This is a genomic window from Duganella sacchari (genome assembly GCF_900143065.1).
GTDB lineage: Bacteria > Pseudomonadota > Gammaproteobacteria > Burkholderiales > Burkholderiaceae_D > Rugamonas > Rugamonas sacchari.
The window spans coordinates 1-107484 of the sequence record NZ_FRCX01000016.1; the positions used below are offsets into that span (position 1 = coordinate 1).

A 107484-nucleotide genomic window follows, 5' to 3' on the forward strand; every position below is an offset into this window, starting at 1 on the left:
GGCCGCGGTACCGTGGTTACCGGTCGTGTTGAGCGCGGCATCATCAAAGTCGGCGAAGAGATCGAAATCGTCGGTATCGTTGACACCGTGAAAACCACCTGCACCGGCGTGGAAATGTTCCGCAAACTGCTGGACCAAGGTCAAGCAGGCGACAACGTTGGTCTGCTGCTGCGCGGCACCAAGCGTGAAGACGTGCAACGTGGTCAAGTTCTGGCAAAACCAGGCTCGATCAAACCGCACAACCACTTCACCGGCGAGATCTACGTTCTGTCGAAAGATGAAGGCGGCCGTCACACCCCGTTCTTCAACAACTATCGCCCACAGTTCTACTTCCGTACGACTGACGTGACCGGTTCGATCGAACTGCCAGCGGACAAAGAAATGGTTATGCCAGGCGACAACGTGTCGATCACCGTTAAGCTGATCAACCCGATCGCAATGGAAGAAGGTCTGCGTTTCGCTATCCGTGAAGGTGGCCGTACCGTAGGCGCAGGCGTGGTCGCTAAGATCATCGCCTAATAGGAAGTAAGATTGCCACCCGGGTGTCCGGGTGGTATAATCCGAATCCTTTGTGGTTTTATGTAGGGGCGTAGCTCAATTGGCAGAGCGTCGGTCTCCAAAACCGAAGGTTGGGGGTTCGAGGCCCTCCGCCCCTGCCACCGAATCTGGTGCAGGGCACCGAAAGTAAAATATAAATGTCTAATCAATCCGTGCAGACCGTCAGCACGTCGAATGACAAGATTAAGGTTGCACTGGCTGTTGTGGTTGCAATCGCAGGCGTGATAGGGTTTTACTACCTGTCGGACAAACCAGCTCTGGTACGCGCAGGCGCACTTGTGGCTGGTTTGGCTTTTGCTGTTTTGATCTTGTGGACTTCGTCGACTGGCCGTGATTTCCTGAATTTCGCTAAAGAAGCTGTTCGCGAGACGAAAAAGGTCGTGTGGCCGACGCGCCGCGAAGCAACCCAGATCACGGGCATCGTGTTTGCCTTTGTGCTGGTGATGGCGGTATTCCTGTGGGGCACGGACAAGACATTGGAATTCCTGTTATACGACGTCATTCTGGGCATACGAAAATAATGAGCGAAAATGTGCAAGACGACGCTCAGGGCGCAGTTCCTGAGCAAGATGCTGGCGCAGCGCCAATCAGCGTACCGGTGAGCAACAAGCGCTGGTACGTTGTGCATGCGTATTCCGGTATGGAAAAAAGCGTGCAGCGTGCCCTGACCGAGCGTGTCGAACGCGCCGGCATGCAAGACCAGTTTGGCCAGATCCTGGTGCCGACCGAAGAAGTGGTCGAAGTGCGCAATGGCCAAAAGTCGGTGACCGAACGTCGTTTCTTCCCTGGCTATGTGCTGGTCGAGATGGAAATGACCGACGAAACCTGGCACCTGGTGAAAAACACCAATAAAGTGACCGGCTTCATCGGCGGCAAGTCCAACAAGCCAACCCCGATTCCTGCGCGCGAGATCGACAAGATCATGCAGCAGATGCAAGAAGGCGTTGAGAAACCACGGCCTAAAGTGCTGTACGAAGTGGGCGAGCAAGTCCGTATCAAGGACGGTCCGTTCACTGACTTCAACGGCAATGTCGAAGAAGTCAATTACGAGAAATCGAAAGTGCGCGTCTCGGTCACCATTTTTGGCCGCGCAACGCCAGTCGAGCTCGAATTCGGCCAGGTCGAAAAAGTATAAGCAACACCGTTCGCCAGAACGGGCGACGGTGTCAACACCCTAGTCAATCTGGCACAAGAGGAGCCCCGCCCTGCACAACGCGCATGGTGGGGCGCTACTACTCATATCCAAGATAGGAGCCATCATGGCAAAGAAAATCATTGGTTTTATCAAGCTGCAAGTGCCAGCTGGTAAAGCAAACCCATCCCCACCGATCGGTCCAGCTCTGGGTCAACGCGGTCTGAACATCATGGAATTCTGCAAAGCGTTCAACGCGCAGACCCAAGGTATGGAACCAGGCATGCCGATTCCAGTCGTGATCACTGCGTTCGCTGACAAGTCCTTCACCTTCGTGATGAAGACCCCGCCAGCAACCTTCCTGATCAAGAAGCACTCGGGCGTGCAAAAAGGTTCGGCCAAGCCACATACCGACAAAGTCGGCAAGCTGACCCGTGCTCAAGCTGAAGAAATCGCTAAATTGAAAACCCCTGATCTGACCGCTGCTGACCTGGATGCTGCTGTACGCACCATCGCTGGCTCGGCTCGTTCGATGGGCATCACGGTGGAAGGTCTGTAATCATGGCAAAACTGTCCAAACGCGCACAAGCTATCAAAGCTAAAGTTGATAGCACCAAGAACTACTCGTTCGACAACGCTGTTGCTCTGATCAAAGAACTGGCAACCGCCAAGTTCAACGAATCGATCGACGTGTCGGTACAACTGGGCGTAGATCCTAAGAAGTCGGACCAAGTGGTTCGCGGTTCCGTCGTGCTGCCAGCTGGCACCGGCAAAACCGTCCGCGTCGCGGTATTCGCTTCGGGCGACAAGGCTGAAGCTGCTAAAGCAGCTGGCGCCGACGTGGTTGGTATGGAAGACCTGGCCGAGCGCGTCAAAGCCGGCGACATGCCTTTCGATATCGTCATCGCTTCGCCAGACACCATGCGTATCGTGGGTACCCTGGGTCAGATCCTGGGCCCACGTGGCCTGATGCCTAACCCGAAAGTGGGCACCGTGACCCCTGACGTCGCGACCGCCGTGAAAAACGCGAAAGCTGGCCAGGTTCAGTACCGTACCGACAAAGCCGGTATCATCCACGCGACCATTGGCCGCAAATCGTTCGCTGATGCCGATCTGAAGAGCAACCTGGTTGCCCTGATCGACGCGCTGAACAAAGCCAAGCCAGCATCGAGCAAGGGTGTTTACCTGCGCAAGGTATCGCTGTCGTCGACCATGGGCGCTGGCGTCCGTGTTGACCAGACGACCCTGGCAGCTTAAGGTTTAATTTTCAAGTTTAAGTCCTTGTGTGGCCGTCGCGCCGCATGGGGCAGTTCTTTGGGATGGCTGCTGTGCAAGCAGCAGCCGCAATCAAAGACCGTTGGGCTGGATGCATCAGGCAGGCATCCGGTTAATTGAATGTTTCACCCAACGCAGATGGTGTTCCCGATCAAGTTTTGCAGTCCATTGGACTCCTAACCTCGGACGCCGTTGTTCGAACCGATGGCCGGCAATTCAGCTGGCGATCATTTAAGGAGATTGACCGTGGGTCTCAATCTGAATGACAAAAAGGCCGTCGTCGCCGAAGTTTCCGCAAAAGTAGCAACTGCGCAAACTATCGTCGTGGCCGAGTATCGTGGCATCCAGGTTGCTCACTTGACGCAACTCCGTGCCAAAGCGCGCGCTCAAGGCGTGTACCTGCGAGTGTTGAAAAACACCCTCGCACGTCGCTCCGTTGAAGGCACGCAATTTGCCGCCCTGGCAGACAGCATGACCGGTCCGCTGATCTATTCGATCTCGGACGATGCCGTTGCAGCAGCTAAAGTCATCGCTGACTTCGCTAAAACCAACGACAAACTGGTCATCACTGCTGGTAACTACGCAGGCAAGCAGCTGGATAAAGCAGCTGTTGCAGCGTTGGCGAGCATTCCTAGCCGTGAAGTCCTCATCTCGCAGCTGTTGGGCGTTATGCTGGCACCGGTATCGGGCTTTGCACGTGGTCTGGCTGCTCTGGCAGCGAAAAAATCCGAAGGCGCTCCTGTTGCAGAAGTTGCAGCAGAAGAAGCCCCAGCAGCCTAAGTGGCCGCTGCGTGCCGCCATGGACGGCGGCGCGGGTTTTTTATCAAGTAGCATTCTGATGTATTAACGAATCAAAAATTATTGGAGTTTCAAATGGCAATTAGCAAAGACGACATCCTGAACGCAGTGAGCGAAATGTCCGTAATGGACCTGAACGAACTGGTCAAAGCTTTCGAAGAAAAATTCGGCGTTTCGGCCGCTGCAATGGCTGCTCCAGCAGCTGGCGGCGCAGCTGGCGGCGCAGCTGCTGCTGAAGAGCAAACCGAATTCAACCTGGTTCTGACCGAAGTCGGCGCGAACAAAGTTGGCGTAATTAAAGCAGTTCGCGAAATCACCGGTCTGGGCCTGAAAGAAGCCAAAGACGTCGTTGATGGCGCACCAAAAACCGTAAAAGAAGCTCTGTCGAAAGCTGACGCTGAAGCCGCTAAGAAAAAGCTGGAAGAAGCTGGCGCCAAGGCTGACCTGAAGTAATTCGTTGTACCGGCTGCTAACAGCTTATAGTTAGCGCCACGAGCCAAAGCAGCGGGTAGTTCCCCTTGAAAAAGGGGAAATATCCGGCTTTGGCTCCTTTGTCGTCTGTGTCGTATTTGTAGCGTTTTCCCGACGTTGCAGTTCCAATTGAATCAGCTGGAAATGGTAGAAGTTTCAGGTTTCGTCTGTATGACATGCAGCCGAAAGCCGTTGCAGCATACAGGCAAAACCTGAAATTTTTTCCCTTTCTGTCACTCACGGAGTGTCCATGCACTACTCATTTACTGAGAAGAAACGCATTCGCAAATCATTCGCGAAGCGCGCCAACGTTCACAACGTTCCGTTCCTGCTGGCTACCCAGCTCGAGTCCTACCACAGTTTCCTGCAAGAAGACGTCGCCCCGTCGACTCGCAAGAACGACGGCCTGCAGTCGGCCTTTACCTCGATTTTCCCTATCGTTTCGCACAATGGCTTCGCGCGTCTCGAGTTCCTGTCGTACGTGCTGGGCGATCCTGCCTTTGACGTCAAGGAATGCCAACTGCGTGGCCTGACGTTCGCGTCGCCGCTGCGCGCCAAAGTTCGCCTGGTGATCCTGGACAAGGAATCGCCAACCAAGCCGGTCGTCAAGGAAATGAAGGAGCAGGAAGTCTACATGGGCGAACTGCCTCTGATGACCTCTACCGGTTCGTTCGTGATCAACGGCACCGAGCGTGTGATCGTTTCGCAGCTGCATCGCTCCCCAGGCGTGTTCTTCGAGCACGACCGTGGCAAGACCCACTCGTCCGGCAAGCTGCTGTTCTCGGCCCGTATCATTCCTTACCGCGGTTCGTGGCTGGACTTCGAGTTCGACCCGAAAGACATCCTGTACTTCCGCGTCGACCGTCGCCGCAAGATGCCCGTGTCGATCCTGCTCAAGGCCATCGGCATGTCGCCAGAACAGATCCTGGCCAACTTCTTCGTCTTCGACAACTTCCACCTGCGCTCGGAAGGCGCGGAAATGGAATTCGTGGCCGAACGCCTGCGCGGCGAAGTCGCGCGCTTCGACATCGTCGATCCGAAGTCGGGCAAGACCATCGTCATGAAAGACAAGCGTATCAATGCCAAGCATGTACGCGACATCGACGCTGCCGGCCTGAAACATATCTCGGTACCGGAAGACTATCTGGTTGGCCGCGTGCTGGCCAAGAACATCGTGGACGCGGATACCGGCGAAGTCATCGCCAGCGCCAACGATGAGCTGACCGACGAAGTGCTGAACCGCCTGCGCGACAGCAATGTGTCGGACATCCAGACCCTGTACACCAACGATCTGGACCAGGGCGCCTACATCTCGCAGACCCTGCGGATCGACGACACCGCCGACCAGACCGCTGCGCGTATTGCGATCTACCGCATGATGCGTCCTGGCGAACCGCCAACCGAAGAGTCGGTGGAAGCGCTGTTCAACGGCCTGTTCTACAGCCCGGACCGTTACGACCTGTCGGCCGTGGGCCGCATGAAGTTCAACCGCCGTATCGGCCGTGATGAACTGACCGGCGCCATGACGCTGTCGAACGAAGACGTGCTGGCCGTGATCAAGATTCTGGTGGAACTGCGCAATGGCCGCGGCGAAGTCGACGATATCGATCACCTGGGTAACCGTCGCGTACGCTGCGTGGGCGAACTGGCCGAGAACCAGTTCCGCGCCGGCCTGGTACGGGTTGAACGCGCCGTCAAAGAGCGTCTGGGCCAGGCGGAAGCCGACAACCTGATGCCGCATGACCTGATCAACTCCAAGCCAATCTCGGCTGCTATCCGTGAGTTCTTCGGTTCGTCGCAGCTGTCGCAGTTTATGGACCAGACCAACCCGCTGTCGGAAATCACCCACAAGCGCCGTGTTTCCGCACTGGGCCCTGGCGGTCTGACGCGCGAACGTGCTGGCTTCGAGGTGCGCGACGTGCACCCGACCCACTACGGCCGCGTGTGCCCGATTGAAACGCCTGAAGGCCCGAACATCGGTCTGATCAACTCGCTGGCACTGTATGCCCGCCTGAATGAATACGGCTTCCTGGAAACCCCCTACCGCAAGGTCGAGGGTTCCAAAGTCACCGACCAGATCGATTACCTGTCGGCCATCGAAGAAGGCCGCTACATCATCGCCCAGGCGAATGCCAAGGTGAATGACGCTGGCCAGCTGGTCGACGAACTGGTGTCGTCGCGTGAAGCCGGCGAGACCATTCTGGTGTCGCCAGAGCGCGTGCAGTACATGGACGTGGCCCCAGGCCAGATCGTCTCGGTGGCAGCGTCGCTGATTCCATTCCTGGAACACGATGATGCGAACCGTGCACTGATGGGCGCCAACATGCAGCGTCAGGCTGTGCCTTGCCTGCGTCCTGAAAAGGCGCTGGTCGGTACCGGTATCGAACGTACCGTGGCAGTCGACTCCGGCACCACCGTGCAGGCCGTCCGCGGCGGCATCGTGGACTACATCGATGCAGGCCGTGTGGTGATCCGGGTTAACGACGACGAAGCCACTGCAGGCGAAGTCGGCGTCGACATCTACAACCTGATCAAGTACACCCGTTCGAACCAGAACACCAACATCAACCAGCGTCCTATCGTCGAACGCGGCGACCGTGTGGCCAAAGGCGACGTGATCGCTGACGGCGCATCGACCGACCTGGGCGAGCTGGCGCTGGGCCAGAACATGACCGTGGCCTTCATGCCATGGAATGGTCTGAACTTCGAAGACTCGATCCTGATCTCGGAAAACGTCGTTAAAGACGACCGTTACACCTCGATCCACATCGAAGAACTGAGCGTTGTTGCACGTGATACCAAACTGGGCGCGGAAGAAATTACGCGCGACATTTCCAACCTGGCGGAAAACCAGCTGGCGCGCCTGGACGAATCCGGTATCGTGTACATCGGTGCTGAAGTGCAAGCCGGCGACACCCTGGTAGGTAAGGTCACCCCGAAAGGCGAGACCCAGCTGACCCCGGAAGAGAAGCTGCTGCGCGCCATCTTCGGCGAAAAAGCCTCGGACGTGAAAGACACCTCGCTGCGCGTGCCTTCGGGCATGGTCGGCACCGTGATCGACGTGCAAGTGTTCACGCGCGAAGGCATCGTGCGCGACAAACGTGCCCAGCAGATCATTGACGATGAACTGAAGCGCTTCCGTCTGGACCTGAACGACCAGATGCGTATTGTGGAAGGCGACGCCTTCCAGCGTCTGGAAAAAATGCTGATTGGCCAGGTGGTCAACGGCGGTCCGAAGAAGCTGGCCAAAGGCGCCAAGATCACCAAGGACTACCTGGACGATCTGGACAAGTACCACTGGTTCGACATCCGCCCGGCGGAAGACGCCTCGGCCACCGCGCTGGAAGCGATCAAGGAATCGATCAACGAGAAGCGCCACCAGTTCGACCTGGCCTTCGAAGAGAAGCGCAAGAAGCTGACCCAGGGCGACGAGCTGCAACCTGGCGTGCAAAAAATGGTCAAGGTTTACCTGGCCGTGAAACGCCGCCTGCAGTCGGGCGACAAGATGGCAGGCCGCCACGGTAACAAGGGTGTGGTCTCGCGTATCGTGCCGGTGGAAGACATGCCGCACATGGCCGACGGTACGCCGGCCGACGTGGTGCTGAACCCGCTGGGCGTGCCTTCGCGCATGAACGTGGGGCAGATCCTGGAAACCCACTTGGGCTGGGCAGCAAAAGGCCTGGGTATCCGTATCAGCGAAATGCTGGCGCAGCAGATCAAAGTGGAAGAGATGCGCAAGTATCTGACCACGGTCTACAACGAAACCGGCCGTCCGGAAGATCTGGACCGGTTCGACGACGAAGAGATCATGAAGCTGGCGCACAACCTGAAAAAAGGTGTGCCGTTCGCAACGCCGGTGTTTGACGGTGCGCACGAGTCGGAAATCCGCCGCATGCTGGACCTGGCCTACCCGGACGACATCGCCCGCAACCTGGGCATGACCGCCTCGAAGAACCAGGTCACCATGTACGACGGCCGTACCGGTGAAGCGTTTGAGCGTAAAGTCACCGTTGGCGTGATGCACATGCTGAAACTGCACCACTTGGTTGACGACAAGATGCACGCGCGTTCGACCGGTCCATACTCGCTGGTAACGCAGCAGCCACTGGGCGGTAAAGCCCAGTTCGGTGGCCAGCGTTTCGGTGAGATGGAGGTGTGGGCACTGGAAGCGTACGGCGCATCGTACGTGCTGCAAGAAATGCTGACCGTGAAGTCCGATGACGTGAATGGCCGTACCAAAGTGTACGAAAACCTCGTCAAGGGCGATCACGTGATCGATGCCGGCATGCCGGAATCGTTCAACGTGCTGGTGAAAGAGATCCGTTCCCTGGGTATCGATATGGACCTGGAACGCAACTAAGACAGCACGGGCCTCGCTGGCGGTCGCCGGCGAGGCAGTTTAAAGAATTCATCACTACCTGGAGTGATACATGAAAGCACTGCTCGATCTATTCAAGCAAGTACAGACGAACGAGACCTTTGACGCGATCAAAATTGGTCTGGCTTCGCCTGAAAAAATCCGTTCGTGGTCCTACGGCGAAGTTAAAAAGCCGGAAACCATCAACTACCGTACCTTCAAGCCTGAGCGCGATGGTCTGTTCTGCGCCAAGATCTTTGGCCCGATCAAAGACTACGAGTGCCTGTGCGGCAAGTACAAACGCCTGAAACACCGCGGCGTCATCTGCGAAAAATGCGGCGTGGAAGTCACGCTGGCCAAGGTGCGCCGTGAGCGCATGGGCCACATCGAACTGGCTTCGCCAACCGCCCACATCTGGTTCCTGAAATCGCTGCCGTCGCGTCTGGGCATGGTGCTGGACATGACCCTGCGCGATATCGAACGCGTGCTGTACTTTGAAGCATATGTCGTGACCGATCCTGGCATGACCCCGCTGAAAAAGTGCCAGATCATGTCGGAAGACGACTACGCCGCCAAGTACGAAGAGTACGGCGACGACTTCACCGCCTTCATGGGCGCGGAAGGTATCCGTGAACTGCTGCGCTCGATCGACATCCACCGCGATGCCGAGACCCTGCGCGTGGAACTCAAGGAATCGAAATCCGAAGCCAAGATCAAGAAATACGCCAAGCGTCTGAAAGTGCTGGAAGCGTTCCAGCGTTCGGGCATCAAGCCTGAGTGGATGATCATGGAAGTGCTGCCGGTGCTGCCACCGGAACTGCGTCCACTGGTGCCACTGGACGGCGGCCGTTTCGCGACCTCGGACCTGAATGACCTGTATCGCCGCGTCATCAACCGTAACAACCGTCTGAAACGCCTGATGGAGCTGCGCGCTCCAGAGATCATCACGCGCAACGAAAAGCGCATGCTGCAAGAAGCAGTGGACTCGCTGCTGGACAACGGCCGTCGCGGCAAAGCGATGACCGGCGCCAACAAGCGTCCGCTGAAATCGCTGGCAGAGATGATCAAAGGTAAGGGCGGCCGCTTCCGTCAGAACTTGCTGGGTAAGCGCGTCGACTACTCGGGCCGTTCGGTGATCGTGGTGGGTCCACAGCTGAAACTGCACCAGTGCGGTCTGCCGAAGCTGATGGCGCTGGAACTGTTCAAGCCCTTCATCTTCAACAAGCTGGAACTGATGGGTCTGGCGACGACCATCAAGGCTGCCAAGAAACTGGTTGAGATTCAAGAACCAGTGGTCTGGGACATCCTGGAAGACGTGATCCGCGAACACCCGATCATGCTGAACCGTGCACCAACCCTGCACCGTCTGGGCATCCAGGCGTTCGAGCCGGTCCTGATTGAAGGCAAGGCGATCCAGCTGCACCCACTGGTCTGCGCGGCATTCAATGCTGACTTCGACGGTGACCAGATGGCAGTGCACGTTCCGCTGTCGATCGAAGCGCAGATGGAAGCCCGTACGCTGATGCTGGCCTCGAACAACATCCTGTTCCCGTCGAACGGCGAACCATCGATCGTTCCGTCGCAGGATATCGTGCTGGGTCTGTACTACGCGACCCGTGAAGCGATCAATGCGAAAAACGAAGGCATGCTGTTCCCTGACGTGTCGGAAGTCATCCGTGCCTACGACAACAAGGAAGTGGAACTGACCACCCGGATTACCGTCCGTATCGTTGAGCATCCAAAAGATCTGACGACCGGCGAATTCGTGCGTACCGTGACCCGTTACGAAACCACGGTCGGCCGTGCCATCCTGTCGGAAATCCTGCCGAAAGGTCTGCCTTTCTCGGTGCTGAACCGCGCGCTGAAAAAGAAAGAAATTTCCAAGCTGATCAACACCTCGTTCCGTAAGTGCGGTCTGCGCGCGACGGTCGTGTTTGCTGACCAGCTGATGCAGTCGGGCTTCCGCCTGGCAACCCGCGCCGGTATTTCGATCTGCGTGGACGACATGCTGGTACCGCCACAAAAAGTCACCCTGATTTCGACTGCCGAGTCGGAAGTCAAACAGATCGAGCAGCAGTACGCGTCGGGTCTGGTGACCGCAGGCGAGCGTTACAACAAAGTGGTCGACATCTGGGGCAAGACTTCCGACGAAGTCGGCAAGGCCATGATGGACCAGCTGAAAGTGGAAGACGTCATCAAGCGTGACGGCACCAAGTCGACCCAGGAATCGTTCAACGCGATTTACATGATGGCTGACTCGGGCGCACGTGGTTCGGCCGCACAGATTCGCCAGCTGGCGGGTATGCGTGGTCTGATGGCGAAACCGGACGGTTCGATTATTGAAACGCCGATTACCGCGAACTTCCGCGAAGGTCTGAACGTGTTGCAGTACTTCATCTCGACCCACGGCGCGCGTAAAGGTCTGGCGGATACGGCACTGAAAACCGCAAACTCGGGTTACCTGACCCGTCGTCTGGTGGACGTGACCCAGGATCTGGTGGTGATCGAAGATGATTGCGGCACCAGCAACGGTACCGTGATGAAGGCGATGGTTGAGGGCGGTGAAGTGATCGAAGCCCTGCGCGACCGTATTCTGGGCCGCGTGGCAGGTACCGACATCGTCAACCCTGAGACCCAGGAAACCCTGTATGCGGCCGGCACCCTGCTGGACGAAGACATGGTGGAAGAGATCGAACGCGTGGGTATCGACGAAGTCAAAGTCCGTACTCCGCTGACCTGCGACACCCGCTTTGGTCTGTGCGCCAGCTGCTATGGCCGCGATCTGGGCCGTGGTCTGCTGGTCAACGCCGGCGAAGCCGTCGGTGTGGTGGCAGCGCAGTCGATCGGTGAGCCGGGTACCCAGCTGACCATGCGTACCTTCCACATCGGTGGTGCGGCATCGCGTGCAGCAGTGGCGTCGTCGGTGGAAGCCAAGTCGAACGGCACCATCCGCTTCACCTCGACCATGCGTTATGTGACCAACGGCAAGGGCGCGCAAATCGTCATTTCCCGTTCGGGCGAAGTACTGATCACCGACGACCACGGCCGTGAGCGCGAGCGCCACAAAGTGCCGTACGGCGCGACCCTGATCGTCAAGGATGGCCTGACTGTTAAAGCTGGCACCGCCCTGGCAACCTGGGACCCGCTGACCCGTCCGATCATTACCGAGTACGCCGGTACCGTGCGCTTCGAGAACGTCGAAGAAGGCGTCACCGTGGCCCGTCAGGTCGACGAAGTGACCGGTCTGGCAACGCTGGTGGTGATCGATGCGAAGCGTCGTGGTTCGCTGACCAAGACCCTGCGTCCACAGGTCAAGCTGCTCAACGAAGATGGCAACGAAGTCAAGATTGCCGGCACCGAACACGCCGTAGCGATCGGCTTCCAGGTTGGCGCGCTGATCATGGTGAAAGACGGCCAGGCGGTATCGGTCGGTGAAGTGCTGGCACGTATCCCAACCGAATCGCAGAAAACCCGTGACATTACCGGTGGTCTGCCACGTGTTGCCGAGCTGTTTGAAGCCCGTTCGCCGAAAGATGCCGGCATGCTGGCGGAAGTCACTGGTACCGTGGCCTTCGGTAAAGAAACCAAAGGTAAACAGCGTCTGGAAATTACCGACATGGACGGTAATAAGCACGAGTTCCTGATTACCAAGGATAAACAAGTGCTGGTCCACGACGGCCAGGTGGTGAATAAAGGTGAGATGATTGTTGACGGCCCAGCCGATCCACAAGATATTCTGCGCCTGCTGGGGATTGAAGCATTGGCCCGTTATATCGTTGACGAAGTGCAGGACGTTTATCGTCTGCAGGGCGTTAAGATTAATGACAAGCACATTGAAGTCATTGTGCGTCAGATGCTGCGCCGTGTTCAGATCGTTAATGCTGGCGATACCAACTACATCGTTGGTGAGCAAGTGGAACGTTCGGAACTGCTGGATGAAAATGATCGTGTAAATGCAGAGAATAAGATCCCTGCTACTTACGAAAACGTTCTGCTGGGTATTACCAAAGCGTCGCTGTCGACTGACTCGTTCATTTCGGCTGCATCGTTCCAGGAAACCACCCGCGTTCTGACCGAAGCCGCCATCATGGGCAAACGCGATGGTCTGCGTGGTCTGAAAGAAAACGTGATCGTCGGTCGCCTGATCCCAGGCGGTACCGGTCTGGCCTTCCACCGCGCACGCAAAGAGAAAGAGCAGTGGGAAGTCGAAGAGCGTCAAGCCCTGCTGGCCGCCGAGAAGGCAGCCATGGCTGGCGCCGATGTGGAAGCCACCGAAACCGTGGCACCGCACGACGGCGAAGCATAAGCTTCAGCGCAGCATACAAAACGGCACCTTCGGGTGCCGTTTTTTTATTCGGGGTCAGTGCCGACATTCGGACACGGCCTCAGCAATGGGAAGCATCATTGCTGAGGCCGTGTCCGAATGTCGGCACTGACCCCGAATTCATGCCAGAAAGTGGTGTGCTCATGCTAAGATTTAGTCATGATTGCTCAAGCCCTCTTCACTCCCGCCCAGCAAAAACTGCTGGGCTTGCTGTTTGTACGTGTCAATCAAGGATTCCACTTGAATGAGATCATGCGCCTGACGGGCCTGGGCAGCGCATCGGCGCAGCGCGAGCTCAAGCGGCTGCATGAGTCGGGCGTGATCGTGTCGGAACGGATCGGCAATGTGCGCCGCTTCAAACCGAACAAGGACTGCATCGTGTTTGGTGAATTGAGCGGGCTGGTGAAGAAAACCTTCGGCCTGGTCAGCGTGCTCAACTCGGCATTGGCGCCGCTGCAGAATGTGCTCAATGTGGCGTTTGTGTATGGCGCCACCGCCAAGGAACAGGAGGGTATGGATACCGCCATTGAATTGCTGCTGATTGGCGATAATACGAGTTACGGCGAATTATTATCCCGCCTGCCGGTCGCCGAGCGATTATTGCGCCGTAAAATAAATCCCAACCTGTACTCAATTCCCGATTTTAAACGCCGGCTGCGCGAACAGCAGCCATTTATTCTGGAAGTTTTACGCGGCCAGAAGATATATGTTTTAGGCGATGAAACGGATTTGGAAAAAGTCAGCGGCGAAGATTTAACTCAATTGGTGGGATAATTCATCCGGCGTGGAAAAGATAAACAAAAGCGCGTATATCTTCCCGCCTGCGATTCGCATTGAATATTGCCGCCAAAAGCCGTCAGCACTTTCTGGCAAAACGGTAATCCCATGCCCGTACCGCCGGTGCTGTAAAACGGTTCAAATACATGCGGTAATACGTCATCGGGAATACCCGGGCCGGTATCTGTGACCAATAACTGGCGGTCTGCCAGCATAATCTCCAGTTCTCCCCGCCCTGCGGATTTGATCGCGTGCAGCGCATTCTTGAACAGGTTGTACAGCACGTAGATCAGCAGCACATCCGAGCCAAAGAAAGTGAAGTCTTCGCTGCGCCGCACTTTGACCTTGTTGCGCATGGCGCTTTCGAACGGGTAGCTGGCCAACGCTTCATCGACACATTTCATGACGGAATGGTTGGCAAAATCACTACGATTGAGCGAACCGGCGCGGGCCGAGGCCAGCATCATGTCGACGATGAAGCTGGAGCGGCTGATTTCCGTTTCGATGTATTGCCCGAGCCCGGCCAGGTATTGCAGCTTGGGCGCCGACATCCTGGGGGCAATCAGGCCATGCGCCAGTGCACTTTGGTAGCCGGCCAGCAATTCCGGCATGCAGCGCGACAGCACGCGCGACTGGTTGCGGATGGTGGCCAGCGGCGTGCGCATTTCGTGGGCAATGGTCGCGGCCACCTCCAGCGGATCAGCCAGCAGGTTGTGGCGCACCATGGCCTGGGCAATCAGGCCCAGGCTGGTGGCGACAAACAGCACGCCTGGCGGGTAGAACGACACGCCGTAGTTGCACAGGTAGTCGACCGAGGCAAAGAAGTAGATCAGCAGGCTGACCAGGCAATAGCGCAGCCGGGTTTTCTCGGTGGACACCGCCAGTCGCTGGCGCCGGTACAGCAGCCAGAGGCCGCGCCCCACCACCAGCATGGTCTGCAGCAGGTGCAGCGGATGTAGCGGCCCCGCCTTGGGGTAATAGCCGAAGAAGTAGTCGTAGACGCCGGCAATCAGCCAGTCGCTGGTCAGCAGCAGCACGCCCAGCAATCCGGCAAAGCCATAGGACATCGCTACCCAGCGCCGCTCCCTGTGCTGGCTCGTCAGCTCGGTAATGAAATGGTATAGCGTGGTGGGCAGGAACAGGATCAGCAAATAGCCCAGCTTGGCGAGTGACACCGCCTCGGCCGCCTGCTGCATCTGAAACAGGATGGCCCAGGTGAATTGCCAGCAAAACGTGGCGACGCATAGCAGGAAGAAGGTCAGGCTGATGCGGCTGACGCCGCGCGAGTGCAGCACGTAGGCGCCGTAGCACAGGAAAAGCATGGAAACTACAGCTGGCAGGAGGGAATGCATACGCTGAATCCATGGCAAGTTGGCAGTATGGATCAGTATTGCGCGTGGTGAAGGCGCTTGCTTGCAAATTGCGCGGGCTTTTGCGGCAGATCAAACAAGCCCCATCCGTTCGCCCTTGTAGTGGATGCGCCCGGCCGTCGGGCTGCCAACCACCCAAGGAGAAATCTCATGCTGATGCAAGTTATCGCTCAAACCTTTACACACTCGCTGACCGCCTACCTCAAGGACTCGAATGCCTACGGCAACACCTACTTTGCGCGCTATTTTGAATGGCAGGGTATCTGCCGCGAAAAATGGTTCTACGAGTGCATTTCGCGCGATATGCTGCAGCAGGAGGGCGTGTTCATCACCAAGCACGCCGAACAAAGCTACTTGCAGGAAACCTTTCCGTTTCAAGAGATTTCTTGCGAGTTGAATGCATATGGCGTCAAGAAGTGTTCATTCTGGCTGGAGTTCCGCTTTTACGCCGATGGCAAGCCAGTGTCTGTGGGGCGCCAGCAGATAGTCTTTGCGAGCCATGAACGCAAAATCAAGGCCTTGCCTGCGGCGGTGACTACGCTGATCCAGCGGTATGTGAAGTAAAAAAAGCGGGCTGTTCAGGCCCGCTTTCCAGCTTACTTTTGTGCAGCGATCCAGCGATCGACCTTTGCTTCCAGCAGCGCCAATGGCACCGTGCCGTCGCCTAGCACGACAGCGTGGAAGGCTGGCAGGCTGAATTTGTCGCCGAGCGCCTGTTGGGCACGCGCGCGCAGTTCCTGAATCTTCAGCGAACCCACCTTGTAGCCCAGCGCCTGGCCTGGCCATGCCATGTAGCGCTCGGTCTCGGTCTTGGCGGCGTTGTCGTAGCCCAGTGTGTCTTTCATGTACTGGATGCTTTGCTCGCGGGTCCAGCCCTTGGCGTGCATGCCGGTATCGACCACCAGGCGCACGGCGCGCAGCATTTCATCGTTCAGGTGGCCGAAGTACTGGGCCGGATCGTCAAACAGGCCCATTTCCTTGCCCAGCGTTTCCGCGTACAGCGCCCAGCCTTCGATGAAGGCATTGTTGCCGCCAAATTTGCGGAAATTGGGCAAGCCCAGTTCCTGCATCAGCGCCAGATGGAAGTGGTGGCCCGGTTTGCCTTCGTGCAGGAACAGCGTGGTCATGCCGGTGCTGCCGTACTTGCTTGGATCGTTGACCACCGACCAGAACACGCCTGGACGCGAGCCGTCGGCCGCCGGCGAGGTGTAATGGTCGGAGGCGGTGGCGCGGCTCAGCTCAGGTTCCAGGCGCAGGTCCAGCCTGGCTTTCGGCAGCAGGGTGAACATCTGCGGCAGCTTGGTATCCAGCACGTCGTTGAGCTTGTGATAAACGGCCTGGACTTCGTCTTCCGTCTTGAACGGATAGAACTTGGCTTGCGCCGCCACCCACACGGGCAAGCCTGCGGCCGGACCGGTGTAGCCCAGCTTCGGTCCCAGCACGTCAAACTGCGACTGGATACGCACGACTTCTTTCAGGCCGATAGCGTGAATTTCCTCGGGTTTGAGCGTGGTTGTCGTGGCGTTGGCGACACGTGCCTGATACCAGGCGGCGCCATCCGGCACTGCGCCGAGGCCGGTGGTGGTGCGGCAGGCCGGCACATACTCTTTTTCCAGGAAGGTGGCCAGGCGGGCCAGCGCCGGCATGAGCTTGTCGTTGACGGTCTTGCGGTAAGCGGCGCTCAGGCGTTGCTTGTCGGCGTCGGAGAAGGCGGCCGGCAGCTTGGTGATGGGCGTGTAGTAAATATTCGCTTCCGGCGTTGCGCTCACCAGATGCTTGAATTGCGGCAGCGCTGAAATCATGATGGCTTGCGGCTGGGTCACCCCCTTCTTCATGCCGACGCGCATATTGGCGATGGCCTGGTCGATCCATGCCGGCAGTTGCGAGATACGGCTCAGGTAGGCTTCGTATTCCTTGACGGTGCCGAGCGGCTGCGAACCTTCGCCGCCGGCATAGTTGGCCAATGTCACAGGCATGCTGTCCATCTGGCTGATCGGCAGCAGGTGTTCCGGGAAGCGCTCCATGGCAATCAGGCCATGCAGCTCGTATTGCAGGATGTCGTAATTGATGCGGTCCTTGTCGTCCAGCTGCTCGCGCTTGATGGCTTGCAGGCGCTGCGCGTATTGACGGTAGAGCTTGAATTGCGCCGCCCGCTTGGCGGGGGCAATGCTCAGGCCCAGTTGATCGTCGAAGCGGTTGTCGCCGTTTTCAGTCGCGCTCACGGGTTCAAAGCGCGCGGTCGCGTCGTAGTACTGGTCGGCCAGCGTCAACAGTGCCTTGTGGGCAGGGGCGGCGCTGACCTGCGGCGCAGGTGCTGCGTTGTCAACCGCGGCCATGCCGGCTGGCGAGAACGCCAGCGCAATTGCAGCGGCGAAGGGGGCGAGGATGTTGCGGCAATACGTCATGTCATCTTCCTGGCTGTAACAAAGTTGGCCAATAGCATAAGCCATCGACGGGCAAGCGAGGAACAAAATTTGTATCTGCCGACACATTGTTTTTCTATGGAAATTTTAAATTCCAATTGACCATTTTATTTGTCGATAGGATACGGTGCCAGGAGTAAGATAAAAGTCAGCAGCACCAATAACCATAAGGGGAACAGAGATGAATGGCATTCAGAAAGCAGGCCTGGCGCTGGCCTTGATTGCGCCGTTACAAGCCTTCGCGGTGGCACCCACGGTCAGTTGGACTGCATGGGATAACGCCAGCACCGGCAGCTTCGCTTATGGCGCGCAAACCATCACCGTCACCTACACGGGTGACAATATCGGCATGGACCCCAGCGCCTATATTTACGATGTCCCGTCGTCGTTCACCAATGCGGAGGTGACCAATACGCCAGGCAGCAATGGCACCATCCTGATGGTGGGCGGAGCCCAGACGGTCAATCATTTCCACTTCAGCGCGCCGGTGGTCGATCCTTACCTGGTGATGTTCAGCGTGGGGCAGGGCGGCTTGCCGGTCAGCTTCCAGTTCCAGAACGGCAGCTTCAGCATCCTGGCCCAAGGCACCGGGCACTGGGGCGGCGGTTCGCTGACCCAGAGCGGCATGACAGTTACGGGGCTGGAAGGCAACGGCTTGCTGAAATTCCAGGGAACCTACACCGACATCAGCTTCATCACGCCTAACGGCGAGTATTACTATGGGGCGACGGTTGGCGGCCTGACCGCAGCCGTGCCGGAACCAGCGACTTACGCCATGCTGTTGGCCGGCCTTGCCCTCGCAGGTGTGGCGGCCCGGCGCCGCAAAGAATAATAGCAAGTAGTGCCACGCCATTGGCCGCGCCCCGTGCGCGGCCTTTTTTATGTTGCCGCTTCGGCGAAGCGGCTTTCGTACAGCGCCGCCACCAGATCGGATTGGGTGACGATGCCGACAAATCGCTGCTCTTCGTCGACGATGGGAATGTGGTGGAAACCGGAGTCGGCCATGAGCGGCACCAGGTCTACGATCGGCGTATCCACCTGTGCGGTGGTCGGATGGTGGGTCATGATCTGGCCCACCACTTCCGCTTTTTCCGTGTGGGTGACGCCGCTTTTGCGCAGGAAGCCTTGCAGTTGCTGGAGGATGCTGCGGTAGTCGTCGAGACCGCCGTGCTCCAGGAAATCGGTCTGGGTCACGATGCCGATGATGCGGCGCGCACGGTTCAGCACCGGCAGGGCCGCCACGCGATGGGCGCGCATCTCCGACCACGCATCCTCCAGCGGAGTGCCGAACTCGGCACTGATGATGTCGCGCGACATGATGTCCGCACAGCGGATGATGCCGAAGCGGCGCTGGTAGGCGCGCTGCTCGGTTTGCATGAAGAGCGACTCGAGATCGTCGCGGCTGATGTCCAGCACCTGGTTGTGCTGCTGCAGCACGGCGTCCAGGTCTTCCGGCTTGAAGCCCAGCCGCACCGTGGGCACGGCGTCTTTGGTCGCGTGCGGATTCGCATGCGGATTCTGCTGTTGATGCGGATAGCTGCGGCCGGTCAGGTTGTTGTAGGTAATGGCCATCAGCACCAGCAGGATGGAATCGGCGAGCACCGTCAGCAGCACAAACTCAAACCCGGCCGCATGCACCGCGGGGCCGCCGATCACCGTCGTCAGTGCCACCGCGCCGCCGGGCGGATGCAGGCAGCGCATGAAGAACATGGCCGCAATGGCCGAGCCGCACGCCAGTCCGGCCAGCACGGGCAGCGGCAGGCTGTCGCCGAACCAGCGCACGCAAGCGACGCCGGCCAGGCCGCTGATGACGTTGCCGCCAATGACAGACCAGGGTTGCGCCAGCGGACTGGCCGGCAGGGCAAACAGCAGGACGGAAGAGGCGCCGATCGGCGCCACCAGGAAGGCTGCCGCATGGGTGGAGCGTAACAGCAGTTGACTGACGATGGCGGTTAGCAGAATGCCGCACAGGGCGCCGAAGGCAGCGCGAAATTGTTCGCGGCGGTTGGCGGTGGTGGGGCTGGGCAGCCAGCTTTCGAAGAAGGCGCGCATGGACAGAAAATCAAGTATTTGAAATGTAGCATTATCTCACGATTCCACTTTACTGGTGCGAGACCAGTCCCAGCGGCAACGAGGTCGTGATCTTGATTTGCTCCATGGAGAACGCTGACGACACGCCCGTGAGTTGCACCGATTTGATCAACTTCTTGTAAAAGCGGTCATATCCCTCGATATCGCTGGTCACCACCTTGAGTAGATAGTCGATATCGCCACTCATGCGGTGAAATTCCTGCACCTCGGGCAAGGCCGACACGGCGTCGGCAAAGCGCGCAAACCATTTTTCGTCGTGCTGGGTGACGCGGATGCTGACAAACACCGTCACCGGCAGACCCACTTTGCGGCGGTTGATGATGGCCACGCGGTTTTCGATATACCCCTCCTCCTCGAGGCGCCGCAGCCGTTTCCAGCACGGCGTGGTGGACAGGCCGATCTGCTCGCTGAGTTGAGCGACAGACAATGTTCCATCCCGCTGCAAGGCATCCAGGATGGCGTAATCATAGCGGTCAAGTTGATTCATTCTAAATATCGACATCCAAGAGCATAAAACAACTACATATTATGACCTGGCGCAGTATTTTGGTACGTTTATTTCACTTGTAGTGCGTAAGCTATGTGGATGACTACCGAAATCTATCTCGATAGCAACGCCACCAGCGTTGTTCTTCCCGCTGCGATTGCCGCCGCCGCTGATGCCATGGGCCAGCGCTACGGCAATCCCAGCAGCACCCACGCGACCGGCCTCCAGGCCAAGGTCATCCTCGACGATGCGCGCGCCTGCGCCACGCGCCTGCTGGGCGTGGGCAGCGGCCGCCTGATGTTCAACAGCGGCGCCACCGAAGGCATCCAGACCTCCGTGCTGTCGGCGCTGGTTGCGCTGCGCGAGCGCAAGAACGCCGGCGCCGCCATTGGCAGCCTGCTGGTCTACGGCGCCACCGAACACAAAGCCGTGCCGGAAAGTCTGGCGCACTGGAATCGTCTGCTGGGCCTGAACCTGGCGCTGCACAAGCTGCCCGTCAATCCCGACGGCACCCACCATCTGAACGCGCTGCGCGATGTCGCGGGCGATGCCGCCATGGTGTGCACCATGGCCGCCAACAACGAAACCGGCGTCATCAGCGATCTGAGCGGCATTGAAGCGGTGCTTGCCGCCAGCGGCAGCAAGGCCTATTGGATGGTGGACTGCGTCCAGGGCCTGGGCAAGCTCAAGCTGGATCTGTCATCTACCCGTATCGATTACGCGCCGTTCTCCGGCCATAAACTGTATGCGCCCAAAGGCATCGGCATGCTGTACGTGCGCGCCGGGACGCCGTTCACGCCGCTCATCATGGGCGGTGGCCAGGAGGGCGGCCAGCGCTCAGGCACCGAGAACATGGCCGGCATCGCCGCACTGGGCGCCGTGCTGGCTGCGCTGGAACGCGGCGACACCTTCCGTACCTCCGCCGAGCTGTGCAGCTTCCGCGCGCGCCTGGCGGACAGCCTGCGCGCCGCCTTGCCAGGCATCGTGTTCAACAATCCGTTCGACAAAGCCCTGCCCACCACGCTGAATTTCTCGGTGCCCGGTTTGTCGAGCCGCGAGCTCATGGATGTGTTTGATGCGGCGGAAGTGCGCGTCAGCGCCGGCAGCGCCTGTTCCTCGTCCAAAGCCGCGCCCAGCTATGTGCTGGATGCGATGGGCTTGCCGCTGTGGCGCAGCGCTGGCGCGATCCGCATGTCGTTCGGCCCGCTGGCTGACGAAGCCACGATTGCCGCCGCCTGCGCGCGGATCGAACGGTGTGGCGCCGCGCTGCGCGCCAGCTGCCTGATCCCGTCGGAACGCACCGCCGTGCCACATGACGGCCTGTTGCAGCTGGGCGTGGAAGGCGCATGCAGCTGGATGATGCTGGACGCCGCCAGCCGCAGTTGCATCGTCATCGATCCGCTGCCGGACCACACCGCGCGCATTGAATCCTACGTGCGTTGCCAGAACTACCAGGTGCAAGCCATCGTCAGCACACTGCCCAACGCCGGTCGTGGCATGCTGATCGATGCGCTGGGCCGCCACTTCAACCGCAACACCGACGCCGACCAATACGGCTGGCCGCAAACCGCCACCGCCGTCACGCTGGAAGATGGCGCCACAGTGGGCGCCATCCGGCTTGGCGCCCATGTGCTGGCATGCGTGCCTTGCGGCGCCGGCGATGAACTGCGCGCCTATCTGCTGGGGGACACGCAAGACAACCGCTTGCCGGCAACCGCAGTGCGCTTTGCCTTTAGCGCGCGGCCGGCACAGCAAAGCCTGCGCACGGTCAGTGTCGAACAAACGCTGCTGTGCCCAACGCGCGATGAAAAGAATCAGTTCTGCACCAGCATGTGTGCTGAGCCTGAGGCAATGCAAGCTGCCGACCTGCAACTCAACAGCGCAACCCTGGACGCCTTCCTGCAAGCACACCCGGATGCGCGCTTGGTCGATGTGCGTGAACCCTATGAATTTGCCGCCACCATGTCGTCCGCGTTTGCCGGCCGCGTGGCCCAGAGCGTACCGCTGAGCCGCCTGGCCGAGTACGCAAGCGAATGGCTGCGCCATGAGCCGACACCGCTGGTCTTCATCTGTCGCAGCGGTAACCGCAGCATGAAAGCGGCCCAGTGCCTGCGCCGCCTGGGACATCGGCAAGCCTACAGCCTGAACGGTGGACTGGCATTGGCCAGCACCATGCCCCTAGCGGCGTAAGTAGCGATTTTCTTCCTTTACAGGGCCGCGCAAGCGGCCCTTTTTTTCAGCTGACCTCGTATGTACGTCACCGCACAGTCCCATTCCGTGCGCCACCGTACGATTCTCTGTCACATACTCCCATTCGCCAATTGAAGCGAGGTCCAAGTTGAACAAGTCCAATCCCCTGTTGCCCGAGATGGCACTCGGCTTCCGCGAATCCCCCTCCGGCTCCCTGGTGTCCGACGACGATGATGAGGACCTGCCATTACGCGCAGAGCTATTCAGCGCCGCACAAATGGCGGCCCACGGCAAGACGCTGGCCAAGCATCACGAACTCAGCAAGCGAGGCGGCCGCGACCGCCTGTTGTCGCGGCTGGCGGAAAATGCCGCCGTCATTGATTCCACCTGCGATGAGCTGACCGCAGCCGTCAAGGCGGGACGCCAGATCACGCCTGCCTCCGAATGGCTGCTGGATAACTTCTATCTCATCGAAGAGCAGGTGCGTATTGCTCGCCGTCACCTGCCGAAGAACTACAGCAAGGAATTGCCGCGCCTCGGCAAGGGCGCGCCAGATGGCTGCCCACGCGTCTACAAAATCGCGCTGGAAATCATTTCGCACGGCGATGGCCGGGTTGATCCGGAATCGCTGTGCCGCTTTGTCGACGCCTATCAGGAAGTGGCGACGCTGAAACTGGGCGAGCTGTGGGCCATCCCCATCATGCTGCGCCTGGCGCTGATCGAAAACCTGCGCCGCGTGGCCGCGCGCGTGGCCGAGAACCGCATCCAGCGCGATCTCGCCAACACCTGGGCCGACCAGATGACGGAAGTCGCGGAGAAAAATCCCAGCGGCCTGATCTTGATGGTGGCCGACATGGCCCGCTCCAATCCGCCCATCACCAGCGGTTTCGTGGCAGAACTGGCGCGCCGCCTGCAAGGACAAAGCCCGGCGCTGACGCTGGCGCTGACCTGGATCACGCACCGCCTCGCCGAATCTGGCCAGACCATCGAACAGCAGATCCAGGCCGAAATCCAGCAGCAGGCCGCAGAGCAGGTCTCGCTGGCCAACAGCATCGGCAGCTTGCGCTTCCTCGGCACCATGGACTGGCAGGAGTTTGTCGAGACCATGAGCGTGGTGGAACAAACGCTGCGCCAGGACCCGGCCGACATCTACGGCAAAATGGAATTTTCCACGCGCGATCAATACCGCCATGCGATCGAGAAGATCGCCAAGCGCTCGCGCTTCAGCGAAGTGGAAGTGGCGCAGCAAGCCTTGCAGCTGGCCATGAACCATCACGGCAGCGGCGATGCACGCCATGGCCACGTCGGCTTCTATCTGATCGGCAGCGGCCTGGCCGCGCTGGAAAAACAGACCGGCATGCGCCGCCCCTGGCTGGAAGCCCTGCAGCATACGTCCAGCGCTTCGCCGCTGACCTCCTACCTTGGCGCCATTGCGGCCATCGCGCTGGTTTCCACGGCACTGCTGCTGGAGCGGGCCGCGTACCACGGCGTACAGGGCGTGGTGCTGCTGGCGCTGGGCGTGCTGGCGCTGCTGGGCAGCAGCCATATGGCACTGAGCTTCGTGAACTGGATTGCGACGCTGGTGACCAAGCCAAGACCGCTGCCGCGCATGGACTTCAAGGAAGGCATACCGGCCGACGCGCGCACCATCGTTGTGGTGCCCACGCTGGTCTACAGCAAGGAAAATATCGAAGACCTGTTTGAGCAGATGGAAGTCCGCTTCCTCGCCAACCGTGACCCCAACCTGCGGTTTTGCCTGCTGACCGATTTCGCCGATGCGCCCACCGAAAAAATGCCGACCGACGACGCCCTGGTCGAGCATCTGAAACGCTGCACCACGCACCTGAACCACAAGTATGCTAATGGCCAGCCGCACGCACCGTTCCTGCTGCTGCACCGTCCGCGCCTGTGGAATCCGCAGGAAGGCGTGTGGATGGGCTATGAGCGCAAGCGCGGCAAGCTGGAAGACCTGAACCGCTACCTGCGTGGCGGCGCGCGCGATAAATTTTCCGCCGTTGTGGGCGACACCAGCGAGCTGGAAAGCATCCGCTATGTCATCACGCTGGACACGGATACCCAACTGCCACGCGACGCCGCGTCGCAGTTCATCGCCACCATGCAGCACCCGCTCAACCGCCCACGCGTGGACGTGGCGCGCGGCCGCGTGATCGAAGGCTACGGCATATTGCAGCCGCGCGTTGCGGTCGCGCTGCCGAGCGAGAACGCCTCGCGCTACGAAAAGCTGTGCGGCGGCGAGCCTGGCATCGATCCTTACACCCGCACCGTGTCCGACGTCTATCAGGACGTGTTCTATGAAGGCTCGTTTATCGGCAAGGGCATCTACGATGTCGATGTGTTTGAACAGGTCCTCGGCGGCCGTCTGCCGGAGAACAAAATCCTTAGCCACGACTTGCTGGAAGGCTGCTACCTGCGCGCCGGCTTGCTCAGCGATGCCCAGCTCTACGAAGAGTATCCGGCGCGCTATAGCGAAGACGTCACGCGCCGCCAGCGCTGGATCCGTGGCGACTGGCAGCTGATCGGCTGGCTCGCCGGCCGGGTGCAGGGCCGCAGCGGCGCGCGCGAGAAAAATCCGCTGTCGCTGCTGTCGCGCTGGAAGCTGTTCGACAACCTGCGCCGCAGCCTGACCGCGCCGGCACTGGTGCTGTCGCTGATTACTGCCTGGCGCTGGCTGCCCGACCCGTGGATCTGGACCGGCGCCGTGCTGGCCGTGATCTTCCTGATGCCGTTGGTAAGCATGGTCTACGATCTGTGCCGCCGTCCGCGCGACACCTTGTGGAGCCAGCATATCCGCGCCTCGCTGCGCCGCTCCGGCATGCAGTTCTCGCATGCGGTGCTGATGCTGGTGTTCCTGCCGTATGAAGCTTACTTCAGCATGGACGCGATTCTGCGCAGCTTGTGGCGCACGCTGTTTTCACATCGCCGCATGCTGGAATGGCGTGCCTCCGCACTGGCCCGCCAGGCGGCGGGCGCCGCCAGCACCTGGCGCACCATGTGGATCGCGCCGGTGCTGGCGCTGTTCGTCGGCGGCGCGCTGCTGGGCTGGCGTCCCGCGAGCCTGCCGCCGGCGGCGCTGTTCCTGCTGGCGTGGCTGGTGGCGCCAGCGGTGGCCGACTGGATCAGCCGCCCGATCGAACGCAAACACGCGCAGCTGTCGCAGGAGCAGCATAGCTTCCTGCACAAGCTGGCACGCCGTACCTGGGCTTACTTCGACCAGTTTGTCGGCCCTGAAGATCACTGGCTGCCGCCGGATAATATGCAGGAGCATCCGGTGCAGGTGGTGGCGCATCGCACTTCGCCGACCAATATCGGCATGGCCTTGCTGGCCAACCTGACTGCGACCGACTTTGGCTACATCACGGTTGGCCAGATGATGACGCGCACCGCCAACACACTGGACAGCATGGACCAGCTGGAACGCTATCAGGGCCATTTCTACAACTGGTACGATACCCAGACGCTCAAGCCGCTGCATCCAATCTACATATCGACGGTGGATAGCGGCAATCTCGCCGGCCATCTGTTGACCCTGCAGTCCGGCCTCACCGGCCTGTATGACGAACCGGTGATCGGCCCGCAGATTGTGGATGGCATCACCGCCACCGCCAACGTGCTGCATGAAACCGTGGGCGACGCCGGCCCGGTACTGGCTGCGCTGACGCCCGCGCCGGACACCGGCAACCTGCAACAGCTGCATGCATGGCTGACGCGCGTGGCCGCAGCGGTGACGGACTTCCTGCCGCAGGCACAAACCCAGGGCGATACCATGTGGGCGCCATCGCTGGCGCAGCAGGTCAACGCCGCGCTGGAAGAACTGAATACCCTGATGCCATGGGCGGCACTGCCGACTGACGTGGTATTCGACACCAGCATGACGCGCATGCCGACGCTGCGCGAACTGGCGGCACTGGCCCGTACCTCGGCCACCGCACCGGTCACCGACCTGGCGCCAGCTGAACGTGAACGCCAGCAGCAACTGGCGCAGCAGTGCGAGCATGGCAGCACCATTGCGCATGAACGCATGCGCGCACTGGCCGACCTGGCGCAGCGCTGCGGCGCCTTCGCCCAGATGGAGTACGGCTTCCTGTACAACCCGACCACCAATCTGCTGGCGATCGGCTACAACGTCACCGACCGCCGCCTGGACGCCAGCTACTACGATCTGCTGGCTTCGGAAGTGCGCCTGGCCAGCTTTGTCGCCATCGCCCAGGGCCAGCTGCCGCAGGAGCACTGGTTCGCACTGGGTCGCCAGCTGTGCATCGTCGCCGGCAAGCCGGTGCTGCTGTCGTGGAGCGGCTCGATGTTCGAGTACCTGATGCCGCTGCTGGTGATGCCCAACTATCCAAGCACGCTGCTGGACCAGACTTACCAGTCGGTGATCGATGCACAAATCGATTACGGCAAGCGCCGCAGCGTCCCGTGGGGGATTTCCGAGTCTGGCTACAACACCGTGGACGCCAGCCTGAATTACCAGTACCGCGCGTTTGGCGTGCCGGGACTGGGCCTGAAACGCGGCCTGGCCGACGATCTGGTGATCGCGCCCTACGCCAGCATGATGGGCCTCATGGTGCAGCCGGAAGCTTCGTGCGCCAACCTGCAAAAGATGGCGGAGCTGGGCTTCATGGGCCGCTATGGTTTCTACGAGGCAGTCGATTACACGGCTTCGCGCCTGCCGCGTGGCCAGAGCCACGCCATCATCCGTTCCTTCATGGTTCACCACCAGGGTATGGGCTTGCTGTCGCTGAGCTATCTGCTGCATGACCGGCCGATGCAGCGCCGCTTTGAGTCCGACCCGCTGCTGCAATCGACGCTGCTGGTGTTGCAGGAACGCAGTCCGCAGGCTGGCGCCTTCTACTCCAATACCACCGAAATGGCGGCGATCCGCGCCACGGCGCCGGACCAGTCGATGCCGATGCGGATACTGAGCCAGCATTCGACGCCGGTACCGGAAACGCAGCTGCTGTCGAATGGCCGCTACCACGTCATGGTCACCAACTCCGGCGGCAGCTACAGCCGCTGGAAGGACCTGGCCGTCACGCGCTGGCGCGAGGACAGCACGCGCGACAACTGGGGTAACTTCTGTTATGTGCGCGATCTGGAGGATGGTGAATTCTGGTCCACCACGTATCAGCCGACGCTGGTCGATCCGCGCAAGTATGAGGTGATCTTCTCCGAAGGCCGCGCCGAGTTCCGCCGCTCCGACCGCCATATCGACCTGTACACCGAAATCGTGGTGTCGCCGGAAGACGATATCGAACTGCGCCGCACCCGTATCACCAACAAGAGCGACCGTGTACGCACGATCGAAGTCACCAGCTTTGCCGAAGTGGTGATGGCGCCTGCCGCTGCCGACAACGCCCACCCGGCGTTCAGCAAGCTGTTTGTGCAGACCGAAATCCTGCGCGACGAAAACGCCATCCTGTGCACGCGCCGTCCGCGTGGCGCCAATGAAGTGATGCCCTGGATGATGCACTCCATGAAGGTGCACGATGCGCCGGTCAAGAACGTGTCGTTTGAAACCGACCGCTCGCGCTTCATCGGCCGTGGCAATACCGCAGCCGCACCAAGCGCGATGCTCAACGATGGCCAGCTCAGTGGCGGCGAGGGCTCGGTGCTCGATCCGGTGGTGGCGATCCGCTACACCATCACGCTGCAGCCGGACCAGTTTGCGACGGTGGACATTGTCACCGGCATGACCGAGCAGCGCGACACGGCGCTGCACCTGATCGACAAGTACCAGGACCGTCATCTGGCCGACCGCGTATTTGAACTGGCATGGACCCACAGCCAGGTCGTGCTGCGCCAGCTGAACGCCAGCGAGGCGGATGGCCAGCTGTATGGCCGTCTGGCCAATTCGGTGATCTACCCGAACGCGGCATTGCGCGCCGATGCCTCGACGCTCATCAAGAATCAGCGCGGCCAGTCCGGCCTGTGGGCGTATGCGATTTCCGGTGACTTGCCGATCGTGCTGCTGCAGATTAAGGACCCGGCCAATATCGAACTGGCGCGGCAGATGGTGCAGGCGCACGCCTACTGGCGCCTGAAAGGCCTGGTGGTGGACCTGGTGATCTGGTACGAAGACCAGTCGGGCTATCGCCAGGCGCTGCATGACCAGATCATGGGGCTGATCGCCTCCGGCATCGATGCGCAGGCGATCGACCGTCCGGGGGGCATCTTCGTGCGCCTGGCCGACCAGATCGCCAATGAAGACCGCATCCTGCTGCAATCGGTGGCGCGCGTCATCATCAGCGATGCGCGTGGCACGCTGGCCGAACAGATCAAGCGTCCGGCGCCGCCCGCCATGCGTATGCCGCCGCTGATGGCGGACAGCCGTGGCGAGTATGCCGACGCCGGCCCGGTTACCCATCCGGCGCGTGGCCTGGTGCTGGAAAACGGCATCGGCGGCTTCACGGAAGATGGCCGCGAATATGTCATCACCACCAGCGCCGCGCAGCGCACGCCGGCGCCGTGGTCCAACGTGCTGGCCAATCCGCAGTTCGGCACGGTCATCTCGGAAAGCGGACAGGCCTACACCTGGCACGAGAACGCCCATGAATACCGCATCACGCCATGGGATAACGACCCGGTCAGTGACGGCAGTGGCGAAGCGTTCTACCTGCGCGATGAGCAGAGCGGCCAGTTCTGGTCGCCGACTGCGCTGCCGGCGCGCGGCAATGGCATCTACATCACGCGTCACGGCTTCGGCTACAGCGTGTTTGAACATACCGAAGCGGGCATCCACAGCGAGATGACAACGTTTGTCGCTGTCGACGCGCCGATCAAGTACACCGTCATCAAGGTGCGCAACGACTCGCTGGTACAGCGCCGCCTGTCGGCGTTTGGCTATGTCGAGTGGGTGCTGGGTGATATGCGCTCCAAGTCCGGCATGCACATCATCACCGAGGCCGATCCGGTCAGCGGCGCGCTGTTCGCCAAGAACGCCTACAACACCGAGTTCAGTGGCCGCGTCGCCTTCTTCAACTGTGACGCCTCGCTGCGCACCGTGACCGCCGACCGCACCGAATTCATGGGCCGCAACGGCACGCTGGCCGCACCGGCGGCACTGCGCCGTTCACGCCTGTCGGGCAAGGTCGGCGCCGGCCTGGATGCCTGCGCAGCGATACAGGCGCCGTTTGACCTGCTGCCGGGCCAGGAGCGCGAGATTGTGTTTGTGCTGGGTGTCGGTGGCCGCCGCAATGCGGACGCCAGCAGCCTGGTTCAGAAACACCGCACGGCGGAAGCCGCGCAGGAAGCACTGGCTGCCGTCCACGCCCACTGGGAGAAAACCCTGGGCGCGGTGCAGATCAAGACGCCTGAGCGCGAACTGGACGTGATCGCCAACGGCTGGCTGATGTACCAGACCATCGCCTGCCGCATCTGGGCGCGTAGCGGCTACTACCAGTCCGGCGGCGCGTTCGGCTTCCGTGACCAGCTGCAGGATGCGATGGCCACCATCCATACGCAACCGCAGCTGCTGCGCGACCAGCTGATGCTGTGCGCAGCGCACCAGTTCCTTGAGGGCGATGTGCAGCACTGGTGGCATCCACCGTCGGACCGTGGCGTGCGTACGCACTGCTCGGACGATTACCTGTGGCTGCCGCTGGGGGCATGGCGCTACGTCTCGACCACCGGCGACATGAGCATCCTCGATGAAACGGCGCCCTATCTGGAAGGGCGTCCCGTCAAGCCGGAGGAGGATTCCTACTACGACATGCCGGCCCGTTCCAGTGAACGCGGCACGCTATACGACCACTGCCAGCGCGCCATCCGCAACGGTTTGCGCTTCGGCCAGCACGGTCTGCCGCTGATCGGCTCTTGCGACTGGAACGACGGCATGGACAAGGTGGGTGAACATGGCAAAGGGGAGAGCGTGTGGCTGGCCTTCTTCCTGTGCGAAGTGTTGAAGCGCTTTGCCGAGGTGGCCGACATGCGCAATGACGCGCAGTTCTCCGCCGAATGCCGCGAACAGGCACGCCGCATCGCCGCCAACGTCGAACAGAATGCGTGGGATGGCGAATGGTATCGCCGCGCCTACTTCGACGACGGCACACCGCTTGGTTCGCACACCAACGAGGAATGCCAGATCGACTCGATCTCGCAAAGCTGGGGCGTGCTGTCCGGTTCCGCCGATCCGCAGCGCGTACGCGGCGCCATGGAGCAGGTCAATCAGCGGCTGGTGCGGCGCGATTCCGGCATCATCCAGCTGCTTGATCCGCCGTTTGACAAGGCGGGGCCGAATCCGGGCTACATCCGCGGCTATGTGCCGGGCGTGCGCGAGAACGGCGGCCAGTACACGCATGCCGCCATCTGGACTGCGATGGCCTTTGCCAAGCTGGGCGACATCGACCGCGCATGGGAGCTGGCCCGCATGATTAACCCGGTCATGCATGGCAGTACCGCGCAAGGTGCGGCGACCTACAAGGTGGAACCGTATGTGGTGACGGCCGACGTCTATGCAGTGGCGCCGCATGTGGGCCGTGGCGGCTGGAGCTGGTACACCGGCTCTTCCGGCTGGATGTACCGGCTGATACTGGAGTCGCTGCTGGGCCTGACGCGCACCGCGACCCATCTCAAGCTGGAGCCGCGCATTCCGCAGGACTGGACCAGCTTCTCGCTAAGCTACCGCTACGCCAGCACCACGTATGAAATCCGCGTGGTGCAGGGCAGCGACAGCAGCACGCCGCAGCTGTCGGTGGATGGCGTGCTGCAGCACGAACAACTGGTGGAGCTGCGCGACAGCGGCAGTACCCACCAGGTGGAACTGCTGCTGCCGCGTGCCGGCAAGTCAGACGCCCAGACTGGCGCCGGCGCCTAACAGCGTGGCCACGCCCAGCGCCGCGAAGATGACCGCGGCGATGCCGTGCACCAGTTTGAGCGAGACTTTATTGGCAATCTTGTCGCCGAAATAAACCGCCGGGACGTTGGCCAGCATCATGCCCAGCGTGGTGCCGCAGACCACGGCCACCATGCTGTGGTAGCGTGCCGCCAGCGCCACGGTGGCCACCTGCGTCTTGTCGCCCATTTCGGCGAGGAAGAAGGCGATCAGCGTGGTGAGGAACACGCCATATTTGGCCAGCTGCGCCTCGTCTTCGTCCAGCTTGTCCGGCACCAGCGTCCATGCCGCCATCGCCAGGAAAGACGCGCCCAGCACCCAACGCAGCAAGTCCGGTCCCATCAGACTGGTAATCCAGGTTCCGATGGCGGCGGCAAACGCATGGTTGGCAATGGTGGCGACGAAAATCGCAGCAACGATAGGCAAAGGACGGCGGAACCTGGCAGCAAGTACGAATGCGAGTAGCTGGGTTTTGTCGCCGATTTCTGCGAGGGCGACAATGCCGGTAGAGACGAGGAAAGCTTCCATGATATGTGAAGTACGAGGGCCGGAACGATTAACCAATGATCAAAGCGCGGCTCCGGCCCTGCAAGGCCGCGCATCGATCATGGTCTCGTCAAGCTGTTTAAAGCCACCTGCACCACGGTCTGTGGACCGATTATGTTGACACAGGTTCTTGCGCCGGGGAGGCGCAAGCCGACTACTCCCCACTAACGGGCGTTATCTTAACACATGGCAGATACATGGCTATGGTATTCTGCTTCGCGCTCAGACAACATTGAAAGTATCACCATGATCAAGAAGACTTTGTCCGCTTGCGTGTTGACCGCGCTGTCCGCGTTGACCGCATTGTCCGCCCACGCCGATCCGTTGAGCTATGCACGCTACGACCAGGTGCGTACCACCGACCTGTATCTGGATCTGAAAGCCGACTTCAATCACAAGATCCTTTCCGGTTACGCCGAACTCACGCTGAACTGGATCGACAAGAATGCCCGCACGCTGGTGCTGGATACCAATGAACTGAATATCGCCAAGGTGCAGGTGCTGGCCGCCAATGGCCGCTGGACCGCCGCCTCCTTCATGCTCGACAAGCTGGACGTGGAAAAGGGCCGCGCGTTGCGCATCGCCCTGCCGTTCCAGCCGCAGAAAGTGCGCGTCTACTATCGCACCGCACCGTCGGCCGCCGCGCTGCAGTGGATGGCGCCGGAGCAGACCATGTCCGGCAAGCGTCCGTTCATGTTCAGCCAGTCGGAAGAAATCAATGCCCGTTCGTGGGCGCCGGTACAGGATACGCCTGCCGTGCGCTTCACCTACAGCGCCCGCATCGATGCGCCGGCCGGCCTGCGCGTGGTGATGAGCGCGGAGAACGACCAGAAAGCCACCGGCGCCGGCGGCTGGAAATTCAAGATGACGCAGCCGATTCCATCCTACCTGCTGGCCATCGCGATCGGTGAGATCGAAGTGCGCAACCTCGGGCCGCGCTCCGCCGTGTATGCGGAAGCACCGCGCATCGAAGCCGCCGCCTACGAACTGGCCGACACCGAGAAAATGATCGCTGCTGCGGAAAGCCTGTACGGCCCATATCGCTGGGACCGATACGACATGATCGTGCTGCCGCCATCGTTCCCCTACGGTGGCATGGAAAATCCGCGCCTGACCTTCCTCACGCCGACCATGATCGCGGGCGACCGCAGCCTGGTGGACCTGATCGCGCATGAACTGGCGCACTCGTGGTCCGGCAACCTGGTGACCAACGCGTCGTGGAAGTATATGTGGCTCAACGAAGGCTTCACCACCTACGTCACCACGCGCATCGTTGAAAAACTGTACGGCGAAGAAGTGGCGGAGATGAACCTGCAAGTGGAACAGGAAGAGGCGCTGGCATCGCTGGCCACCATCCCGCCCGCCAAGCAGGTGCTGGCGACGCGCGGTCCGGACACCGATCCGTCGGCCTACTCCGATGGCGGCCTGATTTATCCGAAAGGCGCATGGTTCCTGCGTACGCTGGAGCAGCGCGCCGGCCGTGACGTCTTCGATCCATTCCTGCGCGGCTGGTTCGACCAGCATGCCTTCAAGTCGGCCACCACCGAAGAATTCGTGGACTACCTGAAGAAAAATCTGCTGGACGCGCATCCGGAATACATGGCGCAGGCAGAACTCGACGAGTGGCTGTATGCACCGGGCATTCCCACCAATGCCAAACGCGCCGCCTCGCCACGCCTGGCGGCACTGGATGCCCAGCGCACCGCATGGCTCAAAGGCGAACTGCCGACGGCGGAGCTGAACGGCAAAAACTGGATCGCGCTGGAGTGGATGCACTTCCTGAACGACATCGACGGCAAGACCACTGCCGCGCAGATGCAGGAGCTGGATCAGGCCTTCGGTCTGGCCAAGAGCGGCAACAACGAAATCGCTTACCGCTTCTACCTGTCGTCGGTGAAGGCGGGCTACAACGTGCGTGAGCCGCTCAACAAATTCCTGATGAGCGTCGGCCGTCAGCGCTTCGTGGTGCCGCTGTACACCGCGCTGCTGAAGAACCCGGCCGATAAAGACTGGGCAAAGTCGGTCTACGTCAAAGCCCGTACCCACTACCATCCGATCACTCAAGCTGCTGTCGACAAGGCATTTAAAAAATAATGAAGATCTCGCGTACCTTTGCAGCCAGCGTTCTGACGCTGGCTGTGCTGGGCGCGGTAGCTGGCACGCCCGTATGGGCGGCGCCGGCTGCTGCTGCCGTTCCTGCTTTTAATCTCGATGCGGACGTCAACCGCGCACTGAAAACGTTCGATGTGCCAGGCATGGCCATCGCCATCGTCAAGGATGGCAAGGTGGTCGTGGCCAAAGGCTACGGCGTGCGCAAGCTGGGTGAAGCGGCGCCGGTGGATGGCAAGACGCTGTTTGAAATCGCCTCCAACTCCAAGGCATTTACCGCCGCCGGTCTGGCGATGCTGGTCGATGAAGGCAAGATCGCCTGGGACGATCCCGTCACCAAACACCTGCCGGGCTTCCAGATGTACGACTCCTACGTCACCGGCCAGATGACGGTGCGCGACCTGCTGGTGCACCGCAGCGGCCTGGGGTTGGGCGCGGGTGATTTGCTGTGGTGGCCGAGCACACAATTCAGCACCGACGAGATTATCTCCAAACTGCGTTACATCAAGCCGGCCACCAGCTTCCGCGCCAGCTATGCGTATGACAATCTGCTGTACATCGTGGCCGGCAAAATCATCGCCGAGAAGGCAGGCAAGCCGTGGGGCGAGGCGATGCAGGAGCGCATCCTGACGCCGCTGGGCATGACCGGCACCAGGACCAGCGTGGCCGACATGCTGGCCACCAGCGACTACTCCGCACCGCACAGCAAGATCAACGACAAGATCGCCGTCGTGAAGCCGATGCCGGTGCCGAATGCGGCGGGCGCGGTCGGCATCAACACCAATGCCGAAGACATCGCACGCTGGATGACGGTGCTGCTCAACAGCGGCAAGATGGACAATGGCCAGCAGCTGTTCAGCGTCAAGCAGGCCAGCGAGATGTGGAGCGAGCAGACGCCGATGCGTATTCGCGAACCCAAGCCGGCGCTGGCGGCCACCAAGCCGAACTTCTACGCCTACGGCTTGGGCTTCCAGCTGCGCGACTACAAGGGGCGCAAGCTCGCCATGCACGGCGGCGCGCTGCAAGGCTTCTATTCGACGGTGCTGATGGTGCCGGAAGAGAAGCTGGGCATCGCCATTCTGACCAACGCGGAAAACAGCCCGGCGATGGCCTCACTGTACTACCGCATCCTGGACCAATACCTGAAAGTGCCGCCGTCCGACTGGATCAAGCTGTATGCGGACCAGGAGGCGGCCATGCACAAGGAAGAGCTGGAGCGTCAGGGCAAGGAAACCACGGCGCGCGCGGCCGCTTCCCAGCCCTCGCTGCCGCTGGCTTCCTACGACGGCGAATATGAGGACGCGTGGTATGGAAAAATCAGCATCCGCGAAGAAGGCGGCAAACATGTGATGCGATTCGAGCGGACACCGGACCTGATCGGCGAACTCGAACACTTCCAGCACGACAGCTTCATCGTGCGCTGGAAGGAGCGCAACTTCAACGCCGACGCCTACGTGACGTTTGCGCTGAATCCGGACGGCAGTATCGAGCGCATCAAGATGGCGCCGATTTCCACCGAAACCGACTTCAGCTACGACTTCCGCGACCTGAACTTCACCCCAGTAAAAGCCGCCGAGAAGAAATAACAGTTCGGGGTCAGTGCCGACATTCGGACACGATCACAGCAGTACGGCCGCTACTGCTGTGATCGTGTCCGAATGTCGGCACTGACCCCGAACTTAGGCGGCGCTTTCCACGCGGTTGCGGCCTTTGCGCTTGGCGCGGTATAGCGCCAGGTCGGCCGCGTGCAGCAGATCATCCAGCGAGATCTGCGGACCGGCGGCGCTGGCGACGCCAAAGCTGGCGGTCACGCGCAGGATGTGGCCGTCGGCCAGTGTCAATGGTTCGCTGGCGATCGCGCTGCGCAAACGCTCCGCCAGCGCGCACGCCTGTTCCTGTGTGCAGTGCGCCGGCATCACCACAAATTCTTCGCCGCCGTGGCGTGCCAGGATTTCGCCATCGCGCAGTTCTTCGCGTACTACCGAGGCGACGCGGATCAGCACCTGGTCGCCCGTCTCATGACCATGCGAATCGTTGACGGACTTGAAGTGGTCGATATCAAACAGCACCACGGCCAGTGTCTCGTTGCGCCCGCGCGCGCGGCGTAGCCGTTGCGTGCTGGCCGTGGTGAAAGCGCGGCGGTTGAGCAAACCGGTCAGGTAGTCGGTATCGGCGCGGCGGCGCAGCTCATCGATGAGGTGCTGGCGTTCCAGCTCCAGTTGCTGGCGTTCGATGCTGTTGGTGCGCAGCGTGGACAGGGCACGCAGCATGTCGCCGATTTCGTCGGCGCGCTGCGAGCCGCTGGAGTCGCGCGAGTAGTCGCCGTTACCGAGGCGGATCACGGCGCGCGTGGCGCGTAGCAGCGGTACGATGACGCGGCGGCGCACTATCAACAGCAGCAGCGTCAGCGCCAGCAGGATCGCCACGCCGGATGAACACACAATCAGCAGCTCGGTGCGCGCATGTTCGTGATCGCTCTGGGCCTGCGTTTGCGCCTCCTGCAGCAGTTCATCGCGCAGCGACAGGATCGGGGTCATGGTCGGCACATAGCGCTGTGCAAACTGGCCGGTGTCCATGCCATAGTCGCGTCCCGCACGACTGGCTGCTTCAATCCCCGCCACCAGTCCCAGGCCGGTACCGAAATAGATTTCATCGACGCGCGCCATGACCGTATTGAATCCGGCCGGATTGCCGCCGTCCTCGCCCAGCGCCTGGATCTGCTGGCGCAACTGCGCCAGGCGGCCGCGCAGCATTTCCAGTTGCTCATGCTCGGCGGGGACCAGCGCCTGGCGCTTGGCCAGCGGCACGGTCAGCACGGAGCCAAGCCGGCCCGCATATTCGCGCAGCTCGACGGCGTAGCGTGTTTTAATCAGCGTGCGCGAGATGCGCGGATAGGCGCGCTCGGAAGCCAGTGTGTAGCCGCCGACAGCGTCAAGTGCCAGCGGTACCAGCGCGAACATCCGGCCAATGGCGTTTTTCAGCAGTTCCGGCGTGCGCTCGGCCGGCGCTGCGGACGCCAGCGTGTCCACCGTGTTGCGCGCCTCGGCCAGCGCCTGGTACAGGCTCGCCATCTCGACCGGATGCTGGGTGCCGAAATCGTTTTGCAGCTCGCGCTCGAGTTGTATCAGCGCGAGGTCGGTGGCGGCGCGCGCACGCGTCAGGCGGTCACGCCGGGCGGGATCAGCGGGCTGCCTGTCGCCCAGCACCGCATTGACCGGGCCGCGTTCGAACGAGAGTTTTTCTGCCGCGATCATGGCGCGCTGTGTCAGGCGCAGTGCTTGCAGGCCGGCGCTGGTGTCGTCGTAATGCAGCCACGCTTCTCGCGTGATATGGCCCAGCATGCCGAAGACCAGCAACGCCAGCACGGCGGTGGACAGTGTCAGCAAGCGGGAAATTTTCATGAAAATGGAAGAAGCAGTTTACAAGTAAACAATATGCCACAAAGCGGGGTCGAGCGGGGCGGGAATGCGGCACGGGCGACGGCAAATGGTACAATGCCGCCCTTGCGTCGCTGGCTTTGCCTGAGCAGGATGCAAAGCTTGAACGATTACTACCGAGGGAAACGAATGTCTATGCAACGAGTTATGCTGCGCGCCAAGCTGCACCGTGTGACGGTGACGCAGGCGGATCTGAATTATGAAGGTTCGTGCGGTATCGACCTGGACCTGCTGGAAGCGGCTGATATCTGGCCAAACGAAAAAATCGAACTGTATAACGTGAACAACGGCGAGCGCTTCGCCACCTACGCGATTCCTGGCCTGCGCGGCACCGGCGAGATCTCGCTGAACGGCGCAGCGGCACGCAAGGCGCAGCTGGGCGACCTGCTCATCATCTGCACCTACGCGCCGATGACCGAAGCGCAGATCGCCGACTACAAACCGAAACTGGTTTTCGTCGACGCGCAAAACAAGATCACCAGCGTCAAGCAGTAAGCTGCAAGACCAAGTCGGCCCTGTGCCGAATTCTGGTCGGGAGAGACCACCATGGATGGTGGCGCCGAAGGAGCAACCGCCCCGGAAACTCTCAGGCAAAAGGACCGACCAGACCACTGTACTCTGAAGAGCCGCCGGCTTCGTCAGCCGGCGCACCGCAGGAGCAAGCGGCGCCATGCTAACGCTATGGCGCGGCGAATCTCTCAGGTTCCAAACAGAGGGGGCGTACCACTCGCATGGTGCGCTTGGTACTCCCACCCCTGACTGTTGATGGAGCCTGCTTCATGAATCAACCTGCACTGCACACGATTGCCGTCCTTGGCGGCGGCATCACCGGCGTGACCACCGCTTACGCCCTGGCGCGGCGCGGCTTTGCCGTCACCGTGTTTGAACGCCACCGTTATCCGGCAATGGAGACGTCGTTTGCCAACGGCGGCCAGCTGTCCGCCTCCAATGCCGAAGTCTGGACTCATCCTTCCACCATCGCCAAAGGCCTGAAGTGGATGCTGCGCAGCGATGCGCCGCTGCTGCTCAATCCTCGCCCGACCTGGCACAAGCTGTCCTGGTTTGCGGAGTTCATCGCCAGCATTCCCCGCTACGAAGACAACACCATCGCCACCGCGAAGCTGGCGATCGCCGCGCGCCGCCATCTGTTCGACTGGGCGGAAGAGGAGGGCGTGGAGTTCGACCTGAAACAGCAGGGCATCCTGCACATCTACCGCAACCAGGCGGGCTTCGAGCACGCCGGCCGCGTGTCCGGGCTGCTGGCGGCGGGCGGCTTGCCGCGCCGCGCGGTCACGCCCGATGAGATGCGCGCCATCGAGCCGGCGCTGCAAGGCAGCTACTACGGCGGTTACTACACCGAGAGCGATGCCACCGGCGACATCCACAAGTACACCAACGGCCTGGCCGCAGCGGCCGAGCGGCGTGGTGTGCGCTTTGTATGGGGCGCGGAAATCGGCAGCGTGGAAACCGATGGCCGCGTGGCCACGGTGCGCGTCGATCAGGATGGCCGCGAGGACCGCCAGTGCTTCGATGGCGTGGTGGTGTGCGGTGGCGTCGGCAGCCGCGCGCTGGCGGCGCAGCTGGGTGATCGGGTTAACGTTTATCCGGTGAAGGGCTATTCGATCACGGTGCAGCTGCAGGATGACGCCAGCCGCGCCGCCGCGCCGACGGTCAGCCTGCTGGACGATGAGACCAAGCTGGTGACCAGCCGTCTAGGGCCGGACCGTTTCCGCGTTGCGGGCACGGCGGAGTTCAATGGCATTAACCGCGATATCCGCGCGGACCGCATCCAGCCGCTGGTCGATTGGGTGCAGCAGTGCTTCCCGGGCGTGAGCACGCGCCAGGCGGTGCCATGGGCTGGCTTGCGGCCGATGATGCCGGACATGATGCCGCGTGTGGGAAGGGGCAAGCGGCCTAACGTGTTTTACAACACCGGCCACGGTCACCTGGGCTGGACGCTGTGCGCGGCCACCGCCGACCTGATTGCCGGTGTGGTGGAGAGCCAACACTAAGCTGGCTTGCCGCACAAGAAAAAGACGCCTCTGAACTGAATCTCGGGCGTCTTTTATTTATTTGCTACCGTCAATGCGCAGCAACTGCGACATGTACTGCGGCGTGATGCCAAGGAAGGATGCCACCACCTTTTGCGAGATGCGCTGCTCCAGGCCCGGATACTCGCGGCGGAACGCATTCAGGCGGCCCTGCGCCGGCGAGGCGTTCAGGTACAGGCGGCGGCTCTGGTCCATGATGCTGCACTGTGCCGCAGCCAGGTAGTAGTCGCGCAGATGGCTATTGGCCTGATACAGCGCGCTCACTTGCGACCAGTCCAGGCGATAGCCATGGATGGCGGTTTCCGCCACCACGAAATTCAGCGCCGGATGCGATTCGCGCGAACGCAGCAGATCGTCGTGCGCGGCCACCGGTTCGCCGTCGGTCTGGAAGTGCAGCGTCACTTCATTGCCCGCCTCGGTAATGAAACCGGTCCGCGCCACACCGCTGTGCAGCCAGTGCACATACTGGGCAGGCGTGCCGATGCGCTGCAGGTACTCGCCCTTGCGCATGCTGAAAGGCGTGGCCAGCGGCGCCAACAGGCGCGAGGCTTCGTCGTACAGTTCGGGCGTGACGCCATAGCGGCGTGACACGGCTTCGCGATATTTAGCGCGGTGTTCTAGGAATGCGTTGCTCATACTCAGTGGTTTAGGAGTGCGAATGGCCGGACGGACAATGTTGTATTTTAAATTCCGCTATGTAAATGGCCGTACAAATGAATTTGAAAGTGTAAACGTTTTCACAGTCCCTGGCTCAATATTTGTTGCAGATTAGAATGGAAATTTAAAAATATTTTAAACTTAAAGCAGTTTAACAAATTTCTGCAAGCATGAATTTCGCTGAACTTTAGGGTTACTATTGAAGAACAATTCGACCCTTGGAGACCGGCATGAAAATCACTGATCTCAGCATTGGCAGGCGCCTGTCGTTTGGCTTTGCTGTTGTGCTCGCCATACTCATCCTCAACACCGGCCTCGGCATCTATCGCCTGCAAGGGGTGGCGACCGCGACACGCGCGATGATGGAAACGCCGCTGGCCAAGGAGCGTCTCATTTCGGACTGGTACCGGATTGTATTTGCCGGCATCCGCCGCACCACCGCTGTGGCCAAAAGCGCCGACCCGGCGCTGGCCACCTTCTTTGCCGAGGAGGCCAAGAACTCGACGGCCTACGCCCAGGGACTGATCAAGAAGATCGAAGAACTCACCAGCGGCGAGGACAAGCGGCTCATGGAAGAGCTGGTGGAAACCCGCAAGCTGTACGTAAGTTCGCGTGACGGCGTCATGAAGGCCAAGGCCGCCGGCGATGCCGACGGCGCCTCGCGCCTGCTCGAGCAAACCTATCTGCCTGCCGCCAAAACCTATGAAACCATGCTGCAGAAGATCCTCGACCAGCAGCGCAAGTCGATTGACGAAGCGGCCACGCGCATCGACCAGGTCGCCACGGACAGCCGCAACCTACTGCTCTTGCTGGCCGTGCTGGTGGTGGCGTTTGGCGTGGTGTTTTCATGGTGGCTGACGGCGGGCATCACGCGGCCGATCAACGAAGCCGTGGCGCTGGCCGAGTCGGTGGCGGAAGGCGACCTGGTCGATCATAGCAACCGCAGCGCCAGCGACTACAGCCAGGACGAACCCGGCAAGCTGCTGCATGCGCTGAACCGCATGTCGAACAGCCTGGTGCGTATCGTCGGCGATGTCCGCAACGGCACGGACAGCATTGCAACCGCGTCGTCGCAAATCGCCGCCGGCAATCTGGACCTGTCGTCGCGCACGGAACAGCAGGCCAGTTCGCTCGAGGAAACCGCGTCCTCGATGGAGGAGCTGACCAGCACCGTCAAGCAGAATGCCGACAACGCGCGCCAGGCCAACCAGCTGGCGTCCAAGGCTGCCGAAGTGGCGCAACGCGGCGGCGCGGTAGTCTCGGACGTGGTGCAGACCATGGCGTCGATCGATGCCTCGTCCAAGAAAATTGTCGACATCATCGGCGTCATTGACGGCATCGCTTTCCAGACCAATATTCTTGCCTTGAATGCCGCCGTGGAAGCGGCGCGTGCCGGCGAACAGGGGCGCGGCTTTGCGGTGGTGGCGTCCGAGGTGCGCAACCTGGCGCAGCGTTCGGCCAGTGCGGCAAAAGAGATCAAGACCCTCATCGACGACTCGGTCGGCAAGGTGGAAGCAGGCACGCGCCTGGTTGGCCAGGCTGGGAGTACCATGGAAGAAGTGGTGAGCAGCATCGGCCGCGTTACTGCCATCATGGGCGAGATCAGCAATGCCAGCGTCGAGCAGACCCATGGCATCGAGCAGATCAACCTGGCGATCACGCAAATGGATCAGGTCACGCAGCAGAACGCGGCATTGGTGGAAGAGGCCGCCGCAGCGGCCGACGCCATGCAGGTGCAGGCGGCCAAACTGGCGGAAGCGGTGAGCATTTTCAAGCTCGGCGATGCTGCGCCGCAGCGGCCTGTATTGCGCGGCGCGGCGCGGCCATTGCTGGCGTAACTATCATCGGTTGTATTGGTGCAACAGGCTTCGCATTCATGACTACATGATGGCGCGGGCACGGCATTCTGCGCTACAGTGGGACTACCGGAGGCGCTGCCCCAGCGGCGCCCGGAACAACAGTGGGGTGGCGTCCAGTGAAGAATCAAACCGGGATCAGTAGCAAAGTGATAGTGCCGTTCGGCTTTGCCGCAGCGGGTGCGTTGGGAACCGTCGCCGCAGGCTGGAGCGCCTGGGGCTGGTACACCCTGATCTGGGCAGCGCTGCTGCTGGGCGCTGCAGCCTGGCTCACGCGCGATACGGGTTTCAGCCCCGCCAGCGCGACCGGCGACAACGCCATGATCGATGATTACCTGGATGGGCGCGACCGTTTTGCCGACGCGGTGCTGCCCGTGTGGTGCCGCCATATTGAAAACTCGCGCGCGCAGATGGAGGAAGCGATTTCCGATTTGGCCTCGCGCTTCTCCAGCATCGTCGACAAGCTTGACAGCGCGGTGCATGTCTCCGGCGCGGGCAACCAGGGCGACCACTCCATGACCGAGGTGTTTGCACACAGCGAACAGCGTCTGGGCTCGGTGGTGACCTCGATGAAATCCGCCATGTCATCCAAGCACGCCATGCTGGCGCAGATCCGCGACCTGGAACGCTTTACGCGCGAGCTGCGCGGCATGGCGGAAGGCGTGGCCAGCATCGCCGCGCAAACCAATCTGCTGGCGCTCAACGCGGCCATCGAAGCGGCGCGCGCCGGTCCGGCCGGCCGTGGCTTCGCCGTGGTGGCACAGGAGGTGCGCCAGCTGTCGATGCGCTCGGCGGAGACGGGCAAGGAAATCTCCAATCGCGTGAATCTGATCAGTACCGCGATCCTGGCGGCCAGCCAGGCCGCCGAGCAATCGAGGGAAGCGGAAGACAAGTCCATGCAGTCGGCGGAAGGCATGATCGACGCCGTGCTGTCCGAGTTCCGCCAGATGACCGACGCGCTGGTACAGTCCTCCGACCTGCTCAAACAGGAGAGCATCGGCATCCAGGGTGAGGTGGGCGAGGCGCTGGTGCAGCTGCAATTCCAGGACCGCGTGAGCCAGGTGATGACCCACGTGCGCCACAACATGGAGAACTTGCCAGGACTGCTGCGCGAGTATCACGAGCGCTATGAGACGAACGGGGTGCTGGAAGCGCCGGATCCGGACCGTCTGCTGGGCGAACTGCAGAAGACCTACGCGATGGCCGAAGAGCATGCGGTACACAGCGGCATCAAGCACGCGGCGCCTACCGCCGCTGCAGCCGACGAAATCACTTTTTTCTGAAGGTAGAGAAGATATGGCAAAAACCATCATGGTGGTCGATGATTCGGCCTCTTTGCGCCAGGTAGTGGGCATTGCGCTCAAGGGCGCGGGATACGAGGTGATTGAAGGACGCGATGGCGTCGATGCGCTGTCCAAATGCACCGGACAGAAAATTCATCTGGTGGTGTGCGACGTGAACATGCCCAATATGGACGGCATCACCTTCGTTAAACAATTCAAGCAGCTGCCCAACTACAAATTCACGCCAGTCATCATGCTGACTACCGAATCGCAAGAGAGCAAGAAGGAAGAAGGCAAGGCCGCAGGCGCCAAGGCCTGGGTCGTCAAACCATTCAAACCGGACGTGCTACTGGGCGCCGTCGCCAAGCTGGTACTGCCATAATTTTGCGGAGGCTGCGATGGCCGATGAAGTCAACCGTATTGCCCTGGACGGCGAACTGACGATCTATCGCGCCGCCGATCTGAAAGTGCTGGTGCTGGACGCGCTGCGCAAGGCGCGGATACTGGAAATCGACTTGTCCGGCGTGACGGAGCTGGACACGGCAGGCTTGCAAGTGCTGATGCTGGCCAAGCAGGCCGCTGCCGCCGACCAGCGCACGCTGCGCCTGGTGCAGCATAGCCCCGCCGTCGTAGAAATCTTCGAGATGCTGGACCTGGTCGCCTTCTTTGGCGACGCCGTGCTGATACACGCATAAGGAATAGCCATGAATCTGGACGACGCACTACAGACCTTTATCGCTGAAAGCCGCGAGCTGCTGGAGGAGATGGAGAACGCGCTGCTCAATGTCGACCTGGCGGGCGACCAGAGCGAGGCAATCAACGCCATCTTCCGGGCCGCCCATACCATCAAAGGGTCGGCGGGCCTGTTTAGCCTCGATCACATCGTCGCCTTCACCCACGTGGTGGAAAGCCTGCTGGACAAGGTGCGCGATGGCAGCGTGACGCTCAACGATGAAATGGTGGTGCTGCTGCTGTCATGTTGCGACTATCTGTCGGCCATGATGGACGGCCTGGCGGCGGGCCGCGTAGACCAGGACCCGGACACCGCGCCGGAAGGCGAGATGCTCAAGGAGCAGCTGCATCGCCATATGGATGGCGAGGCGGCGGCGCCAGCGGTTCCCGCCGCGCTGGCAGTGCACGCGGAGCCTGGCGTGGAACGCATCGACCAGGAACGTGGAGATAGCGACTACTGGCATATCTCGCTGCGCTTCGGCCGCGGCGTGCTGCAGAACGGCATGGACCCCATCGCCTTCCTGCGCTACCTGGGCAAGCTGGGGCGCGTGGTGGGGATTGCGACCTTGCCCGATGCCCTGCCGCCGGCCGATGAGATGGATGCGGAGCTGTGCTACCTCGGTTTCGAAATCGCCTTTGACAGCAGCGCCGACCGCGAGGCGATTGCCGGCGTGTTCGAGTTTGTACAGGACGACTGCGAAATCCGCATCATTCCGCCGCACAGCAAGGTGTCCGAGTATGTGAACCTGATCCGCGCGCTGCCGGAGCAGAAGGTAAGGCTGGGCGAAATCCTGGTCCGCTGCGGCAGCGTCACCGCGCATGAACTGGAAGAGGCGCTGAATCAGCAGTCCGGCAAGCAGGAAGACGCGCCGGCCCAGCAGCTGGGCAGCATCCTGGTTGGCGCGGGCAATGTGCCGCCGGTGGTGGTGGAGGCCGCGCTGGCCAAGCAGAAGCAGGTCAGCGAGCAAAAGGCGCAGGAAAGCCGCTCCATCCGCGTCGATTCCGACAAGCTGGATCGCCTGATCGACCTGGTGGGCGAACTGATTATCGCTGGCGCACGCGCCAACATGATCGGCCAGCATATCCAGAACACCGAGCTGCTGGAGTGCACCTCGACGCTGACGGGACTGGTGGAAGACGTGCGCGATGCGGCGCTGGAGCTGCGCATGGTGAAGATCGGCGCCACCTTCAACCGCTTCCAGCGCGTGGTGCACGATGTGGCGCGGGAACTGGGCAAGGACATCGGCCTGATTGTCGATGGCGAGGATTCGGAACTGGACAAGACCGTGGTGGAAAAAATCGGCGACCCGCTGATGCACCTGGTGCGCAACGCCATGGACCATGGCATTGAGCCGGCCGAAGTGCGGGTGGCGGCCGGCAAGTCGGCCAAGGGCATGATCAAGCTGAACGCGTTCCACGAATCGGGCAGCATCGTGATTGAAGTCAGCGACGATGGCGGCGGCCTGCGCAAGGAGAAGATACTGGCCAAGGCCATCGAGCGTGGCCTGATCGACCCGGAACGCAAACTCACCGACAGCGAAATCTACAACCTGATTTTCGAAGCCGGCTTCTCGACGGCGGAGAAGATCACCAACCTGTCCGGCCGTGGCGTCGGCATGGACGTGGTCAAGCGGAATATCCAGGCGCTGCGCGGCAGCGTGGATGTCGGCAGCAAGGAGGGCCAGGGCACGACGGTGACGGTGCGGTTGCCGCTGACGCTGGCCATCATCGACGGCTTCCTGGTGCAGGTGGGATCGTCGGTGTTTGTGATCCCGCTCGACATGATCGAGGAGTGCATCGAGTACGCCACCGAGCCGGGACAGGACTACACCAATCTGCGCGGCCAGGTGCTGCCGCTGGTGCGCCTGCGTGAGCTGTTCCGCATCGGCGGCGCCGGCACGCGGCGCGAGAGCATCGTGGTGCTCAAGTTCGGCAATCACCGTGCGGGCCTGGTGGTCGATACGCTGCTGGGCGAATTCCAGACCGTGATCAAACCACTGAGTCCGATGTTCAGCGAAGTGAAATGCATCAGCGGCTCCACCATCCTGGGCAGCGGCGAGGTCGCCCTGATACTCGACGTGGCGGCACTGATGCATACCGTCGGCGGCAAGGGCGCCGTCGCGCTGGCAGCGTAAGAGAGGAGCAGCATGAGCACTATCGATACCGCCAATGTGGTCACTTACGGCAGCAGCGCGATTGTGGCCTTGCAGAGCGGCGCCGCGCTGCCCAGCCAGTTCCTGACATTTATGCTGGGCGAGGAACAGTACGCGGTCGGCATCCTGCACATCAAGGAGATCATCGAATACGGCAGCCTGGCCACGGTGCCCATGATGCCGGATTGCGTGCGCGGCGTCATCAACCTGCGCGGCGCGGTGGTGCCGGTGATGGATTTGTCGGCGCGCTTCGGCCGCGCGCAAAGCACCATCGGCAAACGCAGCTGCATCGTCATCGTCGAAACCGAAGGCGGCGAGAATGACAGCAAGCAGGTGCTGGGCATGCTGGTGGACGCGGTCAACGCCGTGGTGGAAATCGCTGCCGCCGATATCGAACCGGCGCCGTCGTTCGGCACGCGCATCCGTCCCGATTTCATCGCCGGCATGGGCAAGTACAACGGCCGCTTTGTGATCCTGCTCGATATCGAGCGCGTGCTGTCGAGCGAGGAGATTGTTGACATGGCGCGCGGCACCGCTGCCGCCGTGGCGTGATGGGTGGGATCTTATGGCCGTGGCGATGATCACCGACCGCGAGTTCGTCCAGTTCCAGCGTTTCATTTACGATGCTGCGGGCATCACCATGGCCAATGGCAAGCAGGCGCTGGTCAGCGGCCGCCTGGCCAAGCGCCTGGCGCACTATCAGCTCGACAGCTATGGCGACTATCTCAAGCTGCTGGAAAGCCGCGCGCAACCGGCCGAGCTGCAAGTGGCGGTGGACCTGCTGACCACCAACGAGACTTACTTCTTCCGCGAACCCAAGCACTTTGCACTGCTGCGCGATCTGGCGCTGGAAGCGCGCGACAAGAACCGCGCGCTGCGCGTGTGGAGCGCAGCCAGCTCCAGCGGCGAAGAACCCTACAGCATTGCCATGGTGCTGGCCGATGTCTTTGGCGAGGACGGCGGCTGGGAAGTGCTGGGCACCGACATCAGCACACGCGTGCTGCAGCGCGCGCGTAGCGGCCACTATCCCATGGAGCGCGCATCGCAAATGCCGCCGGCTTACCTGAAGCGTTTCTGCCTCAAGGGACAGGGCAGTGAAGCCGGCACCATGCTGATCGACCGTTCGCTGCGGCAGCGCGTGCAGTTCCAGCACCTGAACCTGAATGCGCCGCTGCCCAAACTGGGCACGTTTGATGTGATCTTCCTGCGCAACGTGATGATCTATTTCAGCCTGGAGACCAAACGCCAGGTGGTGGCGCGGCTGTTGGCGCAATTGCGTCCGGGCGGCTATTTCCTGATCGGCCATTCGGAAACGCTGAACGACATCAACGATACGCTGATCGCAGTGGCGCCTTCGATTTATCGCAAGCCATGACGGAGCCTAAACTCATCGATATCTTCCTGATGCCCGGCGATTATTTCGTCGGCGATGCGCAGTACCGCGTGCGTACGCTGCTGGGCTCTTGCGTGTCGATCACGTTGTGGCATCCGGGGCGCCGCATTGGCGCGATGTCGCACTTCCTGCTGCCCGGCCACGGGCGGCGCAGACAGGACCGGCCAGCCGACAAGCCGGGCATGTATGGCGCGGATGCGATGCAGTTGCTGGTGGACGGTATGACGCAGCATGGGGTGCCGCTGATTCAGTGCCAGGGCAAGATCTTCGGCGGCGGCGCCATGTTTCCGCGCAATGAGAAGGTACGCGATATCGGCATGCAGAACGGCGACTTTGCGCGCGAGATGCTGCAAAAGCATGGCATACACGTGGTGTCCGAAAGCCTGTTCGGCGAAGGGCATCGTCAATTAATCTTCACCATCCGTAGTGGCGAGGTGTTGAGCCGTCAGGTTCCGCCAGAACCGGGATGGGGCGGTACGGGAGCAAGGACACAGGAATGAGTGATATCAAGGTCATGATCGTCGATGATTCCGCCGTGGTGCGGCAGGTGCTGAGCGGCCTGCTGAACGCGGCGGCGGGGATTACCGTTACCCATGCGGTGGCCAACCCTTTGCTCGCCATGGAGCGCATGAAGGTGCAGTGGCCTGACGTCATCGTGCTTGACGTTGAAATGCCGAAGATGGACGGCATAACCTTCCTGCGCAAGCTGATGACTGAACATCCGACACCGGTGGTGATCTGCTCGACCTTGACCGAGAAGGGCGCGCAGACGTCGGTGGAAGCGCTGACGGCAGGCGCGGTCGCGATCATTACCAAGCCGCGGCTGGACCTGAAGCAGTTCCTGCACGATAGCGCGGATGAACTGGTGTCTGCAGTGCGCGCGGCCGCTGGCGCCCATGTGGGCAAGCTGGCCAACCGCCCAGCGCCGCCACCTGTGACGGCCAAGCTGAATGCGGATGCGGTCCTGCCGCCGATGGAAGTACGGCCGATGACGGCGACCACGGAGCGCGTGGTGGCGATCGGCACATCGACGGGCGGTACGCAGGCGCTGGAAGAGGTGCTGACCTCACTGCCGCGCGTCTCACCCGGCATCGTGGTGGTGCAGCACATGCCGGAAAAATTCACGGCAGCTTTTGCGGCGCGGCTGGACAGCGTGTGCGAAGTGCGCGTCAAGGAGGCTGCCAATAACGACCGGGTCCTGCAGGGCCAGGTGCTGATTGCGCCGGGCGGCAAGCACATGCTACTGCGCCGCACCGGGGCGCAGTATTTTGTCGAGGTGGTGGATGGCCCGCTGGTCAACCGTCATCGCCCGTCGGTGGATGTGCTGTTCCGCTCCACCGCGCGCGCGGCAGGCGCCAATGCACTGGGCGTCATCATGACCGGCATGGGGGACGACGGTGCGGCCGGCATGCTGGAAATGCTCAAGGCTGGCGCGCGCACGGTGGCGCAGGATGAAGCCAGCTGTGTGGTGTACGGCATGCCGAAGGAAGCGGTGAAGCGCGGCGGTGTCGAGAAGTCGGTGCCGCTCAGCGCGATCTACCGCGAAATCCTGCAACAGCTGCAGTACTGAACATGAACACGCCACCGCTCCCCGACACCACCGTTGCCGACGCGCCCTCGTGGGCCGGCCGCCGCGTGCTGGTTGTCGAGGACAGCGTGGTGCAACGCGGTTATCTGGTGGGTTTGCTGCGCCAGCTGAACTTCGGCGAGATACTGGAAGCGGGTGACGGCAACGAGGCCATGCAGGTGCTGGAGCGCCAACCCAGCCCGTTGTATCTGGTGCTGACCGATCTGGAGATGCCGGGCATGGACGGCATCGAGCTGACCTGCCAGCTGCGTGAACGCCGCCTGACGGAAAACCTGATCGTGGTCAGTGCGCGTGATCCGCGCCTGCTGGAGATCATCGAGAACATGGCGTGCGAAGATACTTCCATGGGCTTGCTGGGCACTTTGCTCAAGCCGGTGCAACTGGACTCGCTGACGCAGCTCTTGTGCAAGGCCGGTGACCGTGGCAGCGACTGCGCCCCGCTGGTGCCGCCGCCACTGCCACAGGCTTCGCTGGAGGAGCTGGCGCAGGCGCTGACGCGCAAGGAGTTTGTGCCGTACTTCCAGCCCAAGGTCGCCATGCAGACCGGCCACCTGAAAGGCGTGGAAGCGCTGGTGCGCTGGAACCATCCGGAGCGCGGCCTGCTGGCTCCGGCGCACTTCATCGATACGCTGGAAGGCCATCCCCTGATGGCGGACTTCACGATCGACATGGTGCAGCAGGTGCTGGAGCGCATACTGGACTGGCAAAGCCACGGCCTGCCGCCGCTTACGGTGTCGGTCAACCTGTCCGCCGACAACCTGGCCGACCGCAGTTTTATCGACCGCCTGATTGCGCAGATTTCCGCATCCGGCGTCAAGCCCGCATCGCTGGTGTGGGAGGTCACTGAAACCAGCGTGATGCGTCAGCTGTCACAGGCGCTGACGAATATGGGCCGCTTGCGCCTGATGGGCTTTGGCCTGGCCATGGACGATTTTGGCATCGGCTATTCGTCCATGCAGCAATTCGCACGCTGCCCGTTCACGGAACTGAAGATCGACCGCGCCTTCGTCAACGGCGCGGCGCAGTGGCCCAACCGCCACATGGTGCTCAAGAGCGCACTGGACCTGGGGCAAAGCCTGGGCGTGGCCACGGTGGCGGAAGGTGTCGAGACAGTCGAGGACTGGAAGCTGCTGCGCGACCTCGGATGCGACATGGCGCAAGGCTACCTGCTGGCGAAGCCGATGCCGGCGGAAGATCTGGTCGGCTGGATACGGCAGGACAGGCGCAGACTGCGTGCGCTGGCAGGGGACGAATAATCACAACCAAGCTGGGGGAACATCATGCTTTCAACATTGCAGGTCAGGACCAAGATTTTGATATTGCTGGCGGTAGCGGTTGTGGCATTGGTCGTCGTAGTGCTGATCGCCTTTTCCGGCATGAAGACGCAAAGCCAGATGCTGAACCAGATCGGCAAGAACCGCATGCCATCGGTGCAGGCGCTGCAAACCATCAGCGAAGCGCAGACCGCGCTGCGGTCGGCCAGCCGTGCCATTGATGCGATGGCGTTATATCCGGAAGAGGTGGATAACGTCACCCATGAGATCAAGCGCAAGCAGGAAAGCTGGGCGATTGTCGATAAGGCGTGGAAAACCTATGATGACCTGCCGCAGGAGACGGAGGAGGCGGCAGTGTGGAAAACCTTCGTCAAGCAATGGGACACCTGGAAGCAGCGTGATGCCCTCATCACCGACATCGCCAGCCAGATCGTGCGTGCTGACCTGGCCAAGCGCAAGGAATTATTCCTGTCGCTGCACAATACGCTCAAGGAAAACCGCACGGCGTTTCACGATGCCGAGGAAAGCCTCAACAAGCTGGTGACCCTGAATATTCAGTATGGCGAGAGCGATGTGGCAGGGGCAGAAGCCGCGTCGGCAACTGCGCTGAAAAATATGTACCTGTCATCGGGTATTGCATTGGCCCTGCTGGTGACAATCGGCCTGTTTATCCTGAACGGCATCATGAAGCAGCTGGGTGGCGATCCTTCGTATGCAGCGGAGATTGTGCGCCAGGTGGCAGATGGCGACCTGACCGCCGACGTGCAGCTGAAAGCCGGTGACACCACCAGCCTGCTGGCGGCCATGAGCGGCATGATCGAAAAACTGTCGCACGTGGTGCAGGAAGTGAACAACGGCGCCGAAGCGCTGGCCTCGGCCTCGGAAGAAGTCAGCGCGACCGCGCAGTCGCTGTCGCAGGCGGCCAGCGAACAGGCTGCGGGCACGGAGGAAACCAGTGCGTCGGTCGAACAGATGACGGCCTCGATTTCGCAAAACACCGAGAACTCCAAGGTCACCGACGGCATTGCCAGCAAGGCCGCGTTGGAAGCGGCAGAGGGCGGCGAGGCGGTCAAGTCCACGGTGGCGGCGATGCAGCAGATCGCCAAGAAAATCAGCATCATCGACGATATCGCATACCAGACCAACCTGCTGGCGCTGAACGCGGCGATTGAGGCGGCCCGCGCGGGCGAACATGGCAAGGGCTTTGCCGTGGTGGCAGCCGAGGTGCGCAAGCTGGCGGAACGCAGTCAGGTGGCGGCGCAGGAAATCGAGCAGGTAGCCAGCAGCAGCGTGCAGCTGGCCGAGAAGGCCGGGCAGCTGCTGGGTGAGATGGTGCCGAATATCCGCCGCACCTCGAACCTGGTGCAAGAGATCACGGCGGCGTCGGAAGAACAGTCGGCAGGTGTTGGCCAGATCAATGCGGCAGTGACGCAGCTGAGCCAGACCACCCAGCAGAATGCCTCCAGCTCCGAAGAGCTGGCGGCGACAGCGGAAGAGATGAGCGGTCAGGCCGAGCAGCTGCAGCAGACCATGTCCTTCTTCAAGCTGGCTGGCGCCTCCCGACCTATCCGTACGACGATGGCGCGTAAGCCCGCACGTCCAGGACGCGCGGCTGCAGGGGCGGTATCTAGCCGCCGCATGAATGATGTCAGCGAACCGGATGAATCGCATTTCGTCAAATTTTAGCGGGGAGCAGCGATGAATACCTTGACCGCAGCGGACCCGCCATCGTCAGCGCAGCAGGCGCCTGCTCAGTTCCTCAGCTTCATGCTGGGCCAGGATATGTTCGCCATGGGCATATTGGCGGTGCGTGAAATCCTGGAGTATGCGGGCGTGACCCCGGTGCCGCAGATGCCGCCGTCCATCTGCGGCGTAATCAATTTGCGCGGTACGGCGGTTCCCGTGCTGAACCTGGCCCGCCGGCTGGACCGCGAACCGTCCGCCATCAGCAAGCGCACCTGCATCATCGTGGTGGAAGTCGAGGCTGAGGAAGGGCCGCTGGTGATTGGCATACTGGTTGATGCGGTCAATGCGGTGCTGGACATTCCGGCCACCGAGATCGAACCGGCGCCGCGCTTTGGCGCCATCAAGGCCGACCTGCTGCATGGCATCGGCAAGGTCAATGGCCGCTTTGTCATGCTGCTCAATGTGCAGCACTTGGTATCGACGTTGCACCTGCAAGAATTCGTCGCGCAAATCCCTTAGGAGACTGTATGTTTGCAAATATAACTGTCAGAACCAAGATCCTGACGCTGTTGGGCGTTGCCGTTCTGGCGTTGCTGCTGGTGGTCGTGATTGGGTTCCGGGGGCTGAAACAGGAAGGGGCGATGCTGGCGGAGATCGGCAAGAACCGCATGCCATCGGTGCAGGCGCTGATGGGCATGAATGAAGGGAAGACCGGCATACGCTCGGCCAATCGCGCGGCCGATGCGGTGGCGATGTATCCCGAAGACACGGCGGAAATCAAGCAGCAGATCAAGCGCCGCGCTGAAATTTTCGGCCAGATCGATGCGGCGCGCAAAGTGTATGAAGCGCTGCCGCAGTCGAACGAAGAAGGGACGGTGTGGAAGCAGTTCATCAAATCCTGGGATACATGGAAGCAGAAAGACGTGGAATTCGGCGGCCTGCTGGCACAGATCCAGGATGCCGAGGTGGCCAAGCGCAAGGAACTGTTTGTCGCGCTACACCGCAACCTGGTGGACAACCGTGCCAATTTCCATGAGGTGGAAAACGCGCTCGACAAACTGGTGGAGCTGAACGTCAGCTATGGCGAGGACGCCGTCAAGGAGGCCGATGCGGCATCTAATGCGGCCGTGGCCAGCATGTACACGGCATCCGCTATCGCACTGCTGGTGCTGGTGGCACTGGGCCTGCTGATCCTGCGCGACATCCTCAAACAACTGGGTGGCGATCCTTCGTATGCAGCGGAGATTGTGCGCCAGGTGGCAGATGGCGACCTGACCGCCGACGTGCAGCTGAAAGCCGGCGACACCACCAGCCTGCTGGCGGCCATGAGCGGCATGATCGAAAAACTGTCGCACGTGGTGCAGGAAGTGAACAACGGCGCTGAGGCATTGGCCTCGGCCTCGGAAGAAGTCAGCGCGACGGCGCAGTCGCTTTCGCAGGCGGCCAGTGAGCAGGCTGCAGGCACGGAGGAAACCAGTGCCTCGGTCGAGCAGATGACGGCCTCGATTTCGCAAAATACCGAGAACGCCAAAGTCACCGACGGCATTGCCAGCAAGGCCGCGTTGGAAGCGGCAGAGGGCGGCGAGGCGGTCAAGTCCACGGTGGCGGCGATGCAGCAGATCGCCAAGAAAATCAGCATCATCGACGATATCGCATACCAGACCAACCTGCTGGCGTTGAACGCGGCGATTGAGGCGGCCCGCGCGGGCGAACATGGCAAGGGCTTTGCCGTGGTGGCGGCCGAAGTGCGCAAGCTGGCGGAACGCAGCCAGGTGGCAGCGCAGGAAATCGAGCAGGTAGCCAGCAGCAGCGTGCAGCTGGCCGAGAAGGCCGGGCAGCTGCTGGGTGAGATGGTGCCGAATATCCGCCGCACCTCGAACCTGGTGCAAGAGATCACGGCGGCGTCGGAAGAACAGTCGGCAGGTGTGGGTCAGATCAATGCGGCAGTGACGCAGCTGAGCCAGACCACCCAGCAGAATGCGTCCAGCTCCGAAGAGCTGGCAGCGACAGCAGAAGAGATGAGCGGTCAGGCCGAGCAGCTGCAGCAGACCATGTCCTTCTTCAAACTGGCTGGCGTTTCGCGCACAGTCCGCAGCGCGGCGCCGTCAGCGCGCAAGCCGGCCAGGAAAATGCGCGCCGGTGGCACGTCCTCCGGCCGCCGTATGCCGGAGATGGAGGAACCCGATGAAACCAACTTCGTGAAGTTCTGAGGATGCCAGATGCGCCGGAGAGCATGGGCTTGTGCGTTGCTGCTTGCCGCCGTGGCTGCGCCGTCACTGGCGGCGCGTGGTCCCTTGCGCATACTGGGCGCCGATATTGCGCCGCTTTACTTTGAACGCAACGGCGTCGTCACCGGCTTCTGCGCCGAAGTCACGCGAGAAATCCAGCGTCGTATCGGCGACCGCACCGCCATGCAGGTGGTGCCATGGGCGCGTGCCTACCGCACCGCGCTGGCGGGCGAAAATGTGATCCTGGTGTGCCCCAAGCGCACCGCTGAGCGTGACCCGCATTTCCAATGGATCGGCCCTGTGCTGGAGTCGCGCACCAATCTGTATGCGCTGCGCGAATCGCGCATCAGGCTCGCTACGCTGGATGATGCGCGCACGCTGTCCGGCATCCTGCTGCCGCGGGATTTCTATTCCTACCAATATCTGCAGGACGCCGGCTTTACCAATCTGGAGCCGGTAGGCAGTTCCAAAACCATGTTGAACATGCTGCTGGCGGGACGCCGGCCAGCCATGGTGGTCGATCGTGAGCAACTGCCTGAGTTGCTGGCGCAGGCCGGCATCGCCGAGGAGACGGTAGAGCCAGTACTGTTCCTGATGAACATACAGAGTTACATCACGTTTCCGCCAGACGCGCCAGCAAGCCTGGTCAGCAAGTGGCAGCAGGCGCTGGAACAGATGAAGCGCGACGGCAGCTTTGCAAAATTGCAGAAGCAATGGCTGCACCGTTAGTTTTGGTGAGTTTTGCGCCCCATTATTGGTTCACAATAAGGTGATACAGCCTCCTCAAGGAGTACTCACCCATGTTCGCTCAAATGAAAATGGAGACCCGGCTGCATGCGGGGTTTGGCAGCATCGTGCTGCTGGTGGTACTGATGGGCGTTATCGCCTTCAGCAAGCTGACGTCCCTGCACAATAGCTGGGACGAATTCGAGCACGTCACGCTGGTGCGCAAGAATGCGGTGCTGGAGGGCGTGACGGCGCATGGCCACGCGGTGCGCCACTTCAAGAACTACATCCTGCGCGGCGGCGACAACAACCTCCAGTTCCGCGCCGATCTTGCCGCGATTGAAAAAGAGATGGGCAACTATCGCGCAGCCGGCTCGCTCACGCCGGAAGAGCAGACCCTGCTCAGCGAAGTGCAGGCCGGCGTCAAAAGCTATGACAGCAGCATGGCGCAGCTGGAAGCCATGCACGAAAAAGGCATGACAGCGCTAGAGATGGACAAGGCCATCAAGGGCGCGGATGAAGCCATCGCCAGTGCGTTCCGCAAGCTGCTCAAGGTGAACGATACGGAGACCAAAGGCGAATCCGAGGCCATGACCAATGTCACCAATTCGGCCAAACAACTCATCCTTGCGATGGATGTGGCGATTGCGATTCTGGGTTGTGTGCTGGCGGTGTGGCTGGCGCGCAGCCTGTCCTCCATCGTGCGCGAGGTACAGCTGGTGGTCAGCGGCCTGTCCAGCGCCTCGCAGGAAGTAAGCGCGACGGCGCAGTCGCTATCGCAGGCGGCCAGCGAACAGGCGGCGGGCGTGGAAGAAACCAGCGCCTCCATCGAACAGATGACTGCATCGATTGCACAGAACACTGAAAACGCCAAAGTCACGGACGGCATTGCCACCCAGGCCGCGCTGGAAGCAGCGCGTGGCGGCGAGGTGGTCAAAGCCACGGCGGCCGCGATGAAGCAGATCGCCGGGAAAATCAGCATCATTGACGATATCGCCTACCAGACCAATCTGCTGGCCTTGAACGCGGCGATTGAAGCAGCGCGCGCGCACGAACATGGCAAAGGCTTCGCCGTGGTCGCTGCCGAGGTCCGCAAGCTGGCCGAGCGCAGCCAGGTAGCAGCGCAGGAAATCAGCCAGGTGGCGGCCGACAGCGTGGAGCTGGCGGAGCAGGCCGGCGTGATGTTCGATGCACTGGCGCCGAATATCCGCAAGACCTCTGAACTGGTGCAGGAGATTTCCGCGGCATCCGAAGAGCAGAGCTCCGGCGTGCGGCAGATTAACGGCGCGGTGATACAGCTCAGCGAAACCACGCAGGTGAACGCCGCCAGCTCGGAAGAACTGGCGGCTACGTCGGAAGAGATGAACGCCCAGGCAGAGCAGCTGCGGCGCCTGATGGCAGTGTTCAAACAGTACGCGGTGGACGATGCGCCGCGCGCCAGCGCATCCGCCGCGCGGCGGCCAACGGTGCTGAAAACCGCCGCCGCCAGCCGCCCCGCGCGCAATCTGGGACTGGTGTCCGACAGCGCGCCGGATGAAAGCAAGTTCACCCGGTTTTGATGGCTAAGCGATTGGCAAACCCCGCCATCGTCCACGTTGGCGGGACAGGTGTGGCTCCAGCAAAAGCTCAGGCTACAGCGGCGCTAGCAGGACAAAGGCTGTTCGAATAGTGACCGTCCGCATCCGCAGCCGAGAGCAGTCCCAACATCTTAGCCAGTTGTTAGTTGGATGCCGAAGAACATCACGACCGAATGCAGTACGACCAATCCAAGCAATAATCGGAGCCAGGCCCAGAGACTGCGAGTTTCTTTGCTAAAGACGAACCCGACGATACCGAAGAGGATGGAAGGCCCAAAGTACACCGCAAAAAACATCATGCTTCGTACGGTGTCAGGTGTGCATGCGTCAATACCTGGGCACGGCCCTGTATAGACCTTACATAAGTTCGGGAAGTGATTGCACGTCCAAGTGTATGTGACGTTCGAGACTAGCAAGCTCGCAAACCCTGCAAGCACAAATGCCATAGCGATGACGAGTCGACGTATCATTTTATTTCCCAAAACAAGATTGTTTTGGAGTTCCGCAAATCAGAAAAACCAAACTCTGTACCCGGAAAGAATTCATTGACGCCAATCTGACGCCCAAACGTGGCGAAGGCATCCCAGAAGCCGCTTACCGTCAAACGAGAGCCATTCCATAAATCGATGTGTCCACCGCTTGCATTGGCGGGCGCTTCGCCAGAACGAGTCCAGTACGCATGGAACATGATGATGCCCGTCCTATCTTTTACTTTCGCTTCCCAATCTTTGCCAGTGATATTTTCCGGCTTTTGCGGTAAGCCGCAAAACGGTTGGAGCTTCAGCCACTCGCCGAGTTCATAGGCCCGTACCGCAGCAGCCTGACCATCTAAAATCACTCGCCCCAACACCTGTGCTCCCGGCATAGGCCTCACATTTTTTTGGGAAAACGAAAGCATCTTGATTCCGACTTTGTGGAAGGTCGCACTCAAGCGCAGTGCGCATTGATTACTGTAGTCTCCCTTGTCGGCGGGGGCGGGCTTGTACGGGGCACCTTTCACATAGTTGGACCATAAATCCGTGAATTTCACAGCGGGCACGTCGACCTTGCAAACGGAATCCTTTACTGGATTGGTTTTTACTGGAGCCTGCTGCCTGAGTACTTTCCCCATCAGCATCCTTCCATTTTTGCGAGAGCCTCATCACCCCAATACACCACATACTCTTCTTCGTCAGGCGTCGCTATTCTAGGCAACATGCCGTCCTCGCCAGCTCTGCCAGAAAACTTTCTTCCATCCTTAGTTTCTATATGGGAGGCCTTTAATCGAGGCATCCGTAAGCTGCGACTGTTCGTCAAATTGATGCAGATTTTCTCGTAGAGAGCTGACACTCGCCACTGAACTCAACGGCTGCGCCCCGTGCGCCGATGACTCCTTATACAGTGGGACTGAGCCAAGTCCTGCAGCGGCAGAAGTTTGGATTGGTGAGTTGGAGGCGTTGCTCCACTCTACCGTATCCGTGAATTGAGAGGCTATGAGGGTTGCCCCACATGACGTCTTCATGCCAGCGACTGCAACCCCTTTACCGTAGAACGTTGCAGTCATAACTCCCTCTACGATGGGATAGTCGCCTCGGCATTTTGGGCAATGAACTTTATGACCAATGTACGCGATTGGCTGCCCCATGCATATATCGGTTGGCGAGCCTTCCAGGACCGTACCGCCATGGCTAGTTGAATCTCCCTTGCGAATAATTTCAGGCATCGTCTTGCGCTAAAGTTGCATATTTATTCATTTTATACCAATACACCTTAGTACGTCGTACTCTGTCGAGCAGGCCAAACGGTGCATTTCGCTCGAAATACCCGCCGACTGAAATCGTGCACCTAGGTGCACAAACCACTCAAGCTGGCCACCACGGTAGTGATTGGTGGCCGCGTATTGGCGGCCGATAATGCCCCAGACCAATTTTACAATCGCAGTGTCAATCACTGCCTAGTGTATGCTGATCATCCTGACTACGGCAACTCCAGCATACGGCGACCAAAACATCGGCCATTCGCTAAGAGGCTTTGGACACCCATGCTTTTCCAACGCGACTTGGCCGATTCACCCGTGATCTGAATTTCGAGCAGCGGTCGCTTTGCTTTATGCCAGCCTAAGAGTATTTCGTCTAAACCACCGCCGTTTAGCGTCCCAAGCCGCCACTTGGCTAGTTATCTTCCAGCTTGCTCCAGTTAGACCTGTCTTACTGACCGCCGCTACTCCATGGCACTGGACGCCGCAACTTGGACCTGTGATATTTCGCGTATTTTCGGATGAGCAAGAATGCTATCCTCTGTGGTTACTGGCCGAGTTCGGCCAGTAACATACATTGATAGAGGCGTATGCGATGCTCAGATCTTTGGTATTCATCCTCCTCTGCTCGTTCGCAGGGATCGTGCAAGCAGACGGAACAATGCGGCACTTGCGAAAGATGGAAGGCTATACGATCGTTGCCGTGACCTCCGTTGATGGAGAGTTTCAAGGCTGTGACTTTGGACGCGTCATAAAACTGCTAAATGGCATGTCGTACAAATGTAGTTCTTATAGCTATACATACGCATACAGCCCTGATGCGATTGTTTTCGCGAAGGCCAACGCTTATCAAGGCAAATCGCTAGCGACTATAAAGCTGCTGATCGAAGGTGAGATATTTGATATGGAACCAGTGTTCCTAAAATGACTAGCGCTCTTGATTGAAGGGGTTTAAACGCTGTCAACAGCTAACGGCCAAGAGCTGCCTGTCAATAATTAGAGAACGACGTGGATACGAAAAGACTATTGAATGGGTTAAAGACAGTCTCAAAGTATGCCTTTCTGCACTCGATTGTGACTGCGGCAGCATGGCTCGGACCACTTAGTCATGCTGCGTTGGGGTTAGGTTTCAAGGACAAAGAAACATGGACTTGGCTAGACCATGTAGTATCCGAAACTGCGCTCCCGCTAGCGAACACGTTAACTACGCCAGGGCGTTACTTTACTTGGGAAGGTGATGGTGGCTTCCTGATTCCTGCACTTGTAACTAGCCTATGCTGGGGAACTGCTATTGCTATCGTCGTCAATGCATTAAAGCGATTTCGGTTGAGGTAAGGCCAAAAAATTTAAAATCCTGCTTGGCTGCGTTCGGCCAAAAGCGGACTTAGTTGATCCCAATCGCTTTTTTAAGATCTTTTAACCAATAGCTTTTTCAGGCGTAAATGATCGCTTAACCTAGAGGGCGTATGCACGAGTCGCAGATAGAGCATGTTTTGGAAGAGCTTCGAGCTTTACAGCACCGTTTCAATGTACCAGCGGACTCTTCCATTCCCAGCCTCGATGGGTCGGACCGGGCCACATTTAAACGCTTAGTAATAGAAGCAAAGAGCGTAGTGGATGCTGGCTTGGGCGGATTTGTTCGTTTGCTCGCGGAATTGACCCATTCCAATTGACCCACCTTCCACTGCCTGGCAAATGCAGCTACGCGGTCATATGACCCTTCATAGCCCAACTCTTTAAGGTCCAAGTGGAGCTGTTTCAAATTGCGCCGCTGTTTGCGGGGTTTGCTTGCTTCTGCCTTGAGCCAGGCTGAAAGCTGCACCGAATATTTGTCCAAGAGGCTTGATGATCGCCGCTCCGCATAGGAGGGCTCTGTGGTTTCCGACCGCAGATACCGCCGGACGGTATTGCGGGAGATGCCCAGTCGCCTGGCGATCTCCCGGAGGGGGACCTGGTCACGAAGGTGCCAGCGTCGAATTATGCCTAGTAAAGCCACGTCGATCACTCCGATCTCCTGCCGAAAAGACAGGAAGGATTGTGCTATGAACGTGGGTCAGATTCCGTTGCAAATTCGTGGGGAGGGTGGGTCAATTTTCAATGCAAATTAACACAAGCTGATTTGCCAGCGCTTCCGACATCTCGTACACATCAATAACGTCATTTTCAACTCTACCTGTGGATATTTCCCAAGATGAGTTTCTAGGAAGAGGCACATCAGGTCTGCGCTCTCCTTTTCGCCGTACCTTCGTTGCCAATAGACCGACGTGCGCCGAAACCTCATCAGGCTCAAACTCATCACCATACATTGCGAAATAAACTTCGCCTCTGCTTGCCATGTATCTTCCTTATTTCCCACTGTCTGGCATTGGCCGCACGGCCGACAAGACGGCCATGCACGCCCGAGAAAATATACGATGCTCAAGATGTCGCGCGCGAAGCGAGTCCCTGTTCACATTTTCGTTAGGATAAATTCTCGACGATGGACCCAAGGAAATCCATTCTTGTAGGGCGCTTTCCGCGTGCATCTGCGAATCTGGCCCCACCTCACGCGCTAACGAATGATTACGGCTTAACAAACTTCAGGGTCATGCGGTCGCTCTCGCCGATGGCCTGATACTTGGCGCGGTCTTCGTCCTTGTTGGTATAGGTCGGCGGCAGCGCCCATACGCCGTTCTTGTGGTCGGCCGTGTCCTTTGGATTGGCGTTGATGTCGGATTTGCCAACCAGCTTGAAGCCTGCCGATTCCGCCAGCTTGATCACGTACTGCTCGTGCATATACCCTGTGCTGGCCTCCGCGTCCTGCGTCTTCGATGCCGGCAGGCGGTGCTCTTCCACGCCCAGGATACCGCCCGGTTTCAGCACCGTGTACAGGTTGCCGAACAGTTCCTTCATCTTGTCCGGACCCAGTGGTATCCAGTTGTGGATATTGCGGAAGGTGAGCACCATGTCGACGCTATTCGGCGGCGCCATTTCGTATTTGCGGCCTGGCGAGAACACGCCGAGGGCGACCTTGTTATACACCTCTGGCTTGGTATTCAGGCGTGCCATGAAACGCTCGGCGGCCTTGCGTTCGTTTTCGTTAGGCGAGGCCAGGTCATTGCCGCCGGTGATGAGCTTACCCTGGTTGCGCAGGTACGGCGCCAGGATCTCGGTGTACCAGCCGCCGCCTGGCGCCAGTTCCACCACCGTCATATTCGGCTTGATGCCGAAGAAGGTCAGCGTTTCATATGGATGGCGATAGACGTCGCGTTTCACATTGTCCGGCGTGCGCGATGGTGCGGCGATCGCCGCTTTGAGTGCATCGTCGGCGTGCACGGCGCTGGTCGCGCCGAGCAGCATGGAGGTGGCCAGAGCGGCCAGTACGTATCGTTTCATGCACAGTCTCCTCATTGTTGGATGGGGGCGACGCAGACGCTCGCCCTGCGCGATCATCGGGCAAGCTTGCATAGAGGTCAAGTAAATTGGGACGAAGGCGCCGGCCCCGCGTGACGAACACACAGCGGACAGTCAGCGGACACTTCGCGGACACTCCGTGGACACCTGAGCGGACACTTGGACAGGCAAAACAGACACTTGCACAACATTTATCTATGGCATACATTTTGCAATCTGCAACCCGATCCGGCGCATATATTGCCAATCCCAAGGAACCGGCGACGGATATTCTGATGTAACGTAAAGTAACAAGCGGTATCGTAGTAGTTCAAGCAATAAAAGCAAATAAAAAGCAGAACCTCAGCAGGACCATCGGGCGGCTGGCCCGTAACAATGTGGAGATACTATGGAACGACGTGCATTCCTCAATATCAGTAGTCTGGCTTTGGGCACGATGCTGCTGCCCTCGTTCGGCCGCGCCATCGCCGCGGAAGAACTGCTCAAGCCAGTGGATATGAAATTCAAAAAGGCCCTGGCCGACACCGCCATGACCGCCGCCACGCAGGCTGGCGCCTCGTATTGCGACGTCCGCGTGGGCCGCTATCTGAACCAGTTCCTGACCACCCGCGACCTGAATGTCGAAAACGTGGTGAATACCGAATCGGCCGGCGTCGGCGTGCGCGTGATTGCCGGCGGCGCTTACGGCTTTGCCGCCACCAATGACATGACCCCGGACGGCGTCGCTGCAGCAGCACGCCAGGCGGTGGCCATCGCCAAGGCCAACGCCAAGCTGCAAACCGAGCCGCTGATCCTGGCGCCGGTCAAAGGCGTGGGTGAAGTGGCGTGGGCCACGCCGATCGTCAAGGACTGGCGCACGGTGCCGATCAAGGACAAGGCAGAACTGCTGATCGCCGCCAACAAGGCCGGCATGGACGGCGGCGCAAGCTTCATGCAGTCCTTGCTGTTCCAGGTCAACCAGCAGAAGTACTTTGCATCGACCGATGGCTCCTATATCGATCAGGACATCCATCGCCTGTGGATGCCGTTCTTCGCCACCGCCGTCGACCAGAAAGAAAACAAGTTCCGTACCCGCCAGGGCCTGTCGGCGCCAGTCGGCATGGGCTATGAATACCTGGATGCGCGTCCCGAGCACAAGCTGCAGGCGGCCGGCGGTGTGACCACGCTGTACACCAAATCCTACGACCTGATTGAAGATGCCCGCCTGGCCGGCAAGCAGGCCAAGGCCAAGCTGAAAGCCAAGTCGGTCGAACCGGGCAAATACGACCTGGTGCTGACGCCGGAACACCTGTGGCTGACCATCCACGAATCTGTCGGCCACCCGACCGAGCTGGATCGCGTGCTGGGCTACGAGGCCAACTACGCCGGCACCAGCTTCGCCACGCTGGATAAATGGCAGACCAAGAAGTTCAAATATGGTTCGGACCTGGTCAACATCGTCGCCGACAAAACCACGCCAGGTTCGCTGGGCGCGGTGGGCTATGACGATGAAGGCGTCAAGTGCAAGAACTGGGACATCATCAAGGACGGCATCCTGGTCAACTACCAGGCCACGCGCGACCAGGCCCACATCATCGGCGAAAAAGAATCGCACGGCTGCTCGTATGCGGACAACTGGGCCAACGTGCAGTTCCAGCGCATGCCTAACGTTTCGCTCAAGGCCGGCAAGAAGCGCCTGACGCCGGACGAAATGATCAAGGACGTCAAGAAGGGCATTTACATCGTCGGCGATGGTTCCTTCTCGATCGACCAGCAGCGCTACAACTTCCAGTTCGGCGGCCAGCTGTTCTACGAAATCAAGAACGGCAAGATCGGCCAGCAACTGGAAGACGTGGCTTACCAGTCCAACACCCAGGAGTTCTGGAATGCCTGCACCGCCATCTGCGATGAACGCGACTGGCGCATGGGCGGTTCCTTCTTTGACGGTAAAGGCCAGCCGCCGCAAGTGTCCATCGTTTCGCATGGCGCTTCCACCTCGCGCTTCAACGGCATCAACGTTATCAACACTGCCCGCAAGATCGGCTAAGTCCCGGAGAGAGAGAAGATGAAATTTCTGAGTCAAGAAGAGACCAAACGCATCAGCGATAAAGTCATGTCGCTGACCAAGGCCGATCAGTGCGAAGTGACGATCAACGGCAGCCGCAAGGGCAATATCCGCTATGCGCGCAACGCGGTATCGACCGCCGGCCTGATTGAGGATACGCAGCTGGCAGTGTCGGTCGCTTTCGGCAAGAAGCAGGGCACGGCCACCGTCAATGAGTTCGACGAGAAGTCGCTGGAAAAAGCCGTGCGCCGCGCGGAAGACCTGGCACGCCTGGCGCCGGAAAATCCGGAGTTCATGCCGACGCCGTCGAAGCAGCAGTTCAAGGCCACCGAGACGTTCTTCCAGAAGACCGCCGACATCGATCCTGAATTCCGTGCGCAGGTCGCGGCGTACAGCATCGAAAACAGCAAGAAGAACAAGCTGGTGGCAGCGGGCTTCTTCACCGATGGCACGTCGTTTACCTCGGTCGCCAACTCCAATGGCGTGTTCGGCTACCAGCAGGACACGGGCCTGGACTTCACGCTGACCGTGCGTACCGAAGATGGCCGCGGTTCGGGCTGGGTCAAGCGCAGTGTGGGCGATGCAAGCAAGTTCGACGCGCGTGCCGCATCGGATATCGCGATCGAGAAAGCGCTGAAATCGGTGGATGCCAAGGCGCTGGAGCCGGGCCGCTACACGGTGATCCTGGAACCGGCCGCCACGTCCGACGTGCTGGCCTATATGTTCAACGCCTTCGACGCGCGTTCGGCTGACGAAGGCCGCAGCTTCCTGTCGAAAAAAGGCGGCGGCAACCGTCTGGGCGAAAAACTGTTTGATGAACAGGTCAACGTCTGGACCGACCCATGGGACAAGGATGTTGCGGTGCTGCCGTTTGATGCACAAAGCCTGCTGGCGCGCGAGCGTCAGGACATCATCAAGAACGGCAAGATCGCATCGCTGGGCTACTCGCAGTTCTGGGCCAAGAAACAGGGCCAGCGCGCGGTGGGCACGCCGGGCAATATCATCATGGCTGGCACCAGCAAGTCGACCGAAGAGCTGATCGCCAATACCAAGAAGGGCATCCTGGTGACCCGTACCTGGTATATCCGCATGGTCGATCCGCAGTCGCTGCTGCTGACGGGCCTGACCCGCGACGGCACGTTCTACATCGAGAACGGCAAGATCAAACATCCGATCAAGAACTTCCGCTTTAACGAAAGCCCTGTGACGATGTTGAACAACATAGACGAAATCGGCAAGCCGGAAATCCTGTCGGGCGACGAGTCGCAATTCCAGTTGCTGATCCCGGCCATGAAGGTCCGTGATTTCAACTTCACGTCGCTGTCGGATGCAGTGTAAGTAATACCATCATCAGGAGTAAAAAGTGGAACGACGTTCATTTCTAAAAGTAGGCGCCATTGCTGGCGGTAGCCTGCTGGTGCCGGTCTTCGGCAATGCCATCGCGGCCGAAGAGCTGCTCAACCCCATGGCCGTGCAGCTCAAGAAGTCGCTGGCCGACGCCGCCATGAACGCGGCCACCAAGGCCGGTGCCACGTATTGCGACGTGCGCATCGGCCGCTACCTGAACCAGTTCATCACCACGCGTGACCTGAACGTGGAAAACATCGTCAATACCGAATCCTCCGGTGTTGGCGTACGTGTCATCGCCAATGGCGCTTACGGCTTCTGCTCCACCAACGTGATGTCGCTGGATGCGGTTGCGGATGCGGCGCGCCAGGCAGTCGCCATCGCCAAGGCCAACTCGCGCCTGCAAAGCGAGCCGGTGGTGCTGGCGCCAACCAGGGGCGTGGGCGAAGTGGCATGGGCCACACCGTTCAAAAAAGACTGGCGTGCGGTGCCGATCAAGGAAAAGGCGGAGATGCTGCTGGCCGCGAACAAGGCCGGCCTGGATGCCGGCGCCAACTTCATGGCGTCCATGCTGTTCCAGGTGAACCAGCAGAAGTACTTTGCCTCCACTGACGGCTCTTACATCGATCAGGACATTCATCGTCTGTGGTCGCCGCTGACTGCAACTGCCGTGGATAAAGCCAGCGGCAAGTTCCGCACCCGCGACGGCCTGTCCTCGCCGGCCAGCATGGGCTTTGAATTCTTCGACTGCAAGCCGGAGAACCGCATCAAGGCGGCGGGCAATGTCACCACGCTGTACAAGGGCGCCTACGATCTGATCGAAGATGCACGGGCCGCTGGCCGTCAGGCCAAGGAGAAGCTCACCGCAAAAACGGTGGAGCCGGGCAAATACGATCTGGTGCTTTCGCCTGAACACCTGTTCCTGACCATCCACGAATCGGTCGGCCATGCCACCGAGCTGGATCGCGTGCTGGGCTATGAGGCCAACTACGCCGGCACCAGTTTCGCCACGCTGGACAAGTGGAAGTCCGGGAACTTCAAATACGGTTCGGATCTGGTCAATATCGTCGCCGACAAAACCACGCCGGCATCGCTGGGCCTTGTCGCCTACGATGACGAAGGCGTGGCCGCCAAGCGCTGGGACCTGATCCGCAAGGGCATCCTGGTCAACTACCAGGCCACGCGCGACCAGGCGGCCATGATCGGCGAAAAAGAATCGCATGGCTGCTCGTATGCGGACAGCTGGAGCAGCGTGCAGTTCCAGCGCATGCCTAACGTGTCGCTGGAAGCGGGCAAGAAGAAATTGACGCCGGACGAGATGGTCAAAGACGTCAAGAAGGGCATCTACATCATGGGCCGTGGTTCGTACTCGATCGACCAGCAGCGCTACAACTTCCAGTTCGGCGGCCAGCTGTACTTCGAAATCAAGAACGGCAAGATCGTCAACCAGCTGGAAGACGTGGCCTATCAATCCAACACGCAGGAATTCTGGAATGCCTGCTCGGCGCTGTGCGATGAACGCGACTGGCGCATGGGCGGCTCGTTCTTCGACGGCAAAGGCCAGCCTAGCCAGGTCAGCGCAGTGTCGCACGGCTCGCCGACGACGCGCTTCAACGGCATCAACGTAATCAATACCGCTCGCAAGATAGGATAAGAATGATGAAGATGCTGACTCAGGAAGAAGCAAAGCGTATCTGCGACAAGGTGATGTCGCTGTCCAAGGCCGACGAATGCCGCGTGCAGATCAACGGCAGCCGTAACGGCAATATCCGTTATGCGCGCAATGCGGTATCGACTGCTGGCCTGATCGAGAACACTACGTTGAGCGTGAGCGTGGCCTTTGGCAAGCGCCAGGGTACTGCCTCGATCAATGAGTTTGATGAGAAGTCGCTGGAAAAGGTGGTGCGCCGCGCGGAAGACGTGGCACGGCTGGCGCCTGAAAATCCGGAGTTCCAGCCCGCGATCAAGAAGCAGGACTTCAAACCTTCTGCCACCTTCAGCGATGCTACCGCAGCCATCGATCCAGACTACCGCGCCGAAGTGGCCGCCGCCAGCATTAACTCCGCACGCAAACAAGGCCTGGTGGCTGCTGGCTTCTTCAGCGACACTACTGGCTTTGAAACCGTCGCCAACTCGAATGGCGTGTTTGGCTATCAGACGCTGAGCAATCTGGGCTTCACCGTGACCACGCGCACCGAAGATGGCCGTGGCTCCGGCTGGGTAACCCGCTCCGCCAACGATGCGCGTAAATTCGATGCGCGTGAAGCGTCGGAAATCGCGATTGAAAAGGCATTGAAATCCGTGGACGCCAAGGCGCTGGAACCGGGCCGCTACACCGTGATTCTGGAACCGGCGGCGACGTCGGAAATCATCGGCCGCATGTTCGGCGCATTTGATGCGCGCCAGGCTGACGAAGGCCGCAGCTTCCTGTCGAAGAAGGGCGGTGGCAATCGTCTCGGTGAAAAGCTGTTTGATGAACAGGTCAATATCTGGGCCGACCCATGGAACCCGGATGTGCCGGTACTGCCCTGGGATAGCCAGGCCATGCTGGCGCGCGAACGCACGGACGTCATCAAGGGCGGCAAGATCGCCTCGCTGGACTACACGCGCTACTGGGCTGAAAAGCAGGGACAGCGTGCCATGGGCCGCCACGGCAATATGATTATGGCGGGCGGCGGCAAATCGACGGAAGAGCTGATTGCCTCGACCAAGAAGGGCATTCTGGTCACGCGCACCTGGTATATCCGCATGGTCGATCCGCAGTCGCTGCTGCTGACCGGCCTGACGCGCGACGGCACCTTCTACATCGAGAACGGCAAGATCAAGCATCCGATCAAGAACTTCCGCTTCAATGAGAGTCCGGTCACGATGTTGAACAACATCGATGAACTGGGCAAGCCGGTGGTTATCGGCGGTGATGAAGTGCGCTTCCAGATGCTGATTCCGCCGATGAAGGTGCGTGACTTTAACTTCACGTCGCTGTCGGACGCGGTGTAAAGGTCCAGCCGCGTGGCCTCGTACGATTTCTATTTCACCCGCCTGACCTACGAGTCGGGCGACTGGGATGTGGATATCCGCATGCCCAGCAACGTGCTCAATTCGCTGGTCGAATATACGACCTTGCGGGTGGATCCCGTTGAACGCATCGTCGCGCTGTCTGATCCGAAAATGCTGGAGGCGCCGTTCTGCTACTTTGCTGGCCACAAGCTGGTGCAGTTCACGGCGGCCGAACGCAAGAATCTGGAACGCTATATCAAAGGTGGCGGCTTCCTGTTCGTGGATGACTGCAACCACGATGTTGACGGACTGTTTGCGAAATCCTTCGAGGCTGAAATCGGCCGTATCTTCGGGCCGAAGGCGTTGCACAAGATTCCAAACAATCACCCGATCTATTCGGCCTTCTTCAAGTTCGAAGATGGCCCGCCCAATACCGGCGTGGAGCTGAATGGCTGGGGCGACGATCTGGTACACGATTATCTGAAGGCGATTGAGGTGGGTGGCCGCGTGCGGCTTTTGTACAGCAACAAGGATTACGGCTGCGAGTGGGATTATGACTTCCGCAACAAGCGTTTTCTCGCGGTCGACAACACCCGCTTTGCGGTCAACATTATTCAATATGCGTTGGGAGCGTAGTTATGGCTGAGGGGATCGCCTGGAGCGAAAATGAAATCGGCGAACTGACCGCCAAGGTCAAGGCGCTGAAGGCGAGCATGGGCAGGGTGATCATCGGCCAGGAAAACGTGATCGACTCGCTGATTATCTGCCTGCTGGCGGGCGGCCATGCGCTGGTGGAAGGTGTACCGGGCCTGGGCAAGACGCTGCTGGTAAAGTCGCTGTCGCAGGCCACGGAGCTGGACTTCCATCGCGTGCAGTTCACGCCAGACCTGATGCCGTCGGATATCGTCGGCACGGAGATTCTGGAAGAGGACCATGCGACGCGCAAGCGCGAGTTCCGCTTCCAGCAAGGACCGGTGTTCACGCAAGTACTGCTGGCGGACGAGATCAACCGTGCGCCGCCGAAAACCCAATCGGCGCTGCTGGAGGCGATGCAGGAGCGCTCAGTGACCTTCGCCGGCCAGACGCACAAGCTGCCCAAGCCCTTCTTTGTACTGGCGACGCAGAACCCGATCGAGCAGGCCGGCACATATCCGCTGCCGGAAGCGCAACTGGACCGCTTCCTGCTGCGCATCGACGTGGTGTACCCGAGCGAAGAAGAAGAGATCATGATGGTTTCCGCGACCACGCACGCTGGCTTGAAGGACGCGGAGCCGGTGATGGATGTGGCAACGCTGCTGCGCCTGCAGCAGCTGGTGCGCGATATCGAAATCGGCGATCACCTGGTTGCCTACGCCACGCGGCTGGTGCGTGCGACGCGCCCGGTACTGACCACGGTGCCTGCGGTGAAAAAGCATATCGGCTGGGGCGCAGGCCCGCGTGCAGGCCAGGCGCTGGTGCTGGCGTCCAAAGCGCGCGCCTTGATGCAAGGCCGGCTGGCGGTCACGCGCGACGACATCGCTGCCATGCTGCTGCCCGTGCTGGCGCACCGCGTGCTGCGCAACTTCGAAGCGGAAGCGGATGGCATCGCGATTGCCGATATCCTGAAAGCGCTGCGTGAGCATATCCGCCCAGACTAAGCTGCGATGTCTTCGACCCTGAATTCGCCGGCTGGCGAGACTACTGCCATGACGGCCATGATGGCCCAGACCAAGGATCTGGAGCTCGTGATCCGTCACGTGCTGGCAGGTCTTGGGCACGGTATCCATGCGGGCCGCGAACGCGGCGCGGGCGTAGAATTTTCCGAATACCGCGCGTATGCGCCCGGCGACGAATGGCGCCGCGTGGACTGGAAGCTGCTGGCACGCGCAGACCGCTACTTCGTGCGCGAAGCGGAGCGGGACAGCCATGTCGCTATCTGGCTATGGCTGGATGCTACTGCCTCCATGGCGGAACCCAGCCGCGAAATCCATGGCGTCGATAAACTCTGGTTCGCGCGAACGGTGCTCGCTTGCGTGGCGGCAATCGCGCAGCGTCAGGGCGACGCATTCGGCCTGGTCGTTTGCACCGGTGGCAAAGTGGAGTTCACACCGGCCTCGCGTGGGCCGCGCCAGTTGCAGCGCGTGCTGGCGGCTTTGAGCAAGTCACAGCCACTCGGCGGTCTGCCATCGGCGGAGGTACTCAAGGCGAACCTTCACTTTGCCCGCTCACCGAGCATGATCTTCGCCGTCAGCGACTTTCTCGACTGGCCGTCGCCACTGAGCGCAGCCTTGCTCCGCTTGCGGAACATGCGGCACGATGTGCGGTTGCTGACCTTGCGCACGCAGGCGGAGGTGGATGCTTCGTTCAAGTCCGGCGCTGGTTATCGCGACCCTGAACAGAACGACGGCTTGCACCGCATGACTAATGCAGACCGTGAACACTACAGGCAGCAAAGCCGCGCGCACTTCGATGGTGTGACGGCGAGCTGCCGTCAAAATAATATCGTCCACTACGAGGCGCGCATCGAGCAGCCTCTGAGTGGCGTCTTGCGCAGCTGGCTGCAGCTGGCGGGAGCGCGGGCAAAATGATCTTGAGTTCCTATCCGTTCTGGTGGCTGGCATTGCCGGTACTGCTGCTACCGATCTGGTGGCATCGCCAAAAACGTCAGCGTATCAAGGCTGAGCTGCTGGCCACCGCGCGCTTCCTGCCATCTGCACCGCCGGAGCAATTGCGTGTCTGGCAATGGCGCGACAAGCTACTGCTGCTGGTGCGCTGCCTGATGCTGGTGGCTTTGATCGCCTGGCTGGCGGCGACCATCTTCCCATGGCGCGGCGATACTGTCTTGATCGATCCAGGTGCAGACAAAGCTTGGGCTGAACAGCAGATCGCCGCCGCCGGCTTCAGCGCGTCCTCGCTCATGGATCTGCCGCCTGACGCGATGCCATGGCTGCTCCAGAATGAACGCGATTGGCGCCCGTCCGCCAAATTGCTGATCGTCGCCCGCGCGGAACAGATTCCTATGCCGGCGCGCATGCCGCAACTGAACCACCAGCTGGAACTGCGTACGCAGCCGCTTCGTTCCGCTGCCTCAAACGCCGCTGCCGCGACGCGGGCCGAATACCACGTCGCCATGGTCACCGAGCAGACGCGGGCCGCTGCATGGCAGTCCCTGTTCACCGCTTTCGGCAGCGCAGGCGAAAACGTCCGTCACTACACGCTGACCAGTGAGCCTGATGCCAAGACGGCGCTGATCGTCTGGGACAAACCAAACTCCACGCCACCGGCGGATTGGCACGCCCAGCACTGGTGGATTCCGGCATCCGCATCGCAGCCTTCCGCATTTCCAGAGCTGGCTAATGCGGCCGCGTTGACCATCAACGGCATTACACTGAAATACATCGACACGCCACGCGGGCGCCTGTGGACCTCGGACGCTTTTCCGCCGCGCGATGCCGACACCGCCCGCACGCTGTACGAAACCTGGCAGCTGTTGGCGGCAGCCCCAGCACCAGCTTACGCCACGCCCTCCCAGGCATTCCCAGCTGCCCGTAGCGCGCTACCAGCCATCTCCAACGCCACGCCAGCGGCCTGGCTGGCCTTTGCCTTGCTGGCGCTTTTCATGATCGAACGGATACTCACCCATGCACGGCGCTTCTGACCAGCTGCATAAGCGCCTTTGGGCCGCGTTATTGCGCCGACGTGCGCCGCAATGGCTGGCGGTACTGGCGCCTCTAGCCATCGCAGCGATTGCGCTGCGAGCGACGCCGGCATACGGCGCGGGAAAGACCGCGTGGCAGCTCTCGCTTGTCGCCATCGTCGTTTGTATTATCTGGATCACCATTGATGCCGTGCGCTGGCGCCGCCGCGTGGCCAGCCAGTGGACGTCCTGGCTGAACGCAGCCGTCCCACAACTGGAAGACAGCAGCGCCTTGCTGGCCACCGAAGCCAAAACGCCCATCGCCAGACTTCAGCAGCAACGGCTGGAAGCGCGCCTGGCCAGCATCCTGACTGCCGAAGACTACAAAAACATCGCCGTCGCGCATGCACGTTTCGCCATCCTGCCATTGATTCTCGGTTTGCTTGCTGCCGGTGCGGCATGGGTCTACCACAGCCATCCAGCAGGTGCTGTTGCGCCGACCGGCACCGCCAAACAGGTAAATAAGCCCATCGTTGATGGCGAGGTTTATCTGAGCATTACGCCGCCAAAATACACCGGCGCCGCAGCCTTCGAGACCGGCCCGCGTGACATTCAGATCCCGCAATACTCCGAAGTCCGCTGGTGTGTGCACAATCCGTCCGGCACGCAGCCGGTCGTCGAACTGGGTGATGGGCAGACGCTAGACGTCACCAGGGATTGCGCGACCATGCACGTTGAAGACTCGCTGTTCTGGCGCACTCGCGGCGCCGGCGCAACCCGCTACAACATCCGTGTCACAGCGGATCAGGCGCCGCAAATTACCATCGCTGAACCGACAGAACTCATCCACGTCCTGCAACGGGACGCGAAGCTGGTGCAGATCTCCGTCAATGCAAGCGACGATTACGCCATCGTTCGCGCCAGCCTGCACATGACACTTGCGCGCGGCAGTGGTGAGAACATCCGCTTCAGCGACAAGGAAGTACCGCTGCCGCAATCCAGCGACCCCAAAGTGCGCGGCTGGAAGAAGCAGTGGACGCTGGCGGAACTCGGCATGGAGCCGGGCGATGAGCTTTACTTCTTCGTGCGCGCCACCGATAACGCACCGGTGGCTCACACCACCCAGTCGCCGACCTACACCTTGCGCCTGCCTGGCCCGGAAGCAGAAAGCCTGGAATCCACAGCGCTGCCGACCGCAGTCAAGCCGGAGAACCTGCGCAGCCAGCGTCAAATCATCATCGATACCGAGCAACTGTTGGCAGACCTGAAAGCGCATCCCGACATGCCAGCGGCCACGCTACGCAGCCGCAGCGAAACCATCGCCTCAGATCAGGCCAAGCTGCGTCTGCGTTACGGCCAGTTCCTTGGCGAAGAATCCAGCCTGTTCGGCGATGAAGACCACGACCACGAAGAGCATCATGGCGGCGCCGAGCGGCCCGGCAGCGAACTGTCGGTCATGAGGGAATTCGGCCACGCTCACGATCAGGAAGATAACGCCACGATCTTCGATCCTAAAACCAAAGCTGTGCTGAAACGTGCATTGGCCGCCATGTGGGATGCGGAGAAATCGCTGCGCGCCATCTCGCCCAAGACCGCGCTGGCGCCGGAGTACAAGGCACTGGAAGCCATCAAGGAACTACAGGCGGCAGAACGCGTGTACCTGCATCGCACCGCCTTTGTGCCGCCAGCGCTGAAAGAAGAGAAACGTATGACCGGCGACATCGTCGGCGCGATGAGCTACAAACGCGAGCAGGGCGCCGCCAACGACACTGTGCCCGCTGAAGTGCGCGATCTGGTACAGGCCCTGTCACAGCAAGGCGCGTTGCCTGCACTGTGGAGCAAGGCAGCACGTGATGCGATTGCCGCACGCATCGCCGACCAGGAACAAAAACTCAGTGCACAGCGCGCGGTGCAGGATGTGCTGGACGGCTGCGTGCCTTGCCGTGGCGAGTTGCGTGCGTGGTTGCGTAGCACCCTGACCGATGCGCCAGTATTGTTGCAGGCGCGTCCATCGGCAGACACACCATTCCGTCAGGCGTGGAGCGGTAAGGAGCAAAGTAAATGATGATGCCGGATGACCTGGCAACGATGGCGCCGCCGCTGGCAGCTTTGGCAGTTGGTGTCGTCAGCGCAGCACTGTACGGACGCAGGAGGCGTTGGACTAATGCCCTGCTGGCATGCGCTGCCGGCGCATCGCTCGCATTTGCGCTGGCCGACATACGCAAGGAGCCTGGCGCTGCAAGCCCGGTGACAATAGATACTGCTGCTGGCCGCCTCAGTGAGGCCGACCGTGTCGCGATTTCCAAGGCCGCGAGCGTGCTGCTGAACGGCGATGGCGTACGCGAAGCCGAGTGGCGCGACCTTCCTGCGCGTCCTTTGCAATGGACGCCTGCCGCTGCCGATCTGCTTTGGCTGGACTTCCCACGTTCGATTTCCCTTGGCCGCATCTTCACATTAACGGTGCGGCGGTCGCCAGCGCAGGCGGCCTGGCGCTTGCAGCTGCTCGCCGAGAATAAGCAGGTACTAGCGGATTCCGGCCCGCCGTCAGCGGCTGCGCAGCAGACCTTGCAATGGCTGCCGCCTGTTGCCGAAACCATGGTGCTGCAGGCACGCCTGTTGGACGCGAACGGGAAGACCATCGCGCAAGGACCCATTCCCCTGCAGGTCAAGGACGCCATGCCGTTGCAGATACAAGGCCGCTTTGATGCGCCGTCGTTTGATGTGCGTGTGCTGAATCAACTGCTGACAGATGGCAGTGCCATATTGGATTGGCGTGTCACGCTCGGCAAAGCGATTACGCGCAGTGAAACCGCGCGTGCTCCCTTGCTCGGGCCGAATGCAATGTTTGTTGACGCCGCCTATGTCGAACATCTGAGTCCATCGGCCAGAGCTGCGTTGATCGCGCAGGCAGGGCAGGGTGTTCCACTGGTTGTCCTGGGTGGGAATGCTGCCGCTGCCAGTGTCTGGCAGCGGGACTTCGGCCTGTCCCTGCATCCGCAATCGCCGACGACGGAAAAAGAGGACGCGCGCCAGTTCGGCGCAGTACTCACCATGCCGCTAGCGAGCCTGAACCCTGCGGAGAACGTTGCTGAGCCGTGGTCTGTTCTGGCGCGGGACACGAAGAAACAGCCCTGGATGTGGCAGCGTAGTGTGGGCAAAGGGCGCGTGGTGTGGCTGGGTGTGACGGACTGGCACAAGCATGCGATCAACGCGCCGCAAGCCCTGGCGCTGTGGTGGCAGTCGGCGATGGACCGTATTGCGCTTGATAGCATGCAGAAGACCGCCTGGCAGATGCATGATCCCATGCCGGTTCCCGGGTTGCGCAGCGAGGTGTGCGTCCAGGGCGTGAAGCCTGGTGTGGCGCTGAAGGCTGAGGGCTACGCTGCGATGGCATTGCAATCGCGCGCGGACAAGGCGGATGGCGTATGTGCCGCATTCTGGCCGCAAAAGACAGGATGGCTTCAGTTCACTGCAGCGGGCATGGAGGCTCCGGGCGTGGAGTACATCTATGCTATTAACGATTGGCCGGCCTGGCAGCGGGCGCTGCGCCGCGATGCGACTGCGCAGTACGCGGCACGCAGCAGCGGCATGCTGCGTACACCGGCGGCAGGCCGGACTGCCGCGCAGACGGATCGCCTGTTGCCGGCTGCGCCGTTTGCGGTGCTGTTCGTACTTTGCATGCTGGGACTGTGGTGGCGCGAACAGCGCGAAAACACCAATGCGACTGCGCTTTGATCGGATCGGCACAAAAACAGATCGGCCCTGCACGAAGCTGAGGGCGCGGGGCAGTTACACTGGACCTGTTCCAACTACCGGATAAACGCCGTGTCCATTGATACCCCAGACCGTGATATGCACGTCAGAGCAGGCCTGGGCGCTGCTGCGCATGTGATGCAAGGCCGCGAGCTGGAGATACTGCGCATCCGTGTCGAGCAGCCCATGCTGATCTTCATCGACAAGGGTACCAAGACCGTGCGCTGCGGAGACAGCCCATCCGTGCAGGCCTTTCCCGGCCAGGCGATTCTCCTGGCAGGCGGCCATACCGTCGATTTCAATAACGGCGTCCTGGAGGACGGCGAGCCATACGAAGCACGCTGCCTGGTGGTTGATCCAGCGCTGCTGGAGGATGCGTATTACGCCAGCCGCGTCGCGATGACCGACGCTGCGGCGCCAGGTCCGGCACAGCTGCTCCGTCAACCATCGCCGGACCTGGCGGCCGCTTTCGAAAGTGCACGCCGCGCACTGGCGCTCACCAGCGCCGTTCCTGACGCCGTCGTGCGTCAGCGGCTGCTGGAGGTCATGCACTGGTTGCTGGAAGCTGGCATCGCGCTACATCGCCCGCAAGTCGATCCACGGATTTCGCTCAAGGTACGTTCGCTGATTATCCGGCGCCTTGACCACAACTGGACCGCCACCAGCGTCGCAGGCCAGCTTGCGCTGTCGGAAGCGACGCTGCGGCGCAGGCTTGCAGAAGAAAGTACCTCGTTCAGCGAGCTGCTGGTGGATACACGCATGGCCACCGCATTGACGCTGCTGCAAGCCACAACGCATCCCGTGTCCGAAATCGCGCTATCGGTTGGTTACGAATCTTCCTCCCGTTTCGCTGTGCGTTTTCGCCAGCGTTTCGGTTTCTCACCCACCACCGTCCGTGGAAAACGTCTATGTTAACCCTGCACCATCTCGGCATCTCTCAATCTGAACGCGTGATCTGGCTCCTGGAAGAACTGGAGCTGCCATATGCGCTGAAACACTACACACGCGACCCGGTAACGCTGCTGTCGCCACCGGAGCTGAAGGCCGTCCATCCGTCCGGCACGGCGCCGTTGCTGACCACCGAAGAAGGCGTCACCATCGCCGAATCCGGCGCCATCGTCCAGTTCATCCTCGCGCGTTACGGGAATGGCCGGCTGGCGCCTGCCGTGCAGGACGCAGACTTTGCGCATTACCTATACTGGTTCCACTTCGCAAACGGCAATCTGGTGCCGCATCTGGGCCGCGTGATGTTCTTTGGCCTGGCTGGTGTCGCTGCCAACCATTCTGCAATGGGCTTTGCCCATGAACGCGTGACGCGCGCGCTGGCAATGTTGAATGACCGGCTGGCGGAAACGCCCTGGCTTGCAGGTGCTGAATTCAGCGCAGCGGATGTCATGAATGTATTTGGCGTGACGACGATGCTGCACTTCTCGCCGTGGGACCTGAACCCGTATCCGCACATCCTGGCCTGGCTGGAACGCGTTTCACAGCGGCCAGCCTATCAGCGCGCCAGGCGTAAAGGCGACCTGGCCTAAAAAAGCCCTGCAAGCCACTGCAGGGCTAAAGCCGGCCCAGACTGCGGGCCGGCATCCTTGGCCGGAATCAGAACTTGTAGTTCACGCCAAACAAGACGGTACGGCCATACTTGGCATACTCCAGCTGACGGTCCTTGCTGTTCGCATAGGTTTCGTAAGCTTCGTTGGTCAGGTTATTCACCTGTAGCAGCACGCCCAGGCCTTTGTATGCGCCTTCGTTGAATGTGTAGCCGATCTGGAAGTCAACCGGGCTGTCGCCCACCACGTAACGCAGCTGGCGGTCGCCCGCGAAGTTGCCGATTTCACCCACGTAGTCCGAGCGCTTGCGCGTACTCACGCGCGTGGAGAAGCCTGCTTTTTCGTAGTACAGCGTCAGGTTGGTGACGTTGCGCGACAAGCCTGGCAACTGGATCTTGCCGATTGTCGAATTGACTTCCTTGATGTCGATACCGCTCTCGGTGTACGAGGTGCTGGCCAATACGCCGAAACCATCCAGCGCCGGCGTCAGCATCTCAAACGGTAAGGACAGCGACAGTTCCGCACCTTTCAGCATGCCGCCGTTGCCGTTGTAGGACGTGGTGTACTGGCCCATATTGGTGATCGCAATGGTGCCCGGTGTGTACTGCGAGAAGTCGCGCGTTTCGGAGAACGTGTAGATGTAGGTGTCCAGCTTTTTGTAGAAGCCCGCCAGCGCGACGTAGCCTTTTTTGGCGAAGTACTTTTCCCACGAGATGTCGAACGCCTTGGCACGCCATGGATCGAGCTTGCTGTTGCCGCCGCTGCCGCTAGGCAGACGCGTACCGGTATCGACGGTGAAGTTGAAGCCGGCATTCAGCTGGTCCACGCGCGCACGGGCGATCTGCTTGGCCAGCGATACGCGCAAGGTCTGGTCGTTCGGCAGGCCGAAGGCCAGGTTCATGCTAGGCAGGACGTCGTTGTAGCTCTTGCCGTCTTCGATCGGATGGGCGGCCGTGGTGGCGTCAGCGTACAGCGATTGCGACGACTGGTTGGTGTGGACCAGCTGTGCGCCGACGTTGCCGCGCACGGACACGCCACCCCAGTCAGCGTCGATATTCGCGCGGGCGAAGCTGGTGGTGATCTTCTCCGTCACGTCCCACGCGCGGCTGATGGTACCGGCGTTGTTGGCCAGGCTGTAGTTGATCGGATCGAAGTATTTGGCGATTACCGCCGGCACATTCCACGATGGCACAACGCCGGAACCCGCGAAGCCCAGATCGACCGGCGCATACAGCAGATCGCTGGAAATGGTTGGATTCCCTTTGGCGAATAGCTGGCCCGACGGCTGGCGCTTGGTCTTGGTGCGGTCGCTGTGGTTGATGCCGATGTCGATGTTGCGCAGGTAGTTGTCCAGCACATCCGGCACCGGCAGCGTCGCGACCAGCTTGAAGCTTTTCAGCGTGTCCTTCAGATGCGGCGCGTAGGTGCTGCCGTAGCCATAGATCGAGTTACCGGTGAACAGTTTGGCCGGATCGCTGTAATTGAGCGTGCCGGCGACCCTGGCGAAGCTGCCGGGCGTCCAGCCGACCGTCATGAGCGGATCGTTGAAGGCGCCGCCGCTGGCGCTCTGCAATTGCAGATTGTTTTCCAGGTAGGTTTCGTCACGCTTGGCTTGCGAGTAGTTGGCATCGGCCAGCAGCGTCCAGCTGCCGAAGTTGAAGCGGTTGGCCCAGCCCGCAGTGCGGATCTGGTCTTTGCGGTTGTTGTACTGGCCGCGCACCAGCGGGTAGGCGCCTGTCGCGGTGCCGCCCAGCAGTGTGCCATTGACCACATTCACAGTGGAGTAATTGAAACCCACCGGGTTGTTGCTGCCGTTGTAGCCGCCCAGGTTCACTTCGAACTGGTTGTTGGTATCGACCTGCTTGAACTCGGACGCGAAGATGTCCACGGTGCTGGTCCACATTTTCGATGGACGGTATTCGAGCACGCCAATCAGGCCGGTACGTTTCAGCGTTCCGCTCTTCGCCAACGACTTGACGCCGGCGGTGACATAGGTCCCCGCTGGTACGCCGGACACCTTGCTCTGGTCGAACGGCTCGTAAGTGCCGGTTTCGTTATCGAGGATGGGCGACTCCATGTGCGCAATGCCCAGCGCGACGCCGATCGTGCGGTTGGCAAACTGGTCGATGTAGCTGCCGCTGATGCGGTGGCCGGTGTCTTTGGTGTTGGCGATTTTGCCCAGCGAGTTTTTCTCGCCGCGCGCATTGATGGAGAAGGTGCGGCTGCCGAAGGCCAGCGGACGCACGGTCTGCATGTCGATAGTGCCGGACAGGCCCTGGCCGACCAGGCCCGCATCCGGCGTTTTGTAGACGGTGACGGCGCTCAGCAGCTCGGACGGATACTGGTCGAACTCCACGCTGCGGTTGTCGCCGGTGCTGACCTGTTCGCGGCCATTGAGCAGCGTGGTGGCGAAGTCCGGGGACAGGCCGCGGATCGAAATGACCTGCGCGCGGCCGGCCACGCGTTGCGCCGCCAGGCCAGGCAGGCGTGCGATCGATTCGGCGATCGATACATCCGGCAGCTTGCCGATGTCCTCGGCGGAGATGGTTTCAACGATGGAGGTCGCGTCTTTTTTGACCGAGATGGCATCCTCGATGCCGCGCCGGATGCCGGCCACCACCACGGTGGAAACCGGGGCGTCGCCGGCTTGCGGCGCGGCGGCGTTTTGGGCGTGAACGGGAGCGGATAGGGCGGAAATCAGCACTGCGCAGGCGGCGGCGACAGGGCTGAGCGGGAGCGCGGCACGCAGGCCGCGCTCTTGGTGATTGAGCTGCATTTTAGTCTCCAGGTGTAGTTCGAATGATCACGTTCTTATGACGTTTCGATTCGATCTTGTATTAAAACTAGAATGCAAGTCAAACAAAGTTTACCGTTGTGTCACGGTAAACCGGGTGCTTTTGGCGTTTACTCGCTCTGCAAATGTATGGAGTTGTATTTGCACTACACAAATATCAATGAGTGTGTAGCTCAACTACATTTTGTCCAGTTCAGTACATACGCCGGTGGCGTAATCGAGCATGCCGCGTCGGTCTGCGGGGCGAGCGCCGTGCGCGCCCATGGAAGGATGCCGGCCCAGACCGGCCACTGCATGTCTTCGGCATCGTCTTCCACACCGCCGGCGCGTACTTTGCAGGCTGCTTCGGCCAGTGAAATACGCATCACCGTGGTGGCGGCGTATTCCTTGCCGGAGCCGGGGCGGATCTCCGCCTGGCGGCCCGGCGCCAGCTTTTCCATGAAGACTTCCATGGCATGACGCGCGGCGTCGCCGTCCACCACTTCAAATCGGCCATAGACCATGGCCGAGCGGTAGTTCATCGAATGATTGAACGCCGACCGTGCCAGCACCAGACCGTCCAGATGCGTGATCGTCACGCAGCACTCGTCGTCCATCAAACGCTTCAACATGCGGCTGCCGTTGGAACCGTGGATGTAAAGATGGTCGCCCTGGCGCCAGCAGGCGGTCGGAATGCAGTGCGCGCCTCTGGCGTCACTGAAGGCGATGTGACAGACGTAGGCTTCATCGATGATGGCGTGCAGGGTGGACGTGTCGTAGTGCGCGTTGGTTGGAATGCGGCGGATGCGGGTACGGTCGGTCGGTGGCTGGTTCATGTCTTCCTTTCAAAAGAAAGCAAATATAATGGCAATGCTGGCTCCTTCAACAGATCCAGGAATAGCTATTTTTATGGAGCCACGAATGGATTTTACTTTGCTCATCAACGGCTACGCGGAACAGCACGGCGATGCGGCCTGGCCGCGTCAGCGCCTGCTGCATGAGTGCCTGCGCGCCGCCATCCGCGATGGCACGCTGGCAGCGGGCACCAGGCTTGCCGCGACACGCGCCCTGGCGGAGGAGCTGGGTGTGGCGCGCAATACCGTGCTGTATGCCTACGACCAGCTGACCAGCGAAGGCTATGTGGTGAGCGACCGGCGCGGCACGCTGGTGGCGGCCGTGACACCGGATCGCAAGCCGCCGCGCCGCACGCTGGCCGCGCCGAAGATCGGCCTGTCGCAGCGCGTGCGCAATCTGCGTTCCGTGCCGGGCGATGCGGAGCGCATGGGTGCTTTCGTGCCAGGCGTGCCGGCGCTGGAACACTTCCCGATGGCGCTATGGCGGCGCATGCTGGAGCGCGCCTTGCGCGGCATGACGGTGCAGCAGCTGAATTATGGCGATCCTGCTGGCGAAGCGCCGCTGCGCGAAGCCATTGCGGATCACCTGCGCGCCTCACGCGGCGTGGTGTGCGATGCCGCGCAGGTCTTCATCACCGACGGTACGCAAAGCAGCCTGGATATATGCATGCACGCCCTGGCCGATGCTGGCGACACGGTCTGGATCGAAAACCCCGGCTACGGCGGCGCGCTGGCAGCGGCACGCGCCGCCGGGCTGGCCGTGACAGGCATCGATGTGGACGATGACGGCATGGCGCCCAAACCGGATGACTGGATGCTGCGGCCACCCAGGCTGATTTACACCACGCCGTCGCACCAGTATCCGGTCGGCAGTGTGCTGAGCTTGCGCCGCCGCCATGCGCTCATCGAGGCGGCGCGTGTGGCTGGCGCGCTGGTTATCGAAGACGACTACGACAGCGAATTCCGCCACGATGGCGCGCCACTGCACGCCATGCAGGGACTGGCGGCGGACGCGCCGGTGGTGTATCTGGGGACCTTTAGCAAGACCATGTTTCCGTCGCTGCGGATTGGCTTCGTGGTGGTGCCGGCGGTGCTGGCCGAGGCGTTTGCGGAGATGCGCGCGCAATCGTCCGCGCGTGGCCGCGTGGCGGAACAACTGACGCTGGCGGAGTTCCTGCGCAGCGGCCAGTTTGTGCTGCACCTGCGCCGCATGCGGCGCTTGTATCGCCAGCGGCGCGACGCGCTGGTGGCCGCGCTGGAACTGCATCTGGGCTCAATCGCCACCGTGCATGGTGGTTCAGCGGGCATGCACCTGTCGCTGCGCTTCAACGACGCGCGTATCGATGACGTGAAGGTGACGGCGCAGGCGGAGCGCCATGGCATTGCGGTCAACGCGCTCAGCGAGCATGACACGCAAGGTGACTCGGGATGGAAGGGTTTGATGCTCGGCTATGCACAGGTGCCAGCCGAGCAGATGGAAGGCCTGGTGAAGCAGTTGGCGGCGATTGTGCACCTTGCGGCGTATGCCGCCAACTGTTCAACGGAGCGTTCAGCGAAGCTTAGAACGCCGTATCAGCACGCACGTAGAACGAGCGGCCGTTCACGCCGATAGGGCAGGTTTCCCAGCAGCGCGTGAAGCCCAGTTTCGGGAAGTCGCCGCCGTTGGTCCATTCGTTCGGCAACTGGTTGAACGCGTTGTTCACGCCGACGCTGAGGAAGGTCTTCTTGCTGAAGCCATAGCGTACGGTTGCATCCACCAGCCAGCGCGCATCCCACTTCTGCAGCGGGCTGAAGTTTTCCGCATACACTTCGCCGTAGTAGTTGGCGCGGGTGTTGATGTTCCATGCGCCGGCGGTGTAGTCCGCCGCAACCACGTGGTGTTTGCGTGGCTGGCCATGTTCGATCAGGGTGACTTGCGACTTGTCGAACAGCTGTTCACCCGTCAGAACCGACGACGTCGAGTGGCGCTTGGTCACTTCCGTTTTGTTGAAGCCCAGCTGGCCCGACAGCACCAGCGTGGATGCATCAAACTTGCTGGTGTGTTCGGCGACGATGTCCAGGCCACGGGTGCGGGTATCGACGGCGTTGGTGAAGAACTGTGCCTGGCCGACGCCCAGCGGTTTCAGGATGTTGGCGATCGGGCCGCCGCCAGCTTCCGGTGCGATCTCGCTCGAGAACACGATACGGTCCTTGATCTTGATCTCGTAGACGTCAGCGGTCAGCGACATATTCTTCGCCGGACGCAGTACCACACCCATGCTGCCGTTGGTCGAGGTTTCCTCTTTCAGCGGCTTGATGCCGAAGGCCTGGGTCACGGCGCTGCCCTGACGCGCGGTCAGGGTTTCGGTCAGCACACCGTTATTCAGGTTGGTCGACACGGAGCTGTAGAACTCCTGCTGCACGCTGGGTGCGCGGAAGCCGGTGGACAGGCTGGCGCGGAAGCCGACTTCCTTGGTCGGGTCAAAACGGCCACTCAGCTTGCCGGTCACGGTGCTGCCGAAGTCCGAGTACTTTTCGTAGCGCACTGCGCCGGCCAGGGTCAGGTTATCGACTGGCTTGGTTTCCGTATCCAGGAACAGCGCGATGTTGTGACGGCCCGAATCCACCGCAGTGGCCGGGGTGTAGCCAGGGAAGCCCTGGATGCCGGAAGCCGCCGTACCGCCGCTAGGCGCCTTGATGGCGATGGCGGGATTGTTGGTGCGGCCGTACTGGTAGGACACCGGATCGCCAGCGACGATCTGGTAGTTGTCCTGACGGTATTCGAAGCCGGTCGCCACGAACACTTCGCCGCCGCCGACTTTCACCGGACCTTTGACGTCGGCGTTGAAGGTCAGCTGCGAGAATTTCAGCGTGCCGGTGTCGGCTTCGCGTGGCGAGTCGGCGTAGATGCCGCCGCCCGGTTTTGGTTCATACCAGTAGCTGACGTTCAAGCTGTTCGACTCGTGGAATTTGAGTTCGCTGGCGCCGTAGTTGATGCTGACGTCAGTCTTCCAGTCGCCAGGCAGGTCGCGGCGGTAGCCAAACGCGAACGAAGCGTCGTTGATGTCGGTGCGGATCTGCGGCAGGAAGCCGTTTGGATAAACGCTTTGCACGGTGCGGTCATCGCCGGCGGAGCGGAAGAAGCCATATGAATCGCTCTTGCGTTTCGAGACGCCGCCGAAGGCGTAGAACTCGCTCTCCTTATCGATCGGCAGTGCGCCGTTCCACCAGAAGTAGCCGTCCTTGGTGTTGCTGTCGCCGATGTGCTGGGTCACGCGTGGCGGATTGACGCGCAGCGAGTCCGGGCCGGCGCGGTTGGTTTCGCCGCGCTTGCGGCCTTCCAGCGTCAGGTTGATGTAGCCGCCGTTTTCGCCCAGCGCGAAGCCGCGGTTGGCGCTGGCCGAGTACAGGTCGCCGTCGCCTTCCGACGTGGTGCCCAGCTGGCCGCTCAGCGAGGTCTCGCCGACGTTGGATTTCAAGACGATGTTGATGACACCGGCAATTGCGTCCGAGCCGTATTGCGCGGCTGCGCCATCGCGCAGCACTTCGATGTGGTGGATCGCGCCCAGTGGAATCGCATTGATGTCGGTACCAGCCGAACCACGGCCGATGGTTTGCTGCACGTTGACCAGCGCCTGCTGGTGACGGCGTTTGCCGTTGACCAGCACCAGTACCTGGTCAGGCCCCAGCGAACGCAGGGTGGCCGGACGGATCGAGTCGGTGCCGTCGCTGATGAAGGTGGTGGAGAAGTTGAACGACGGGTCCAGCGTTTGCAGCAGTTTGCCCAGTTCCAGCGGGCCGGCGGTCTGCAGGTCCTTGAGACCGATCAGGCCTACCGGCGCCGACGTGTCCAGCGCCGTCTTGGCCACCGAGCGCGAGCCCAGGACGACCACGGTCTGTTCGTTGGCTTTGGCGCTGTCGTCGGTGGACGTTTGCGCGTAAGCGGTTTGCGCAGCCAACAGCAGGATAGCGCTGGCGAGCATGGTACGTTTGAATTGTGGTGCTCTCTTCATTGTTCTCTCTCTTGGTATCTTGTTGGCGGCTGCGGGTGGGCCGTTAAGAAAATACTAAAGGGAGGGTTCGGAGAGCGACAACGCGGCATGCACCACATTGTTGCGGATTATGCACAATTATCAATATTTCGTGCGTTGTAACGCAATGTATCGTAAGCTGACCGGCGGCCCGGCACGTACCTGGTGCATCAATGCACAAAAGTGTGGCGTGGGCGCATCGGTATGCAGCGCTTGCATATCGATATGCAGAAACCTACTGCTGGTCCAGCATCCAGCCTTTGAGGCCATTGACCCACGATTTGGCCGGCAGGTTCAGGGTCTTCTTGATTTCGCCCGCACGCTCATACAACACGCTGAAATCCAGCGACGGCGCGTTCTTGAAGGCGATGACGACGATGTTCGCGTCATGCACCTCCGGCAGCCAGACCACGGCGTCGAACACCAGTTCCATGGTCTGCAGGTTCTTGTCGTAGTTGGTGAAGTCGTCGCCAAACACGTTGGTGGTCATGATGCCGCCATTGCGCAGCACGTCGGCGCAGCCCTGGTAGAACTCCTGGCTGCTCAGCACCGGGCCGCGCGCTTCTTCGTCATACAAATCCACCTGCAGGATATCGACCGTGTTGCGGTTGGCCGGATCGAGCACGAAATCCATCGCGTTCATTTCGCGTACGTTCAGGCGTGCATCGTTGGGCGGCAGGGCGAACTGCGATTCGCACATGGCGATCACGTTGGGATTGAGTTCGATCGCGGTTACGCGCGCCTGCGGCAGGCGGCGGTAGCAGAACTTGGTCAGCGCGGCGCTGCCGAGCCCCAGCTGGACGATGTGCTGCGGCTGATCGTTGAACAGCAACCACATCATCATCATCTGGACGTATTCCAGCTCGATGTTGTCTGGCTTGGCGAGTCGCATGGCGCCCTGCACCCATGAGGTGCCCAGGTGCAGGCTGCGCACGCCCTGGAACTCGGTGGTGGTGGCCGGCGGATGGCCGGGCTGGTCGAAACGGACGGCGGGGGATGAAGACTTGGACATCCCGCCAGTTTAACAGGCCAGCGGCAAAATCATGGTCACGGTCAGGCCGCCGCCTTCGCGGTTGGTGAGGGTGATGCGGCCGCCGTGGGCTTCGGCGATCTCGCGCGCGAGGGCCAGTCCCAGGCCGGTGCCGCTGCGCTTGGTGGAGTAGAACGGCACCAGGGCGTTGGTCAGCACGGCGTCGCTCATGCCGGGGCCGCGATCCAGCACGTCGATGCGTACGCCTTCGTGCAGGCGGCGGACTTCCAGGCTGACGTCTTCGGCGGGCGAACCGGATTCGTGGGCGTTCTTGAGCAGGTTGAGGAGCGCCTGTTCCAGCTGGGCGGGATCGAAGGCGCACGCCTCGGACGGCGTTTCGCCCAACTGGGCAAAGACCACCTGATCGCGCAGCTGATCGATAAACGGCTGCCACTGCTGCAGTTCCGGCCGGGGCGCCGGCAGTTTGGCAAAGCGCGCATAGCCAAGGATGAAGCTCTCCAGATGGCGCGTGCGTTCCTCGATGGTGGCCAGGATTTGCGGCAGGCGTTCGGTCTGACCGCGCCGCACCAGCTCCGCGCCGGAATGGGCCAGCGAAGTTAACGGCGCCAGTGAATTATTCAGCTCGTGGCTGATGACGCGGATGACCTTCTTCCACGTCTGCACTTCCTGGCGGCGCAGTTCCATCGTCAGCTGGCGCAGCAACAGCAGCTCGTGTTTGCGGCCGTTCAGGTTGAAGGTACGGCGGGCCAGGTGGTAGACCTCTTCTTCGTCAATGTCGGCGCCCGCTTCCTTGGTGGTGAACAGGCCATCGCCACCGCGCGCCAAGGCATCCAGCAATGCCGGCGATGCATGGCTGAGGACTTCGGCCAGCTTGTGGCCCTCCAGCTTGCGGCCTTCGTTGAGCAACTGGCGTGCGGCGACGTTGGCGTAGACGATAGGGCCGTTTTCGCTGACCAGCAGCATGGCGACCGGCGTGTTCTGCACCATGGTGTCGAGCAGCAGCTCACGCTGGACCAAATCAAGCCGCTGCTGGCGCAGCACGTCGCCCAGCGCATTGTGCGCGGCCACCAGGTCGCTGAGCTCATCGTTCTGCGGCCAGTGAAGGCTGAAGGAAAAATCACCATCCTTGTAGCTGATGACGGTGCCCGTCAGCGCGCGGAACAGCGACAGCATGCGCTGCAGCTCGGCGCGGATGGTGATGATGGAGATGGGCAGGACGCACAGCAGGCAGACCGCCATCACCAGGCCTGGATTTTTGGGAAAGAAGTGGTTCACCGCCAGCGCGATCAGGATGCCGACGGTGAGCAGGGTGCCGATCAGCGCTGTCCAGCGCGTGAGCAGCGAGAGCCGCAAGCCGCGATGGCGGTGGGCTTCGTCGCTGGCGCGTTGCCGCGCGATGCGTTGGCTGGCCGGCTCGCGGCCGTCGTCCTGCGGCGCGCTCATTATGGACGAACGATGCCCAGCCGCTCCATGCGGCGATACAGCGCCTGGCGTGACAGGCCAAGTTCCGCCGCTGCCTGCGCCACCACGCCGCCTGCGCGGCTCAGCGCCAGGCTGATGGCGTCGCGGTCTGGCTCACGGCTGCCATCATCGCTGCTGCTGCCGTTGCCAGGCATGGCGGCGGGCAGGCCCAGATCGGCGACTTTGATCGCATCGCCCGTTGCCAGCAGGCCTGCACGCATCATCACGTTTTTGAGTTCGCGCACATTGCCGGGCCATGGATGCGCCAGCAGCGCTGCCTGCGCATCCGGGTGCAATTGTTTTTCGGGGCCGAGGAAGTGCATGGCCAGCGGCAGGATGTCCATGGGCCTCGCTGCCAATGGCGGCAGGCGCAGTTCGATCACGTTCAGGCGGTAGAACAGGTCTTCGCGGAAGGTGCCGGCCTTGATCATGGCCGGCAGGTCGGCATTGGTGGCGCTGACCACGCGCACCTTGACCTGGCGCTCGCGGTTGGAACCGAGGCGTTCGAAACGGCCCGTCTCCAGCACCCGCAGCAGCTTCATTTGGCCGGCCAGCGGCAGGTTGCCGATTTCGTCGAGGAACAGCGTGCCGCCATCGGCCGCTTCAAACTTGCCTTCGCGTGCCTTGGAGGCGCCGGTGTAGGCGCCCGCATCGGCGCCAAACAATTCCGCTTCAATCAGTTCGGACGGAATCGCGCCGCAGTTCAGCACCACGAAGGGACCGTTGCGTACCGAGGAATTGGCCTGGATGATTTCCGCAATGCGTTCCTTGCCGGTGCCATTCGGGCCGGAGATCAGTACCGGCACGTCGGCGCGCGCCACCTGGCAGGCCAGATGGATCACGCGTTCCGTGGCCGGGTCCTGGAACACCATGCCGCGCAGGTCGTGGCCGCGTTCCAGCTCGCGGCGCTGGCGCATCTCCACCTGCACGCGTTGCTGCAAGGCGCGCTTGGCCTGTCCCAGCTCGATCAGGTTGTTGACGGTGGCGATCAGCTTGTGATCGTCCCACGGCTTGGCGAGATAGTCGGCGGCGCCGGCCTTGATCAGGTCCACGGCCGCATTCAGATGGGTCCAGGCGGTGAGCAATATCACCGGCAGGTCCGGATAGCGGTCGCGGATGGCGCCGAACAGGGCCGTGCCTTCCTCGCCCGACGTGGTGTCGGCCGTGAAGTTCATGTCCTGGATGACCAGGTCCACAGCATGCTGCTCCAGCATGGCCAGTCCGGCTTCGGGCGAAGCGGCGCACAGCGCCTCGATGTCGTGCAGTGAAAACAGCACTTCGAGGGCCACGCTCACGGCGGCGTTGTCGTCGATAATCAGTACGGTAGGCATGCCGCAAGCATAACATTGTCGCGGCATGCCGGGGACTGTCATCATGCACTGCGGGTGGCGGTGGCCGGCGAGATGCTGGCGGCACGCCACGCCGGACCGTAGACGGCGAGCACGCCCAGCGCCCAGAAGATGACGGCGCCGCTCAGCAGATAACCGGCCGGCAGGCGTGGCATCTCCAGCTGGCTGACCAGCAGCTGGTTCAGGCCCAGTGCGATCATCACGCCGGCCGCGACGCCGGTGCTGGTGATCATGAAGTTCTCGGTCAGGAAGTAGCGCAGGATATCGACCCGGCGCGCACCCAGTGCACGGCGTACGCCGATCTGCTTGCGGCGCTGCGTGACCCACAGGCTGGCCATGCCGACGATGCCGCTGGCGGTGATCAGCAACAGCAGCACGCTGACCGTTACCAGCATCCATGCCAGTGCCTTGTCGGCGCGATAGCGGTCGGTGCGGAACTCGTCAAAGGTCTTGGTGCGGACCACCACTGCCGATGGCGAGGCAGCGCGTACGGCGGCTTCAGCTTCCTTCATCACGCGGTCACGCTGGCCTGGTTCGGCGCGCAGCGTGTAGCCATAGCCTTCGTTGCCGGTCAGGCGGGCCGGGACGATGGCGGAGTACTCACCGGCGTCGCCGATCTGTGCACCTGGCGTCTGCAGTCTCTCGACCACGCCGATCACTTGCGCGGAGCGGGCTTTTTCGCCCGTGCCGAAGTACACCGTCTTGCCAACGTAGCTGCTCTGGCCTGGCCACATTTTCTCGGCCAGCGGACGCGCCAGCAGCACGACCTTGGGAAAATCGTCGCTGGTGTTCTGGTCAATTTCCGGAACTTCGTTTGGATAGAAGTCGCGGCCTTCGACCAGCCGCAGCCCCCAGGGTTTAATCAGCGAGTCGGCGACGGTGTAAAGACTGGCCTGCGCAGTACTGCGGGCCTGTTTGCGGTCGATGGCCAGACCCGTGTAATTACCGGAGCGCGACAGCGGCATCTGGCTGGTCAGCGCTACCGCCGTCACACCAGAGACGGAGCGCATGGCGGCCGTATCGGTGCGCTGGGACGCCAGCTGTTCTTCGTGGCCGCCTTGTTTCAAATGGCGGACGTACAGCGCAAACACGTCTGCTTCACTTTCGACGCCGCTGGCGCGGGCCGATACGGCCTGGCGTACCTGCACGATGTGCAGGGCATTGGCCAGGATGCCGAGACTGAGGGCGACCTGCACAGCCACCAGCACCGGGCCGGTTTTATTGCGCAGCAGCGCGGACAGGATAGGGCGGATTTCCATAATGGCGCTCGCTTATTGAGATTTGAGTTGGATTGCCGGCGTCACCTGGCAGGCACGCCAGGTTGGCAGCAGGCCAGCCAGTACCGCCGACATCACGGCCATGGCGAAGGTGGTGATCAGCATGACCCAGTCCATATGCGCCACCAGCGTCAGCGCCTTGGACTGCATGGCGATCAGGGCCAGCGCGCCGAAGGCCAGCAGCAGGCCCAGTACGCCGCCGACCAAGCCTACCACGGTGGTCTCGATCAGGAACTGGGTGAAGATTTCACGGCGCGAGGCGCCCAGCGCGCGGCGGATGCCGACTTCCGGTGCGCGCACCGAAAACTTCGCCAGCAGCAGTCCGATGGTGTTCACCAGGCACAGGACCAGGAAACCGAAGGCCAGCCAGGCCGACAGCTTGTTGTCGTTGCCGACCACCTTCATGTAGTCCAGCCATTCGCGCACGTCATACAGCATATTCGGCGCGGCGCGTTTCAGGCGGCCCAGCTTGCGCTGTTCAATCGCATAGCTGTCCAGGAAGCTTTGCAGTTCGGCGCGGTCCGAGGCGCTGCGGGTTTCGATCCACGACTGGATCCAGGTGCATTCGGAATCGAGGAAGGCCTGGTAGCCTGGAGCCACGTCTTCGTAGCAGCTGGTGCTGCCGTTGCGCTGCATCTCGTGACGGATGGCGCTGGTGAAGGGGATGAACATTTCATCTTCTTCGGAAAAAGCGCCGTCGTTGCTGCCGATGACGCGATGGAAGCGCGGCACCACGGTCCAGGTATCGAGCACGCCGACGATCTGGTACTGGAAGCCGCCAGCCAGCATGCGTTTGCCGACCGGATCGGCGTCGCCATACAGTTTCTCCGCCAGTTGACGGCTCAACACGATGACGTCGGCGCCGCTCTTGTCGTCGGCGGGACTCCAGCCCTGGCCATGCAGGAAGGGCGAGTCGAACATATTGAAGAAATCACCGGTGGTGGCCAGGCCGCGCGCGGTGAAGGCGCCGATGTCCTTGCGGTCAGGTTCAATCGGCAGGCCGACGCCAAAGATGGCGGTGCGGCGTTCGCCGACTTTGCTGTTGAGCAGATTGACGGCGTCGCGGTAGCTCATCTGGCGGTCATTTGGTTCGTCGCCGGGCTTGTAGTTCTCTGGCTGGCCGTTGTCCACCAGCGGCACGAACAGGCGTGAACTCTTGTTGGGAATCGGATCGCCGGACATCACGTGCAAGATGGTCAGGGTGGCGATGCTGGCTGCCACGCCGATGGCCAGTGTCAGCACCATGAGTGCGGTCAGCGCCGGGTTGCGGCGCAGGCTGCGCACACCCAGCAGGAAATAGTATTGGAACATGCTGCGCTCCTTAGGCGACGTTGGACAGCGACGGCGATTTGCGCACCAGGTCGGACACCTGGCCATCGATGATATGGACGTTGCGCTGCGTGCGCACGGCCAGTTCAGGATCGTGGGTCACCATCAGGATGGTGGTGCCGGCGGCGTTGATTTCTTCCAGCAGCTCCATCACGCCGCGCGCCATTTGCGTATCCAGGTTGCCGGTCGGTTCGTCGGCCAGCAGCAGCTTGGGCGAGCCGGCCAGTGCGCGGGCGATTGCCACGCGCTGCTGCTGGCCGCCGGACAGTTCAGCCGGATAGTGCTTCATGCGCGATGCCAGGCCGACCTTGGACAGTGCATCTTCAATACGCTCCTTGCGTTCTGCCGCATTGAAGCCGCGGTAGCGCAGCGGCACGTCGACGTTATCGAACAACGACAGGTCGGGAATCAGGTTGAAGCCCTGGAAGATGAAGCCCAGCTTTTCATTGCGCAGGCGTGAACGGGCGTTGTCGTCCATGCCTTTGACGTTGATGCCGTCCAGGATGTATTCGCCGTCGGTGAATTCTTCCAGCAGGCCGGCGATGTTGAGAAAGCTGGTTTTGCCTGAACCGGAAGGACCGGTGACGGTGACGAATTCGCCTTGTTTGACATCGATCTCGAAACCGCGCAGCGCGTGGGTTTCGATCATGTGAGTACGATAGACTTTGCTCAGGTTTTTCATGCGCAGCATGGAGGGCCTCTTGGGTAAAGTGTTATTGGTTGATCGAGACGCGTTCGGCGTTCTCAAAGGTTTCGGTACCGGCTATGACAATCTTGTCGCCTTGTTTCAGTCCGCCGAGAATTTCCACGGCGGAGACGCTGGTGGCGCCCAGCTTGATCGGCGTGCGGATGGCGATGCCGTCGCGGACCACGTAGGCATAACGGCCGCCTTCGGATTCCACGAACGGGCCACGCGACACCATCAGCGTGTTGGGTTTTTCGTCGATCAGCAGGCGCGAGGTCACGCGCTGGTTCTGGCGCAGGCCCGCCGGCTGTTCGCCATTGAAGCGCACGCGCGCCAGCACCTGGTTCTTTACCACTTCCGGCGACAGCGCGGACAGCTTGCCAGTAGTGGTGCCGGTGCCGTAGTTGACTTCCGCATTCATGCCCAGGCCGATGTCGGAGACGTAGGTTTCCGGCACTTCCAGTTCCACCTCAAGGCGTGACAGGTCGACCAGCGTCATGAGCGGCGTGTTGGCGGGCACCACGCTGCGGTTGGTCACGGACAGCGTACCGATGAAGCCATCGACCGGCGCGCGCACCGTCAGTTCATCGACGCGGCGCTGGGCGTTGGACAGGGTGCTGCGCTGCTGGTCCAGCTGCTTGATCTTGGATTCCAGCTCCAGTGCGACGTTATCGTTTTCCAGCGTGGCCGCTTCCTTGGCGTGGTGGGCGCGGATAACGGCGGAGTTCACGGCATCCTTGGCCTTCTGGTATTCGATCTTGGCGACCGCGCCTTCATTGGCCACTGCGTCATAGCGCTCCAGCGTGCGCTGGGCGGAGACGCGTTCGATTTCGGCGGTGTCGGAGTCGCGCTCGGCCAGCAGTTTCTGTTTGCGCGCCAGGATGCGCTGACGGGCCACATCAGCTTCAATCTGCGCATAGGCGGCTTGCTCTTTCTTGAGCGCGTCGGTCAGGTCCGGCGATTCCAGTACGGCCAGCACATCGCCTTTTTTGACGGTGTCGCCCGCGTGGACTTTCAGTTCGACCGTGGCCAGCGAAGGTGCGTACAGGGTGGGGCTGACGGCGGCGACGATGCGGCCATTGACGGCGGCGTCGCGGATCAGCGTGCCGCGACCCACTTCAGCGATGCGCAGGCGTGTAGCGTTGACGGAATGGTCGCTGCTGCGCCAGGTGCGCAGGACCGACCAGCCGCCGGCCAGTACGGCCACGGCGATGGCGGCGATGATGAGGCGGCGTTTGGTGGCCTGGCCCTTGGGCGCGGCCATGACGGCGTCTTGGTTGGAGGTGTCGCGTATCATAGTTTGCTCGTTTGTGAGTAGACGAGCAACGTTTATGCGAAAAGCGTGCCAGATTGTAAGTGTTTGATTTTATTGTTGTTCCTGCGCCGATGTCCGCTGTCCGCAACGTCCGCGTTGTCCGCGTCCGTCCGCCTGGACTTGAAAATCTGGCAAGTGTACGCATCTGCCGGGCTGTCGCCATTGTTCGAGTTCTTCATGACCGATTACCCGTTTGTGCCCAGTGATGTTGCCCTCTACCGCCGCATGGTGTCCGACACCAGTACCGGCGACATGCTGGACCAGCAGACCTGGGATGACTTGCTGCTGGCCGACTACAGCGCCGAGCTGGCGCGCGAGACCAGTATCTTCGGCCAGCAGGAATTGCACCGGCGGCTGTACGCGGACGACGACGTGTCCGCGTCGTCCGCACGCGTGCGTGCGTTGCTGGCGGACGATGCCGCGCGCAAGAAGCTGCAAACCGCCACGCAGGATTTGCGCCGTGCGGACCGCGAGATCAGCGAGACCTTGTTTGGCGAGCCGCTGCCCGCCGCGCCGTGCTGGGTGCCGCTGCTGGCGTGGCTGCCGGTGGCGTTCCTCATGTCCGCCGTCGCTGCGCTGGCAACCGGCTGGCCGCTGTTATGGGTGGTCGCGCTGGTTCTTTGGCTGTCGCTGTGCGCGATTCAGGTGCGCTATCACGAAGCCGTGCAGGAGTGGGCATGCGTGCTCAATACCGTGCAGCAGATGCTGCGCGCGCAATCGCTGCTGGCATGGGAGGACGCCGGCCAGGCGGGCAAGCTGAATCGCCGCTTGAGCCGCTCGCTCCTGGCGAGCATGCCGGGCTTCAGCGACTATGCGGACTGGCTATTCCTCAAGAATGTTCGCCACTATTTCCATAGCCGCGATACAGTCCGCGACAACCTTGGTTTCCTGCGTAGCAGCTTTGAACGCATTGCGACGCTGGACGCAGATCTCGCGCTGGCCCGCCATCTGTCGCGAACGCCGCGCTATTGCTGGGCGGAGCAGGGCGATGAGGTGATGCTGAGCCAGGTGGTGCATCCGCTGCTGGCGGGGGCAGCGCCGCTGACCGTGGGCATGGCGCAGCAGGGCCTTTTCATCTCGGGCCAGAACGGCATCGGCAAAAGCACGTTGCTGCGCGCAGTGGGCCTTAACCTGATCACGGCGCGCGCCTTTGGTTTCTGCTATGCGTCGCGTGCGGTCACGCCGCTGCTGCCGGTGTATGCCAGCATGCAGAACGAAGATGCGCTGGGCAGCGGCGAAAGCTTCTACATGGCCGAACTGCGGCGCGGCAAGGAGCTGCTGGAGCAGGCCGCGCGCAGGCCAGCCATCTTCATCATCGATGAGATTTTCCGTGGCACGAATTATCTGGAATCGGTATCGGCTGCAGCGGCGGTGCTGCATACGCTGGCGCAGCAGGGACGGGTGCTGGTGGCATCGCACCATGTGGTGCTGGCGTCTCTGCTGTCCGATTGCCTGCGGCCGTGGCGCCTGAGCCGCGAAGGCGAGCACTGGCAACTGACGCCCGGTGTACTGCTGGATACCAACGGCCTGACCTTGCTGACCGAACGCGGTTTCGATCCCGCCATCACCACCAAGGCGGTTGGCTTTGCCCGAAGGGTGGGGGCTACGCTCGGCGGGCCAGCATCAATATCAGCAGGCGCGGATGAAGTCGACCAGCGCGCGTAATGCCGCTGGCAGCTGGCGCCTGCCCGAGTAGTAGAGAAAGAAGCGGCTTGGCGCTGCGCTCCAGTCATCGAGGATGGACACCAGCCGGCCGGCGGCCAGGTCATCGCTGACCATCGCCTCGTAGACGTAGGCGATGCCCGCGCCGTCCTTTGCGGCTTGCACCATCAGCGCATCATCGTCAAAGACCAGCGGGCCGGTGACCTCGATTTCCAGCGGTTTACCGTCGGCCTGAAACTCCCAGGCATAGCGGTTACCGCTGGGGAAACGGCGGACGATGCAGGCGTGGCGCAGCAGTTCGCGCGGCGCCTGCGGCACGCCGCGACTGGCCAGATAGCCCGGCGCCGCCGTACAGACGAAACGCTGCGGCGGTCCAATCGGCACCGCCACCATGTCGCCGGCCAGGCTCTCGCCAAAACGGATGCCGGCGTCGAAACCATCGCCCACGATATCGGCCAGGCTGTCGTCGGTCACCACTTCGATCTGGACACGCGGATAGGCTGCCACAAAACCGGCCAGCATCGGCCCCAGTAGCAGCTGGGCCGCAGGACGTGGCACGTTGAGGCGCAGGGTGCCAGCCGGCTCGCTTTGCAGAGCGGTGACGTCGGCCAGCGCATCGGCGACTTCGCGCAGGGCAGGCGCGAGGCGCACAAGCAGGCGCTGGCCAGCTTCGGTCGGCGTCACGCTGCGCGTGGTGCGGTGGAGCAGGCGTACGCCCAGCCGTTCTTCCAGCCCGCGCAGCGCGTGGCTCAAGGCCGAGGCGGACACGCCGCGCTCGTCAGCGGCCTTGCGGAAGCTGCGGTGCCGCGCCACTGCGGCGAAGGCGTCCAGTTCGTGCAGGTCTGGCGTCATATTGATGAATCATGTTCAGTAGTGCATGAAGTATAACCGGGCTTATCACACCGTATCTGCCGGACGATACTGGCGCTTTCATTCAATCAAGGATGCAGCCATGAAGCAGCAACGTCTCGGCAATGCCGATTTCACGATTTCGCCTATCGGACTGGGTACCTGGGCCATCGCTGGTCCGGGCTGGGAGTTCGGCTGGGGCGCGCAGGATGATGCCGAGAGCCTGGCCGCGCTGGAGTATGCCGTCGAGCGCGGCGTGAACTGGATCGACACGGCGGCCGTGTATGGCCTTGGCCATGCCGAGGAAATCGTCGGCCAGCTGCTGCGCCGCGTGCCGGCGTCGCGCCGTCCGCTGGTGTTCACCAAGGGCAGCCTGGTGTGGGATCGCGCAACCGGACAAATCTCGCACTCGCTGTCGCCGGACTCGCTGATGCGCGAGATAGAAGACAGCCTGCGCCGCCTGCAGGTGGATACCATCGATCTTTATCAGCTGCACTGGCCGTCGTTCCCGCCGGGCGGCCCGGATGATGGCATTGAGGCCGCACTGTCGGTGCTGGCCAGGGCGCGCGAGCAGGGAAAACTACGGGCGATAGGCGTGTCCAACTTCGATGTGTCCCAGCTCAGGCGCGCCCAGGCCGTGACCGCGATTGCTGCGCTCCAGCCGCCTTATTCGGCGCTGATGCGTGCGGTGGAGGCGGACATCCTGCCGTTCTGCGAGCAGGCCGGGATTGGCGTCATCGCTTACTCCACGCTGCAATCGGGGCTGCTGACGGGCGCCATGACGCGCGAGCGTATCGCCAGTCTGCCGGCCGATGACTGGCGCAAGACCCGGAGTCCGGATTTTCAGGAACCACGGCTGACGCGCAATCTCGCACTGGTCGAAGCCTTCCGCCGCATCGGCGAGCGGCACGGGCTGACACCAGCTGCCGTGGCAATTGCGTGGGTGCTGCGGCAGTCCGCCGTGACCGGCGCCATCGTCGGTGTGCGGCGTCCCGCACAGGTGGATGGGCTGGTCGGTGCGGCGGAGTTCCGGCTCAGCGCGGAAGAAGAGGCCGAGGTTATGCCGCTGCTGCCCGAAGGGATGGGGACCAACGTGCCGGAAGCTGCATCCTGAGCTGACCGCTTGCAAGGCCGTTGACTTTGCCAAAAAAGCGGCCTATGATTTCTCTAGCGACAGAAATTAGAGAAATCATGAATCTTACGCCGACCATTCAGAAATACATCCTCCACTGGGGCGAGATGGGTGCGCGCTGGGGCGTCAACCGCACGGTGGCGCAGATTCATGCGCTGCTGTTCCTGGCCAATCAGCCCATGCACGCGGAAGAAATCACCGAGACGCTGACAGTGGCGCGCTCGAATGTCAGCAACAGCCTCAAGGAACTGCAAAGCTGGGGCCTGGTGCGGATCACGCACGTGGCGGGCGACCGTCGCGATCACTTTGTGGCCTTGCAGGATGTGTGGGAGATCTTCCGCGTGATCGTCGAGGAGCGCAAACGCCGCGAGATCGATCCGACGCTGACCGTGCTGCGCGCCTGCGCGGTGGAGGCGGAGAGCGACGCAGAGCTGGAGCAGGCCACCAAGGTCAAGATGGACCAGGTGCTGGCGTTTCTGGAAATGCTGACCACCACCTATGACGATTACAAACATCTGCCACCGGCCACCATGCAACGCTTCCTGAAAATGGGCGGCAAGGTGGCACGCCTGCTGGGCAGCGATTAAAAAAATTTGGCCAATAATTTCTGTTTTTACAGAAATAACAGATGGATATGGCATGAAAGTCCTGATACTCGGCGCCACTGGATTGATCGGCAGTCACGCGCTGCAAGCCTTGCGCCTGGCCGGTTGCACAGCGGTGGGCCTGAGCCGCCGCCGTCCTGCTGACGAGAGTCCAGCGGCATGGCGCGAAGCGGATGCTGGATGCATGGTTGCGGAACAGGACTGGCTGCCGCTGTTGGCGGGCTTTGATGCGGTGGTCAACTGCGTCGGCATCCTGCGTGAGACGCGCGACGATGATTTCGACCGTCTGCACCGCGCCGCACCGGTAGCCATGTTTGCCGCCTGCGAGCGGCTCGGTGTGCGGCGTGTGGTGCAGCTGTCCGCGCTGGGCAGCCATCCTGACGCCGCCACCGGCTACTGGCGCAGCAAGGGTATGGCGGACGCTGATCTGCTGGCGCGGGATCTGGACGCAACTGTCATCCGGCCTTCGCTGGTCTATGGCGAGCATGGCGCCAGCAGCATTGCGCTGCGCATGCTGGCCACACTGCCGATCCTGACGATGCCGATGGCGCACCGTGCGCGGGTACAGCCCATTCACGTTGACGATCTGGCCGAGGTCATCGTCAGGCTGGTGATGGCGGAACGTGCCATACCGGGCGTGTTGGCCGTGGTTGGTCCGCGCGCGACCAGCCTGGCTGGCTATCTCGCAGATCTGCGGCGCGGCATGCAGGCTGCGCCCGCGCTGGTACTGGCGTTGCCGATGCCCCTGGCCCGCGTGGTGGCCCACATTACAGCGCGCATGCCGTCCGGCGTGCTGACGCCTGAATCGCTGCTGATGCTGGAGCAAAGCGCTGACGGCAGCAATACCGCCGACGCTCATCCCACTGGCGCGCTGCTGGGCCGCCCGCTGCGCGATCCCGCGCGCTTCGCCCGGCCATCGCAACGTGCGGCTGCTGTGTGGGGTTGGGCCGGAACGGCGCTCACGCTTGCCATGGCTGCACTGTGGCTGTGCACCGCTTTCGTCTCCTGGTTTGTCTGGCCACATGCGGAAAGCCGTGCATGGCTGGCGGCTTGCGGCGTGCCGCCGGACGCGCAGGAAGCGCTGCTGTTGGCGGCCAGTGTGACCGATGCCGCAATCGGCACGCTGTTGCTGCTGCGTCCGCGCCGTTGGCTGTGGGCTGCGCAACTGGCGCTGGTGGGCGGCTACACCGCAGTCATGAGCTACTGCCTGCCGCAATTCTGGCTGCATCCATTTGGCCCGCTGAGCAAGAACCTGCCGTTGCTGGCGTTGATACTCTTGATGTGGAGAGGAAGTAAATGATGGACTATCTGGCGATCAAGTGGCTGCACATCCTGTCCGCCACCCTGATGTTCGGTACCGGCTTCGGCACGGCCTTTTATATGTTCTTCACCAACCGCACCCGCAATGTGCCAGCGATTGCCGTGGTCACGCGGCTGGTTGCCCGTGCCGACTGGTGGTTCACCACACCATCCATCATCATCCAGCCGCTGTCTGGATTGTGGATGATTCATCTGGCCGGCTTCCCACTGAGCTCCGGCTGGATCGTATGGTCGGTGGCGCTGTATCTGCTGGCTGGCGCGTGCTGGCTGCCGGTTGTCTGGCTGCAGCTGCGCATGCGCGACATGGCATCGGCAGCGGTGCGGACTAACGAACCGCTGCCGGCACGCTACTGGCATTACGAGAAAATCTGGACCGCGCTGGGCGTCCCCGCTTTCGGCGCGCTGATCGTGGTGTATTGGCTGATGGTGCACAAACCAGTTTAAGGGAGAAAAGCATGTCCGCATTAACGCTGTACTACGACGGCAATTGCCGCATTTGCAGGGCGCAGATGGCACGTCTGCGTCAGCAGGATAAAACCGGCGGCCTTGATTTTTGCGATATCGCCGCAGCGGATTTCTCGCCATCGGCATTGGGCGTCAGCATGGCGGCGCTGAACACGGAGATCCATGCGCGGACTACAGATGGCCGCCTCCTGACCGGCATCGACTGCCTGGTGGCGGCGTACATTGCGATCGGGCGTGGCTGGCAGGTGGCGCCATTGCGGTTGCCAGTCTTGCGGCCGGTGTTTGTGGCGATGTATCGCGCCCTGGCGCGCAACCGCTATCGCCTCTCGGCCTGTGCCGATGGTGCGTGCACGACGGCGAGGCGGCCATGAAAAGGATGCTGCTGGTGCGCTGGATGTATATTGCCGTCGCGGCGCACCTTGTGGTTGGCGTGCTGCTGCCGTTGTGTGCGGGGATGCCACTGACGGATGGGTACCGTCGCAGCATTGAGGACTTCTTCTTTGGCGGCGAGGCGTCGCAGGCAGGGCGGGCGCTGCATATGTGGTGGCTTGCGCTGTTTGGCCCGACAGTGCAGGCGGCCGCCATCTGGATGGCCGGCCTGGTGGTGATCGGCGATCAGCAAAAGAACGCCTACGCCTGGCTGATGCTGGCACTGGGCCTCATCGTATGGGCGCCGCAGGACATGCTGATCTCGGCGCGGGCGCACTGCTGGACCAACGTCTGGCTCGATCTGGCAGCCCTCACGCTTATGCTGCCGCCATTGCTATGGCTATGCAAAACAGATCTGGCAAACAAAAATAGAAAGGCAACATGATGATGATTCCCTCGGAAGGCGAATTGTTCAAGAAGATCCTGGGGCCGGCGTGGCGCCAGCTGCATCCTGATATCCAGGCGCGCTTTGATAAAAACCCTTTGCCGGGCAAGCCGCTGTATTACACCGGCAGCCTCTCGGAACTCAGGTGCTCACGCTTCGGCAAATTACTGGGTTATCTGAGCATGCCGTTCATCAAAGGCGCACTGATGCCGTATAACGATGCGGACTTCCCGGTCGATATACAGGTGTACTCCCGGCAGAATTGCCCGTCGATTTTCAAGCGGCGCATCTACCGCCTCCATGCACGCAAGCCGGTCATGTTCACGTCCTTCATGTCCGAAAGCGCGAAAGGAGAGGTGCTGGAGTACGTGGGCATGGGACTGGGCATGAAGCTGGTGCTCGAGGTCCGCGACGGCAATCTGCATTTTGAAAGCGATGGCTATTTCTGGGAGCTGTTCGGCGTGCGCGTGCCGCTACCGGACGTGCTCACGCCGGGCAAGACCTTCCTCTGCCACCGCAACAACAGCAGCAACCAGTTCGATATCCGCATCGAGATCCGCCATCTGCTGTTTGGGACCACCTTCACGCAGGCGGGCGTGTTCCGGGAGGTGACGCCATGAATACCCATCTGCTGGCATTGCAGTTGATGGCGGCGCAGGGCTGCCTGGGCGCGTTTGATACGCTCTACCACCATGAATTCACCGAAGCCTTGCCGGGCCGGCCGACAGCAGGGCGTGAGCTGGCCATCCATGCGGTGCGCGCACTCATTTATAGCGCCCTGTTTATCGGCCTGTCGTCCTGGGCGTTCCATGGCTGGTGGGCGCTGGTGCTGCTGGTGGTGTTCAGTGCCGAAATCCTGCTGACGCTGTGGGACTTTGTGGTGGAAGACCGTACGCGCCTGCTGCCGGCGACAGAACGTGTCACGCATACGGTGCTGGCGATGAATGGCGGCGCGTTCATTGCGTTGCTGGCGATCGGCACGCCGGCGCAGTTGGCCATGCCGACCGCGCTGGTCTGGCAGCCGCATGGCGGCTTGAGCGCGTTCCTGGCGCTGTGCGGCGTTGGCGTTGGTCTGTCCGGCCTGCGCGATGCGTGGGCAGCGCGGGCGATTGGCCGCATGGCTACCGCGCCTGTCGTGAAATTCGATGACATTGAACGCAGCTTCCTGCTGACTGGTGCGACCGGCTTTATCGGCCAGCGCCTGGTGCGGGCGCTGCTGCGCGACGGCCACCGCGTCACCGTGCTGACCAGGCAGGCGCGCCAGGCTGCGTGGATGTTTGATGGCCGCGTTGAATGCGTCACCAGCATGGAGCAGCTACCCGCCTCGCGCCGTTTTGATGCCGTGATTAATCTGGCGGGCGCGCGCATCCTGGGCTGGCGCTGGACGGCGGCGCGCCGTGCGGTGCTGCGGCAAAGCCGGATCGGCCTGACCCGCAAGGTGGTCAGCTGGATTGCCACGGCTGAACACAAGCCGGCCATGCTGCTGTCGGCATCGGCGATAGGATATTACGGCACGCAGCCGCGCGGTGACGATACCGTGCTGACCGAGCAGAATGGTCCGCAGCCGATGTTCATGTCGGACCTGTGCCGAGAGTGGGAGGAGGCCGCGTGCGGCGCCGAGGCCCATGGCGTTGCCGTCGCCCGCATGCGCTTCGGCCTGGTGCTGGGGACGCAGGGTGCGCTGCCCATGATGCTGTTGCCCATCAAGCTGGGCATGGGCGGCCCGCTGGGTGGCGGCACCCAGTGGCTGTCTTGGATACATGTGGATGATCTGATTGCGGGCGTGGCGCATCTGTGGCGCACGCGGGCGGCGGGCGCCTGCAACTTCACCGCCCCGGAGAGTCTGACGCAAGCGGCGTTCAGCAAGGTGGCGGCATCGGTGCTGCACCGTCCATGCGGTCTGCCGACGCCTGGCTGGCCGATGCGCCTGGCGCTGGGGGAGCAGGCCGATTTGCTGCTGGAAGGACAACGCGTCGCGCCTGCAAGGCTGCTCGATAGCGGCTTTGTGTTCCGCCATCCGCAATTGAGGGACGCCTTGCAGAACCTGGGCTAGTGGCGATAACGGAATGGTTTACTTTTCCTGTTTCAGCGGTTTGCCCTTGTCCATCACCTCGCGGCAGTCGCCCTTGAAGGCGGCGTTGTCGTAGTTGGACCAGCCGTAGCTGTCGACATAGCGCTTGTGCTGCTTGAACTGCCTGCTCAGGAAGCTCCACTCCAGCTTCTCGTCGTCGTACTGGATGTTGCCGAGGTCGAGCAGCGTGTGGAAGATGTTCTCAGTGGCCAGCCGCGCCTTGCGGTGGCGTAGCAGCTGCCTCACCTTTTCCGGATAGTGCGCCTTGTACTCGTCCGAATACCAGACCACGGCCGGTACGTGGAATTCAAACTGCGTGTTGTGGCCGTGGAAGGCCAGGTTGCAGGTGCCGTCATACAGCGTCTGGCCGTGGTCGGCCACATAGACCATGGAGCCCAGCTGCTGCGTATCCTTGAGCTGCTGGATGACCTGCGACAGGAACCAGTCGGTGTACAGGATCGAGTTGTCGTAGCTGTTATTGAGCTGCGGCTTGATCTTCAGGTCGGTGTACACCGGCTTGTCGATGCCGAACAGCGAGGGCTGCCACTTGTCGAACTCTTTGGGATAGCGCTGGCTGTAGTTCCAGTGGTTGCCCAGCGTGTGCAGCACGATCAGCTTCTTCGGCGAGGGATCGGCAATCGCGTGCTGCAGCGGCTCCAGCAGGATCTGGTCGAAGTTGGAGTTGTTGGTGAAGCCGCCCAGGTTCATGAACTGGATCACATTGGCTTCCTTGGCAAACACCGACACCGGCGTGTCGAACTGGCCGAACGAGATCTGGTTGGACAGCCAGAAGGTCTTGAAGCCGGCTTCCTTGTACGCGGTCAGGAAGGATTTCTCGTAGAAGCCATCTTTGAGGCTTTGCATGGCCGGCTTGCGCGAAATGATGACCGGCACTGATAGCCGCGTGGCCGATACCGACGTAATTACATCGGGCAGCGACACCAGGTTGGCTTCCTGCCGCAGCAGCGGCGTGGTGTCGCGCGCGTAGCCGTTGATGCCCCAGCGGTCGTAGCGCGACGATTCGCCGATCACCATGATGACGATTTCCGGCGTGTCGTTCTGCACCGGCTGGTGCGCCTTGAAGGTAAAGCTGCTGCTGCGCTGGCCCAGGTCGGCCAGGTATTCGCGCTCGCGGTAGAAATCGACGCCGCGCGCGGTCAGGCCGAACGGCCACGAGGCAGCAAAGTCGCTGAAGGCCAGCGGCGAGCGCAGGCGCCATGGCAGCGCTGGCCACTGCCAGCCCGTGCGGCCGGCGCCGGCGAGGGCCGCATGATCGGGGTCTTTGTCTTCCACCGCATCTTCTTCCTGGGCTTCCTCGTCGCTGGCCGAGTCCGCCGAACTCATGCCGACAAAGCGCAGCGCGGAACTCAGCGCCGAGCCGATCGCGGAGCCGGCCGCCGGGCTGGTGTTGGCATTGGCGTTGGTGTGCGCCGCCGCCGGCGCCGGTTTGCCGCGCACGCCAAATTCCCAGCCGTAGGCCCACACGGTGGCCAGCACGGCCAATACAGCCAGCGCCATCCAGCGGGGTTTGCCGCGCCAGGCCAGCATGGGACTGCGGCGGGCGGCCAGTTGCACCGCGATCCACCAGGCCACCACGCCGATCAGTACGGCGCCCATGAGCCACACTTTGCGGCCCAGGAATTCCATCGCCTCCTTGGGGCTGGTTTCGGCAATGATGCCCAGGTGGTGGGTGGAAATGCCCTGGCCGTAATAAATAAACAGGTAGATCTCGGTCGGCAGCGCCAGGAAGGCCGGGATCAGCAGCCAGTGGAACCAGGCCGGGCGGCTCAGCACGCCCCAGACGGCCAGCCAGGCCAGCGCCTCGACCAGCAGGATGTGGCTCAGTTCGGGCACTTGCTTGCCGAGCAACAGCGGCACGCAGGGGACCAGCGACAGCAGCAGGTAGCTGGCAAGCACAAACAAGGGGGCAGGGCGCAACAGGGATCGCATTCGGGCGGCTAGGGCTATGGTATTGTTTGCTATTATCAAGTGTTTCTTGACCTTTCAGCTAGTGTCGGCTTCCCCTCTGGAAGCCGCATTCCGCCGCGAAATTGATTGACTGAGCCTGGGTTCACGTCTATACTCGCGAGTTCTCAATTTATTCTGCACATCGTATACGTTGAATCTGGCTGCTCCATGAGAGTGGCTGTTTGCGCCTCCGACGGCCCAATAAATCGAGAGAAGGTTTTTTGTCCCCGGCATTCTGACCGGGTTGTTAATGTTGTTATTTAGTTGGGTTTAGAACGATGCCAACCATCAATCAACTGATTCGCCAACCACGTACCAAACTGGTCGTGAAGAGCAAATCGCCGGCGCTGGAAAACAGCCCGCAAAAACGTGGCGTGTGCACCCGTGTGTATACCACCACTCCTAAGAAGCCTAACTCGGCACTGCGTAAAGTTGCCAAAGTGCGTCTGACCAACGGTTTCGAAGTTATTTCGTACATCGGCGGTGAAGGCCACAACCTGCAGGAACACAGCGTTGTTCTGCTGCGCGGCGGTCGTGTAAAAGACTTGCCAGGTGTGCGTTACCACATGGTTCGCGGTGCACTGGATACCCAGGGCGTGAAAGACCGTAAGCAAGCTCGCTCGAAATACGGTGCCAAGCGCGCCAAAGCGAAGAAGTAATCTACATTAATTGAGTTGAGCCGGTCGCGAGACCGAGTAAGTGGTTGGCTATGATGGCCGCCGCGAGTGACCGCAAGGCACTCAACTGAAGATAAAAGGAAATGACATGCCACGTCGTCGTGAAGTACCCAAGCGCGAGATCCTGCCGGATCCAAAATTCGGCAACACTGATGTCGCCAAATTCGTAAACGTTCTGATGCTGTCCGGTAAAAAATCGGTTGCAGAAAACATCATCTACGGTGCCTTCGAGCACATCACCCAAAAATCCGGTAAAGATCCGCTGGAAGTGTTCGCCACCGCGCTGAACAACGCCAAGCCACTGGTTGAAGTGAAATCCCGCCGCGTTGGTGGTGCCAACTACCAGGTGCCGGTTGAAGTCCGCCCAGTGCGTCGTATGGCCCTGTCCATGCGCTGGCTGCGTGAAGCTGCGAACAAGCGCAGCGAAAAATCCATGCCACAGCGTCTGGCAGGCGAGCTGATGGAAGCCGCTGAAGGCCGTGGCGGTGCAATGAAGAAGCGTGACGAAGTTCACCGCATGGCTGAAGCGAACAAGGCGTTCTCGCACTTCCGCTTCTAATAAAATCGGCCAGATCCTGCGTGGTCTGGCTGTGATACGTTGTTCGAGGCCGGGCTCATTTTTTTCCCAAAAAATGGCGCTCGGTTTTGTCCATTAAACGATTTAGGATTAATTATGGCCCGCAAGACCCCCATCGAGCGCTACCGCAACATCGGTATCTCCGCTCACATCGATGCAGGTAAGACCACCACCACCGAACGCGTTCTGTTCTACACGGGCGTGAACCACAAGATCGGTGAAGTTCACGATGGCGCCGCCACCATGGACTGGATGGAGCAGGAGCAGGAACGCGGTATTACCATTACCTCGGCTGCGACCACCTGCTTCTGGAAAGGCATGGCGAACAACTTCCCAGAACACCACATCAACATCATCGACACCCCAGGCCACGTTGACTTCACCATTGAAGTGGAACGTTCGATGCGCGTGCTGGATGGTGCTTGCATGGTTTACTGCGCAGTGGGCGGTGTACAGCCACAGTCGGAAACCGTATGGCGTCAGGCTAACAAGTACAAAGTGCCACGTCTGGCCTTCGTCAACAAGATGGACCGTACCGGTGCGAACTTCTTCAAAGTGTACGAGCAGATGCGCGCACGCCTGAAGGCTAACCCAGTCCTGATCCAGATCCCGATCGGCGCCGAAGACAACTTCAAAGGCGTGATCGATCTGGTCAAGATGAAAGCGATCCTGTGGGACGACGCTTCGCAAGGCATGAAGTTCGACTACGTCGATATTCCTGCTGAGCTGGCTGATTCGGCTGCCGAGTGGCGCGAGAAGATGGTTGAAGCCGCTGCTGAAGCGAACGAAGACCTGATGAACAAGTACCTGGAAGAAGGCGACCTGACCGAAGCCGAGATCAAAAAAGCGCTGCGTGACCGTACCATCGCTTCCGAGATCGTTCCTATGCTGTGCGGTACCGCCTTCAAAAACAAGGGCGTACAGGCCATGCTGGACGCAGTCATCGAGTACCTGCCATCGCCTATCGACATCGCTGACGTTAAAGGCACCGATGAAGACGACGAGCCAGCTACCCGTAAAGCCGCAGACGACGAGAAATTCTCGGCGCTGGCCTTCAAGATCATGACCGACCCGTTCGTTGGCCAGCTGGCCTTCTTCCGCGTGTACTCGGGCGTGATCAACGCTGGCGATACCGTGTACAACTCGGTCAAAGGCCGTAAAGAGCGTCTGGGCCGTATTCTGCAGATGCACGCCAACCAGCGTGAAGAGATCAAAGAAGTGCGCGCGGGCGACATCGCTGCAGCAGTGGGTCTGAAAGACGTGACCACCGGCGAAACCCTGTGCGATCCAGCGTCGATCATCACCCTGGAAAAAATGGTCTTCCCAGAGCCAGTGATTCAACAGGCTGTGGAACCAAAAACCAAGGCTGACCAGGAAAAAATGGGTCTGGCACTGAACCGTCTGGCACAGGAAGATCCGTCGTTCCGCGTGAAGACCGACGAAGAATCGGGCCAGACCATCATCGGTGGTATGGGCGAGCTGCACCTGGAAATTATCGTTGACCGTATGAAGCGCGAATTCGGCGTGGAAGCCACCGTGGGCAAACCACAGGTTGCTTACCGCGAAACCGTCCGCAAATCGGTCAGCGATGTCGAAGGCAAGTTCGTCAAGCAGTCGGGCGGCCGTGGTCAGTATGGTCACGCGGTGGTGACCCTGGAACCACAGGAACAAGGTAAAGGCTTCGAGTTCGTCGACGCAATCAAGGGCGGTGTGATTCCACGTGAATTCATCCCTGCGGTTGAAAAAGGCGTGCGCGAAACCCTGAACACCGGTGTTCTGGCAGGCTATCCAGTGGTCGACGTCAAAGTTACCCTGACCTTCGGTTCGTACCACGATGTTGACTCGAACGAAAATGCATTCCGCATGGCCGGTTCGATGGCATTCAAAGAAGCGTGCCGTCGCGCCAATCCAGTCATTCTGGAGCCGATGATGGCAGTGGAAGTGGAAACGCCGGAAGACTACGCCGGTACCGTGATGGGCGACCTGTCGTCCCGCCGCGGTATGGTGCAGGGCATGGACGAAATCCCAGGCGGCGGCGGCAAGATCATCAAAGCCGAAGTACCGCTGTCGGAAATGTTTGGTTACTCGACCACCCTGCGTTCCGCAACGCAAGGCCGTGCAACCTACACCATGGAGTTCAAGCACTACTCCGAGGCGCCTAAGCACGTTATCGACGCGATCGTTACCGCGAAAGCTAAGTAATTCTGTAATTTTTGCGGCCGGGTAGATCATCCGGCCGCACATTTAAAAACTTTGTTCTGAGGAAGAATCAAAATGGCAAAAGAAAAGTTCGAGCGGACTAAACCGCACGTCAACGTAGGCACCATCGGTCACGTCGACCACGGCAAAACCACCCTGACCGCAGCAATCGCAACCGTTCTGTCGAAAAAATTCGGCGGCGAAGCGAAAGCCTACGACCAGATCGATGCTGCTCCAGAAGAAAAAGCACGTGGTATCACCAT

Annotated in this window: 83 protein-coding genes, 1 tRNA gene, 1 pseudogene and 2 riboswitches; of the genes and pseudogenes, 61 read left to right on the forward strand and 24 right to left on the reverse strand. The window is 61.0% G+C overall.

The features are described 5' to 3' along the window. The 11 genes from BUA36_RS26445 to BUA36_RS26495 form a co-directional block, all read left to right on the forward strand. On the forward strand, nucleotides 1–519 hold a 519-nt coding region (locus tag BUA36_RS26445), incomplete at its 5' end, for an EF-Tu C-terminal domain-related protein (protein ID WP_267875125.1). A 64-nt stretch (nucleotides 520–583) separates the two neighbouring features. Next, nucleotides 584–659, forward strand: a tRNA-Trp gene (locus tag BUA36_RS26450). A gap of 36 nt (nucleotides 660–695) precedes the next feature. Beyond that, nucleotides 696–1079 (forward strand): preprotein translocase subunit SecE, encoded by a 384-nt coding sequence (gene secE / locus BUA36_RS26455; RefSeq protein WP_072789253.1) that lies wholly within the window; start codon nucleotides 696–698, stop codon nucleotides 1077–1079. Beyond that, complete coding sequence (gene nusG, locus BUA36_RS26460; protein ID WP_072789256.1) at nucleotides 1079–1693, forward strand: transcription termination/antitermination protein NusG; 615 nt, start codon at nucleotides 1079–1081, stop codon at nucleotides 1691–1693. The genes secE and nusG overlap by 1 nt, the downstream gene beginning before the upstream one ends. 124 nt (nucleotides 1694–1817) lie before the next feature. Beyond that, entirely contained in the window at nucleotides 1818–2249 is a 432-nt protein-coding gene (gene rplK, locus BUA36_RS26465) for a 50S ribosomal protein L11 (protein WP_072789258.1), read from the forward strand. A 2-nt stretch (nucleotides 2250–2251) separates the two neighbouring features. Then, on the forward strand, nucleotides 2252–2947 hold the full coding sequence (gene rplA / locus BUA36_RS26470) for a 50S ribosomal protein L1 (protein WP_072789261.1): 696 nt from the start codon (nucleotides 2252–2254) through the stop codon (nucleotides 2945–2947). 264 nt (nucleotides 2948–3211) lie between these two features. Continuing rightward, the gene (gene rplJ, locus BUA36_RS26475) at nucleotides 3212–3745 is read left to right on the forward strand and encodes a 50S ribosomal protein L10 (protein ID WP_072789465.1); all 534 of its coding nucleotides are present in this window, start codon (nucleotides 3212–3214) and stop codon (nucleotides 3743–3745) included. 93 nt (nucleotides 3746–3838) lie between these two features. Beyond that, nucleotides 3839–4216 carry a 50S ribosomal protein L7/L12 gene (gene rplL, locus BUA36_RS26480; RefSeq protein ID WP_072789264.1) on the forward strand — a complete coding sequence of 126 codons (378 nt, stop codon included), beginning with the start codon at nucleotides 3839–3841 and terminating at the stop codon, nucleotides 4214–4216. 268 nt (nucleotides 4217–4484) lie between these two features. Next, on the forward strand, nucleotides 4485–8594 hold the full coding sequence (rpoB, locus tag BUA36_RS26485) for a DNA-directed RNA polymerase subunit beta (protein WP_072789268.1): 4110 nt from the start codon (nucleotides 4485–4487) through the stop codon (nucleotides 8592–8594). Between the two features lie 70 nt (nucleotides 8595–8664). After that, the gene (gene rpoC, locus BUA36_RS26490) at nucleotides 8665–12897 is read left to right on the forward strand and encodes a DNA-directed RNA polymerase subunit beta' (RefSeq protein WP_072789271.1); all 4233 of its coding nucleotides are present in this window, start codon (nucleotides 8665–8667) and stop codon (nucleotides 12895–12897) included. Between the two features lie 177 nt (nucleotides 12898–13074). Next, nucleotides 13075–13689, forward strand: coding sequence for a helix-turn-helix domain-containing protein (locus BUA36_RS26495; protein ID WP_072789275.1), 615 nt, complete (start codon nucleotides 13075–13077; stop codon nucleotides 13687–13689). Here BUA36_RS26495 and BUA36_RS26500 read toward each other — a convergent pair. Continuing rightward, on the reverse strand, nucleotides 13674–15014 hold the full coding sequence (locus BUA36_RS26500; protein ID WP_229255818.1) for a sensor histidine kinase: 1341 nt from the start codon (nucleotides 15012–15014) through the stop codon (nucleotides 13674–13676). The two genes, BUA36_RS26495 and BUA36_RS26500, sit on opposite strands and share 16 nt — an antisense overlap. 198 nt (nucleotides 15015–15212) lie before the next feature. On the opposite strand from BUA36_RS26500, the gene BUA36_RS26505 reads away from it, so the two are divergent. Continuing rightward, nucleotides 15213–15626, forward strand: a complete 414-nt coding sequence (locus BUA36_RS26505) for an acyl-CoA thioesterase (protein ID WP_072789281.1) — start codon at nucleotides 15213–15215, stop codon at nucleotides 15624–15626. A 32-nt stretch (nucleotides 15627–15658) separates the two neighbouring features. Here the strand turns inward: BUA36_RS26505 and BUA36_RS26510 are convergent, their stop codons facing one another. Then, nucleotides 15659–17467, reverse strand: a complete 1809-nt coding sequence (locus BUA36_RS26510; protein WP_072789285.1) for a DUF885 domain-containing protein — start codon at nucleotides 17465–17467, stop codon at nucleotides 15659–15661. Between the two features lie 199 nt (nucleotides 17468–17666). On the opposite strand from BUA36_RS26510, the gene BUA36_RS31340 reads away from it, so the two are divergent. Then, a complete protein-coding gene (locus BUA36_RS31340) occupies nucleotides 17667–18317 on the forward strand; it encodes a PEPxxWA-CTERM sorting domain-containing protein (RefSeq protein ID WP_229255819.1) in 651 nt (216 codons plus the stop codon). Nucleotides 18318–18364: 47 nt separating this feature from the next. On the opposite strand, the gene BUA36_RS26520 is transcribed toward BUA36_RS31340, so the two are convergent. Then, on the reverse strand, nucleotides 18365–19537 hold the full coding sequence (locus tag BUA36_RS26520; protein WP_072789288.1) for an HPP family protein: 1173 nt from the start codon (nucleotides 19535–19537) through the stop codon (nucleotides 18365–18367). A gap of 49 nt (nucleotides 19538–19586) precedes the next feature. Continuing rightward, nucleotides 19587–20063 (reverse strand): Lrp/AsnC family transcriptional regulator, encoded by a 477-nt coding sequence (locus BUA36_RS26525; RefSeq protein ID WP_072789291.1) that lies wholly within the window; start codon nucleotides 20061–20063, stop codon nucleotides 19587–19589. A 99-nt stretch (nucleotides 20064–20162) separates the two neighbouring features. Here BUA36_RS26525 and BUA36_RS26530 point away from each other — a divergent pair, with 99 nt between their 5' ends. Further along, nucleotides 20163–22253: an aminotransferase class V-fold PLP-dependent enzyme gene (locus BUA36_RS26530; RefSeq protein WP_072789469.1), complete on the forward strand. Its 2091-nt coding sequence runs from the start codon at nucleotides 20163–20165 to the stop codon at nucleotides 22251–22253. A gap of 178 nt (nucleotides 22254–22431) precedes the next feature. Further along, the gene (locus BUA36_RS26535; protein WP_072789472.1) at nucleotides 22432–31086 is read left to right on the forward strand and encodes a glycoside hydrolase family 94 protein; all 8655 of its coding nucleotides are present in this window, start codon (nucleotides 22432–22434) and stop codon (nucleotides 31084–31086) included. Here the strand turns inward: BUA36_RS26535 and BUA36_RS26540 are convergent. After that, nucleotides 31057–31632 carry a TMEM165/GDT1 family protein gene (locus BUA36_RS26540; RefSeq protein ID WP_072789295.1) on the reverse strand — a complete coding sequence of 192 codons (576 nt, stop codon included), beginning with the start codon at nucleotides 31630–31632 and terminating at the stop codon, nucleotides 31057–31059. The two genes, BUA36_RS26535 and BUA36_RS26540, sit on opposite strands and share 30 nt — an antisense overlap. A gap of 18 nt (nucleotides 31633–31650) precedes the next feature. Continuing rightward, a riboswitch (yybP-ykoY riboswitch) is annotated at nucleotides 31651–31825 on the reverse strand. Nucleotides 31826–31896: 71 nt separating this feature from the next. On the opposite strand from BUA36_RS26540, the gene BUA36_RS26545 reads away from it, so the two are divergent. Together BUA36_RS26545 and BUA36_RS26550 are read left to right on the forward strand one after the other, a co-directional pair. Continuing rightward, nucleotides 31897–33744, forward strand: coding sequence for a M1 family metallopeptidase (locus tag BUA36_RS26545; RefSeq protein WP_072789298.1), 1848 nt, complete (start codon nucleotides 31897–31899; stop codon nucleotides 33742–33744). Beyond that, nucleotides 33744–35345 carry a serine hydrolase gene (locus BUA36_RS26550; RefSeq protein WP_072789301.1) on the forward strand — a complete coding sequence of 534 codons (1602 nt, stop codon included), beginning with the start codon at nucleotides 33744–33746 and terminating at the stop codon, nucleotides 35343–35345. The genes BUA36_RS26545 and BUA36_RS26550 overlap by 1 nt, the downstream gene beginning before the upstream one ends. A 93-nt stretch (nucleotides 35346–35438) precedes the next feature. Here BUA36_RS26550 and BUA36_RS26555 read toward each other — a convergent pair whose 3' ends face one another. After that, on the reverse strand, nucleotides 35439–37160 hold the full coding sequence (locus BUA36_RS26555; RefSeq protein ID WP_072789304.1) for a GGDEF domain-containing protein: 1722 nt from the start codon (nucleotides 37158–37160) through the stop codon (nucleotides 35439–35441). A 171-nt stretch (nucleotides 37161–37331) separates the two neighbouring features. Here BUA36_RS26555 and panD point away from each other — a divergent pair, with 171 nt between their 5' ends. Together panD and BUA36_RS26565 are read left to right on the forward strand one after the other, a co-directional pair. Continuing rightward, a complete protein-coding gene (gene panD / locus BUA36_RS26560) occupies nucleotides 37332–37691 on the forward strand; it encodes an aspartate 1-decarboxylase (RefSeq protein ID WP_072789306.1) in 360 nt (119 codons plus the stop codon). A 27-nt stretch (nucleotides 37692–37718) separates the two neighbouring features. Next, a riboswitch (glycine riboswitch) is annotated at nucleotides 37719–37808 on the forward strand. A 182-nt stretch (nucleotides 37809–37990) separates the two neighbouring features. Beyond that, nucleotides 37991–39208, forward strand: a complete 1218-nt coding sequence (locus tag BUA36_RS26565) for a D-amino acid dehydrogenase (RefSeq protein WP_072789474.1) — start codon at nucleotides 37991–37993, stop codon at nucleotides 39206–39208. Between the two features lie 57 nt (nucleotides 39209–39265). Here BUA36_RS26565 and BUA36_RS26570 read toward each other — a convergent pair whose 3' ends face one another. Continuing rightward, nucleotides 39266–39883, reverse strand: coding sequence for a Crp/Fnr family transcriptional regulator (locus tag BUA36_RS26570; protein WP_072789309.1), 618 nt, complete (start codon nucleotides 39881–39883; stop codon nucleotides 39266–39268). 251 nt (nucleotides 39884–40134) lie between these two features. Between BUA36_RS26570 and BUA36_RS26575 the strand changes: the two genes are divergently transcribed. The 15 genes from BUA36_RS26575 to BUA36_RS26645 all read left to right on the forward strand — a co-directional run bounded on the left by BUA36_RS26575 (nucleotide 40135) and on the right by BUA36_RS26645 (nucleotide 56382). Next, the gene (locus BUA36_RS26575; RefSeq protein WP_072789311.1) at nucleotides 40135–41742 is read left to right on the forward strand and encodes a methyl-accepting chemotaxis protein; all 1608 of its coding nucleotides are present in this window, start codon (nucleotides 40135–40137) and stop codon (nucleotides 41740–41742) included. Nucleotides 41743–41909: 167 nt separating this feature from the next. Continuing rightward, nucleotides 41910–43043 (forward strand): methyl-accepting chemotaxis protein, encoded by a 1134-nt coding sequence (locus tag BUA36_RS26580; protein WP_229255820.1) that lies wholly within the window; start codon nucleotides 41910–41912, stop codon nucleotides 43041–43043. A gap of 13 nt (nucleotides 43044–43056) precedes the next feature. Further along, on the forward strand, nucleotides 43057–43425 hold the full coding sequence (locus BUA36_RS26585; protein WP_072789318.1) for a response regulator: 369 nt from the start codon (nucleotides 43057–43059) through the stop codon (nucleotides 43423–43425). Nucleotides 43426–43441: 16 nt separating this feature from the next. Next, the gene (locus BUA36_RS26590) at nucleotides 43442–43738 is read left to right on the forward strand and encodes an STAS domain-containing protein (protein WP_072789321.1); all 297 of its coding nucleotides are present in this window, start codon (nucleotides 43442–43444) and stop codon (nucleotides 43736–43738) included. A gap of 9 nt (nucleotides 43739–43747) precedes the next feature. After that, nucleotides 43748–45910 (forward strand): chemotaxis protein CheA, encoded by a 2163-nt coding sequence (locus tag BUA36_RS26595; protein WP_072789324.1) that lies wholly within the window; start codon nucleotides 43748–43750, stop codon nucleotides 45908–45910. 12 nt (nucleotides 45911–45922) lie between these two features. Next, nucleotides 45923–46480 carry a chemotaxis protein CheW gene (locus BUA36_RS26600; protein ID WP_072789327.1) on the forward strand — a complete coding sequence of 186 codons (558 nt, stop codon included), beginning with the start codon at nucleotides 45923–45925 and terminating at the stop codon, nucleotides 46478–46480. 13 nt (nucleotides 46481–46493) lie between these two features. Beyond that, a complete protein-coding gene (locus BUA36_RS26605) occupies nucleotides 46494–47303 on the forward strand; it encodes a CheR family methyltransferase (protein WP_072789330.1) in 810 nt (269 codons plus the stop codon). Then, nucleotides 47300–47821 (forward strand): chemotaxis protein CheD, encoded by a 522-nt coding sequence (locus tag BUA36_RS26610; RefSeq protein ID WP_202413638.1) that lies wholly within the window; start codon nucleotides 47300–47302, stop codon nucleotides 47819–47821. The genes BUA36_RS26605 and BUA36_RS26610 overlap by 4 nt, the downstream gene beginning before the upstream one ends. Beyond that, on the forward strand, nucleotides 47818–48891 hold the full coding sequence (locus BUA36_RS26615) for a protein-glutamate methylesterase/protein-glutamine glutaminase (protein WP_072789333.1): 1074 nt from the start codon (nucleotides 47818–47820) through the stop codon (nucleotides 48889–48891). Before BUA36_RS26610 ends, BUA36_RS26615 begins: the two co-directional genes overlap by 4 nt. Before the next feature lie 2 nt (nucleotides 48892–48893). Further along, nucleotides 48894–50165: an EAL domain-containing protein gene (locus tag BUA36_RS26620; protein WP_072789336.1), complete on the forward strand. Its 1272-nt coding sequence runs from the start codon at nucleotides 48894–48896 to the stop codon at nucleotides 50163–50165. Between the two features lie 24 nt (nucleotides 50166–50189). Beyond that, entirely contained in the window at nucleotides 50190–51869 is a 1680-nt protein-coding gene (locus BUA36_RS26625) for a HAMP domain-containing methyl-accepting chemotaxis protein (RefSeq protein ID WP_072789339.1), read from the forward strand. A gap of 12 nt (nucleotides 51870–51881) precedes the next feature. Next, a complete protein-coding gene (locus BUA36_RS26630) occupies nucleotides 51882–52388 on the forward strand; it encodes a chemotaxis protein CheW (RefSeq protein ID WP_072789342.1) in 507 nt (168 codons plus the stop codon). Between the two features lie 8 nt (nucleotides 52389–52396). Continuing rightward, complete coding sequence (locus tag BUA36_RS26635; protein ID WP_072789345.1) at nucleotides 52397–54079, forward strand: methyl-accepting chemotaxis protein; 1683 nt, start codon at nucleotides 52397–52399, stop codon at nucleotides 54077–54079. A gap of 9 nt (nucleotides 54080–54088) precedes the next feature. Beyond that, nucleotides 54089–54826, forward strand: coding sequence for a substrate-binding periplasmic protein (locus BUA36_RS26640; protein WP_084560361.1), 738 nt, complete (start codon nucleotides 54089–54091; stop codon nucleotides 54824–54826). Nucleotides 54827–54897: 71 nt separating this feature from the next. Continuing rightward, nucleotides 54898–56382, forward strand: coding sequence for a methyl-accepting chemotaxis protein (locus BUA36_RS26645; RefSeq protein WP_072789351.1), 1485 nt, complete (start codon nucleotides 54898–54900; stop codon nucleotides 56380–56382). A 484-nt stretch (nucleotides 56383–56866) separates the two neighbouring features. Here BUA36_RS26645 and BUA36_RS26655 read toward each other — a convergent pair whose 3' ends face one another. Together BUA36_RS26655 and BUA36_RS31345 are read right to left on the reverse strand one after the other, a co-directional pair. Further along, complete coding sequence (locus tag BUA36_RS26655) at nucleotides 56867–57511, reverse strand: type VI secretion system amidase effector protein Tae4 (protein WP_072789485.1); 645 nt, start codon at nucleotides 57509–57511, stop codon at nucleotides 56867–56869. Between the two features lie 126 nt (nucleotides 57512–57637). Next, the gene (locus BUA36_RS31345) at nucleotides 57638–58102 is read right to left on the reverse strand and encodes a PAAR domain-containing protein (protein WP_072789355.1); all 465 of its coding nucleotides are present in this window, start codon (nucleotides 58100–58102) and stop codon (nucleotides 57638–57640) included. A 676-nt stretch (nucleotides 58103–58778) separates the two neighbouring features. On the opposite strand from BUA36_RS31345, the gene BUA36_RS26665 reads away from it, so the two are divergent. Next, nucleotides 58779–59063 carry a hypothetical protein gene (locus BUA36_RS26665; protein WP_139260704.1) on the forward strand — a complete coding sequence of 95 codons (285 nt, stop codon included), beginning with the start codon at nucleotides 58779–58781 and terminating at the stop codon, nucleotides 59061–59063. A 750-nt stretch (nucleotides 59064–59813) separates the two neighbouring features. On the opposite strand, the pseudogene BUA36_RS26670 reads toward BUA36_RS26665, so the two are convergent. The 3 genes and pseudogenes from BUA36_RS26670 to BUA36_RS26680 all read right to left on the reverse strand — a co-directional run. Next, nucleotides 59814–60140 (reverse strand): annotated as a pseudogene (locus BUA36_RS26670) (helix-turn-helix domain-containing protein); the annotation flags it as partial. A gap of 82 nt (nucleotides 60141–60222) precedes the next feature. Then, nucleotides 60223–60471, reverse strand: coding sequence for a DUF4279 domain-containing protein (locus BUA36_RS26675; protein ID WP_072789361.1), 249 nt, complete (start codon nucleotides 60469–60471; stop codon nucleotides 60223–60225). Nucleotides 60472–60697: 226 nt separating this feature from the next. Beyond that, on the reverse strand, nucleotides 60698–61510 hold the full coding sequence (locus BUA36_RS26680) for a class I SAM-dependent methyltransferase (RefSeq protein ID WP_072789364.1): 813 nt from the start codon (nucleotides 61508–61510) through the stop codon (nucleotides 60698–60700). A gap of 406 nt (nucleotides 61511–61916) precedes the next feature. On the opposite strand from BUA36_RS26680, the gene BUA36_RS26685 reads away from it, so the two are divergent. The 12 genes from BUA36_RS26685 (at nucleotide 61917) to BUA36_RS26740 (ending at nucleotide 76820) form a co-directional block, all read left to right on the forward strand. Further along, complete coding sequence (locus BUA36_RS26685) at nucleotides 61917–63554, forward strand: TldD/PmbA family protein (protein WP_072789367.1); 1638 nt, start codon at nucleotides 61917–61919, stop codon at nucleotides 63552–63554. Nucleotides 63555–63572: 18 nt separating this feature from the next. Then, complete coding sequence (locus tag BUA36_RS26690) at nucleotides 63573–64910, forward strand: TldD/PmbA family protein (protein ID WP_072789371.1); 1338 nt, start codon at nucleotides 63573–63575, stop codon at nucleotides 64908–64910. A gap of 25 nt (nucleotides 64911–64935) precedes the next feature. Beyond that, complete coding sequence (locus tag BUA36_RS26695) at nucleotides 64936–66573, forward strand: TldD/PmbA family protein (protein ID WP_072789374.1); 1638 nt, start codon at nucleotides 64936–64938, stop codon at nucleotides 66571–66573. 5 nt (nucleotides 66574–66578) lie between these two features. Further along, nucleotides 66579–67916, forward strand: a complete 1338-nt coding sequence (locus tag BUA36_RS26700; protein ID WP_072789488.1) for a TldD/PmbA family protein — start codon at nucleotides 66579–66581, stop codon at nucleotides 67914–67916. A gap of 12 nt (nucleotides 67917–67928) precedes the next feature. Continuing rightward, nucleotides 67929–68552 (forward strand): DUF4159 domain-containing protein, encoded by a 624-nt coding sequence (locus tag BUA36_RS26705; RefSeq protein WP_072789377.1) that lies wholly within the window; start codon nucleotides 67929–67931, stop codon nucleotides 68550–68552. Between the two features lie 2 nt (nucleotides 68553–68554). Then, nucleotides 68555–69553, forward strand: a complete 999-nt coding sequence (locus BUA36_RS26710) for an AAA family ATPase (RefSeq protein ID WP_072789380.1) — start codon at nucleotides 68555–68557, stop codon at nucleotides 69551–69553. Nucleotides 69554–69559: 6 nt separating this feature from the next. Then, nucleotides 69560–70483, forward strand: coding sequence for a DUF58 domain-containing protein (locus BUA36_RS26715; protein WP_072789383.1), 924 nt, complete (start codon nucleotides 69560–69562; stop codon nucleotides 70481–70483). After that, nucleotides 70480–71553 (forward strand): BatA domain-containing protein, encoded by a 1074-nt coding sequence (locus BUA36_RS26720; RefSeq protein WP_072789385.1) that lies wholly within the window; start codon nucleotides 70480–70482, stop codon nucleotides 71551–71553. Before BUA36_RS26715 ends, BUA36_RS26720 begins: the two co-directional genes overlap by 4 nt. Next, on the forward strand, nucleotides 71537–73597 hold the full coding sequence (locus BUA36_RS26725; protein ID WP_072789388.1) for a DUF4175 family protein: 2061 nt from the start codon (nucleotides 71537–71539) through the stop codon (nucleotides 73595–73597). Before BUA36_RS26720 ends, BUA36_RS26725 begins: the two co-directional genes overlap by 17 nt. Then, entirely contained in the window at nucleotides 73594–75267 is a 1674-nt protein-coding gene (locus tag BUA36_RS26730) for a hypothetical protein (RefSeq protein WP_072789392.1), read from the forward strand. The genes BUA36_RS26725 and BUA36_RS26730 overlap by 4 nt, the downstream gene beginning before the upstream one ends. A gap of 90 nt (nucleotides 75268–75357) precedes the next feature. Beyond that, a complete protein-coding gene (locus tag BUA36_RS26735) occupies nucleotides 75358–76200 on the forward strand; it encodes a helix-turn-helix transcriptional regulator (RefSeq protein ID WP_139260705.1) in 843 nt (280 codons plus the stop codon). Further along, entirely contained in the window at nucleotides 76194–76820 is a 627-nt protein-coding gene (locus tag BUA36_RS26740; protein ID WP_072789398.1) for a glutathione S-transferase family protein, read from the forward strand. The genes BUA36_RS26735 and BUA36_RS26740 overlap by 7 nt, the downstream gene beginning before the upstream one ends. Nucleotides 76821–76887: 67 nt before the next feature. Here BUA36_RS26740 and BUA36_RS26745 read toward each other — a convergent pair whose 3' ends face one another. Both BUA36_RS26745 and BUA36_RS26750 read right to left on the reverse strand, forming a co-directional pair. After that, nucleotides 76888–79614 (reverse strand): TonB-dependent receptor, encoded by a 2727-nt coding sequence (locus BUA36_RS26745; protein ID WP_084560362.1) that lies wholly within the window; start codon nucleotides 79612–79614, stop codon nucleotides 76888–76890. A gap of 191 nt (nucleotides 79615–79805) precedes the next feature. Beyond that, nucleotides 79806–80447: a pyridoxamine 5'-phosphate oxidase family protein gene (locus BUA36_RS26750; protein ID WP_072789401.1), complete on the reverse strand. Its 642-nt coding sequence runs from the start codon at nucleotides 80445–80447 to the stop codon at nucleotides 79806–79808. 85 nt (nucleotides 80448–80532) lie between these two features. On the opposite strand from BUA36_RS26750, the gene pdxR reads away from it, so the two are divergent. Next, a complete protein-coding gene (gene pdxR, locus BUA36_RS26755) occupies nucleotides 80533–82077 on the forward strand; it encodes a MocR-like pyridoxine biosynthesis transcription factor PdxR (protein WP_072789404.1) in 1545 nt (514 codons plus the stop codon). Here the strand turns inward: pdxR and BUA36_RS26760 are convergent. From BUA36_RS26760 to BUA36_RS26795, 8 genes are all read right to left on the reverse strand, one after another. Then, nucleotides 82025–84457 (reverse strand): TonB-dependent receptor plug domain-containing protein, encoded by a 2433-nt coding sequence (locus BUA36_RS26760; protein ID WP_072789407.1) that lies wholly within the window; start codon nucleotides 84455–84457, stop codon nucleotides 82025–82027. The genes pdxR and BUA36_RS26760 overlap by 53 nt on opposite strands. A gap of 253 nt (nucleotides 84458–84710) precedes the next feature. Continuing rightward, on the reverse strand, nucleotides 84711–85487 hold the full coding sequence (locus BUA36_RS26765) for a spermine/spermidine synthase domain-containing protein (RefSeq protein ID WP_072789410.1): 777 nt from the start codon (nucleotides 85485–85487) through the stop codon (nucleotides 84711–84713). A 9-nt stretch (nucleotides 85488–85496) separates the two neighbouring features. Further along, the gene (locus tag BUA36_RS26770) at nucleotides 85497–86909 is read right to left on the reverse strand and encodes a sensor histidine kinase (RefSeq protein WP_084560364.1); all 1413 of its coding nucleotides are present in this window, start codon (nucleotides 86907–86909) and stop codon (nucleotides 85497–85499) included. Further along, nucleotides 86909–88258 (reverse strand): sigma-54-dependent transcriptional regulator, encoded by a 1350-nt coding sequence (locus tag BUA36_RS26775; RefSeq protein WP_072789413.1) that lies wholly within the window; start codon nucleotides 88256–88258, stop codon nucleotides 86909–86911. Before BUA36_RS26775 ends, BUA36_RS26770 begins: the two co-directional genes overlap by 1 nt. A 41-nt stretch (nucleotides 88259–88299) precedes the next feature. After that, nucleotides 88300–89535 carry an ABC transporter permease gene (locus tag BUA36_RS26780; RefSeq protein ID WP_072789417.1) on the reverse strand — a complete coding sequence of 412 codons (1236 nt, stop codon included), beginning with the start codon at nucleotides 89533–89535 and terminating at the stop codon, nucleotides 88300–88302. A gap of 12 nt (nucleotides 89536–89547) precedes the next feature. Further along, nucleotides 89548–90864 (reverse strand): ABC transporter permease, encoded by a 1317-nt coding sequence (locus BUA36_RS26785; RefSeq protein ID WP_072789420.1) that lies wholly within the window; start codon nucleotides 90862–90864, stop codon nucleotides 89548–89550. 10 nt (nucleotides 90865–90874) lie between these two features. Next, complete coding sequence (locus tag BUA36_RS26790) at nucleotides 90875–91573, reverse strand: ABC transporter ATP-binding protein (protein ID WP_072789424.1); 699 nt, start codon at nucleotides 91571–91573, stop codon at nucleotides 90875–90877. A gap of 22 nt (nucleotides 91574–91595) precedes the next feature. Beyond that, nucleotides 91596–92864 carry an efflux RND transporter periplasmic adaptor subunit gene (locus BUA36_RS26795; protein ID WP_072789427.1) on the reverse strand — a complete coding sequence of 423 codons (1269 nt, stop codon included), beginning with the start codon at nucleotides 92862–92864 and terminating at the stop codon, nucleotides 91596–91598. A gap of 195 nt (nucleotides 92865–93059) precedes the next feature. Between BUA36_RS26795 and BUA36_RS26800 the strand changes: the two genes are divergently transcribed. Continuing rightward, complete coding sequence (locus BUA36_RS26800) at nucleotides 93060–94547, forward strand: MutS-related protein (protein WP_084560369.1); 1488 nt, start codon at nucleotides 93060–93062, stop codon at nucleotides 94545–94547. On the opposite strand, the gene BUA36_RS26805 is transcribed toward BUA36_RS26800, so the two are convergent. Then, the gene (locus BUA36_RS26805) at nucleotides 94512–95396 is read right to left on the reverse strand and encodes a LysR family transcriptional regulator (protein ID WP_208861934.1); all 885 of its coding nucleotides are present in this window, start codon (nucleotides 95394–95396) and stop codon (nucleotides 94512–94514) included. The genes BUA36_RS26800 and BUA36_RS26805 overlap by 36 nt on opposite strands. A gap of 100 nt (nucleotides 95397–95496) precedes the next feature. Here BUA36_RS26805 and BUA36_RS26810 point away from each other — a divergent pair, with 100 nt between their 5' ends. The 8 genes from BUA36_RS26810 to BUA36_RS26840 all read left to right on the forward strand — a co-directional run bounded on the left by BUA36_RS26810 (nucleotide 95497) and on the right by BUA36_RS26840 (nucleotide 101782). Continuing rightward, the gene (locus BUA36_RS26810; RefSeq protein WP_072789436.1) at nucleotides 95497–96507 is read left to right on the forward strand and encodes an aldo/keto reductase; all 1011 of its coding nucleotides are present in this window, start codon (nucleotides 95497–95499) and stop codon (nucleotides 96505–96507) included. A gap of 77 nt (nucleotides 96508–96584) precedes the next feature. Then, nucleotides 96585–97112 (forward strand): GbsR/MarR family transcriptional regulator, encoded by a 528-nt coding sequence (locus tag BUA36_RS26815; protein WP_072789439.1) that lies wholly within the window; start codon nucleotides 96585–96587, stop codon nucleotides 97110–97112. 52 nt (nucleotides 97113–97164) lie between these two features. Next, nucleotides 97165–98430 carry an SDR family oxidoreductase gene (locus BUA36_RS26820; protein ID WP_072789442.1) on the forward strand — a complete coding sequence of 422 codons (1266 nt, stop codon included), beginning with the start codon at nucleotides 97165–97167 and terminating at the stop codon, nucleotides 98428–98430. Continuing rightward, a complete protein-coding gene (locus BUA36_RS26825) occupies nucleotides 98430–98894 on the forward strand; it encodes a DUF2269 family protein (protein ID WP_202413688.1) in 465 nt (154 codons plus the stop codon). The genes BUA36_RS26820 and BUA36_RS26825 overlap by 1 nt, the downstream gene beginning before the upstream one ends. Nucleotides 98895–98905: 11 nt before the next feature. Then, entirely contained in the window at nucleotides 98906–99286 is a 381-nt protein-coding gene (locus BUA36_RS31350; RefSeq protein WP_229255821.1) for a thiol-disulfide oxidoreductase DCC family protein, read from the forward strand. After that, complete coding sequence (locus BUA36_RS31355; protein WP_229255822.1) at nucleotides 99283–99729, forward strand: cell division protein; 447 nt, start codon at nucleotides 99283–99285, stop codon at nucleotides 99727–99729. Before BUA36_RS31350 ends, BUA36_RS31355 begins: the two co-directional genes overlap by 4 nt. Beyond that, nucleotides 99729–100349 carry a DUF4166 domain-containing protein gene (locus BUA36_RS26835; protein ID WP_072789448.1) on the forward strand — a complete coding sequence of 207 codons (621 nt, stop codon included), beginning with the start codon at nucleotides 99729–99731 and terminating at the stop codon, nucleotides 100347–100349. The genes BUA36_RS31355 and BUA36_RS26835 overlap by 1 nt, the downstream gene beginning before the upstream one ends. Beyond that, nucleotides 100346–101782, forward strand: coding sequence for a TIGR01777 family oxidoreductase (locus BUA36_RS26840; RefSeq protein ID WP_072789450.1), 1437 nt, complete (start codon nucleotides 100346–100348; stop codon nucleotides 101780–101782). The genes BUA36_RS26835 and BUA36_RS26840 overlap by 4 nt, the downstream gene beginning before the upstream one ends. Nucleotides 101783–101800: 18 nt before the next feature. Here the strand turns inward: BUA36_RS26840 and BUA36_RS26845 are convergent, their stop codons facing one another. Further along, the gene (locus BUA36_RS26845) at nucleotides 101801–103750 is read right to left on the reverse strand and encodes a phosphoethanolamine transferase (RefSeq protein ID WP_072789453.1); all 1950 of its coding nucleotides are present in this window, start codon (nucleotides 103748–103750) and stop codon (nucleotides 101801–101803) included. A 296-nt stretch (nucleotides 103751–104046) separates the two neighbouring features. Here BUA36_RS26845 and rpsL point away from each other — a divergent pair, with 296 nt between their 5' ends. The 4 genes from rpsL to BUA36_RS26865 all read left to right on the forward strand — a co-directional run. Then, the gene (gene rpsL, locus BUA36_RS26850) at nucleotides 104047–104427 is read left to right on the forward strand and encodes a 30S ribosomal protein S12 (RefSeq protein ID WP_072789456.1); all 381 of its coding nucleotides are present in this window, start codon (nucleotides 104047–104049) and stop codon (nucleotides 104425–104427) included. 106 nt (nucleotides 104428–104533) lie between these two features. Then, complete coding sequence (rpsG, locus tag BUA36_RS26855; protein ID WP_072789459.1) at nucleotides 104534–105004, forward strand: 30S ribosomal protein S7; 471 nt, start codon at nucleotides 104534–104536, stop codon at nucleotides 105002–105004. A 114-nt stretch (nucleotides 105005–105118) separates the two neighbouring features. Continuing rightward, nucleotides 105119–107224, forward strand: a complete 2106-nt coding sequence (fusA, locus tag BUA36_RS26860) for an elongation factor G (protein ID WP_072789462.1) — start codon at nucleotides 105119–105121, stop codon at nucleotides 107222–107224. Between the two features lie 72 nt (nucleotides 107225–107296). Beyond that, nucleotides 107297–107484: GTP-binding protein (locus BUA36_RS26865; protein ID WP_072788221.1), on the forward strand; the 188-nt coding region annotated here is incomplete at its 3' end.

Excerpts from the sequence above, each read along its gene's own strand:
- BUA36_RS26785 (WP_072789420.1), bottom strand. The coding sequence starts at position 90,864 with ATGTTCCAATACTATTTCCTGCTGGGTGTGCGCAGCCTGCGCCGCAAC.
- rplL (WP_072789264.1), top strand. The coding sequence starts at position 3,839 with ATGGCAATTAGCAAAGACGACATCCTGAACGCAGTGAGCGAAATGTCC.
- BUA36_RS26525 (WP_072789291.1), bottom strand. The coding sequence starts at position 20,063 with ATGAATCAACTTGACCGCTATGATTACGCCATCCTGGATGCCTTGCAG.
- BUA36_RS26820 (WP_072789442.1), top strand. The coding sequence starts at position 97,165 with ATGAAAGTCCTGATACTCGGCGCCACTGGATTGATCGGCAGTCACGCG.
- BUA36_RS26760 (WP_072789407.1), bottom strand. The coding sequence starts at position 84,457 with ATGAAGAGAGCACCACAATTCAAACGTACCATGCTCGCCAGCGCTATC.
- BUA36_RS26605 (WP_072789330.1), top strand. The coding sequence starts at position 46,494 with ATGGCCGTGGCGATGATCACCGACCGCGAGTTCGTCCAGTTCCAGCGT.
- rpoB (WP_072789268.1), top strand. The coding sequence starts at position 4,485 with ATGCACTACTCATTTACTGAGAAGAAACGCATTCGCAAATCATTCGCG.
- BUA36_RS26540 (WP_072789295.1), bottom strand. The coding sequence starts at position 31,632 with ATGGAAGCTTTCCTCGTCTCTACCGGCATTGTCGCCCTCGCAGAAATC.
- BUA36_RS26520 (WP_072789288.1), bottom strand. The coding sequence starts at position 19,537 with ATGCGCGCCTTCTTCGAAAGCTGGCTGCCCAGCCCCACCACCGCCAAC.
- BUA36_RS26740 (WP_072789398.1), top strand. The coding sequence starts at position 76,194 with ATGTTAACCCTGCACCATCTCGGCATCTCTCAATCTGAACGCGTGATC.
- panD (WP_072789306.1), top strand. The coding sequence starts at position 37,332 with ATGCAACGAGTTATGCTGCGCGCCAAGCTGCACCGTGTGACGGTGACG.
- BUA36_RS26710 (WP_072789380.1), top strand. The coding sequence starts at position 68,555 with ATGGCTGAGGGGATCGCCTGGAGCGAAAATGAAATCGGCGAACTGACC.
- BUA36_RS26690 (WP_072789371.1), top strand. The coding sequence starts at position 63,573 with ATGAAATTTCTGAGTCAAGAAGAGACCAAACGCATCAGCGATAAAGTC.
- BUA36_RS26765 (WP_072789410.1), bottom strand. The coding sequence starts at position 85,487 with ATGTCCAAGTCTTCATCCCCCGCCGTCCGTTTCGACCAGCCCGGCCAT.
- BUA36_RS26625 (WP_072789339.1), top strand. The coding sequence starts at position 50,190 with ATGCTTTCAACATTGCAGGTCAGGACCAAGATTTTGATATTGCTGGCG.
- rpoC (WP_072789271.1), top strand. The coding sequence starts at position 8,665 with ATGAAAGCACTGCTCGATCTATTCAAGCAAGTACAGACGAACGAGACC.
- BUA36_RS26790 (WP_072789424.1), bottom strand. The coding sequence starts at position 91,573 with ATGCTGCGCATGAAAAACCTGAGCAAAGTCTATCGTACTCACATGATC.
- BUA36_RS26505 (WP_072789281.1), top strand. The coding sequence starts at position 15,213 with ATGCTGATGCAAGTTATCGCTCAAACCTTTACACACTCGCTGACCGCC.
- rpsL (WP_072789456.1), top strand. The coding sequence starts at position 104,047 with ATGCCAACCATCAATCAACTGATTCGCCAACCACGTACCAAACTGGTC.
- rpsG (WP_072789459.1), top strand. The coding sequence starts at position 104,534 with ATGCCACGTCGTCGTGAAGTACCCAAGCGCGAGATCCTGCCGGATCCA.
- BUA36_RS31345 (WP_072789355.1), bottom strand. The coding sequence starts at position 58,102 with ATGCCTGAAATTATTCGCAAGGGAGATTCAACTAGCCATGGCGGTACG.
- BUA36_RS26835 (WP_072789448.1), top strand. The coding sequence starts at position 99,729 with ATGATGATTCCCTCGGAAGGCGAATTGTTCAAGAAGATCCTGGGGCCG.
- BUA36_RS26530 (WP_072789469.1), top strand. The coding sequence starts at position 20,163 with ATGACTACCGAAATCTATCTCGATAGCAACGCCACCAGCGTTGTTCTT.
- BUA36_RS26745 (WP_084560362.1), bottom strand. The coding sequence starts at position 79,614 with ATGCAGCTCAATCACCAAGAGCGCGGCCTGCGTGCCGCGCTCCCGCTC.
- BUA36_RS26585 (WP_072789318.1), top strand. The coding sequence starts at position 43,057 with ATGGCAAAAACCATCATGGTGGTCGATGATTCGGCCTCTTTGCGCCAG.
- BUA36_RS26730 (WP_072789392.1), top strand. The coding sequence starts at position 73,594 with ATGATGATGCCGGATGACCTGGCAACGATGGCGCCGCCGCTGGCAGCT.
- BUA36_RS26500 (WP_229255818.1), bottom strand. The coding sequence starts at position 15,014 with ATGCTTTTCCTGTGCTACGGCGCCTACGTGCTGCACTCGCGCGGCGTC.
- rplK (WP_072789258.1), top strand. The coding sequence starts at position 1,818 with ATGGCAAAGAAAATCATTGGTTTTATCAAGCTGCAAGTGCCAGCTGGT.
- BUA36_RS26620 (WP_072789336.1), top strand. The coding sequence starts at position 48,894 with ATGAACACGCCACCGCTCCCCGACACCACCGTTGCCGACGCGCCCTCG.
- BUA36_RS26750 (WP_072789401.1), bottom strand. The coding sequence starts at position 80,447 with ATGAACCAGCCACCGACCGACCGTACCCGCATCCGCCGCATTCCAACC.
- BUA36_RS26840 (WP_072789450.1), top strand. The coding sequence starts at position 100,346 with ATGAATACCCATCTGCTGGCATTGCAGTTGATGGCGGCGCAGGGCTGC.
- BUA36_RS26595 (WP_072789324.1), top strand. The coding sequence starts at position 43,748 with ATGAATCTGGACGACGCACTACAGACCTTTATCGCTGAAAGCCGCGAG.
- BUA36_RS26725 (WP_072789388.1), top strand. The coding sequence starts at position 71,537 with ATGCACGGCGCTTCTGACCAGCTGCATAAGCGCCTTTGGGCCGCGTTA.
- BUA36_RS26640 (WP_084560361.1), top strand. The coding sequence starts at position 54,089 with ATGCGCCGGAGAGCATGGGCTTGTGCGTTGCTGCTTGCCGCCGTGGCT.
- BUA36_RS26770 (WP_084560364.1), bottom strand. The coding sequence starts at position 86,909 with ATGAGCGCGCCGCAGGACGACGGCCGCGAGCCGGCCAGCCAACGCATC.
- BUA36_RS26600 (WP_072789327.1), top strand. The coding sequence starts at position 45,923 with ATGAGCACTATCGATACCGCCAATGTGGTCACTTACGGCAGCAGCGCG.
- BUA36_RS26780 (WP_072789417.1), bottom strand. The coding sequence starts at position 89,535 with ATGGAAATCCGCCCTATCCTGTCCGCGCTGCTGCGCAATAAAACCGGC.
- BUA36_RS26655 (WP_072789485.1), bottom strand. The coding sequence starts at position 57,511 with ATGGGGAAAGTACTCAGGCAGCAGGCTCCAGTAAAAACCAATCCAGTA.
- BUA36_RS26845 (WP_072789453.1), bottom strand. The coding sequence starts at position 103,750 with ATGCGATCCCTGTTGCGCCCTGCCCCCTTGTTTGTGCTTGCCAGCTAC.
- BUA36_RS26795 (WP_072789427.1), bottom strand. The coding sequence starts at position 92,864 with ATGATACGCGACACCTCCAACCAAGACGCCGTCATGGCCGCGCCCAAG.
- BUA36_RS26535 (WP_072789472.1), top strand. The coding sequence starts at position 22,432 with ATGGCACTCGGCTTCCGCGAATCCCCCTCCGGCTCCCTGGTGTCCGAC.
- BUA36_RS26815 (WP_072789439.1), top strand. The coding sequence starts at position 96,585 with ATGAATCTTACGCCGACCATTCAGAAATACATCCTCCACTGGGGCGAG.
- BUA36_RS26495 (WP_072789275.1), top strand. The coding sequence starts at position 13,075 with ATGATTGCTCAAGCCCTCTTCACTCCCGCCCAGCAAAAACTGCTGGGC.
- BUA36_RS26680 (WP_072789364.1), bottom strand. The coding sequence starts at position 61,510 with ATGAAACGATACGTACTGGCCGCTCTGGCCACCTCCATGCTGCTCGGC.
- BUA36_RS26700 (WP_072789488.1), top strand. The coding sequence starts at position 66,579 with ATGAAGATGCTGACTCAGGAAGAAGCAAAGCGTATCTGCGACAAGGTG.
- BUA36_RS31340 (WP_229255819.1), top strand. The coding sequence starts at position 17,667 with ATGAATGGCATTCAGAAAGCAGGCCTGGCGCTGGCCTTGATTGCGCCG.
- BUA36_RS26775 (WP_072789413.1), bottom strand. The coding sequence starts at position 88,258 with ATGCCTACCGTACTGATTATCGACGACAACGCCGCCGTGAGCGTGGCC.
- rplA (WP_072789261.1), top strand. The coding sequence starts at position 2,252 with ATGGCAAAACTGTCCAAACGCGCACAAGCTATCAAAGCTAAAGTTGAT.
- BUA36_RS26610 (WP_202413638.1), top strand. The coding sequence starts at position 47,300 with ATGACGGAGCCTAAACTCATCGATATCTTCCTGATGCCCGGCGATTAT.
- BUA36_RS26615 (WP_072789333.1), top strand. The coding sequence starts at position 47,818 with ATGAGTGATATCAAGGTCATGATCGTCGATGATTCCGCCGTGGTGCGG.
- BUA36_RS26675 (WP_072789361.1), bottom strand. The coding sequence starts at position 60,471 with ATGGCAAGCAGAGGCGAAGTTTATTTCGCAATGTATGGTGATGAGTTT.
- BUA36_RS26570 (WP_072789309.1), bottom strand. The coding sequence starts at position 39,883 with ATGAGCAACGCATTCCTAGAACACCGCGCTAAATATCGCGAAGCCGTG.
- BUA36_RS26800 (WP_084560369.1), top strand. The coding sequence starts at position 93,060 with ATGACCGATTACCCGTTTGTGCCCAGTGATGTTGCCCTCTACCGCCGC.
- BUA36_RS26805 (WP_208861934.1), bottom strand. The coding sequence starts at position 95,396 with ATGACGCCAGACCTGCACGAACTGGACGCCTTCGCCGCAGTGGCGCGG.
- BUA36_RS26550 (WP_072789301.1), top strand. The coding sequence starts at position 33,744 with ATGAAGATCTCGCGTACCTTTGCAGCCAGCGTTCTGACGCTGGCTGTG.
- BUA36_RS26825 (WP_202413688.1), top strand. The coding sequence starts at position 98,430 with ATGGACTATCTGGCGATCAAGTGGCTGCACATCCTGTCCGCCACCCTG.
- BUA36_RS26590 (WP_072789321.1), top strand. The coding sequence starts at position 43,442 with ATGGCCGATGAAGTCAACCGTATTGCCCTGGACGGCGAACTGACGATC.
- BUA36_RS26575 (WP_072789311.1), top strand. The coding sequence starts at position 40,135 with ATGAAAATCACTGATCTCAGCATTGGCAGGCGCCTGTCGTTTGGCTTT.
- nusG (WP_072789256.1), top strand. The coding sequence starts at position 1,079 with ATGAGCGAAAATGTGCAAGACGACGCTCAGGGCGCAGTTCCTGAGCAA.
- secE (WP_072789253.1), top strand. The coding sequence starts at position 696 with ATGTCTAATCAATCCGTGCAGACCGTCAGCACGTCGAATGACAAGATT.
- BUA36_RS31350 (WP_229255821.1), top strand. The coding sequence starts at position 98,906 with ATGTCCGCATTAACGCTGTACTACGACGGCAATTGCCGCATTTGCAGG.
- BUA36_RS26810 (WP_072789436.1), top strand. The coding sequence starts at position 95,497 with ATGAAGCAGCAACGTCTCGGCAATGCCGATTTCACGATTTCGCCTATC.
- BUA36_RS26645 (WP_072789351.1), top strand. The coding sequence starts at position 54,898 with ATGTTCGCTCAAATGAAAATGGAGACCCGGCTGCATGCGGGGTTTGGC.
- fusA (WP_072789462.1), top strand. The coding sequence starts at position 105,119 with ATGGCCCGCAAGACCCCCATCGAGCGCTACCGCAACATCGGTATCTCC.
- BUA36_RS26545 (WP_072789298.1), top strand. The coding sequence starts at position 31,897 with ATGATCAAGAAGACTTTGTCCGCTTGCGTGTTGACCGCGCTGTCCGCG.
- BUA36_RS26715 (WP_072789383.1), top strand. The coding sequence starts at position 69,560 with ATGTCTTCGACCCTGAATTCGCCGGCTGGCGAGACTACTGCCATGACG.
- pdxR (WP_072789404.1), top strand. The coding sequence starts at position 80,533 with ATGGATTTTACTTTGCTCATCAACGGCTACGCGGAACAGCACGGCGAT.
- BUA36_RS26635 (WP_072789345.1), top strand. The coding sequence starts at position 52,397 with ATGTTTGCAAATATAACTGTCAGAACCAAGATCCTGACGCTGTTGGGC.
- BUA36_RS26555 (WP_072789304.1), bottom strand. The coding sequence starts at position 37,160 with ATGAAAATTTCCCGCTTGCTGACACTGTCCACCGCCGTGCTGGCGTTG.
- BUA36_RS26630 (WP_072789342.1), top strand. The coding sequence starts at position 51,882 with ATGAATACCTTGACCGCAGCGGACCCGCCATCGTCAGCGCAGCAGGCG.
- BUA36_RS26720 (WP_072789385.1), top strand. The coding sequence starts at position 70,480 with ATGATCTTGAGTTCCTATCCGTTCTGGTGGCTGGCATTGCCGGTACTG.
- BUA36_RS31355 (WP_229255822.1), top strand. The coding sequence starts at position 99,283 with ATGAAAAGGATGCTGCTGGTGCGCTGGATGTATATTGCCGTCGCGGCG.
- BUA36_RS26510 (WP_072789285.1), bottom strand. The coding sequence starts at position 17,467 with ATGACGTATTGCCGCAACATCCTCGCCCCCTTCGCCGCTGCAATTGCG.
- BUA36_RS26685 (WP_072789367.1), top strand. The coding sequence starts at position 61,917 with ATGGAACGACGTGCATTCCTCAATATCAGTAGTCTGGCTTTGGGCACG.